The 115,343-nt window shown below is 40.2% G+C and carries 101 protein-coding genes, 8 tRNA genes and 1 riboswitch (2 of these 110 cut by a window edge); of the genes, 38 read left to right on the top strand and 71 right to left on the bottom strand.

The features are described from left to right. From PR767_RS07095 to PR767_RS07085, 3 genes are all read right to left on the bottom strand, one after another. A protein-coding gene (locus PR767_RS07095; RefSeq protein ID WP_272520060.1) for an ABC-F family ATPase crosses the window boundary here: on the bottom strand, positions 1-703 show its start. Its footprint begins 896 nt before the window's first position; the window shows 703 of its 1,599 coding nt (coding positions 1-703); its start codon is at positions 701-703; the stop codon falls past the left edge of the window. Positions 704-938: 235 nt separating this feature from the next. Continuing rightward, positions 939-1,397, bottom strand: a complete 459-nt coding sequence (locus PR767_RS07090; RefSeq protein WP_004909204.1) for a GNAT family N-acetyltransferase — start codon at positions 1,395-1,397, stop codon at positions 939-941. Positions 1,398-1,427: 30 nt separating this feature from the next. Beyond that, entirely contained in the window at positions 1,428-2,003 is a 576-nt protein-coding gene (locus tag PR767_RS07085; protein WP_272520059.1) for a TIGR00730 family Rossman fold protein, read from the bottom strand. Between the two features lie 319 nt (positions 2,004-2,322). On the opposite strand from PR767_RS07085, the gene rhtA reads away from it, so the two are divergent. Next, the gene (rhtA, locus tag PR767_RS07080; protein WP_109910981.1) at positions 2,323-3,210 is read left to right on the top strand and encodes a threonine/homoserine exporter RhtA; all 888 of its coding nucleotides are present in this window, start codon (positions 2,323-2,325) and stop codon (positions 3,208-3,210) included. A 325-nt stretch (positions 3,211-3,535) separates the two neighbouring features. Continuing rightward, positions 3,536-4,039: a DNA starvation/stationary phase protection protein Dps gene (gene dps / locus PR767_RS07075; protein WP_272520058.1), complete on the top strand. Its 504-nt coding sequence runs from the start codon at positions 3,536-3,538 to the stop codon at positions 4,037-4,039. 136 nt (positions 4,040-4,175) lie between these two features. Here the strand turns inward: dps and dinG are convergent, their stop codons facing one another. Continuing rightward, entirely contained in the window at positions 4,176-6,287 is a 2,112-nt protein-coding gene (gene dinG, locus PR767_RS07070) for an ATP-dependent DNA helicase DinG (protein WP_272520057.1), read from the bottom strand. A 257-nt stretch (positions 6,288-6,544) separates the two neighbouring features. Between dinG and PR767_RS07065 the strand changes: the two genes are divergently transcribed. Further along, positions 6,545-6,706 carry a hypothetical protein gene (locus tag PR767_RS07065; protein ID WP_004256593.1) on the top strand — a complete coding sequence of 54 codons (162 nt, stop codon included), beginning with the start codon at positions 6,545-6,547 and terminating at the stop codon, positions 6,704-6,706. A gap of 38 nt (positions 6,707-6,744) precedes the next feature. Then, entirely contained in the window at positions 6,745-7,584 is an 840-nt protein-coding gene (gene sseA, locus PR767_RS07060) for a 3-mercaptopyruvate sulfurtransferase (RefSeq protein WP_272520056.1), read from the top strand. Positions 7,585-7,664: 80 nt separating this feature from the next. On the opposite strand, the gene PR767_RS07055 is transcribed toward sseA, so the two are convergent. From PR767_RS07055 to rhlE, 3 genes are all read right to left on the bottom strand, one after another. After that, positions 7,665-7,913 carry a GlsB/YeaQ/YmgE family stress response membrane protein gene (locus tag PR767_RS07055; protein WP_004256598.1) on the bottom strand — a complete coding sequence of 83 codons (249 nt, stop codon included), beginning with the start codon at positions 7,911-7,913 and terminating at the stop codon, positions 7,665-7,667. A gap of 159 nt (positions 7,914-8,072) precedes the next feature. After that, positions 8,073-9,014 carry a tRNA dihydrouridine(16) synthase DusC gene (dusC, locus tag PR767_RS07050; protein ID WP_272520055.1) on the bottom strand — a complete coding sequence of 314 codons (942 nt, stop codon included), beginning with the start codon at positions 9,012-9,014 and terminating at the stop codon, positions 8,073-8,075. 168 nt (positions 9,015-9,182) lie between these two features. Continuing rightward, positions 9,183-10,520 carry an ATP-dependent RNA helicase RhlE gene (gene rhlE, locus PR767_RS07045; RefSeq protein ID WP_272520054.1) on the bottom strand — a complete coding sequence of 446 codons (1,338 nt, stop codon included), beginning with the start codon at positions 10,518-10,520 and terminating at the stop codon, positions 9,183-9,185. Positions 10,521-10,805: 285 nt separating this feature from the next. Between rhlE and cecR the strand changes: the two genes are divergently transcribed. The 5 genes from cecR to PR767_RS07020 all read left to right on the top strand — a co-directional run bounded on the left by cecR (position 10,806) and on the right by PR767_RS07020 (position 16,654). Continuing rightward, positions 10,806-11,504 carry a transcriptional regulator CecR gene (gene cecR / locus PR767_RS07040; protein ID WP_109910978.1) on the top strand — a complete coding sequence of 233 codons (699 nt, stop codon included), beginning with the start codon at positions 10,806-10,808 and terminating at the stop codon, positions 11,502-11,504. 153 nt (positions 11,505-11,657) lie between these two features. Continuing rightward, positions 11,658-12,653: a secretion protein HlyD gene (hlyD, locus tag PR767_RS07035; RefSeq protein ID WP_115167704.1), complete on the top strand. Its 996-nt coding sequence runs from the start codon at positions 11,658-11,660 to the stop codon at positions 12,651-12,653. Between the two features lie 9 nt (positions 12,654-12,662). After that, complete coding sequence (locus tag PR767_RS07030) at positions 12,663-14,402, top strand: ATP-binding cassette domain-containing protein (protein ID WP_110731800.1); 1,740 nt, start codon at positions 12,663-12,665, stop codon at positions 14,400-14,402. Further along, a complete protein-coding gene (locus PR767_RS07025; protein ID WP_004909176.1) occupies positions 14,399-15,538 on the top strand; it encodes an ABC transporter permease in 1,140 nt (379 codons plus the stop codon). The genes PR767_RS07030 and PR767_RS07025 overlap by 4 nt, the downstream gene beginning before the upstream one ends. A gap of 9 nt (positions 15,539-15,547) precedes the next feature. Continuing rightward, the gene (locus tag PR767_RS07020; protein ID WP_004909173.1) at positions 15,548-16,654 is read left to right on the top strand and encodes an ABC transporter permease; all 1,107 of its coding nucleotides are present in this window, start codon (positions 15,548-15,550) and stop codon (positions 16,652-16,654) included. Positions 16,655-16,866: 212 nt separating this feature from the next. Here PR767_RS07020 and PR767_RS07015 read toward each other — a convergent pair whose 3' ends face one another. The 8 genes from PR767_RS07015 to PR767_RS06980 form a co-directional block, all read right to left on the bottom strand. Continuing rightward, on the bottom strand, positions 16,867-17,574 hold the full coding sequence (locus PR767_RS07015) for a Bax inhibitor-1/YccA family protein (protein ID WP_109910975.1): 708 nt from the start codon (positions 17,572-17,574) through the stop codon (positions 16,867-16,869). Positions 17,575-17,707: 133 nt separating this feature from the next. After that, a complete protein-coding gene (moaE, locus tag PR767_RS07010; RefSeq protein WP_004909169.1) occupies positions 17,708-18,160 on the bottom strand; it encodes a molybdopterin synthase catalytic subunit MoaE in 453 nt (150 codons plus the stop codon). Position 18,161: 1 nt separating this feature from the next. Beyond that, positions 18,162-18,407: a molybdopterin synthase sulfur carrier subunit gene (gene moaD, locus PR767_RS07005; RefSeq protein ID WP_004909166.1), complete on the bottom strand. Its 246-nt coding sequence runs from the start codon at positions 18,405-18,407 to the stop codon at positions 18,162-18,164. After that, on the bottom strand, positions 18,407-18,883 hold the full coding sequence (gene moaC / locus PR767_RS07000; protein WP_272520051.1) for a cyclic pyranopterin monophosphate synthase MoaC: 477 nt from the start codon (positions 18,881-18,883) through the stop codon (positions 18,407-18,409). Before moaC ends, moaD begins: the two co-directional genes overlap by 1 nt. A 24-nt stretch (positions 18,884-18,907) precedes the next feature. Continuing rightward, a complete protein-coding gene (gene moaA, locus PR767_RS06995) occupies positions 18,908-19,888 on the bottom strand; it encodes a GTP 3',8-cyclase MoaA (protein WP_272520050.1) in 981 nt (326 codons plus the stop codon). After that, positions 19,878-20,017: riboswitch (molybdenum cofactor riboswitch) on the bottom strand. Its footprint overlaps the gene before it by 11 nt. A gap of 432 nt (positions 20,018-20,449) precedes the next feature. After that, complete coding sequence (locus PR767_RS06990; RefSeq protein ID WP_109910972.1) at positions 20,450-23,116, bottom strand: TonB-dependent hemoglobin/transferrin/lactoferrin family receptor; 2,667 nt, start codon at positions 23,114-23,116, stop codon at positions 20,450-20,452. Positions 23,117-23,250: 134 nt separating this feature from the next. Continuing rightward, entirely contained in the window at positions 23,251-24,192 is a 942-nt protein-coding gene (locus tag PR767_RS06985) for a FecR family protein (protein WP_162598816.1), read from the bottom strand. Positions 24,193-24,194: 2 nt separating this feature from the next. Then, complete coding sequence (locus PR767_RS06980; RefSeq protein ID WP_110731796.1) at positions 24,195-24,692, bottom strand: RNA polymerase sigma factor; 498 nt, start codon at positions 24,690-24,692, stop codon at positions 24,195-24,197. 291 nt (positions 24,693-24,983) lie between these two features. On the opposite strand from PR767_RS06980, the gene PR767_RS06975 reads away from it, so the two are divergent. After that, a complete protein-coding gene (locus PR767_RS06975; RefSeq protein ID WP_004909155.1) occupies positions 24,984-25,892 on the top strand; it encodes a gluconeogenesis factor YvcK family protein in 909 nt (302 codons plus the stop codon). Between the two features lie 213 nt (positions 25,893-26,105). Here PR767_RS06975 and uvrB read toward each other — a convergent pair whose 3' ends face one another. From uvrB to bioB, 5 genes are all read right to left on the bottom strand, one after another. Continuing rightward, entirely contained in the window at positions 26,106-28,124 is a 2,019-nt protein-coding gene (gene uvrB, locus PR767_RS06970) for an excinuclease ABC subunit UvrB (RefSeq protein WP_004909151.1), read from the bottom strand. 627 nt (positions 28,125-28,751) lie between these two features. After that, complete coding sequence (bioD, locus tag PR767_RS06965; protein ID WP_109910969.1) at positions 28,752-29,429, bottom strand: dethiobiotin synthase; 678 nt, start codon at positions 29,427-29,429, stop codon at positions 28,752-28,754. Next, the gene (bioC, locus tag PR767_RS06960; protein ID WP_117162175.1) at positions 29,422-30,207 is read right to left on the bottom strand and encodes a malonyl-ACP O-methyltransferase BioC; all 786 of its coding nucleotides are present in this window, start codon (positions 30,205-30,207) and stop codon (positions 29,422-29,424) included. The genes bioD and bioC overlap by 8 nt, the downstream gene beginning before the upstream one ends. Beyond that, a complete protein-coding gene (gene bioF, locus PR767_RS06955) occupies positions 30,185-31,342 on the bottom strand; it encodes an 8-amino-7-oxononanoate synthase (protein WP_272520049.1) in 1,158 nt (385 codons plus the stop codon). The genes bioC and bioF overlap by 23 nt, the downstream gene beginning before the upstream one ends. Then, positions 31,342-32,379 carry a biotin synthase BioB gene (bioB, locus tag PR767_RS06950; protein WP_272520048.1) on the bottom strand — a complete coding sequence of 346 codons (1,038 nt, stop codon included), beginning with the start codon at positions 32,377-32,379 and terminating at the stop codon, positions 31,342-31,344. Before bioB ends, bioF begins: the two co-directional genes overlap by 1 nt. A gap of 93 nt (positions 32,380-32,472) precedes the next feature. Here bioB and bioA point away from each other — a divergent pair, with 93 nt between their 5' ends. Further along, positions 32,473-33,741: an adenosylmethionine--8-amino-7-oxononanoate transaminase gene (gene bioA / locus PR767_RS06945; RefSeq protein ID WP_272520047.1), complete on the top strand. Its 1,269-nt coding sequence runs from the start codon at positions 32,473-32,475 to the stop codon at positions 33,739-33,741. Between the two features lie 265 nt (positions 33,742-34,006). Here bioA and pgl read toward each other — a convergent pair whose 3' ends face one another. The 5 genes from pgl to PR767_RS06920 form a co-directional block, all read right to left on the bottom strand. Beyond that, positions 34,007-34,987, bottom strand: coding sequence for a 6-phosphogluconolactonase (gene pgl / locus PR767_RS06940; RefSeq protein WP_123382144.1), 981 nt, complete (start codon positions 34,985-34,987; stop codon positions 34,007-34,009). Positions 34,988-35,103: 116 nt separating this feature from the next. Beyond that, positions 35,104-35,898, bottom strand: coding sequence for an inositol monophosphatase family protein (locus PR767_RS06935; protein ID WP_109910963.1), 795 nt, complete (start codon positions 35,896-35,898; stop codon positions 35,104-35,106). Between the two features lie 31 nt (positions 35,899-35,929). Next, complete coding sequence (locus PR767_RS06930) at positions 35,930-36,328, bottom strand: NUDIX domain-containing protein (protein ID WP_226537876.1); 399 nt, start codon at positions 36,326-36,328, stop codon at positions 35,930-35,932. Positions 36,329-36,354: 26 nt separating this feature from the next. Beyond that, positions 36,355-37,557 carry a DegT/DnrJ/EryC1/StrS family aminotransferase gene (locus tag PR767_RS06925; RefSeq protein WP_272520046.1) on the bottom strand — a complete coding sequence of 401 codons (1,203 nt, stop codon included), beginning with the start codon at positions 37,555-37,557 and terminating at the stop codon, positions 36,355-36,357. 14 nt (positions 37,558-37,571) lie between these two features. Then, positions 37,572-38,540 carry a Gfo/Idh/MocA family protein gene (locus tag PR767_RS06920; protein WP_210844958.1) on the bottom strand — a complete coding sequence of 323 codons (969 nt, stop codon included), beginning with the start codon at positions 38,538-38,540 and terminating at the stop codon, positions 37,572-37,574. A 754-nt stretch (positions 38,541-39,294) separates the two neighbouring features. Between PR767_RS06920 and PR767_RS06915 the strand changes: the two genes are divergently transcribed. After that, positions 39,295-40,113, top strand: a complete 819-nt coding sequence (locus PR767_RS06915; protein ID WP_109910960.1) for a pyridoxal phosphatase — start codon at positions 39,295-39,297, stop codon at positions 40,111-40,113. 84 nt (positions 40,114-40,197) lie between these two features. On the opposite strand, the gene modC is transcribed toward PR767_RS06915, so the two are convergent. The 3 genes from modC to modA are packed head-to-tail and all read right to left on the bottom strand — an operon-like array spanning position 40,198 to position 42,758. Further along, positions 40,198-41,265, bottom strand: coding sequence for a molybdenum ABC transporter ATP-binding protein ModC (gene modC, locus PR767_RS06910; RefSeq protein WP_004909131.1), 1,068 nt, complete (start codon positions 41,263-41,265; stop codon positions 40,198-40,200). A 1-nt stretch (position 41,266) separates the two neighbouring features. Further along, positions 41,267-41,956 carry a molybdate ABC transporter permease subunit gene (gene modB, locus PR767_RS06905; RefSeq protein ID WP_109910959.1) on the bottom strand — a complete coding sequence of 230 codons (690 nt, stop codon included), beginning with the start codon at positions 41,954-41,956 and terminating at the stop codon, positions 41,267-41,269. Between the two features lie 25 nt (positions 41,957-41,981). Next, positions 41,982-42,758: a molybdate ABC transporter substrate-binding protein gene (gene modA / locus PR767_RS06900; protein ID WP_109910958.1), complete on the bottom strand. Its 777-nt coding sequence runs from the start codon at positions 42,756-42,758 to the stop codon at positions 41,982-41,984. A 277-nt stretch (positions 42,759-43,035) separates the two neighbouring features. Between modA and PR767_RS06895 the strand changes: the two genes are divergently transcribed. Next, positions 43,036-44,085, top strand: a complete 1,050-nt coding sequence (locus PR767_RS06895) for an ElaD/SseL family deubiquitinase (RefSeq protein WP_004909126.1) — start codon at positions 43,036-43,038, stop codon at positions 44,083-44,085. A gap of 85 nt (positions 44,086-44,170) precedes the next feature. Here PR767_RS06895 and PR767_RS06890 read toward each other — a convergent pair whose 3' ends face one another. After that, positions 44,171-44,323: an AcrZ family multidrug efflux pump-associated protein gene (locus PR767_RS06890; protein WP_004909125.1), complete on the bottom strand. Its 153-nt coding sequence runs from the start codon at positions 44,321-44,323 to the stop codon at positions 44,171-44,173. A gap of 218 nt (positions 44,324-44,541) precedes the next feature. Between PR767_RS06890 and modE the strand changes: the two genes are divergently transcribed. From modE to PR767_RS06875, 3 genes are all read left to right on the top strand, one after another. Continuing rightward, positions 44,542-45,330, top strand: coding sequence for a molybdenum-dependent transcriptional regulator (modE, locus tag PR767_RS06885; protein ID WP_004909124.1), 789 nt, complete (start codon positions 44,542-44,544; stop codon positions 45,328-45,330). Positions 45,331-45,469: 139 nt separating this feature from the next. Continuing rightward, a complete protein-coding gene (gene modF / locus PR767_RS06880; RefSeq protein WP_272520045.1) occupies positions 45,470-46,939 on the top strand; it encodes a molybdate ABC transporter ATP-binding protein ModF in 1,470 nt (489 codons plus the stop codon). Between the two features lie 204 nt (positions 46,940-47,143). Next, positions 47,144-47,971, top strand: coding sequence for a CPBP family intramembrane glutamic endopeptidase (locus PR767_RS06875; RefSeq protein WP_109910955.1), 828 nt, complete (start codon positions 47,144-47,146; stop codon positions 47,969-47,971). A gap of 120 nt (positions 47,972-48,091) precedes the next feature. Here PR767_RS06875 and PR767_RS06870 read toward each other — a convergent pair whose 3' ends face one another. The 7 genes from PR767_RS06870 to PR767_RS06840 all read right to left on the bottom strand — a co-directional run bounded on the left by PR767_RS06870 (position 48,092) and on the right by PR767_RS06840 (position 57,259). Then, a complete protein-coding gene (locus tag PR767_RS06870; RefSeq protein WP_272520044.1) occupies positions 48,092-50,209 on the bottom strand; it encodes a metallophosphoesterase family protein in 2,118 nt (705 codons plus the stop codon). Between the two features lie 32 nt (positions 50,210-50,241). Continuing rightward, positions 50,242-50,949, bottom strand: coding sequence for an oligogalacturonate-specific porin KdgM family protein (locus PR767_RS06865; protein WP_272520043.1), 708 nt, complete (start codon positions 50,947-50,949; stop codon positions 50,242-50,244). A gap of 176 nt (positions 50,950-51,125) precedes the next feature. Then, entirely contained in the window at positions 51,126-52,676 is a 1,551-nt protein-coding gene (locus PR767_RS06860; protein WP_109910952.1) for a fructose PTS transporter subunit IIA, read from the bottom strand. 12 nt (positions 52,677-52,688) lie between these two features. Next, complete coding sequence (locus PR767_RS06855) at positions 52,689-55,274, bottom strand: glycoside hydrolase family 38 C-terminal domain-containing protein (RefSeq protein WP_272520042.1); 2,586 nt, start codon at positions 55,272-55,274, stop codon at positions 52,689-52,691. A 90-nt stretch (positions 55,275-55,364) separates the two neighbouring features. Continuing rightward, complete coding sequence (locus PR767_RS06850) at positions 55,365-56,483, bottom strand: PTS fructose transporter subunit IIC (protein WP_110731791.1); 1,119 nt, start codon at positions 56,481-56,483, stop codon at positions 55,365-55,367. Beyond that, the gene (locus PR767_RS06845) at positions 56,470-56,790 is read right to left on the bottom strand and encodes a PTS fructose transporter subunit IIB (RefSeq protein WP_004909112.1); all 321 of its coding nucleotides are present in this window, start codon (positions 56,788-56,790) and stop codon (positions 56,470-56,472) included. Before PR767_RS06845 ends, PR767_RS06850 begins: the two co-directional genes overlap by 14 nt. A gap of 22 nt (positions 56,791-56,812) precedes the next feature. Continuing rightward, on the bottom strand, positions 56,813-57,259 hold the full coding sequence (locus tag PR767_RS06840) for a hypothetical protein (RefSeq protein WP_109910949.1): 447 nt from the start codon (positions 57,257-57,259) through the stop codon (positions 56,813-56,815). Positions 57,260-58,187: 928 nt separating this feature from the next. Between PR767_RS06840 and gpmA the strand changes: the two genes are divergently transcribed. Next, positions 58,188-58,940, top strand: coding sequence for a 2,3-diphosphoglycerate-dependent phosphoglycerate mutase (gpmA, locus tag PR767_RS06835; protein ID WP_004909107.1), 753 nt, complete (start codon positions 58,188-58,190; stop codon positions 58,938-58,940). A gap of 173 nt (positions 58,941-59,113) precedes the next feature. After that, positions 59,114-59,854, top strand: a complete 741-nt coding sequence (locus tag PR767_RS06830; RefSeq protein WP_109910947.1) for a hypothetical protein — start codon at positions 59,114-59,116, stop codon at positions 59,852-59,854. A 65-nt stretch (positions 59,855-59,919) separates the two neighbouring features. On the opposite strand, the gene PR767_RS06825 is transcribed toward PR767_RS06830, so the two are convergent. The 5 genes from PR767_RS06825 to PR767_RS06805 all read right to left on the bottom strand — a co-directional run bounded on the left by PR767_RS06825 (position 59,920) and on the right by PR767_RS06805 (position 65,840). Then, positions 59,920-60,840, bottom strand: a complete 921-nt coding sequence (locus PR767_RS06825; RefSeq protein ID WP_272520041.1) for a hypothetical protein — start codon at positions 60,838-60,840, stop codon at positions 59,920-59,922. 416 nt (positions 60,841-61,256) lie between these two features. Continuing rightward, positions 61,257-62,312, bottom strand: a complete 1,056-nt coding sequence (aroG, locus tag PR767_RS06820) for a 3-deoxy-7-phosphoheptulonate synthase AroG (protein WP_272520040.1) — start codon at positions 62,310-62,312, stop codon at positions 61,257-61,259. 355 nt (positions 62,313-62,667) lie between these two features. Continuing rightward, positions 62,668-63,390, bottom strand: a complete 723-nt coding sequence (gene pnuC / locus PR767_RS06815; RefSeq protein WP_109912823.1) for a nicotinamide riboside transporter PnuC — start codon at positions 63,388-63,390, stop codon at positions 62,668-62,670. 65 nt (positions 63,391-63,455) lie between these two features. Beyond that, positions 63,456-64,496, bottom strand: coding sequence for a quinolinate synthase NadA (gene nadA / locus PR767_RS06810; protein ID WP_272520039.1), 1,041 nt, complete (start codon positions 64,494-64,496; stop codon positions 63,456-63,458). A 498-nt stretch (positions 64,497-64,994) separates the two neighbouring features. After that, the gene (locus tag PR767_RS06805; RefSeq protein WP_272520038.1) at positions 64,995-65,840 is read right to left on the bottom strand and encodes a hypothetical protein; all 846 of its coding nucleotides are present in this window, start codon (positions 65,838-65,840) and stop codon (positions 64,995-64,997) included. Positions 65,841-66,249: 409 nt separating this feature from the next. Between PR767_RS06805 and PR767_RS06800 the strand changes: the two genes are divergently transcribed. After that, entirely contained in the window at positions 66,250-67,128 is an 879-nt protein-coding gene (locus PR767_RS06800) for an aminoglycoside 6-adenylyltransferase (protein ID WP_272520037.1), read from the top strand. 81 nt (positions 67,129-67,209) lie between these two features. Here PR767_RS06800 and PR767_RS06795 read toward each other — a convergent pair. From PR767_RS06795 to sdhC, 21 genes are all read right to left on the bottom strand, one after another. Continuing rightward, positions 67,210-67,285, bottom strand: a tRNA-Lys gene (locus tag PR767_RS06795). Between the two features lie 160 nt (positions 67,286-67,445). Continuing rightward, a tRNA-Lys gene (locus PR767_RS06790) sits at positions 67,446-67,521 on the bottom strand. A gap of 196 nt (positions 67,522-67,717) precedes the next feature. Beyond that, positions 67,718-68,509 carry a cell division protein CpoB gene (gene cpoB / locus PR767_RS06785; RefSeq protein WP_109912827.1) on the bottom strand — a complete coding sequence of 264 codons (792 nt, stop codon included), beginning with the start codon at positions 68,507-68,509 and terminating at the stop codon, positions 67,718-67,720. A 22-nt stretch (positions 68,510-68,531) separates the two neighbouring features. Then, positions 68,532-69,029, bottom strand: a complete 498-nt coding sequence (gene pal / locus PR767_RS06780) for a peptidoglycan-associated lipoprotein Pal (RefSeq protein ID WP_004909091.1) — start codon at positions 69,027-69,029, stop codon at positions 68,532-68,534. A 44-nt stretch (positions 69,030-69,073) separates the two neighbouring features. After that, a complete protein-coding gene (tolB, locus tag PR767_RS06775) occupies positions 69,074-70,366 on the bottom strand; it encodes a Tol-Pal system beta propeller repeat protein TolB (protein WP_272520036.1) in 1,293 nt (430 codons plus the stop codon). A gap of 146 nt (positions 70,367-70,512) precedes the next feature. Further along, positions 70,513-71,631 (bottom strand): cell envelope integrity protein TolA, encoded by a 1,119-nt coding sequence (gene tolA / locus PR767_RS06770; RefSeq protein ID WP_110731785.1) that lies wholly within the window; start codon positions 71,629-71,631, stop codon positions 70,513-70,515. A gap of 51 nt (positions 71,632-71,682) precedes the next feature. Beyond that, on the bottom strand, positions 71,683-72,105 hold the full coding sequence (tolR, locus tag PR767_RS06765) for a colicin uptake protein TolR (protein ID WP_004256786.1): 423 nt from the start codon (positions 72,103-72,105) through the stop codon (positions 71,683-71,685). Positions 72,106-72,122: 17 nt separating this feature from the next. Continuing rightward, positions 72,123-72,806: a Tol-Pal system protein TolQ gene (gene tolQ, locus PR767_RS06760; RefSeq protein WP_004256787.1), complete on the bottom strand. Its 684-nt coding sequence runs from the start codon at positions 72,804-72,806 to the stop codon at positions 72,123-72,125. Further along, positions 72,803-73,198 carry a tol-pal system-associated acyl-CoA thioesterase gene (ybgC, locus tag PR767_RS06755; protein WP_004256789.1) on the bottom strand — a complete coding sequence of 132 codons (396 nt, stop codon included), beginning with the start codon at positions 73,196-73,198 and terminating at the stop codon, positions 72,803-72,805. The genes tolQ and ybgC overlap by 4 nt, the downstream gene beginning before the upstream one ends. 134 nt (positions 73,199-73,332) lie before the next feature. Continuing rightward, on the bottom strand, positions 73,333-73,620 hold the full coding sequence (gene ybgE, locus PR767_RS06750) for a cyd operon protein YbgE (protein WP_004256791.1): 288 nt from the start codon (positions 73,618-73,620) through the stop codon (positions 73,333-73,335). A 5-nt stretch (positions 73,621-73,625) separates the two neighbouring features. Beyond that, positions 73,626-73,739 (bottom strand): cytochrome bd-I oxidase subunit CydX, encoded by a 114-nt coding sequence (cydX, locus tag PR767_RS06745; protein WP_004909083.1) that lies wholly within the window; start codon positions 73,737-73,739, stop codon positions 73,626-73,628. An 11-nt stretch (positions 73,740-73,750) separates the two neighbouring features. Beyond that, complete coding sequence (cydB, locus tag PR767_RS06740; RefSeq protein WP_004909081.1) at positions 73,751-74,890, bottom strand: cytochrome d ubiquinol oxidase subunit II; 1,140 nt, start codon at positions 74,888-74,890, stop codon at positions 73,751-73,753. Between the two features lie 14 nt (positions 74,891-74,904). Next, positions 74,905-76,473, bottom strand: a complete 1,569-nt coding sequence (gene cydA, locus PR767_RS06735) for a cytochrome ubiquinol oxidase subunit I (protein WP_004256799.1) — start codon at positions 76,471-76,473, stop codon at positions 74,905-74,907. A gap of 841 nt (positions 76,474-77,314) precedes the next feature. Then, a complete protein-coding gene (gene sucD, locus PR767_RS06730) occupies positions 77,315-78,187 on the bottom strand; it encodes a succinate--CoA ligase subunit alpha (RefSeq protein WP_004256808.1) in 873 nt (290 codons plus the stop codon). Then, positions 78,187-79,353 carry an ADP-forming succinate--CoA ligase subunit beta gene (gene sucC, locus PR767_RS06725; protein WP_004909077.1) on the bottom strand — a complete coding sequence of 389 codons (1,167 nt, stop codon included), beginning with the start codon at positions 79,351-79,353 and terminating at the stop codon, positions 78,187-78,189. Before sucC ends, sucD begins: the two co-directional genes overlap by 1 nt. A gap of 132 nt (positions 79,354-79,485) precedes the next feature. Continuing rightward, the gene (gene odhB, locus PR767_RS06720; RefSeq protein ID WP_004909074.1) at positions 79,486-80,697 is read right to left on the bottom strand and encodes a 2-oxoglutarate dehydrogenase complex dihydrolipoyllysine-residue succinyltransferase; all 1,212 of its coding nucleotides are present in this window, start codon (positions 80,695-80,697) and stop codon (positions 79,486-79,488) included. A 14-nt stretch (positions 80,698-80,711) separates the two neighbouring features. Next, entirely contained in the window at positions 80,712-83,525 is a 2,814-nt protein-coding gene (gene sucA / locus PR767_RS06715) for a 2-oxoglutarate dehydrogenase E1 component (protein ID WP_004909072.1), read from the bottom strand. 496 nt (positions 83,526-84,021) lie between these two features. After that, the gene (locus tag PR767_RS06710) at positions 84,022-84,738 is read right to left on the bottom strand and encodes a succinate dehydrogenase iron-sulfur subunit (protein WP_004256824.1); all 717 of its coding nucleotides are present in this window, start codon (positions 84,736-84,738) and stop codon (positions 84,022-84,024) included. 35 nt (positions 84,739-84,773) lie between these two features. Continuing rightward, positions 84,774-86,540, bottom strand: coding sequence for a succinate dehydrogenase flavoprotein subunit (gene sdhA, locus PR767_RS06705; RefSeq protein ID WP_004909067.1), 1,767 nt, complete (start codon positions 86,538-86,540; stop codon positions 84,774-84,776). Continuing rightward, entirely contained in the window at positions 86,541-86,885 is a 345-nt protein-coding gene (gene sdhD / locus PR767_RS06700; RefSeq protein WP_004909064.1) for a succinate dehydrogenase membrane anchor subunit, read from the bottom strand. Continuing rightward, positions 86,879-87,268 (bottom strand): succinate dehydrogenase cytochrome b556 subunit, encoded by a 390-nt coding sequence (sdhC, locus tag PR767_RS06695; protein ID WP_004909059.1) that lies wholly within the window; start codon positions 87,266-87,268, stop codon positions 86,879-86,881. Before sdhC ends, sdhD begins: the two co-directional genes overlap by 7 nt. Positions 87,269-87,938: 670 nt before the next feature. Here sdhC and PR767_RS06690 point away from each other — a divergent pair. Continuing rightward, positions 87,939-89,225, top strand: a complete 1,287-nt coding sequence (locus PR767_RS06690) for a citrate synthase (protein WP_004909058.1) — start codon at positions 87,939-87,941, stop codon at positions 89,223-89,225. A gap of 84 nt (positions 89,226-89,309) precedes the next feature. On the opposite strand, the gene PR767_RS06685 is transcribed toward PR767_RS06690, so the two are convergent. Further along, a complete protein-coding gene (locus PR767_RS06685; protein ID WP_117162219.1) occupies positions 89,310-90,071 on the bottom strand; it encodes an AraC family transcriptional regulator in 762 nt (253 codons plus the stop codon). 132 nt (positions 90,072-90,203) lie between these two features. On the opposite strand from PR767_RS06685, the gene PR767_RS06680 reads away from it, so the two are divergent. Then, positions 90,204-91,331, top strand: a complete 1,128-nt coding sequence (locus tag PR767_RS06680; RefSeq protein WP_109912829.1) for a multidrug effflux MFS transporter — start codon at positions 90,204-90,206, stop codon at positions 91,329-91,331. 285 nt (positions 91,332-91,616) lie between these two features. On the opposite strand, the gene PR767_RS06675 is transcribed toward PR767_RS06680, so the two are convergent. Together PR767_RS06675 and PR767_RS06670 are read right to left on the bottom strand one after the other, a co-directional pair. Beyond that, on the bottom strand, positions 91,617-92,360 hold the full coding sequence (locus PR767_RS06675) for a type 2 GTP cyclohydrolase I (RefSeq protein WP_004909053.1): 744 nt from the start codon (positions 92,358-92,360) through the stop codon (positions 91,617-91,619). Positions 92,361-92,559: 199 nt separating this feature from the next. Beyond that, complete coding sequence (locus tag PR767_RS06670; RefSeq protein ID WP_004909050.1) at positions 92,560-92,766, bottom strand: YbfA family protein; 207 nt, start codon at positions 92,764-92,766, stop codon at positions 92,560-92,562. Between the two features lie 444 nt (positions 92,767-93,210). Here PR767_RS06670 and kdpF point away from each other — a divergent pair, with 444 nt between their 5' ends. The 7 genes from kdpF to PR767_RS06640 all read left to right on the top strand — a co-directional run bounded on the left by kdpF (position 93,211) and on the right by PR767_RS06640 (position 101,577). Further along, entirely contained in the window at positions 93,211-93,300 is a 90-nt protein-coding gene (gene kdpF / locus PR767_RS21245; protein ID WP_071524535.1) for a K(+)-transporting ATPase subunit F, read from the top strand. A gap of 1 nt (position 93,301) precedes the next feature. Continuing rightward, a complete protein-coding gene (gene kdpA, locus PR767_RS06665) occupies positions 93,302-95,005 on the top strand; it encodes a potassium-transporting ATPase subunit KdpA (RefSeq protein ID WP_109912831.1) in 1,704 nt (567 codons plus the stop codon). 13 nt (positions 95,006-95,018) lie between these two features. After that, positions 95,019-97,082, top strand: coding sequence for a potassium-transporting ATPase subunit KdpB (gene kdpB / locus PR767_RS06660; RefSeq protein WP_109912832.1), 2,064 nt, complete (start codon positions 95,019-95,021; stop codon positions 97,080-97,082). 10 nt (positions 97,083-97,092) lie between these two features. Further along, positions 97,093-97,686, top strand: coding sequence for a potassium-transporting ATPase subunit KdpC (kdpC, locus tag PR767_RS06655; RefSeq protein ID WP_109912833.1), 594 nt, complete (start codon positions 97,093-97,095; stop codon positions 97,684-97,686). Positions 97,687-97,694: 8 nt separating this feature from the next. Next, complete coding sequence (kdpD, locus tag PR767_RS06650; protein ID WP_196718943.1) at positions 97,695-100,382, top strand: two-component system sensor histidine kinase KdpD; 2,688 nt, start codon at positions 97,695-97,697, stop codon at positions 100,380-100,382. Positions 100,383-100,398: 16 nt separating this feature from the next. Then, complete coding sequence (kdpE, locus tag PR767_RS06645; RefSeq protein WP_004909034.1) at positions 100,399-101,085, top strand: two-component system response regulator KdpE; 687 nt, start codon at positions 100,399-100,401, stop codon at positions 101,083-101,085. A gap of 96 nt (positions 101,086-101,181) precedes the next feature. After that, positions 101,182-101,577, top strand: a complete 396-nt coding sequence (locus PR767_RS06640) for a DUF5329 family protein (protein ID WP_109912835.1) — start codon at positions 101,182-101,184, stop codon at positions 101,575-101,577. Positions 101,578-101,793: 216 nt separating this feature from the next. On the opposite strand, the gene glnS is transcribed toward PR767_RS06640, so the two are convergent. From glnS to nagE, 6 genes are all read right to left on the bottom strand, one after another. After that, complete coding sequence (glnS, locus tag PR767_RS06635) at positions 101,794-103,461, bottom strand: glutamine--tRNA ligase (RefSeq protein WP_004909016.1); 1,668 nt, start codon at positions 103,459-103,461, stop codon at positions 101,794-101,796. A 169-nt stretch (positions 103,462-103,630) separates the two neighbouring features. Next, positions 103,631-104,446 carry a sulfite exporter TauE/SafE family protein gene (locus PR767_RS06630; protein ID WP_272520035.1) on the bottom strand — a complete coding sequence of 272 codons (816 nt, stop codon included), beginning with the start codon at positions 104,444-104,446 and terminating at the stop codon, positions 103,631-103,633. A gap of 211 nt (positions 104,447-104,657) precedes the next feature. Continuing rightward, the gene (locus PR767_RS06625) at positions 104,658-105,464 is read right to left on the bottom strand and encodes a sel1 repeat family protein (protein WP_272520034.1); all 807 of its coding nucleotides are present in this window, start codon (positions 105,462-105,464) and stop codon (positions 104,658-104,660) included. Continuing rightward, positions 105,461-106,714, bottom strand: a complete 1,254-nt coding sequence (locus PR767_RS06620; RefSeq protein ID WP_272520033.1) for a hypothetical protein — start codon at positions 106,712-106,714, stop codon at positions 105,461-105,463. Before PR767_RS06620 ends, PR767_RS06625 begins: the two co-directional genes overlap by 4 nt. A 186-nt stretch (positions 106,715-106,900) precedes the next feature. Continuing rightward, positions 106,901-107,155 (bottom strand): colicin E3-like toxin immunity protein, encoded by a 255-nt coding sequence (locus PR767_RS06615; protein ID WP_004909005.1) that lies wholly within the window; start codon positions 107,153-107,155, stop codon positions 106,901-106,903. Positions 107,156-107,396: 241 nt separating this feature from the next. Next, a complete protein-coding gene (gene nagE, locus PR767_RS06610; RefSeq protein WP_110731782.1) occupies positions 107,397-109,424 on the bottom strand; it encodes an N-acetylglucosamine-specific PTS transporter subunit IIBC in 2,028 nt (675 codons plus the stop codon). 416 nt (positions 109,425-109,840) lie between these two features. On the opposite strand from nagE, the gene nagB reads away from it, so the two are divergent. The 10 genes from nagB to PR767_RS06560 all read left to right on the top strand — a co-directional run. Continuing rightward, complete coding sequence (nagB, locus tag PR767_RS06605) at positions 109,841-110,644, top strand: glucosamine-6-phosphate deaminase (protein WP_004909001.1); 804 nt, start codon at positions 109,841-109,843, stop codon at positions 110,642-110,644. Between the two features lie 75 nt (positions 110,645-110,719). Next, entirely contained in the window at positions 110,720-111,883 is a 1,164-nt protein-coding gene (gene nagA, locus PR767_RS06600; RefSeq protein WP_272520032.1) for an N-acetylglucosamine-6-phosphate deacetylase, read from the top strand. Positions 111,884-111,894: 11 nt separating this feature from the next. Beyond that, positions 111,895-113,118, top strand: a complete 1,224-nt coding sequence (gene nagC, locus PR767_RS06595; protein ID WP_115167741.1) for a DNA-binding transcriptional regulator NagC — start codon at positions 111,895-111,897, stop codon at positions 113,116-113,118. Between the two features lie 369 nt (positions 113,119-113,487). Beyond that, positions 113,488-113,564, top strand: a tRNA-Met gene (locus PR767_RS06590). A 6-nt stretch (positions 113,565-113,570) separates the two neighbouring features. Further along, positions 113,571-113,655, top strand: a tRNA-Leu gene (locus PR767_RS06585). A gap of 31 nt (positions 113,656-113,686) precedes the next feature. Beyond that, a tRNA-Gln gene (locus PR767_RS06580) sits at positions 113,687-113,761 on the top strand. Positions 113,762-113,792: 31 nt separating this feature from the next. Beyond that, a tRNA-Gln gene (locus PR767_RS06575) sits at positions 113,793-113,867 on the top strand. A 50-nt stretch (positions 113,868-113,917) separates the two neighbouring features. Then, a tRNA-Met gene (locus tag PR767_RS06570) sits at positions 113,918-113,994 on the top strand. Positions 113,995-114,004: 10 nt separating this feature from the next. After that, positions 114,005-114,079 (top strand) — tRNA-Gln (locus PR767_RS06565). A gap of 545 nt (positions 114,080-114,624) precedes the next feature. Next, on the top strand, positions 114,625-115,343 hold the 5' portion of the coding sequence (locus PR767_RS06560) for a dicarboxylate/amino acid:cation symporter (RefSeq protein WP_272520031.1). It continues 637 nt past the right edge of the window; only the first 719 of its 1,356 coding nucleotides appear in the window; the start codon lies at positions 114,625-114,627; its stop codon lies beyond the right edge, outside the window.

Genomic DNA, 115,343 nt, shown 5'->3' with positions numbered 1-115,343 from the left:
TGAATAAACGCAATTCACCGTAATCTAGGTCAGCCATGTGCGTACATACGGTATTCAAAAAGTGCCTATCATGGGAAATAATGATCATCGTGCAGTTACGATCGTTCAGCACTTGCTCTAACCAACGAATAGTATCGATATCCAAGTTATTCGTCGGCTCATCGAGTAATAAGATGTCTGGGTCAGAAAATAGGGCTTGTGCCAACAGCACACGCAGTTTCCAGCCTGGTGCAACTTCACTCATCGACCCATAGTGTTGTTCGACAGGAATACCTACACCCAACAATAATTCACCGGCACGAGCTTCCGCGCTATAACCGTCCATTTCACCATAAGCGACCTCTAGATCAGCCACGCGGTAGCCGTCTTCTTCGCTCATTTCAGGTAAGGCGTAGATTCTATCGCGCTCTTGTTTGACGTCCCACAGCTCGCTATGACCCATAATCACGGTATCAAGTACGGTAAATTCTTCAAATGCGAACTGATCTTGGCGAAGTTTACCAATACGCTCATTTGGATCAGTCGTGCTCACATTTCCAGCTGTAGGGGTTAAATCTCCCCCTAAGATCTTCATAAATGTGGATTTACCCACGCCATTTGCGCCGATCAAACCATAACGGTTGCCTGTGCCAAATTTAACTGAAATGTTTTCAAACAGTGGCTTACTGCCAAACTGCATAGTGATATTGTTCGTTGTTAACACTGCTATGCCTTAAATTAAACGGTGTAAAATAGCCTGCGATGATTAGAGGCCCATGACTACGGCGTGCAAAATAACCCAAAATAATCATTTGAGCAGTAAAATGCATTCCATGCATGGTCATTAGAGTACGGCAGGTATAAATAGCGGCGCATTATGCCATATTACGCCGCTTAGATCTTGTGCTGTTTTCAGCAAATTGATTAACACGAAAGGAAAGACCGATTATATTGCCAAACTATAGTGTGATCCCCATAGTACGACTGATTTCAGTAAGCCCTTCTCGTTCATAAAACTTAATCGCTTTATGATTTTGCGCTAATACTGACAGCTCCAAGTGGCTCAGTTGTCGACTTTTCGCCCACGCTTTCATCGCAGTTAGTAATTTTTGCCCTGCTTTTTCACCACGGAAATTAGGATCAACCACTAGGTCAAAAATATAACCAAAATTTCGAGGAACAATGCAGCTATAAGGGTCAGCGATTTGCTGTTGTGCAATACAAAACCCTTTAATCTCACCGTTGAATTCAGCAACTAACACATAAAATTTATCGTCAATAATTGCATTTTCAATAAATTCCTTAGCCTGTTCAGCGGGTTGTAAGCGCTCAGGGTCAAGTAATGCCATCTCCGAAAACAAAATTTGGTAAAGTGAAAGAATAGAGTCCACATCATTTTTGATAGCTTCCCTTATCATGCATTCCTCTCTGTTATTTCAGTATTGATGCTAGTCGTAGGTTTTAATTGATGGGGCAATATAAGATTCAAAACTTTCTAATAATTCAGCAGGTGAATCATTCACAATCGCCATATGACGATATTTTTCATGCAGGAAACCTTCATCTGCCATTTTATTTGTCATATCAATCAATGGCTGCCAATAATTATTAATATTAAACAAGGCACACGGCTTAGCATGTAAACCAATTTGGCTCCAAGTAAATACTTCTGCGTACTCTTCAAGTGTGCCATACCCGCCAGGTAAAGCGACAAAGGCATCAGCAAGTTCGATCATTTTACTTTTACGCTGATGCATCGTTTCAACTTTATATAGCTCGCTTAAATTCTTATGAGAAATTTCGCGTTCTTCTAGCAATGATGGGATAACTCCAATCGCTTTTCCCCCTAATGACAAAACGGTATCAGCAATTGTCCCCATAATTCCCACACTAGCACCGCCATAAACTAATGTAATATCACGCTTAACCATTTCTTTAGCAAATTCAATGGCTTCTTGCTGATAGATCTCATTTTTTCCCATACTGGAACCACAATACACTGCAATACTTTTAATCTTTCCCATCTGTTCCTCATTTTCCATTTTTATTGTGACTTTTTAGAGAATTGAATTATACGAGCCTAATGCAGAAGCTCAAGCTTCGCCCTCTGTCATAATAAAATGAGACTAATTCATGTTTATAGCACTGCCATTCACCTAAACCAATATATTGACAGCCAATAGAGCACGTTTACACCCTTGTTAGCGATAACTGAACCATAAAGAAATATAAAGCCACGCTATTTTATGAGATAATCTTTAAGAAATTATTTTTCACCACTAAATACCTATTTTCTAAATATTTATTATCAATTAAGTTACGTTTTCCGAGGTTTACTTATTTATGTCTGCCGATACTAAAAAGAGCGCATTTCCGCTATTGCCTATAGGGTTATTACTGCTTGCAATGACCTCTATTCAAAGCGGGGCTTCTTTAGCTAAAACTTTATTTCCCGTTATCGGCGCTCCCGGTGTTACTGGTTTACGTTTATTGCTTGCTACGATTATATTATTTGTTATTTTTAAGCCTTGGCGTTTAAAATTCAGAAGAAATTCACTGGTTCCATTGCTAACTTATGGCTTGTCCTTAGGAACCATGAATTATTTATTTTACCTGTCTCTTGAGCGTATTCCATTAGGGATAGCCGTTGCATTAGAGTTTACAGGGCCATTAGCCGTTGCAATGTTTTCTTCTCGTCGCCCTATTGATTTTCTGTGGATAGCGCTGGTTATTGTTGGGTTGTTATTTTTACTTCCTATTGGCGATGATATCGATTCCATTGACCCACTTGGCGCCATTTATGCACTTGGTGCAGGGGTTTGTTGGGGTATTTATATTATTTTCGGACAACGCGCAGGTGCTGGCTACGGTGCAGCAACCGTCGCAATCGGTTCATTTATTTCTGCCTTGATCTTCTTCCCTATTGGCTTAATGCAAACTGGAGTCGAGGTGATGTTTGACCCATCAATCTTACCTCTTGCGCTAGCCGTCGCGATTTTATCAACCGCATTCCCTTATACATTAGAAATGATCGCGCTAACTCGCTTGCCTGCTCGAACTTTTGGTACATTAATGAGCCTTGAACCTTGTATGGGCGCATTTTTGGGGATCGTTTTTCTACATGAACACTTAACGATGACTCAATGGTTGGCATTGTTATGTATTGTCTGTGCTTCTATTGGTTCAACCTCAACAGCGGTACCAAAGTCAAAAATAGAAAAAGTGTCCTAGCTACAAAATCTAATGGCAAACGAAGTCGTTAAGGTTAATAAATTCGATATGCTGATATTTATTAACCTTTTTTCATGTAAAGATTTATTCATCAATTTGAAATAATCATTTTTTATTTTTATTTTATTATTTAATTGGTGCTATAGCACTTATTGCTAAAAACTATCAGCATTCAAGATCCACAATAAATTAAAAGTTAATAAAACCTATCGAATAGGCCTATTAAACTAATCGTTTATTACATTATGACAAAGTCGGTTTATTATTTTATATTTATTGACAGATGAGGTTACTAAACAAATTCATATTTAAGAGAGGATGAATCATGAGTACAGCTAAATTATTTAAAGCATCTTCAAATGAACTTTTATATACACGCAATGATATGGAAGACAGCGTAAAATTGGAAACCATTGGAATACTTAATGTTATGGTAGTCCATTTTACCGATCTCTCTCTAATGACTAAACAAGCCCACTGGAATATGCGTGGTCGCAATTTTATCGCCGTACATGAAATGTTAGATGGTTTTAGAACCACGCTAGTTGAACACTTAGATGAATTCGCTGAACGCGCAGTTCAATTGGGAGGCGTTGCTATTGGTACAACCCAAGAAGTTAGCCGCTTCACTTCGTTAGAGGCTTACCCAATTAATATTCACAGTGTACAAGATCATTTGAAAGCATTAGCAGATCGTTATGCGATCGTCGCGAATGATATTCGAAAAGCAATTGATGAAGTGGAAGACGAAGATACCGCAGATATGTTTACCGCGGCTTCCCGCGATATGGATAAATTCCTCTGGTTTTTAGAAGCTAATATTGAGTAATGTCGTAAATAGAGTCAATTCAAATTGACCAATGGCCACTGCAAAGTGGCCATTTTATTTACTAACAATTAGCTATATAAATCAAACTATTATTGAAATTTAAATACCTTAAAAAAATACATTAACTTAATGATAATTATTTACTGTTTTTAGATATTTCAGGCTGTTCTATCGGAAATACAGGTAATGCATTTAATAATCTTTTGCCATAATTTTTAGTTAATAACCGTTTATCATAAATAATAATTTCACCATAACATTCATGACTACGAATTAACCTACCTGCTTGCTGTATCAAATTAAATGAAGCACTCGGTAAACTTTGAACTTCAAACGGGTATAGCTTCAACGACTTCAACCAATCACCTTCAGTGATAATCACAGGGTTTGTTACTGGTGGAAATGCAATTTTATGAATATGGACCTGCGTTAAATATTCCCCTTTTAGGTCTAACCCCTCAGCAAACGATTGTAAGCCAATTAAAGCACTAGATTGCCCTTGATTAATTCTTTCACAATGTGTTTCGACTAACCGATAACGTGGTTGATCTCCTTGAACTAAAAGCTGCAAACGCAAATCTTTTACGTGCTCAAGAAAACCTTCCATTGCTCTTTGACTACTAAATAAAACCAACACGCCACGGTGAGTATTTTTAATAAATTGTTCACGAAAAAACACCGCCATTTCCGCTAAGTGTTCCGCTTCATTGTTTATCGTTGGCTCATATTCCATTTTAGGAATAATAATTTTTCCCTGCTCAACATGGTTAAAAGGAGAGGACAATGTCACAAAGCGATCATCACTTTTTTCAGACAGCCCAGTAAGTTCCATAAAACGTGAATAACTGTTCAACGACCTCAGCGTTGCTGATGTAATCACAATATGAGGAATATTTCGCCATAACAAATGTTGTAATTGCTCACTCACCCGGATCCCAGCACAATGCATAAAGAAACGAGATTGGTTTTTCTCATAACGCCGACTTAACCATTTTGACACAGGGGCACCTGAACTTTGCTCTAATGCCGCCAGCCGCCAGAGCTTCGACATATTTTCAAAGTATCCCATAGCCCTACTAGTCACAATAATCGACCGATGTAAGCGAACAATATCTTGCTTCGCAGTTTGTTCCGTCAAATCATTTAAGATAGCTTCCGCTAACCCCTGTAGGGCATCTGTCTGCTTAAATAGCACCTGACAGCTTAATTGCATTGCTTCAGGCAATACACCTAGCGGAAATAAATACTCAGTTTCTTTTGACGTTTCTGGCAATAAGGCATTTGCTAGTAATGAAAAATCACGAAATGTTTCACGCAATTTTTCTGCATGTTGCTGTAATCGTTCAGGGTTAGCTAACTTTGGTGGCTTTGCTGGACGAAATTGCCCCATATATTGCCCAACATGCTGAATAAAGCTATCAAGCTGTGCCGTTAATTGAACTAACGTAATTTCGCCTTCAACTTCAAGGGCATCCCTTGCAACGTCTGGAACATGGTGACCTTCATCAAGCACTAATAATAAATTTTTCGGGTCAGGTAATACCGACTCACTCTCCATAGCTGCCATTACCAACGCGTGGTTAGCAACCACTACATCTGCATCTTCGATTTCTCGCCTAGCAATAAAAAATGGACACCGCTGATAAAATTGGCAATTACGGCCTAAACAGTTCATTTTATCTGTGCTGACTTTACGCCATAAGCTATCGCTAAATGCCCGTTTGTGATGATCCCTTAGCCCATCCCATGCAAAGCTTTGAAAATCATGCCGCAGCTGCTGACAAATTGCCCGTTCTTCACTATTCGCAATTTCCGTTTTGTCTTCCACCAATAACATTAAATCTATTTGCTCACCTTCTGCTGCACAAATAGCTTCTAAATTACGGGGGCAAACATAACGAGCACGCCCAAATGCACCTGTATATTTTAGATCAGGAATAATTTTGCTTAATAACGGTAAATCCTTACTATAAATTTGGTCTTGTAATGCCACATTCGCCGTACTAACCACTAAGGTTTTTCCTTCTTCCCTACCAACCGCTATCCCCGGTATTAAATAAGATAGCGTTTTCCCTACCCCAGTAGGCGCTTCTATGACCAAATGGCGACCGTCATCATCCGCTAAATTTTTCGCGACTTGCGCTATCATCTGCCGCTGCGGGGCTCTTGAAACAAACCCATCAATTTGTACGGACAACCCTTTATACCACTGAGTTATTTGTTCTTTAGTTTTATTCGACAGGGACATAAATTATGCAGGTGACCAAAGTTAAAATGAAAGATAACGAAACTGACAACAATACGAAATATGAAAAAAACTCTTTTGCCAACCGCTTCGCAAAACTACTGTATTAATACCCATTATACATAAAAATTGGGAAGCTTTTTGCAAAACGCCCATTATGCGACAGAAAAAATAGCTTTTAACTTGTTTGCAACACTCATCCGGTTATACTTTGAGTTCTTACACTATTTGGATTTTTATCACTAGGCAGGCTATAGAAAATGAAAAAGGTTGTTATCGCACTTTGCGCATTATGTGCTTTTGGTTCTGTAGGCGGTATTGTTTTAGCTGGTATGAACATTTATACGCGTTCAACAACACCACTTGAGCAAGGACAACCGCAATCCCCTTCTGCACTGCCAGCACCAAATCAAATTCAGTAATTTTAAAATAATATATCAACCCAGGATGGAGATAGCTAATGTACAACGATTATTTCGTAACCCCACAATGGTTAAATTCACATCTATTTGATAATAACATCATTGTGCTCGATGCTTCCTCTCCACCACCAACCGCACCTTATGACTGCCGCCAACAATATTTAGAAGAACATATTCCTAACGCTCAGTTCTTTCATCAAGATGAAATTGCAGACAAAAGCTGTGATTTACCTCATATGCTGCCAAGTGCTGAAGTTTTTAGCCAAGCAGTTAGTGCCATGGGCATTGGCAATGACACCCAAGTTATTATTTATTCTCAGAATAACTTATTTTCATCCCCAAGAGCATGGTGGACTTTCACCACGATGGGCTGCAAAAACGTTAAAATTTTAGCCGGTGGCATCGATGCTTGGAAAGCTGCTGGGTTTGATGTTCAGTCAGGGGAAGTCACTCCGCCAGCTGCGAAGCAATTCCATGCCACACGTAAAGACAGTAACGCACTGAATCAAGAACAAGTACTTGAGATTATAAATCAAGGCAAAATTCAAATTATTGATGCTCGCGCAGAGCCACGCTTTCTTGCCCAAGCGCCAGAACCGCGTCCAGGTTTACGTATGGGGCATATTCCAGGGAGCAAAAACGTCCCATGGGATCTTCTTGTGGAAAATGGTACATTCAAATCACCAGTGCAACTTAAAGCTATCTTTGCTAAGCAAGGTGTAGATATCCATGCGCCTTCTGTGACGACCTGTGGTTCAGGAATGACCGCTGCAGTGGTATTAATGGCATTAACCTTATTAGGTAACCAAAACCTGCGTTTGTATGATGGTTCATGGGCCCAATGGGGGCAAGATAACGGCCTGCCAATCGAGTCGTAACCCTCTTCTTCCATAAAAATATAAGCCACTCGATATTTAAGTGGCTTATAGAATGAGCATTTACCAAGTAAAAGAAATGGCTATTTGGCAAATATCCCGGCTAAGAACAGTACGACAATCGCACCGATGACCGCGACAACAAAACTCCCAAAGTTGAAGCCATCAACTTTTCCTTTACCAAAGAAAGTACTGATGTAACCACCCACAACAGCACCAACAATCCCCAGCACGGTGGTCATAATGAACCCCATGTGATAAGTACCTGGCATCAGCCACTTAGCTAAAACACCAGCAATTAAACCAAAAATAATCCAAGCAATTACACCCATCTTACGCCTCCCAGACTCGGTAATTTCACTATAATGTTAAAATGTTCCCATATAATAGTAGAGCTTTAAATAAATTAAATCACTCTCCTACCAATTAAGTAAAGACCCTATAAGTTAATTTCGCAACTATAAATTCTTGCTAATTAACATTATTCATAATTAATTGTTCATTATTTCAGTTATCACTTGTGCAATCTGTTGGGCATTTTTTAATGATCTAACTTGAGAAAATAGTTCATCTGCCTGATGATATTCTTTGCGTAAATAGCCTAGCCATTGTTTAATTCGGGCTGCATGGTAATGGCCTGTATCTCCTTGTTTTTCAAGTTCCGTATACTTTAATAGCAACTTGCCAACTTGCTCCCAAGGCATTTTAGACTCATTAAATTTGACCACCCGGCTAAGGTTTGGCGTATTGAGTGCTCCACGGCCAATCATTACGGCATCACATCCTGTGATTTCAAGGCAGCGCTGTGCGCTTGTATAATCCCAAATCTCACCATTAGCAATCACTGGAATCGACAATTTACGACGGATTTCGCCAATGGCAGACCAATTAATGTTCTCTGCTTTATAACCGTCTTCTTTGGTTCTACCGTGAACAGTAAGTTCTGTTGCTCCTGCTTGTTGAACTGCATCTGCAATCTCATAAGCAAATTCAGAACTATCCCACCCCAAACGAACCTTAACCGAAACAGGTAACTCTTTTGGAACTGCTTCTCGCATTGCTTTAGCGGCTCGATAGATTAAATCGGGTTGCTTTAATAAAGTCGCACCACCACCATGACCATTGACTGTTTTTGATGGGCAACCACAATTTAAGTCGACTCCCCAAGATCCTAATTCAGCCGCTCGGTTTGCATTTTCTGCCAACCACTGAGGGTGCTGCCCTAATAGCTGCACACGAACTAATGTCCCTGAAGGGGTGCGGCTTCCATACTTTAGTTCAGGGCATAAACGGTAGAATGTTTTTGCCGGTAAAAGGGTATCAACCACGCGAACAAACTCGGTTATGCACAGGTCATAGTCATTAACTTCACTTAATAAACAACGAACTAGAGGGTCTAAAACTCCTTCCATAGGAGCTAACAAAACGCGCATAAATGGCTCACAAAAAACGTAATAATACCTGCTTATCATACCGTTTATTTAATAGATGAGCAGAAAAACTTCTAAGGTGGGAGATACCAAAAACTAGCTTAACGTGACTTTGCAAGTAGCTCTTTTTAATGCTATTAACATTAAAAAGAGCCGCAAGCTTATGGAAGGTTAGCTGTCACTTCGCCCTTGTTTAACTTTTTTCTGTGCGTTTTTCCATGGGGAACCCGCCCCCTTCCCTGAACTCGGCTTTGATGATGGTGCATTGCTACGACGTGGTGCTTTACTTTGATTCCTATCACCTGAACCGCCTGAACGACGTTCATTGCGTTGTGGTGTTTTTTGAATTGGCTCAGCCTTTATGGAAGGGTCGGGCTCATAGCCTTCAATCGCCATCAATGGAATCGATTTTTTCAATAATTTTTCGATATCCTTGAGTAATTTAGCCTCATCGATACACACTAAGGAAACTGCCATCCCAGTTGCTTCTGCGCGGCCTGTACGACCGATACGGTGAACATAGTCTTCGGCAACATTAGGAAGCTCAAAATTCACCACATAAGGAAGCTGTTCAATATCGAGACCACGGGCTGCGATATCCGTTGCCACTAACACACGAATATCTCCAGATTTAAAGTCAGCTAGTGCACGAGTACGAGCCCCTTGGCTTTTGTTGCCATGGATAGCAGCAGCTTTGACACCATCTTTATTTAAATGCTCAGCCAGACGGTTTGCACCATGCTTTGTACGTGTAAAAACAAGGACTTGTTGCCAGTTTTCATGGCCAATCATAAACGAAAGTAATTCCGCTTTTCGTTTTTTATCAACCAAATGCACATATTGAGTCACTTGCTCAGAAGCTGAGTTTCGCGGAGCAACCTCAATAGTCACAGGGTTATTGAGTAATTTATTTGCCAGTTGTTTGATTTCATCTGAAAACGTTGCTGAGAATAATAAGTTTTGGCGCTTTTTGGGTAACTTATTAATCACCCTACGAATATCATGAATGAACCCCATATCTAACATACGGTCAGCTTCATCCAGTACAAAAACTTCGACTTGAGAAAGGTCTACCGCATTCTGGTGTTCTAAATCTAATAAACGCCCCGGAGTCGCAATTAAGATATCAACCCCACCACGCAACTTCATCATTTGTGGGTTAATACTCACCCCACCAAAGACCACAAAAGAACGAATACGTAAATGACGGCTATATTCTTTTACATTTTCAGCAACTTGCGCTGCAAGCTCCCTTGTTGGCGTCAAAATTAACGCACGAATAGGCTTGCGATCCTTTCCTGCACGAGGAGTTGTAATAAGCTTTTGTAAAATTGGTAATGTAAAACCTGCTGTTTTACCCGTACCAGTTTGAGCGCTAGCTAAAAGGTCGTTTCCTGCAAGCACAGCTGGGATAGCCTGTTGTTGAATAGGCGTAGGGCTTTCATAACCTAATTCATTAATGGCAAGCAAAATTTCCTCGTTTAACGCGAGGTCTGAAAAAGTAGTCAAATTAAATTACTCCGGGCTTCACCGCTTCAAATTGAATGTGGCAGTTATGGGGGAAGTGAGTCAGAAGAAAAAGCGCAAACTGCCGTGCGACACTGTGTAAAATTCTAACATTATTTGCAGATGATAAATATATTAATTTAGTTTGCTTAATAAATTAATATAAAATCTCATTCGTATAGTATATATACTTATATGGTACTATGAGATGTCGTTTTTTACTTTTTATTAACATGAAAAGCCATTAAGAGCTAATTAGGTGTTATTTAATTCTGAATTTTTAAAGGAATGGTTATGAATACAAGTTCATCGTCAACGTTGCGAGGAGAAAATGCGAAAATGCAATTGCTTCTCACTGCTGCTGATGTATATGGAGAACAAGGGCTTGATGGCGCTACTACACGCAAAATCGCACAGGCATCAGGGCAAAATATTGCCGCAATTTCTTATTATTTTGGATCAAAAGAAGGGCTTTACTTAGCTGTTGCTCAGCTTATTGCAAAAACAATCAGGGACGATTTCCATGATGTTTTTCAAGCAATTGACAACTTTCTAAATCAACCTTTGTCAGTACAGGTAACTGATGATGCGCTTGATTTACTACAAAAAACAGTCATTGCTTATAATCATTTTCAGTTGGAAAAGAAAAATTTAAGCTTTTCTCGCATATTAGCACGTGAACAACTCAACCCCACCGAAGCCTATACGATAATTCATGAACAGGCTTTAGGCCCAATACATTCGCGCCTAAACCGTTTGATAGCGATTTATATTGGTGCTGACCCCAATCATTTAACAACGTTAATTCATACACACGCAATCCTTGGCGAAACCCTTTCATTTCGTATTGCTCGAGAAACGTTATTACGCCAAACTGGTTGGAAACATATTAATGAAAATGAATTTAAAATTATTAATCAAGTTCTTATTGAACATACAAATATATTATTAGCAGGCTTACGCCATCGCAAACAATATGAAAAGTGATATGATAAAAATATTAAAGTGATTCATTCACATTGATAATAACTAGAGGCTGATGATTTTATTGCAACTTGAGCCACATTTTCCCATTAAAAACAGCGGCCTCTAACAACATAATTTGTTTTCATATCGTGGATTCTTTAAGTAAGGTTAGCTATGAGCAATAAAAGCCGTTCTATTGTTGTTTTCATTATTCTCATATTAATCGGTGCTGCAATTGGCGGTTATTACTACTATCAATCACAGCAAAACAAAATATTAACACTGTACGGCAATGTAGATGTTCGGACAGTGAATCTTGGTTTCCGAGTATCAGGTAAGCTCAAATCCCTAAACGTTGATGAAGGCGCAAAAATTATTGCAGGCGAGCAACTTGGTCAACTGGATGATCGCCCCTACATTAACGCCTTAAATAAAGCCAAAGGGGTACGTGATAGCGCCAAAGCTCAACTTGCTTTGAAAGAAAGTGGTTACCGAACTCAAGAGATTGCACAGGTTGAAGCTGAAGTAGCGCAAAAACAAGCCGCTTGGCAGTATGCCGATAACTTTTATAAACGTCAGCAAGGGCTTGCTGCGTCTCGCGTTATTTCAGCTAATGACTTAGACAACGCGAAGAACAATCGAAACCAAGCATTTGCCGCCCTTCAAGCAGCACAAGATAAGCTGAATCAATACCAAAGTGGCTTTCGCCAAGAGGAGATAGCGGCTGCGCGAGGCGAATGGCTACAAGCCGAGGCAGCTGTCGCTCAAGCTGAACTTGACTTACAAGATACCGTTTTAACTGCGCCTTCCCCTGGAACTGTTTTAACCCGAGCAATAGAGCCAGGCACGATCATCGGTGCAGGTAATACCGTTTTTAGCGTCACTTTAACAAATCCAGTTTGGGTTCGAGCCTATGTAAGTGAACCGCACCTCGGTGATGCCATCCCCGGTAAAGAAGTCTTACTGTATACGGATAGCCGCCCAAACCAGCCTTACCATGGCACCATCGGTTTTGTTTCCCCTACTGCCGAATTTACCCCTAAAAGCGTACAAACACCGGATTTAAGAACCGACTTAGTCTATCGACTACGTATCGTCGTCAATGATGCTGATGATGCTTTACGTCAAGGAATGCCAGTGACTATTCAATTTGCTGATAATAAACAGTAAGAGTTTGCTATGAGTGATGATTACAGTATCCGCCTATCCAAAGTCGAGAAAACATTTGTTGGCTTGGATACTCCAGCCGTTGAAAGTTTAACAATCGAAATTCATGGGGGTTCTGTAACAGGCCTTGTCGGCCCTGATGGTGCAGGAAAGACAACCTTAATGCGTATGATTGCTGGACTATTAAAGCCAGATGCAGGGAAAATTAGCGTGATGGGGCTCGACCCTATCGACGACAGCATTGCTATGCGAGCCAGCCTAGGCTATATGCCCCAAAAATTTGGTTTATATGAAGACCTGACCGTACAAGAAAATTTAAATTTGTATGCAGATTTGCGTGGGGTACTCGGCGAAGAGCGGCAAAAAACCTACCAACAACTGCTTTCTTTCACCAGCCTAGCTCCTTTTACCGATAGGCTAGCCGGTAAGTTATCGGGAGGAATGAAGCAAAAACTCGGATTAGCCTGTACATTATTAGGAAAACCCAAAGTTCTTTTACTCGACGAACCCGGTGTTGGTGTTGATCCCATCGCTCGACGCGAATTATGGCAAATGGTTCATACACTTGCCGATGATGGAATGCTAATTCTTTGGAGTACCTCCTATTTAGATGAAGCTCAGCAATGTAAAAATGTGCTGCTGTTAAATAAAGGCAAACAGCTTTATGCAGGAAAACCCGAATTATTGACTCAAAAAATGGCGGGACGTTCGTTTTTACTTGATGTACCTGCCTCACAAAAACGCACGGTATTGCAAAATGCACTCGTATTACCTGAAACCACCGATGGCGTGATCCAAGGCCGCTATATTCGCTTAATTTTGAAACCTAATGCGTCACAAGCGAATTTATTAACTGCATTAAATATGGCAGATGGAAAACTCATTGAGGCGCAGCCGCGTTTTGAAGATGCGTTTATTGACTTATTAGGTGGGGGTCCATCTCATCGTTCAGAATTAGCCGCTATCGTACCGCAAATTCCGCCTAATCCTGAAGAAACCGTCATAGAAGCGCGTAACTTAACCAAAAAATTTGGCCAATTTGCGGCAACTGATACCGTAAATTTCCAAGTTAAACGTGGAGAAATTTTTGGTTTATTGGGGCCAAATGGCGCAGGGAAATCGACGACTTTTAAAATGATGTGTGCGTTAATGAAGCCAACAGATGGGCAAGCACTCGTTCTTGGAATGGATTTAAAAACAAGTTCAAACAAAGTCAGACAGCACCTTGGTTATATGGCACAAAAGTTCTCGCTGTATGGCAACCTAAAAGTAGGGCAAAACCTGAAATTTTTTTCAGGTGTTTATGGTTTGCATCATCAACAACAAGCAAAAAAAATCCAAGAAATGGTTGAGGCTTTTAACTTCAAACCGATTATCAATCAGGTTACTGAATCCCTCCCTTTGGGTTATAAACAACGTTTAGCCCTCGCCTGCTCATTGATGCATGAGCCTGATATCTTATTTTTAGATGAGCCGACCTCAGGAGTTGACCCACTAACTCGTAGGGAATTTTGGTTACATATCAATGGGATGGTTGATAAAGGCGTTACCGTTATGGTTACGACCCACTTTATGGATGAGGCAGAGTATTGTGACCGTATCGGGTTGGTTTACCATGGAAAAATTATTGCAGCAGGAACCCCTGATGAACTGAAACAGCAAATCGCCAGTACTGAAAACCCTGATCCTTCCATGGAAGATGCATTTATTGAGCTTATCATGAATTATGATAAGCAACAGGAGGCTCAATGACTCGCTCCGCTTCCCATTTTTCATGGCGTAGGCTTAAAGCGCTATGCTGGAAAGAAAGTAAACAAATTGTGCGGGATCCTAGCAGCGCCCTTATAGCTGTACTTATCCCATTGATGTTATTATTTATTTTTGGTTACGGTATCAATTTAGACTCAAGTAAATTACGTGTCGGTATTTTACTTGAGCAACAAAGTTCGCAAGCACGTGAATTGGTTGATACCTTCACGGGCTCACCATTTATTGATGCCACCATTAGTAATAACCGCCATTTATTAATCGATAAAATGCAAGCAGGAGAAATTCGCGGCATTATCGTCATCCCAGTGAATTTCGCAGCCGAATTGTTGAAAAAACAAGGCAATGCTGCAATTCAAGTCATTACTGATGGTAGCGAACCAAATACCGCTAACTTTGTACAAGCTTATACTCAAGGCGTGTGGCAAACGTGGCTAATTCAACAAGGGGAAAATAAAGGCTACCCAACAGAACCCTTAATTGAGCTCAATATGCGCTATTGGTTTAATGAAGCTGCAATTAGTCAGCATTTTATTATTCCAGGGGCAATTAGTATCATTATTACCGTAGTTGGTGCCATTTTGACCTCTTTAGTTATTGCAAGAGAATGGGAACGTGGCACGATGGAAGCATTACTTTCAACTCAGATTACTAAAACTGAATTATTGCTTTCAAAATTATTGCCTTACCAAGTTCTCGGTACTTTTGTGATGGTGTTATGCATGTTTGTCACCACATTTATCTTAGGGGTACCCTATCGCGGTTCTCTATTGGTCTTATTTGTCATTACCAGTCTTTATTTGGCAACCGCACTGGGGATGGGGTTATTGATTTCAACAATTACTCGTAACCAATTTAATGCAGCAATGGTCGCTCTGAATGCCGCCTTCTTACCTGCCATCATGTTATCTGGGTTTATTTTTGAAATTGATAGCATGCCAGCCATTATTCAGGCTGTGACTTATTTTATCCCTGCTCGGTATTTTGTCAGTAGCTTACAAACACTCTTTCTTGCCGGTGATATCTATATCGTTTTATTGATAGATTTTCTGCTATTAATCGCATCTGCAATACTATTTATTGGACTAACGGCGCTAAAAACTCGCCGTCGTTTGGATTGAGGTGAAATTATGTTTTATCGTTTATACACCTTAATTATGAAAGAACTTCAATCATTACTTCAAGAACCGCAAACACGGGTTATCCTCATTTTACCCGTAATATTTCAGATGATTTTATTTCCTCTGGCCGCCACACTTGAGGTGACTAACACAACTATTGCTATCTTTGACCAAGACAATGGTGAGCATTCTATCGAGCTGACGCAACGTCTCGCCAAAGCCAGTGCGTTTTCTCAAGTTTTATTATTGAAGAATGAACACGATATTCGTGAAACGCTTGATAACCGCAAGGCGCTGCTGGTTGTCCGTTTTGGGCAAAATTTTAGTGCTGATATTGCAAGTCACCATAATGCTAATATGCTGTTACTCCTTGATGGACGTAATTCAAATAGTGCGCAAATTGCAGCAAACTATGTTGCACAAATTGTCACTCAATACCAACATGAGCTAACTCAATCACAACCTGTACCAAACAACAGTGAATTAATCGTTCGTAATTGGTACAACCCAAATTTAGATTATAAATGGTTTATTGTGCCTTCATTGGTAGCTTTAATAACGACGATTGGGGTATTGATTGTGACATCTCTTTCTATCGCGAGGGAAAGAGAACAAGGCACCCTTGACCAATTACTCGTTTCTCCCCTGACCACTTGGCAAATATTTATTGGTAAGGCGGTGCCTGCATTGATCGTTGCGACTGCACAGGCGAGCTTAGTCCTAGTTATTGGGATCTTTTGCTATCAAATTCCTTTTGCTGGCTCCCTGCTCCTGTTTTATGCCACCATGTTATTTTACGGATTGTCATTGGTGGGATTTGGTTTACTTATTTCAGCACTGTGTTCAACTCAGCAACAAGCGTTCATTGGGGTATTTGTATTTATGATGCCAGCGGTGTTGTTATCAGGTTATATTTCCCCAGTCGAGAACATGCCAGTTTGGCTGCAACAAATTACTTGGATTAACCCAATTCGCCACTTTACTGAAATCACTAAGCAGATATACCTAAAAAATGCTGATTTTTCAGTTATCTTCCATAGTTTATGGCCATTATTTATCATTGCGATAATCACCAGTTCAGTGGCTTATTATTTATTTAGGAAGAAAATAGCGTGATCATAAAGAAACAACATTACGCTTTGAAAGTACAACTAAAAGTGCTGGAACTACCATTAACATCTTGAATTACAAATGAGCTAATAATATTCAAATCATATTTTACGATAGTATTTAGATCAAAAAACCCTTGTTACCAAAGTAACAAGGGTTTTCAATTTTAACGACTGCTATCCCCTCATTTCACTGAGTAATGAGGAATGCCAACCAAATTAGCGACGGTCGCCAAAGATACGCAGTAACATTAAGAACAGGTTAATGAAGTCTAAATACAGAGATAATGCACCCATGATAGAGTATTTACGCATTGTTTCTCTGTCGTTTTCATCAATTTGTGAACCCATTTCTTTCAGTTTTTGTGTGTCATACGCGGTTAAAGCAGCAAACAGTAAAACACCACCGTATGTGATCACCCAATACATCATGGTGCTTTGCAGCCAGATGTTAACCAAAGAAGCAACAACAATACCAATCAGCGCCATAAACAGGAAGTTACCCATACCTGTTAAGCTACGTTTAGTGGTATAGCCGTAGAAGCTTAATGCACCAAACATTACCGCGGTAATGACAAATGTGCCCGCAACAGACTCACCTGTATACGCAGCAAGAATAACTGAAATCGTTAAGCCTGTGAGCAATGAATAGAGCATAAACATGCCCGTTGCTGCCATGCCACTAATTTTTTGCAGTAGGAATGAAATTCCCATCACTAAACCGAGCTCAGCAATAATCATTCCAAAAAAGAGAATTTTATTGGTTGCAATGGTGTAGTACAAACCGCTACTAACTGAATACCATGCAACAAAAGCTGTCAGCAGTAGACCGACTGTCATCCAGCCGTATACTTGCGACATAAATGCCTGAACGCCAGTATTGGCACCCTGGACAAGAGAATCATTACGTTGATCAAACTGACCCATGATGGTTACCCTTTCGCTAAAAGAAAAATCGACCCAGTAAAAATACTGTAATCGGAGAAATTAACCAAAGTCTAACACATTCTTTTGACAATACCATTCAGCAAATTCGTATTTTTCAGAGGAAAAAGTGCGATTACCAGCGGTTTGCAGACGCCTCGTCGGTTTCTTTCGCTTCCACCCATCGCTCATTTTCAGGTAATGTTTCTTTTTTCCAAAATGGTGCTTTAGTTTTTAAGTAATCCATAATAAATTCAGCAGCTTGAAATGCTGCATTTCGATGGGCACTAGTCACCCCAACAAAAACAATTTCTTCGCCAGGTTGTAAGGTACCAATACGGTGGATCACACTGACTCGCTGCAATGGCCAACGTTCTTTTGCTTCTACAACTATATTTGTTAACGCTTTTTCTGTCATTCCCGGGTAGTGTTCGAGTGTTAATGCCGCAACACTGTCACCTAAATTATGGTTACGCACTTTCCCCGTAAAAGTCACGACTGCACCATCACTATCGCATTGAGCAAGCCATTGATATTGCTCGCCAACACTAAAATTTTCTGTTTGTACTGCAATATGGGTGTTTTCCATATCACCCCCCAGTGACTGGTGGGAAAAAGGCCACTTCGTCCCCTTCTGAGAGTGGGTGGTCTAGTGAAACAAATGATTGATTAACAGCGGCAAGTAATTTGCCATCTTCAAGTGCCAACGCCCAGCGATCGCCTTTTTGTGAAAGCGCTTGACGTAAGTCTTCAACTTTTTGGTAAGTGTCAGTGAGTTCTAAGCGTTCTGTTCCGACTAGCTCGCGTACTTGAGCAAAAAATAATACTGTGATCATTATTCCACCTTAAAATGTCCAGACTTACCGCCTGTTTTTTCTAATAAACGAACAGGGCCAATCACCATATCTTTTTGCACTGCTTTACACATGTCATAAATCGTCAAAGCAGCAACGGATGCAGCAGTTAATGCTTCCATTTCAACCCCTGTTTTCCCTGTTAATCGGCAACAAGTTTCAATACGAACTCGGTTATGCTCAGGTTCCGCTTTGAGTATCACTTCAACTTTGCTTAACAGCAGTGGGTGGCATAATGGGATAAGCTGCCAGGTATTTTTTGCCGCTTGAATACCCGCAATACGCGCCGTGGCAAACACATCGCCTTTATGATGGCTACCGTCAACAATCATCATTAGAGTTGCTGGATTCATAGTGACATAAGCTTCTGCGCGAGCTTCACGAACAGTTTCAGCTTTGGCTGAAACATCAACCATATGCGCCTCGCCCGACGCATTGAGGTGAGTCAGTTGGGACATATCTTCTCCTGAAATAAAAAAGAGTTAACCGCCGATTACAGATAAATTAGGTGTAATTCCGCTATCACCCATATGCAGAAAATGGGTTTCTCGTTTATGGTGTAAGCCTCGCTGAATGCGGGCTTTTAACGCTTCGTTTTGATCATCTGCACCCAATAAATCACGCAGCGGAATGCCATTTTCACCAAATAAACATAAATGTAGGTTGCCTAGTGAGGAAACACGTAAGCGGTTACAGCTTTGGCAAAAATCTTTTTCGTACGGCATGATAAGCCCGATTTCGCCTTGGTAATCTGGGTGACTAAAGACTTGAGCAGGGCCGTCGCTTCGGGAACGTGGAAGCATATACCAGCCTTCTTCAATTAAACGCTCGCGAATAGTTTCACCCGAAATATGAAAACGTTGGAAAATATCGCTGCCGTCGCCGGTTTCCATTAACTCAATAAAGCGTAATTGAATAGGACGATGTTTGATCCAGTTTAGGAATGACTTCAAAGCGACATCGTTGACATTTTTCATTAATACCGCGTTCACTTTGACTTTTTCAAAGCCAGCTTCAAAAGCAGCATCAATACCTTTCATCACCTGAAAGAATTTGTCTTGTCCCGTGATCGCCGCAAATTGACGTGGATCGAGGCTATCAACACTCACGTTGATCGCGTTCAGTCCAGCATCTTTCCACTCTTTCACGTCTCTGGCCATACGATAGCCATTGGTGGTCACGGCGATTTTTTTGATCGATTCATTTTCATTGATGGCAGCAATAATATCACTGAAATCTTTGCGCATGGTCGGTTCACCGCCCGTAATACGCACTTTTTCTGTGCCTAATTCTGCGAATGCCGTACTGATACGACGAATTTCATCTAATGTTAAGAATTCATGACGACCGCTTGGCTTGTAGCCATCGGGTAGGCAGTATGTGCAACGAAAGTTGCAAACATCTGTTATAGAAAGCCGGAGATAGTAAAATTTCCGGTCAAATTGATCGACAAGTTGCTGCATAATCACACCTTTCCAAGTACGGGAGATGCAGACATTTCTATCTTGCACCCTGGTGGCTCTAGGCCACGGCCAGTGCATCATATTCAGTCATTCAAACTTAGACGCAAAGGCTAGGAGTTTTATTTGGAACCGAGTCACTGATTTTAAACTGTAAAATACGTCACTCTGTTCACTTAATTTATGTAAGGATTCTAGCCGATAGAAATTGAAAAAGCGAATTGCAATTCGATATATACTATTATATACAACGACTTACAAAAGATATTATAGAATCACCGAAGCTATTATTATCACTGATAATTTTCCATTTTAGATGGTTTTAAAAAGCATAATTTCATACTAATTGATTAACATCTCTAACTATTTAATTAAACATTTATTGATATAGATCTAAAATGGGGAGCAAGCTCCCCATCTAATTGTTTACGTTATAAATATCAACACTCAACGCTTATCAAAACCGATATTTCAAATTGAATAATTGGCATATCAATTAAAAATAAATAGTAAGGTGCAAAATTTATTAACCAATAACACGACAGCGTAAAGTATGACGTATATTTAGAAACGGTATTCTATCCCGCCCGACACCGTTCGCCCTCTACCTAACGTATTGGCCAAGCTTTCCCCATAACTAACCACGTACGCCCGATTAGTCAAGTTTTCGACATTTCCTCGAATAGTTAAATTATCGGTTAAAGCATAACTTGCATATAAATCAATCAATGTATATTTAGGCCAGTCAGCTAAGTAAGGGGAATTTGATTGTACTGAGTAGTCTTGAAAACCTGGCGTGAAGCGAACGACTACACCACCATCGAGTTTTCTATCAAACGCTCGCCCACCTAATGTAAAGGAACCACGGTCACCGGGTAAGTTCGCTGCACTGCTGAAAATGGCGCTGCTGTCACAATCCACATGGTTATTTGATGCCTCATTTGGCTCAACATACCAGTTACCTGGGCCAACGTCTTCGCCATACTTCAATACGCCACCTAACCATGCAGGATGTGAACAGAATTTATTTTTGCCAATCATATGGGTAAAGGTCAGGTCTGCATACACAAAACCTGCGTCGTAATTTAGCTGATATTCAACCCCTCTAAAACGGGTCGCAACCAAGTTGTTGCTATAAGCAGCATTTCCAATATTAGGGCTAACCATCCCTGGTTTTTTACGGTCAATCGCTAAGTTAATGTAGTTATCTACACGTGTATCAAAATAGGCAACTTTTGCCACAAATCGGTCTTCTTCGATAAACAATTGCGGATAATTGATGTTCATCCCCACTTCCCAAGCATTTGAACGCTCAGGTTTTAAATACGGATTGGGAAATTGAGTCGAACTACTGTGAGCACTTCCTGTGGTTAACGTTTCTGTAATCGCTGGCGGGCGCCATGACCGCCCATAACTGGTAAACAATTCCATCCATTCAACATTAGGACGTACCGCTAAACGAATATGGGGTGAAAATGCCCCTTCTGAGTTATCAACATCCCAATTTTCCGTCGTCATAACAACCTTGCAATCACGTAACCTTCTTCCTGTACATGGATTGTCTCTGGTATAAGGAAGTACTGCATAACTCATACTCGTTTGGCCTTTGAGAGAATAATAGTCATAACGCATTCCCCCTTCTAATGTTAACCAATCATCGTATTCATAAGTCAAATTAGTGAAAAGTGAGCTCAATGAACGTTTTCCGTCCGGTGTCACTCCACTCGCCGCTTCACGTGTCGAACTACTACTCGCTTTGTCTTGGAAAGTTTCCAAACCATAATGCGCTTTTAATACATTGTTATGGTTAAATTCAATTTCTGAATGATTTTCAAGCTGTATCCCTACCGTTTTGACTCGAGTGTCCATCTGGTAGCCATTATTATAAATTTGGCTAGTGGAATAGGTGTCTGTATTGTCTTTGGTATCAACAAAATACACTTTTCCTTTTAGCTCGGTGCTCCATGGTTTATCGCTAAATTGAGTGTAATCAAGGGAATAATTCTTGGCTGTTACATCACTGAAACCGCTACTTTTCCACCCTAGCTTATAAGGCCACGAACTACCTAAATTCGTTAGCGTTCCTGCATTTGGCGTTGCCACTTTGGTTTCTAAGTAATTAAATTGTAAACGCTGTTCGTCACTTATATTCCAACCGGCTTTTGCCAAATAAGAGGTCATTCGGTAATTACTGTCATTAATACGAGTGTGTTTTAATTGGTGCGCAAGTTCATCATAATGCCCTGTCCCATTATTGACTCGAATATTACCGATATTACCGTGAGTTCCTGGTTTATAATCCCCAAGACGTCGTTCACTGGCCGCAAATAACAAATCCGCGTTTTCATTCCCTAATGCCAGCACACTACTGCCAATAAAATGAGTATTATTTGACCCCATACTCGCATGTAATTTTCCACCAAAAGTTTTATCTTTTGATAAAAAATCAGACGCATTGACTGTATTGAAGGTCGCCACACCACCTAAGGTTCCACCGCTTCCCATTCCACTTGTATTGCCCTTTTGTATTTCCACCCCAGAAAGCAGTTCTGAGTCGATATACATAGAACCATTGCGCTGCCCATGTCCGCTTTTTTGAAAGTTTTGCCGCATACCATCGATATTCATATTCACACGACCATAATCCTGTATCCCACGGATATTCACAGATAAAGAAGGGTCTTGTTGGCTAACACTCGAATAGACACCTGTCGTTAGCTCTAACACATCAGCTATGTGCTTTGGTGGGCGGTCATCAATTTGTTTTTTACTAATTACACTGACAGATGATGGACTGTTATATACCCAATCCCCTTGTTGGATCTGGCTTGCTGTGACGGTAATGTTATCTAGCTTAATCACCGAATCACCGGTAATAGGCGCGATACGCTCTATTGTTATTCGGTTATTTTGTAATTGATATTGCACAGGGTTTGAACCAATTAATCGACGTAATCCCTCCTGTAGCGTAAAGCTTCCTTTCAAGCCTTGACTTTGTAAGTCATTAATTTCTCGGCTCTGAATGATTATTTCTACCTTTGCTTGCCTAGCGAATTGCAGCAAAGCATTTTCAAGTGAACCTGCAGCAACAGAAAATGTTATTTCCTGCTGTGCGGATGCTACCGCTGAGTTAGCCTGTGCTAGATTGAAAAATGAAAATGCAGGTAACGTAAATAATGCAAGGTGAACACAGAGTGTTGCTTTTTTATAGTGGTGCTTTTTTTGAGTCATTTCCCATCCCTAAAATGATAATGGTAATAAAAATCATAATCACTTAGATTAAGACGCGGGAATTAGGAAAACCCGTAAATAAATTTTAAAAAAATAATTTATTATTATTCGATATCTATATTAATTATTAATAATCAATATATTAAAGTGAAAAATGGGATTTCATAAACGGATAAGCCATATGATGACACCAAATGCGTTAGCCCACTATCAAGTGTGTTAATTTGTAATACACCACTAATGTGCCCTACTCGCTCCTCAGTCAATAAAATAATTTGCTTGTCACGGTATCGATTTATTTCAGCAATAACCTCCGGAAAGGTTTGCTGCTGAAAAATAATTTGTCCTTCTCGCCATACCGTAGAATGTGAGTTGACCATTGAAGTCATAGGCGTTATATCTGATTGATATTGAGTGAAATTTCCTGCTGGAATGACCATTTCTTGCCCTGAGAATAGTGACACCTTTACACTGTGTTGATAAACACTGACTGCCACTTTGCTATTTTCATTATCAACTGAAAATTCAGTGCCAAGTGCCTGAGTTATCCCATTTTTCGCCATAACCTGAAAAGGCCTTGGTTCCGTATCCGTTTTTGGTGCAACAGTAAAATAAGCACGCCCTCGTAATAAATTAACTTGCCGATACTGCGGGCTAAACGCTAATTGCAATTGCGCACCACTGTCGAGGTCAACACGGCTACCATCAGGTAAGGTAATATGCTGTATTTCACCGGTTTTCGCATAGTAATCCACTGGCTGTGTATATTGAAAATACCAAATTGACATGGATAACACACTCACTAGCACAACCGCCGCTATTGATAAACCAATATAGCGAGGCCGCCTCTTTTTATTCATTCCCTGTTGGTTATCTACTGTTTGTTGTCGCGGTTTATTGGCTGTTAATGCCCATAATTGCCGTGCACGATAGTATGTAGACTTATGTAACTCTGACGCATTGAGCCAAGACTGGAAATCTTCATTTTCTTGCGACGTCAGCTCTCGTTGCGTGGTTTTAACAACCCACATTGCGGCTTTGTTTTCAATTTCAGATGGACTATCAGATGGCTTCATGACTAGTCTCTCCATTTATGAATTAGCATTGCCAATGCATTGGCTAAATGTTTTTCGACTGTGCTTAATGAAATATTTAAGCGCTGCGCTACTTCCGTTTGAGCTAATCCTTCTTCTCGATGCAAGCGAAATATCTCCTGAGTCCTGGGCGGCAAAGATTGAATAATTTTCCGAATTTGTGCAAGTTGTTGATCATGAATAACCGTGGCTTCAATACCTTTTACCCGCGATGGGATCTCTTGCCATTGTTGGTCACTGATCGCCATTAATTGTTGTTTTTTCTGTAGCCGGAAGTGGTCAACCATCAGGTTTTTCGCAATTCGATACAAATACGCATCAAAATCTTGAATAGTTGATGTTTTCATTAACTCAGCCATTCGAGCAAAGCTTTCCTGTGTGATATCCATACTTAAATTATGGTCTTTAAGGTACATATTCAGATAACGGCATAACGACGATGAATGGCGAGCAAACAGGCGCTGTAATTCTGAATCAGACATATTGATCCATAAAATAAATAATGAAAATGAGAATTATTTACATGATATAGATAATAATTTAAAATGAAAACTCCCTAGCGCATTTTTCCTTCTAAGACTCACATCAATACAGAATCGTCTCTTTTATTGTTTTTTGTCACAGTACTTAAGCTAAGAATGATGTTTTATGATAGATTAACGCCCAATTTATTTTAGTCGCCATAAAACGGGCTTAGCGTAAAAAACGCATTTCGTAACTCGCTGGTTTACTTGCTTTTATAAGTACTGAAAATTAACTGATATAGGAACACTATGCCGAATTGCAGTCTGGCGGATCTCAGGCATGTTGTCGCTCTAGGTGGCGGGCATGGACTTGGTCGCGTGATGTCTTCACTTTCTTCTTTAGGTTCTCGTTTAACGGGTATTGTTACCACAACCGATAATGGGGGCTCAACAGGCCGTATTCGTCGCTCTGAAGGCGGGATCGCTTGGGGAGATATGCGTAACTGTTTAAATCAGCTAATTACTGAACCATCCATTGCTTCTGCGATGTTTGAATACCGTTTCAGCGGTAATGGTGAACTTTCAGGCCATAATTTAGGTAATTTAATGTTAAAATCATTAGACCACCTAAGTGTTCGTCCGTTAGAAGCCATAAATCTTATCCGTAATATGCTAAAAGTTGATGCGCAGTTGATCCCGATGTCGGAATCCCCTGTTGATTTAATGGCTATCGATGAAATGGGCAATGAAGTATACGGTGAGGTGAATGTTGATGCCTTACATGAAATCCCGCAAGAATTACGCTTATACCCGACAGTAAAGGCAACGAAAGAAGCCTTACAGGCTATCCACCAAGCAGACTTAATTATTATCGGCCCCGGCAGCTTTTTTACCAGTTTAATGCCATTATTGCTTTTGGATGAAATTGCAGCTGCACTGCGCGAATGTAAAGCCCCGATGATTTATATTGGTAACTTAGCGAAAGAAATTAGCTCCCCAGCAGCAAACCTGTCTTTGCCTGACAAGCTAAAAATGATGGAGCATTATATTGGTTGCCAAAAAATTGATGCGTTAATCCTTGGCCCTCGCACACAAACAAGCAATATCAGCCCTGAACGCAAAATAATTCAACGGGTACTCGAAGCTGACGATATTCCCTATCGCCATGATAGAAAGCTGTTACTGCAAGCCATCGAAGAAACCATCAACTTGTTATAACCCCTAACCGCCATTCCGCTGCTAAATACCCGCAGCGGAAAACCTTCCCTAAAATTAGCCCTTTGTTTCCCGTATTTCCACAAAATCTATTTTCAAAATACTTTGCGTTATGGGTAGGCGGCAAGTGAAGGCAGCTCGGGGAGCATACATAAAGTATGTGACCCGAGTGACTAAACGTAGCCAACACCCCCACAGCGTGAGGTATGAGGAAAATTACGAATTAGCGATAAACTGAGAGCGTATCTCCTGCAATTCGTCTCGGACTCGCGCAGCCGCTTCAAATTCAAGATCTTGAGCATACTTATACATTTGCGCTTCAAGTTGTGAAATCCGTTGCTCCAACTCTTTTGTCGACATCGATTGGATATCAACCGAATTATTATTTTTACCATTGTCTTTCGTACGGTTTTTTCCTTTACCACCCACTTTGTGGCCAATTTGCAGGATATCACCGATTTTCTTATTCAAACCTTGTGGTACGATTCCATGTTCTTCGTTGAACGCCATTTGTTTAGCACGGCGACGCTCTGTTTCTGCAATCGCTTTTTGCATGGAGTTGGTGATCCTGTCTCCATAAAGGATTGCCTTACCATTTAAGTTACGAGCCGCACGCCCTATGGTTTGAATAAGCGAACGCTCTGAGCGCAAGAAACCTTCTTTGTCAGCGTCCAAAATAGCCACCAGAGAGACCTCTGGCATATCCAAGCCTTCTCTTAATAAGTTGATCCCAACCAGTACATCAAACTCACCAAGTCGCAGGTCGCGAATAATTTCCACACGCTCGACTGTATCGATATCTGAGTGAAGATAACGCACTCGCTCACCGTGCTCTTCGAGATATTCCGTTAAATCCTCTGCCATACGTTTTGTTAAAGTAGTGACTAATACACGTTCATTTTTCTGTACACGAATACGGATTTCAGACAGTAAATCATCCACTTGGGTAGTAACTGGGCGGACTTCTATAATCGGGTCAAGTAGGCCAGTAGGCCTAACAACTTGCTCAATCACTTCATTGCCTGATTTATCAAGCTCGTAGTTACCCGGCGTTGCCGACACATAAATAGTTTGAGGAGCTAAGGCTTCAAATTCTTCAAAGCGCATTGGCCGGTTATCTAATGCAGAAGGAAGACGAAACCCATATTCAACTAAGGTTTCTTTTCTTGAGCGATCCCCTTTATACATCGCGCCTATTTGCGGGATAGTAACGTGAGATTCATCCACCACCAGCAAGCCATCTGCGGGTAAGTAATCAAATAGTGTCGGCGGTGGCTCACCAGGAGCACGACCCGATAAGTAGCGTGAATAGTTTTCAATACCTGAACAATAACCGAGCTCATTCATCATCTCTAAGTCGAATTGCGTTCGTTGAGTAATACGTTGCTCTTCCAGTAATTTATTGTTTTCTAGTAATACTTTTCGTCTATCCGCCAATTCAACCTTAATTTGTTCCATTGCCTCAAGAATGCGTTCTCTCGGTGTGACATAGTGCGTTTTTGGATAAACGGTGAAACGAGGAACACGATGTTGTATTTGCCCTGTCAATGGGTCAAATAATGACAACCGTTCAACTTCGTCATCAAATAGCTCAACACGTAAGGCATACTCGTCTGATTCCGCAGGAAAAATGTCGATAACCTCACCACGGACGCGGAAAGTCCCCCGCGTAAAAGCTTGGTCATTCCGCGTATATTGCAAGTCCGCTAAACGCCTTAAAATTGAGCGTTGGTCGATGATCATGCCATCCGTTAGGTGCAACATCATTTTTAAGTAGCTGTCAGGGTCACCCAAACCGTAAATAGCCGACACAGAAGCCACCACAATCACATCGCGACGTTCGAGTAAGGCCTTGGTCGCAGATAACCGCATTTGCTCAATGTGTTCGTTTACAGACGCATCTTTTTCAATGAAAGTATCGGAGCTTGGGACGTAAGCTTCAGGCTGATAATAGTCATAGTAAGAAACGAAATATTCCACAGCGTTGTCTGGGAAGAAGGCTTTCATTTCGCTATAAAGCTGTGCCGCTAAGGTTTTATTATGCGCCATTAACATGGTAGGCCGGTTCTCTTGCGCAATAACGTTGGCAATAGTGAACGTCTTACCAGACCCCGTTACCCCTAATAGGGTTTGATGAGCAAGTCCATCTTGTAGCCCTTCCCTTAACTTATGGATGGCTTCGGGTTGGTCCCCTCCCGGCTGAAAATCAGAATACAGCTTAAAATCCTTACTCATATTAACGCCCCTTAACTAGTTTCTCCCATTATGATACTGGATAAAAAACCAGCTTCAAGTATTGAAGCTAAATTTTCTGTTATTCTCCGTTCTAATATGTTTATAAAAATGTTATCCCCAAAAAAGTGCTTGACCTTTTTGAAACTTTATATTTTATGCTATTGCATTTTTATGCCGTATCTCAAATGCAAATTGAAGGCTTGATTTTATTTAACCATTTGTATTTATTAAAAATTAATTTAAAGTCCAGAATCACATCAAATAAAGTCAAAGCCGCTTGTCGCCTAGCGTAGAACTTGTTTTATAACGTTAATACACAAGGTTATCCACAGAAATGGTGGATAACTCTTGAAGCCCTTTAGGCTCATGGATTCACAAGATCCCTAAGATTTGTTCAATGGAGGCTAAATGACAAAAAGATGGCAGTTTAATGAAAAAATTTTTACGTAGTAACTGCGATGAAAAACAGATTTTATCTTTTTTATTAAGATCTGAGTGGTATTTTTACTGAAATACTTGACAGTATTTCAGTTGAGAACGTTAAAAAAGATCGGATCTCTATTTAACAATTGATCAGCCCCAAGCACTTGACTTACTTGGGGTAAAATATTTATAAATTTTATATAATCAAAGAGTTAATAAAGAAAGATCTAAATAGCTGCCTAATTCACCGTTAAGAGTGTCTTGATGTGGGATCACACCTAAACAAGGTGCCTTAATCATTCGATTAAGTGTCAGCAAATATTGTGCTTGGAAACGACCAGCAGGTTCAACTTCATTGGCGACCCAGCCAGCCACAGGCAAACCTGAAGCCTCGATAGATTCCATGGTTAACAATGCATGGTTTATACAACCTAACTTAACACCAACCACTAAAATAACGGGTAACTGCTGTTCAATCACCCAATCTGCATACGTTTTTTCTACGGATAACGGGGTATACCAGCCACCAGCACCTTCCACTAATAACCAATCAGCTTGAGATTTCAAATAAGCCAACCCTTGATTGATTATTGAAAATTCAATAGGTTGATTTAATTCTTCACTGATAATATGTGGCGAAGTGGGTGCTTCAAACACAATCGGGTTAATCACCTGATAAGGTAATTTTACTCGGCTATTGGCTTGTAATAATAACGCATCGCTATTACGCAACCCGTCTACCGTGAGTTCACTTCCAGATGCAACGGGCTTAAAGCCCACCGTGTTCAAACCTTGATAACCTGCGGCTTGCAGTAAAGCACAACTTACAACGGTTTTCCCTACTTCTGTATCCGTTCCTGTTACAAAATACACTTTAGTCACGGTAAATCACTCCAAACACCGTATGATAAGTTAAAGGTAGGCCTTGCTCTGTCATTGGATAGAGCAAAGCAAGTTGCTGCAAATGCTGGCGAGTCACTAGCCCAGCTTTACGCCCAGTGGTCAAATGTGTCGCGCCAATCCCTTTCAATGAATGGAGCAACGCTATTAACTCAGGAAAATAGAGTGTATCCTTCTGAAAAATAAGTTTATGTCTCCATGACTGACAACTATTTCGTATCTGTTGAACACTGAGAAAGGAATTCACATGCGAATAGCCATCAAGTGAATGCCAAGCTGAAGATAATTCTGTGAGAGAATGCTCTGCAAGCGTAGTGAACACCACAACTCCACCCGGTTTTGTCACCCGATACAATTCGCTTAATGCTTTACTCAGATCTTGGCACCATTGAACCGATAAATTTGAAAAAACCACATCAAAGGTTTGTGAATCTAATGGAATGGATTCTATATCAGCACATAAATAGTGATCGGCCACGGCTTTCGTTTGTGCCATTTCAAGCATTCCCACAGAAAGGTCTAATGCAGTGACGCGATGCCCTTGGTTTTTCAATTTATAGCTAAAATAGCCCGTACCGCACCCTGCATCTAAAATATGCAATGGCGCCGTTGATTGTGAGTGATTTAAGGCTGAAGTCAGATGATCAAGGAGTTGTGTTCCTGTTGATCGTTGATAACTTGCCACTGCATCATAACTTTTAGCTGCACGGCCAAATGCCGCTGCAATTTTATGCTTTTCACGACTGAGCGATAAAGTCATGTAAAGCCTCCAATAATTGATCGATATCTTGACGTTGGTGTGCAGCACTTAACGTGATCCGTAGCCTAGCACTCCCGGGCGGAACCGTTGGCGGCCTAATCGCTTGCACCCAAATATTTTTGTTGCGTAAAAAATTGGCTAACTGTTGGCTAGCTTGGTTTTCGCCAACAATTAATGGCTGAATAGCCGTCGTTGAATCAGTCAGTTGCATGCCATGAAAATCAGCATTATGTCTAAAATATTCAATATGTTGCTTAAGATTTTCTCGTGCCTGATCCGCAAGCTGAATTTGCTCAACGGCCGCCAGAAGAGCAACGGCCTGAGCCGGAGGCATCGAAGTGCTATAAATTAAATGGCGTGCAGATTGGATGAAAAATTCAGCCGTTGGCTCATCACACAGCACCGCTGCGCCACTTAAACCAAATGCTTTACCAAATGTCACGACTAAAATTTCAGGTTTAACCCCACTCGCAAAGCAGCTACCACGACCTTGTTCTCCGATAACGCCAATACCATGTGCATCATCAACCATCAACCAAGCATGCTGATTTCTTGCTATTTCCTGTAATTGTTGAAGGGGAGCACTATCACCATCCATACTAAAAACGCCTTCCGTCACAACAAGCGTTTTTCCCGAAATAGGCTTGTGGATTAAGTTTTCGAGTGATAATGGATTATTATGCTGAAAGCGCCTTAATTGAGCCCCCGAATGAATCGAGGCTTCCATGATCGATGCATGGCTGAGCTTATCCGCTAAGATACGATCTTTTTCCGTCATTAATGCGGTGATCACCGCATGGTTCGCAGCAAATCCAGAAATAAACAATAAGGCTTTTGGGTAGCCTAGCCAACCAGCGAGCGCTTGCTCTAATTTATTATGCGCTTTGGTGAACCCTGTGATATGTCCCGATCCCCCACTCCCCACGCCATATTTATCGGCACCACGTTGCCAAGCGGCAACCACTTGGGGATGGTGAGATAACCCCAAATAGTCATTGGATGAAAAGTTGAGATATTCTTTTCCGGAAAAATAAAGAGACCTACCATTCGCATGATCAATGCACTGACGTTGACGCCAGATAGACGCCTGCTTACGCTGCGCTATCTGGTTTTGTATAAATGATTGCCAAATCATTATACTGCAGCGTTATAAAATTGAGCGTTATCAGCAGTTAACAACGTTTCGGCTAACTTAGCAGCTTGATGGTTATCCCCTTCGTCGGTTTCAATACGCTCAGGGTTAATATTCAGTTTTCTAAATAGCGCCAAGTCTTTGTTTTCGTCAGGGTTTGGCGTCGTTAATAATTTACACCCGTAGAATACGGAGTTTGCACCGGCCATAAAACATAATGCTTGGGTTTGCTCATTCATGTATTCACGGCCTGCAGACAGCCTAACGTATGACGTTGGCATCATGATGCGTGCAACGGCAATAGTACGAATAAAATCAAATGCATCGACATCTTCGTTATCTGCCATTGGGGTGCCTTCAACTTTCATCAACATGTTGATCGGCACACTTTCTGGCGGTTTCGGTAAATTGGCTAATTGGACTAATAAGGCCGCTCGGTCACTAACTTTTTCACCTAAGCCTAAAATCCCACCCGAGCAGACTTTGATCCCTGCATCACGGACATTTTCGAGTGTATTTAAGCGGTCTTGATAACTGCGAGTCGTAATAATATTGCCGTAGTATTCCGGAGAAGTATCAAGGTTATGATTATAATAATCTAACCCTGCTTCCGCTAAGCGTTGAGCTTGGGAATCATCAATCATCCCTAAAGTCATACAAGTTTCCATTCCTAATGACTTCACTTCCTTTACCATCATTTCAAGATAAGGCATATCGCGTTCTTTCGGGTTACGCCATGCCGCACCCATACAAAAACGAGTTGAACCTGCTTGTTTTGCTTTTTTCGCCGATTCCAGAACTTGCTGAACTTCCATTAATTTTTCAGTTTCTAGCCCTGTTTTATAGCGAGCGCTTTGCGCGCAATACTTACAATCTTCAGGGCAAGCTCCAGTTTTAATTGATAACAAAGTGCTGACTTGCACTTGCTGGGGGTCGAAATGTTGGCGATGAATTTGCTGTGCCTGAAATAATAGTTCAAAAAAAGGCATTGAAAACAGTTCATTAGCTTGTTTTATTGTCCACTGTTTTAATTGGCTCACGGAAACGCTCCAGTTGAAAAAGTTGTTGCCAGTTTAAATATTGTGATTATCATGTCAACTAAAATGAGATAAAAAAGTTGACGATGATAGCAAATGGATAACGTAGATATTCAGTTTGATGCCAAACATATTTGGCACCCTTATACCTCGATGAGCCAGCCAATTCCGGCTTACCCGATTGTTGAAGCTCATGGAGCCGAGCTAATCATGGCCGGTGGGGTAAAATTAATTGATGGGATGTCTTCATGGTGGGCAGCCATTCATGGTTACAATCACCCTGTATTAAACCAAGCGGTCACAACGCAATTAGCCAAAATGTCCCATGTGATGTTTGGTGGAATTACGCACCCACCCGCAGTGAATCTATGCAAGCAGTTGGTTGCAATCACGCCAGAGCCACTCGAATGTGTCTTTCTTGCCGATTCCGGGTCAGTGGCGGTTGAAGTTGCTCTGAAAATGGCATTGCAATATTGGCAAGCCAAAGGGGAAAAGCGTCAACGGATCCTCACATTACGTCATGGATATCATGGTGATACCTTCGGTGCGATGGCCGTTTGTGACCCTGATAATTCAATGCATGGCCTGTATAAGGGGTATTTACCTCCGCATATTTTTGTGGAAGCCCCACAATGCGGTTTTTACGATGAATGGGATAGTGCAGATTTGCACCATCTTGAGGTACAACTTGCCGAAAATAGCCATGAAATTGCAGCGATCATCCTTGAACCGATTGTTCAAGGCGCTGGTGGAATGCGCATCTATCACCCTGAATATTTAAAGGGAGTTCGCCATTTATGCGATCAATATGGTCTATTATTAATTGCCGATGAAATCGCTACGGGGTTTGGTCGTACGGGCAAATTGTTTGCTTGCCATCATGCAAATATATCACCGGATATTATGTGTTTAGGAAAGGCATTAACCGGTGGTTATATGACCCTTTCGGCAACGATCACAACCCACCACGTTGCAGAAACTATTAGCAATGGGGAAGCGGGTTGTTTTATGCATGGCCCAACCTTTATGGGCAACCCACTTGCCTGTGCCGTTGCAGATGCTAGCCTGACTTTGCTGCTCAATAGCCCTTGGCAAACAACAATTACCACTATTGAACAACAACTTAAGGCTGAGCTAACACCATTAGCATCCCATCCTAGCGTAGCAGATGTGAGAGTTCTCGGTGCAATTGGCGTGATTGAAATGAAGAAACCTGTAAACACAGCGGCTTTGCAAAAAGTATTTGTGGAAAATGGTGTTTGGGTTCGCCCATTCGGCAAACTGATTTATGTAATGCCACCGTACATCATCACCCCAGAGCAACTGAGCAACGTGACGAATACGATGGCAAAAGTGTTGGGATAACTCAATAAATTCAATCTTAATCTAAGTCGATTTTTTAACTAGATTTTTAACTAGATTTTTAACTAGATTTTTAACTAGATTTTTAACTAGATTTTTAACTAGATTTTTAACTAGATTTTTAACTAGATTTTTAACTAGAGAATCTTCTAAATAATTCGAGTTATAGCAAGGCGGCAATCGAGGATATCTTGGGGAGCATACACCAGTATGTGGCCCAAGTAGCCGAGTGAAGCCAACACCGCTATAGCTCGAAGTATGACGAAGATTAAAGGATAGTGACCCACATAGGTCCTTTCCCTACCCCATAGCGTGCTAATAAACGCAATTTTCCCGTAATCGGGTCAATTTCAGAAACTGAAACGTGGTCTGATTTTTGCCCGCTGGAAATTAAAAAACGACCTGTCGCATCAATATTAAAGCCCCTTGGGTGCGTCTCTGTTGGGTAACGTGCTTCTAATGTTAGCTCGCAACCGTCATCAGAAACCAGATAGTGGCTGAGGTAGCTTTCAGAACGTTCACTAACATACAAATGGCGGCCATCTGGCGTAATATGGATATCGGCAGCCCAGCGCTGGCTTTCGTTACCTAATGGGTAATTTGCCAAAGTTTGCATGTTACGATAGCGAGTGAATTTACGATATACGCCTACCGTTGAATCTAACTCATTCACACAATAAATGACCTTTTCAGTCGGATGGAAGGCCAGATGACGAGGGCCAGATTTTTCAGCCGTAGTAATTTGGTCTGCAGTTGCTTCGGTTAAATAACCATTTTCATGTAAATCGAATAAACGGATATGGTCTTCACCTAAGCAAGGCACCCAAAGCTGTTGATTATCAACATCAACATGAGACGAATGTGGATTTTGCAATCCTTCAATCACTTGAACGACTTGGTTTGGTACACCTTCATCATTGATAGTCAGAACTGATAGATTATGTTGATGATATGAAGGAACAAATAAATATTTGCCCGTGTTATCCAATGATAAGTGAACTGGCGTTCCCGGAACGGATGTTTCTGCTTTTAAACGCAGTGTCCCTTTGCCTTCAATTTCATAGGTTACAACACGAAAATTCGGGCGCACACCAATATAAAGGTATTTTTTATCATGGCTTAATACCATAGGTTGCACTTGGCCCGGTGTTTTTACTGTTTGTAAAAGAGTAAGTTCCCCAACCTCATTCATCAACCATACGTGAATTTGCTGACTCTCGGGGCTCGCAATATAAACAACCTGATTCATCCTGACTCCTTAATTCATGATAAAAATACAAAACCGCATCTATAGTCCACTACATTGGCTTCACTATACCCTATATTATGCAAATCACAGTGAGTAAATAGCGCCAAAGTTCAGCGTCATGAATTTAAAGCTACAATTAATTCATCCAATAACTCAGAGGAGGATGCTGACACCAAACTTCCCCCATTGATCACGTTTGTTTTATTACCATTAATGTTTGCATAATAAACTCCAGCTTCAGTAAGGCAAGGTAAAATAGCCGCGATATCCCATGGTTTCATTAACGTATCAATAGCACAATCGATCCTTCCTGCTGCTACCATTAAATGCTGATAACAATCATTTATAAAAACCATATCTTGAGCAGAATTAACGACATTTGATAGATTGTAAGCTTTGTTACCTTCTCTGTTATCAAAATTGGTACTGTGTATACCTGATATCGAAACAACAGCTTCGCCTAATTTTTTCGTTTTTTTTATCTGAGTGCATATCCGTTTTGGTGCAAGATCACCTTTTTTAGACCAACACCCGTTCCCTAACGATGCATAATATATAGAATCAATAGCGGAAAATGATATAACTCCGACAAGGGGAATGCCACTTTCAACATAAGCAATTAACGTACTAAATAATGGAACGCCATACAAAAATGCTCGTGTTCCATCAATAGGATCTATTATCCATCCGGTAGAAAATTCACCTTCAATATTTGTTCCGAACTCCTCCCCTAAAATAGGAATATGTGGAGTTCTCGCCTGAAGTACTTCTCTTATCACATTTTCTACTTTAAGATCTGTAGCGGTAACAATGGTGTTATCTATTTTTCTGGTAAATGTACCAGCTTCGTAAAAACCTTTTAGTAAATATTTACTAGCGGTATTCGCGGCTTCTAAAGCAATATTTAACACTGTAGAACTCCTTAACTAGCTTTTTGGTAACTCATTGCAACCCTAACGTTCTCAACATAAAACGATCAAGATTTCCCTTGAATGATTCAACAGTAGACCATGCAAAATCTGAGTGCTCAGAGCTTAAACAAACATGACCAGAGCATGAAACATTAAAGTTTAATTGGATACAACGTTGGCCCATTGCTTGGTACTCAACCGCACCGGAAAACCCAGAAATTTCAATAATTATCATTCCGGTTTCTTCTGCGATTTCACGACTAAGCGCTGTCTGCATATCTTCATCACACTCCATGCCACCAGAAGGAATTTCCCATACATTTGGCATGAACTCGCCTTCTGAACGCTTCAAAAAAAGAATTTTTGAATCATGTCCAGCTTTGATTAAACCGCCTACAACAACACGATCATAGTTTTTAAGTTTGGACATGACTGAATGAGGGATATATTTTTCTATCATCTTCGATACATCTCTGCAACAGATGAAATGATTGATAAATAATTATCAATAAAATTGAAACGCTCTTCTCCGTACCAAATATCCAACTTAAACATACTATTGTGAAATTTTATAGCATTTCCGAAATAAGCTTTATTAATTCGAATTTTCTCACCATAGTCACGAGAGATTTTATTTGGTGAGTGAAAGAGAGAATATTCATTGATAGGGCACGTTGAGCCAGATATATCAGCCTCAAGTGCACCAGCTTGGTTTAATATATCTACGAATTCATGCAGACCAATTGAAAATTTAGACTGATCAAACATAACTGGCATGGCATACCAAGCTGGGTTCGCTTTTTTAGGAATGCGAACTATCTTTAAACCATCGATCTGCTCAATTCCAGTTTTCAATAAATGAGCAGTTTCCCTTTTTTCTTGCATCATCTGCTCAAAGTTTAGCATCTGAGGCATAACAACCGAAGCACCAAGTGGGTGCATTCGTAAATTAAGGCCAGTCCCTGTAATAGCAAAATTTCTTAAACTATCAGTGTTCACTTCCTTTTTTGCACGCTTATTAAAATGCCCGACTAACACAGCTCGTTCGTAGAATTCACGATGCTTAGTGGCAAAGAAGCCACCTTCGCCTGAAGTTAGTATTTTCTTACCCTGAAAACTCCAAGCAGAACCATCAGAAAAACTCCCAATCATTTTGCCATCCCAAGTTGCTCCATGTGCATGAGAACTATCTTCTAATAAAAGAATTTCGTGTCGTTCGCATATATCTATCAGTTCATCCATATCACACGGTATCCCCCACATATGTGTAATAATCACCGCTTTTGTTTTATCGCTAATCAGGGCTTCTACGGATTTTGGATCTACATTGCCATTATCCCCACAGTCTGCAAATTTTAGCTCAGCGCCTAGCTGGTGGAGTGGAGAGCATGTAGCAAAGAATGTATAGCTAGGGACTATTACTTCATCCCCTCGGCCTATACCAGCACCATAAAACATGGAAAATAATGCTGTAGTACCAGAATTAACAGCAATTGCATTTTCTACATCAAAAATTTCTTTAAATGTACTTTCTAGGCGCTCGTAAATTCCACCATTATCATAAATTGAGATATCTTCAAAAAGTTGCCTATTAACACTATCTTTAATTTCATCTGTAATAATTGGATGACTAAACTTACAGTATTTTGATTTCATCATACTTCCATTCCTTTTTATTTTATCGCTTTATAACCACTTTCTTTGAAAGCAATTTCTAAAATATCGGTCACGGCAAGTGAACTGACTAAGTTACTATTGAAACTGTCTTGAGAATCACTGAAAAAAAGCTCTCGATACATACGAACAAATGGTGACTCAAGTGCATTAATAAAATTAAATTCATTTATTATTTTTTGTTTCTTTGACTTAACCTGAACTATATTTTCATTTCCATAAATAATACAATTATTACTTATTAACGTTACATCTTCATGTTTCTTATATCCTACGCATGATATATATATATAAATAATTGTATCTCTGCATTGTAACTCTACAAAAGCAACATCATCAACATCATATTCACCAGAAGAAGTATTTATTAACCTAGAGTAATTAACATTAATTTCATCTCCATCAAATAAATAGTTTACTAAATTTACAATGTGATAGCCCATATCCAACCAAACACCACCACCAGAACTCGCATGACTGCTTCTCCAGTCACTATTTGGATTTTTACTAGGAATAGTGTATCTTATTTCTATTTGGGAGACTTTTTCTTCTGTTGAGATTAAATATTCTTTCAGTTTTTCATAAGCTAACGTATATCTCTTTTGACAAACAGTAAAAAATCTCATATCATTTTTAATTATTAAATTCTTTAATTTTTTCGCCTGCATGACATTTAAAGCAAATGGCTTCTCTTTTATTATTGTTATATTATTTTTACAGCAATAAAAAATTACATTTTCATATAACTCATGAGGAAGAGCAATAATAATTGTATCTGGCTCAATTTCATCGAACATTTTACGATAACATAAATAAGTAGGAGGACTGTAATTTAATAATAATTTTGTTTTATAAATATTACTTATCGATATATCACACAGCGCACTAATACTCACCCCCAAACTACATAATGCAGGTATGTGTTCCTTTCTTACAATATTCCCACATCCAATTATCGCCAACCTCATATAATTAAATCCCCATATTAATGGCCCAACTATTTCGCATGAAATTTATTTTCAATTTAAAACGACATGCATATTAGTTAATATTTTACAAAGAAAACAATCTAAGAAAATTACTTTTTATATTATGCTTGTTTATTTTTAATAAATAACGAAGTATATTATTTCAACTTGATTTTTTAATGTAACATCAAAGTTTTATTGGCTACCACAATAAACCCTTTATTCTTACTAGCAAGATGCTAAATACTATCTAAATAACCTTCGCCACAAATCACTTCAATGTAGTATGAGTCCATGCTAACAACTTTTTGAGCGTTCGAAATTTCAATTCTGCAATTTACTAAAAAAACGCCTCATTATCTTAAAATTTTAAAATCATAGTCGATATTGAGCTTTTCACATCAAAAGTATCTACCTAAACAATATGGAATATCTGTCTCTGACAGACAACCTCAACAACAGCTAGATTTAACAATGCCAATTAATATTATCTACAATTTATCGCAGCTATTAGTTTAATTTCGCTTTAACTGTAAAAAATGACACCAACACCACTATATATATCGTGCCAAGAACAAATAATAGTGATACTAAAACGGTTCAGTTCGTTACTATTATCCGCTATGATGATAAAACAACCTTAGCTTACTAACATGAATATGATAGTTTATAGCTGTGCTCAATATATCCTCATCTCCTATACTGATGCTGCCAATCATCGTATAGATAACTCTAAAATCACGTGGAGCCGTTTATGTCATACCGCGTTATTGCGCTCGATCTTGATGGAACACTGCTTGATCACCAAAAGAAAATCCTACCGGAATCTCTAGCTGTCTTACAGGAAGCCCGTCGCCAAGGCGTTAAGGTCATCATTGTGACAGGTCGTCATCATGTCGCTATTCATCCGTTTTACCAAACCTTAGACCTTGATACACCAGCGATCTGCTGTAACGGAACTTATCTATACGATTATTTAGGCAAAAAAGTCCTAAAATCTAATCCGATGACCCTCGATTCAGTCACGCAAATGATCGATAAACTGCGTGGTACTGATATTCAACATTTAATGTATGTTGATAATGCGATGCTCTATAACGCGCAAACAGAAGGCATTAAACGTACATTAAATTGGGCTGAATCCTTACCTGTTGCACAGCGTCCAACCATTGAATTTGTTGAAGATTACGCTGATGTGATGCATAACTATGATTCTATTTGGAAATTTGCTGTTAGCTCACCAAATACAGATCAACTTCATCAAGTCGTTAGTGAAATTGAAAATGACTTTGGTTTAGATTGTGAATGGTCTTGGATGGATCAGGTGGATGTCGGCCGTAAAGGTAATAGTAAAGGCCAACGCTTAAAGGAATGGGTTGAATCCCAAGGGATGACAATGAATGATGTTGTCGCTTTTGGTGATAATTTCAATGATTTAAGTATGCTGACAACCGCAGGTTTAGGTGTCGCGATGGGTAATGCGGTTGATGAAATCAAGCAACAAGCTAAGCTCGTGACTCGAGTTAATACTGAACCGGGTATTGCTGAAGTTATCCGTAAGTACGTTCTGTAACGTCCAATTATTTTATTAATTCAAGGAAAGCTCAGCTTTCCTTTTCTTATTTTCTATTGTCACAGCGCCAAGAACGACGAGTGATTATAGATGACGAGATAGCGATACAGCCTTCACTTGCGCATACACTTTTCTACCTTTACGAATAGACAGCTCATCCCTTGCCCAGCGGGTAATACGTGCCCATAAATAATGTTCTTCGCCTAAATCTAGCTTCACATCCACTTGTTCGCCATCTTCAATCCATTCAACCACTTCTGCGGCCAAAATATTTCGAATACTGCTCACTTGTGGTTTTTCAAGCACCAAAGATACATCCGATGCATCAATACGTATCCGAACGTTAGTGCCTTGTGGTGCGTTAACACGTGGGATCCACAGTTTTTGACTCCCCACAATCACCGCTGTCATTTCATAATCAGGGTGTTGACTATGTACAGTTGCACTGACCACACTGCTTAACGTTTCTTGCTGTAGCCAAGGACGCAAAGCACTGCTTGCCCAAACATCTTCCAAGGCGCCAAAGGCTTTAACTTTACCTTGTGCCATCACGATGACTTTATCTGCTAAACGCAAAATTTCATCCAAACTATGGCTGACATATAAAATCGGAATTTTAACGTCTTGAGAAAGCTTTTCTAAATACGGCAGCAATTCCCGTTTTCGGGGCAAATCCAAAGAGGCTAACGGCTCATCCATCAGGAGAATTTCAGGGGCTGTAAGCAATGCACGACCTATGGCAACTCGTTGTTTTTCACCACCAGAAAGGGTTATCGGGTAGCGATTGAGTAATTTTTCAATACCAAGCAGCCCGACAATATCGTCGAAGCGGGCTTTCATTTCAGGCGCCATGCCATAACGCAAATTGCTTTTCACCCGATAATGAGGAAACAACCGTGCATCTTGAAATACATAACCGATATGGCGTTGTTCGGGCGGTAAGCAAATCCCTTTTTCTACATCCACCAATGTACGACGATTGAGTACAACACGCCCTTTACTGGGTTTAGTTAGCCCACCTATCACATTGATAAGCGAGGTTTTTCCTGCGCCAGAAAGCCCAAAAACCGCGGTAATACTTTCCGTTGGCAATTGCGTTTTAACTTCTAACTGTAAGTCGCCTAATTTTTGTGAAAAATCGAGTTCTAACATATTAGGCCACTCCCAAACGCTTTTTACCCCAGCGGGTTAGCCACTCTGAGATCAATAATGAAATCAAGGCTAAAATAATCGCAATGACACATAAGCGCGCAGCGTCTACTTCTGCCCCCGGCGTTTCAATTAAGGTGTACATCGCTAATGGGATGGTTTGTGTTTCACCTGGTATATTCGAAACAAAAGTAATTGTGGCGCCAAATTCACCAAGCGAACGTGCAAAGGCTAACACTGTTCCGACAATAATGCCGGGAAGAGAGAGCGGAATGGTTATCGTGAAAAATACACGTAATGGTGTCGCACCTAATGTCCTCGCTGCTAGCTCCAATTTTTGGTCAACCGCTTCAAGCGCTAAACGAATTGCACGCACCATTAGTGGAAATGCAACCACGGCAGACGCAAGCGCAGCGCCCCGCCAACTAAAGGTAAAACTAAAGCCAAACCAGTTATATAACCATTCACCGATAAAACCGCGTTTACCCATACTGATCAACAGTAAGTACCCCACTACCACTGGCGGCAATACCAGTGGTAGGTGGATAATACTATCAAGCAGTGTTTTTCCAGGAAAATTACAGCGAACCAATACCCACGCAATTAAAATACCTAATGGTAAACTGAAAATTACAGCTACACTGGATACTTTTAGACTTAGGTAAATCGCTTCCCATTCATAAGGACTTAACATCTGCAAAAAAATGCTCTCTTAACGTTTATTTAGTTCGAGGTTCAAAACCGTAACGTTTGAATACTTCTGAAGCCGCAGGGGTTTTCAAGTATTCATAGTAATCACGCGTTGCTTGGTTATCTTGATCTTTAACAATTGCCATTGGGTATTCAACAGGTTTATGTGTATCTGCTGGGAACACACCGACCACTTTGACTTTTTGGCTAGCGACAGCATCAGAACCATAAACAATCCCTAAAGGGGCTTCTTGGCGTTCAACTAATGCCATACCACTACGCACATTATTCGTACGCGCTAATAGTGGATTAACCGTTTCCCATGCGCCTAAATTGCTTAACGCTTCTTTGGCATAAATACCAACAGGGACATGGTCAGGATCACCAACGGCTAAACGGCCACCATCTAGCAATTTTTTCCAATCCGTTTGTTTATTGATTTCGACTTTATCAATTTTTGCATCTTTCGGTGCGATTAACACCAATTCATTACCTAATAATGTATAACGTGTATCTTCGACCATCAACTTTTTATCAATAGCGTAATCCATCCACTGTTGGTCAGCAGAAATGAATAAATTAGCGGGAGCACCTTGCTCAATTTGACGAGCTAGAGTCGAAGAAGATGCATAAGAAGCAACAACTTCAACTTGGGTGTCTTTCTTATATTGTTCTGAGATTTCATTTAATGCATTAGTCAGTGATGCAGCGGCAAAAACCGTAATTTTATCAGCTGCAAAACTGTGGCTAGCCATCGTTAATGTCAATGTTGCGCCCGCGAGAAGTGATACCAAACCTTTTTTCATTTTTATCTACCCTAGTATTAATCGACACGTTATATATAACAGGACACAGCGATAACTTAAAGTCAAACTCGCGATAAAAGTGTGCTGGCGCAAGAAATGATGCAATTTTGTTGCATGTTTTCCCTAAAGGATAAATTAGCTGATGAAAAAACACACAAGTACCCAAATCGTTTTTCTATAGAAAACTTTCTATTGCCCTTATAACTTTATCGGCACAAGTTGTGCACATTTCAGTATTCCATTCCACTTTTACAAATGACATAGCAAAGGTAATTATATGGTGGCCTTTCCGACAAAGCTTAGTACGCACTTTATGGCAGAATTAACAGTCGAACAGTTTAATGGACTGTTTGATAAAGAAATAGCATCTGAAACCTTAGCTTCTTTAGCAAAATCGGCTAGTAATGGGAACTTAGAGAGTATCGATTTATTACACAATATCGCTCTACGGCAAGACAGTGAGGGAAGAAAAGCAGAAAATATTCTGTTTGATTTATTTAGCGGAAAGCTGCCTGCAAAGAAAGGTATAGATAAAGAAATACAAGAAACTAGCAAAAAATTATATCAATTACACCTTAATACAAAAACCAAAAAACACCTAAAAGACTCGAAACTAACGACCCCTTCTAAGCTCCTTTATATTGTCGGATCTGCAATAGAAAAAGTTATTGATAGACTTGGTTTAACAAAACTATTGATGAAAAATGAACCTACGGAATCCACTCTTTGGGATAATAACAGGATGACAACAAGTGATGAGATTGATGCAAGCAATAAAAATAACCCAACTTTGCCATCAAATATGACGGTCAATGACTCAATAGGCCTCACCCAAAGCGGATACAATTTATTAGCAGAAATAATTGAACAAAAAGTCTTGAATAGCAACACATTAAACCAATTCGAATTATTCCCTATCAATGTTAATGATAACCATTGGATCTTATTTGTGCTCTATCAGGCAGATCCAATACATCAATCAGCGAATAATAAAAGAAAATGCATTCTATTTAATTCATACGATAACGTGAGTACCGATATTCGAAAAGAAATAACAGTGGCAGCCAAAAAGGGCGGTGTTACTGAAGAAGATATCACTTACATAGAAGGAAACATCCAACAGAACGTACCTAATGGCTGTGGATTATTTGTTATTGCAGCAATAAAGCAATTAACTGAAAATATTCAGCAAGATCCTGATAAAACGCTCAAACAATTCCACCAAGATTTCTTAAATAAAACAATTTATGAACAAGAGCAATTTAATCTTCATGAACGTCGGCAATTATTTTCTACTTACTACGATAACGAATACCGACCATCATGAAATTCCTCTCCAATATGAAAAACCCCCTGACTGCATTTACAGTCAGGGGGTCTATAATCAGCCACATAAGAAATTTTGTTAAAAATTACTTGTTTTCAGTGTTGTGATGATGAGGTACATGTGCTTTAGACAGTAAGTTAAAGAATGCACCCAAGCCATAGATCAAACCCATGATCAAAAACATAACGACTGGAACCATCATCAGGGCAAAACCCAAACTTTTAATTAGTTCAAACATAGGAAAAAACCTCTTCAGTGATACTGTGCCCACCAGCCTACAAGATACGCCGACGAGGGAAAACTTGACTCTCAGTACATTGAGTATAAATCAAATCAGAATAATAACGCACAATTACGTTATAATGGAGACTATTTTAGACAAAATATTATACTAACGACATACTAAACGTGCTTTTTACGTCTGTCATCACCAGCCACGCCGGAAGGGAGAAATTTATGCAGGCCGAAATTTTACTCACACTGAAACTACAGGGCAGTTTATTTGCTGATCCTCGCCGTATCGCGCTACTAAAACAAATTAAAGCGACAGGGTCAATCAGCCAAGGCGCTAAACTCGCAGGGATCAGCTATAAAAGTGCTTGGGATGCCATCAATGAAATGAATCAACTCACTGATGATATCCTTGTTGATAGAGCAACAGGTGGCAAAGGCGGTGGCGGCACAACACTCACCCATTATGGTGAAAGATTACTTCAACTTTATGATTTACTGGCGCAAATTCAACAAAAAGCCTTTGATGTACTCAAAGAAGATAATCTCCCTTTAGACAGCTTATTAGCGGCTATTTCACGGTTTTCATTGCAAACCAGTGCCCGTAACCAATTTTTTGGTACTTTAATTTCCCGTGACCATATGCAAGTTCAACAACATGTACAAATTCGCTTAGCCGATAACAGCACTGTGATTAATGCCGCACTAACAGAGCAAAGTGCTAACCGTTTAGGGTTAACCGAAGGTAAAGAAGTTCTCGCATTGATTAAAGCACCTTGGGTAAAAATAACTAAACAACCTAACCCAACAGGCTTTGATAACTACCTTGCAGGGAAAATTACCACTTTAGAGAGAGGTGATGAGAACAGCGAAGTGATAGTGACACTCACAGGCGGTGAAACTTTATGTTCAACCATGCCAAACAGTGAAATTGATAGCCAATCTTTGAAAATTAATAATAGCGTTACTGCACTATTCAATGCTGACCAAGTGATTATTGCCACCCTGTGTTAATTTGTCCTGCTTACTTACTATAAAAGTAAGTAAGCATTCACCTTTTTTTTCCTGCCATGCCGTTCAGTTGTTGACTTTATCTTCAATCCTGATTATTTGTGATAGATGACAAGGTAAATAATCATGATAAGGAAGCTTGATGAGCACAATAACAATACAACATGGCAACTTTAAGCTCAGCGAAATCCAGACTTTAGACATTCAACAACTTAACATCGAAAAAGGGGAAAGTTGGGCTTTTATTGGTGCTAATGGCAGCGGTAAATCTTCACTCGCTCGAGTGCTTTCCAATGAGCTCCCTCCACTTTCGGGTGTCGTAAAAAATACATTCACCTCTCCAGTTCGTTTATCATTTGAACAATTACAAAAAATCATCAATGAAGAATGGCAGCGCAACAATACGGATATGCTCAGTGATGATGAAGATGACACAGGGTATACCGCTGCTGAAATCATTCAATTTAACCATAAAGACAATGAATTTTGTCTCGAACTGGCCGCTCGCTTTGGTATCAGTGACTTACTTTCGCGTCGCTTTAAATACCTTTCCACCGGTGAAACTCGTAAGGTTTTATTATGCCAAACATTAATGGGCAACCCTGACTTGCTAATCCTTGATGAGCCATTTGATGGCTTAGATGTTTACTCAAGAAATCATCTTAGTGAACTACTCTCTAGTTTGTCTGAAAAAGGCCTCACCTTGGTGTTAGTGCTAAATCGCTTTGATGAACTCCCTGAATTTATTGAAAATATGGGTGTTGTCGCAGACTGTAAGCTAACGATGACGGGAAATAGAGAGTCAGTACTCGCTAACACGCTAATCACACAATTACAGCACAGCGAGAAAATTAAACATCTTTCCATCCCTGAAACCGAAGACCCAACCGCAGACGAAAAACTGGATGATACAACGCCTCGTATTATTTTGAGAAATGGGACCGTTAGCTACAATGACAAACCGATACTGCACGGTTTAAATTGGCAGGTAAATCCAAACGAACACTGGCAAATTATCGGCGAAAATGGAGCAGGAAAATCAACGTTACTGAGCTTGATTACAGGAGATCACCCTCAAGGGTACAGTAATGACTTAACCTTATTTGGCCTCCGTCGTGGGTCAGGAGAAACCATATGGGATATTAAGCGCCATATTGGGTATGTCAGCAATAGCATTCACCAAGAATACCGAGTCGCAACCAGTGTACTCAATGTCATTATTTCCGGTTTTCATGATTCTATTGGCTTGTACCAAGCACCTTCTGACCGTCAAATACAATTAGCGCATGAATGGTTAGCTTTGTTAGGTTTTTCAACACAAACAGCTCAGCAACCTTTCCATAGTCTTTCGTGGGGGCAGCAGCGCTTAGTTTTGATTGCCCGAGCGCTAGTTAAACACCCTGCCATGCTGATTTTAGATGAGCCATTACAAGGCTTAGATGGTCTTAACCGATTATTAGTACTGCGGTTTATTGATGTAATGCTAAGCCAAGGTAACACACAACTCCTGTTCGTTACCCATCATCATGAAGATGCCCCTGCTTGTATTACGCATCGGCTCACTTTTGTCCCTGATAATGGAAAATACCGTTACGATATTGAAGCGCTCTAATTTTTGACTTATTTGCCAATAGATACGATGAAACTATTGGCAAATTTAATCTAATATTTAATAGATGATAACTAAATTATCTAATTACAACCATTTGATTTTGTTTAATTTATTATTATTCAGTTATTTTCAATTAGAAAAATCACACAAAATTATTACACTTCGCCTCTTCTAATAATTTAGACATTATAATGGATATTCTTTATGGCTTGGTTAATGTTAGCCTCTTCACTTGCTACACTTGCAACACATCGTTTAATTGCTCTTTTTTTACTCATCTGCACAATCATTACTGCTGCATACACACACATTATTGATTGGCAAGCGATTCTACTCTTAGCTTGTATTACGTTAATTGCCATTATTCGTTTGCGTTTCCAACACTACCTACCCATAAAAATTATCAGTGAAATCACCTTACTAATCTGTGCGATCGGGTTATTCATTCACTTATTTCCTGGTTTTAATAACCTGAAATATCTAGATAAAGTCACAGTAGGAACACACAGCGCTCCTTTCACAATGTATTTTAATTTTGATAAGGCACTCGTCCCTTTTATTTTACTTGCCTGCTTACCAACATTATTTATTTGCCGTCCAGCCAAACATGCAACTAAAGTTCAATGGGCACTATTAGTTAGTTTTGTTCCACTTTTATTGCTAATTGCGACTGCTGCTGGTGGGTTAGCCTTTGAATGGCATTTTCCTAGTTGGTTACCTGCTTTTATGCTCTGTAATCTATTTTTTGTTTCATTAGCAGAAGAAGCGCTATTTCGTGGCTATTTACAGCAACGCCTAACCCTTTGGTTAAAATCACCTTACCTCGCATTAGTTATTACTTCACTGTTATTTGGTGCAGTGCATTTTGCTGGTGGGCCGTTGTTAATTCTCTTTGCTACGTTAGCTGGTTTGATTTATGGCTTAGCTTGGATGTGGAGTGGTAAATTATGGCTGGCGGTATCAATTCATTTCGGGTTGAATTTAGGGCATCTATTATTTTTTACTTACCCATTTAAGTTGGTTACTAGTTAATATTAGCGAATTGAAAATTCATAATCCCCCATAAACTGGATGATTTTTATCATAAAAAATCACTAACACAAGTGATGTTAGTGATTTTTCATTATTATAGCCATGTTATCTATCGTTAATCTAATTACTAGCTTGATTAACATTCATTGGTTTAATTTCACCAGACTCAATATTAAGATAAAAATCTCGACTCGGATTTCCTTGTAGATATTTATCAATTACAGTGAAAATACTGCCAAAACGTAATTTAAAAATATTTTCAAATGAACTACCCGCATTAATTTTGTCAGTCTCAGTTGGTAATGACGATAACAAGGTTCCTGTGAGGAATCGATACTGATTTAATCTTTCTACAGGTATATCTTGTAACGCAAGCTCGTCTGCATTACGTAAACGATAAAAATCCACAGCAAGATCAAAACCATTCCATTTTGCAAAGTCCTTTAACTGATACCCTGTATTTTTAGCAAGAATAGCGGCTTTATCACTGGCTTTTTTCCATGCATCAGAGTCTTTCTTCAAATAGATTTCGGTGACATTAACAGTCCCAGGGTCGTTTGCACAGATTTCATGATTTTGGCCCAATGATGCCGTTAATACTTCATTATAAGCTTTCTTTGTATCTAATTGGCTTAAAATAAGCATCTCTTCACCATTCAAACTAAATAACATTTGACGAATTTCACATGGCCATTCCTCTGGAATAAAACGTAAACGTGTCAGTTCAGTAATATGCCAATTAGTGAAGTCATAATAATTATTTGCGCTTAAGATATCTTTATTCCAAAGATGCGACGAGTTGGTATTTTTGAGGTGATCCCATTCTTGCTGATAGTGCTCAAATAACTCATCAAACCGAGGTACATCTTCTATTATAATAGTTTGCACATCAATTTCATTGGCATTTCTAAAATTCAATATTTTATAAGCAGGGACATATGCTGCCATTGAGGGAGCTTGAATATTAAAAAGTAAGCTGCCATCCGAATACTTACGTACACCTGTATCATTAAAATGCATATGACCGCCAACATGAACACCGATGCCTGTTTTTGCCATTGCATGGCTCGTGTCTTCTTTTGGAGCCCTTTCTAACTGAAATTTACCTTTACCAAAAATGGTTTCAAGGTCATCTGCTGCGCCATTATCAAATTCAACCATCGGAAAATGGCTAAACGTGATTAATGTTTTATTTTGTTCTTTCGCGCGCTTTGCAACATCCGCCATCCACTCAACAGTCTGTTGTTTGTGTGTCAACATTTTGTTGTAACCCGCATTCCCCGACCCCGCAAAGTTTTTAGCCGCCTTAGGGTGGTTAATATCTGCTTTTTCAGAAGGAACATAGACATTGGCATCAACGGCCATTAACCACAAACCAGGAGTAGGCTCAACAAGGTAACTACTGTCTGCAACATTAAAACAAGGCCCATATCCCTCCTGCTTATATTTACCGCCTGTTCCTTGAGTACAAATTTCATACTGTCTTTGGTTAAAATCACTGGATTTTAAAGCTGCTTCATAGCTGTAACCTTGAGAATCATAGTTTGAGTATGGCGTTTCCCAATAAATATCTTCTGGTAGTGGATTAATACCAAACGATTTCATTGCATCCATCACTCGACCATAACCACTATATACCATTTCTTCGGTACAAATTGTCGGTAACTCAGCGCCCGTTTCTATAACGGCCGTTTTTCCTTTATATCCCGTACACTCATTAGCCCCTAAACTAAAGATACGTTGAGTTTTACCATCAATTCCAAGAAAATCTTCCTTTCCTGCTGGCATATCAAATGGGCGGTTCGGATCATGATTTCCTGGCGTTGCAAAGAAACGCATACCATATTTTTGCTCGTACTCTTGCAAGACTTTCACTAGCCCACGTAAATGAATAGGTTGGCCGTCATCGGTAAAATCGCCAGGTAATGCAATGAGTTTAATACCTTTCTTACCTGCATCATCAAGTGCAGCACGTAGAGCAAAATAATTTTCATTAAATAAACGCGTAGAGGTTAATTGCGCATACATAGAACGAATAACGACATTTTGACCACTTTTACTATTTTTTAATCCTTCAAATGCATTATCAGCAAACTGCCCATAAACATCATGAAAATGGATGTCGGGCATAAACGCGACGCGATAATTATAAGATTGAGCCGTAGGGTCATTTGCCATTGCGACAGTTCCAACGGACATTAATGCAAGGGCAAAACCATATTTTAATTTATTGTTCATATTTGTTCCCTTTAGATAATTAACTATTTCTATCAGAAGTTATATGCAATGCCAACACGATAACGCCACTGCCATGCATCACGGTAAGTTTGTCCATTTTTGACGTATGAACCGTCATCATAGGAAACATAGCCTAATTCAATATAAGGAACCCATGTCTTATTACCAATCCAAGACACATTCAGATTATGTGCATAATCCTTTTCTTTACCTTTATATGCGGGATAATCAGTATCAAATTTATATTCAAAGTCATAACTTAATGAGAAATCTTGCGACTTATAACCTAAATAAAAATTACTCTGCCAATAATGTTGATTATCTTTTTTAGGCTTATTAGAGTTATCATAATGCCTTACGCCATAACGTAAACGAGTTCCAATATTAAAATCATCCGTTAAATTATAAGCAGCTTTGACACTGAATTTATAAGCTGTATCTTTATCTCCGGAATCTAGCGCAAAAGAAGGAGTTAAAACAAAATCTTTTGTGGCTTTATATTTATAACCGACTTCAACCTCATTTCCTTTTGATGATAGGTTTTCACCGAAACCGCCATCTCGGCTTCTCCATTTTCCTTCAAGGCTAAAATAAGTTCCATTTTGCATGCTATGGCCAATTTTGACACGATCTTCATGACGATGCTCATCCCCTAACCATTCATGACGATAGTCAATATATGTCGCATTCGCTGCTGTGCAAAATAATAACGTAGAGATACCTAGAGTTAAGTTTTTCATAAACTGATTCCTATAATTAATATTTATTTTTTATTTAACGGTTAAAACAATGAGTTATTAGTTATCTTTTATGTATATACACTCCTTATTTTTTGAAAAAAACCATTCCAACCCTTTAAATAACTTAAAAGAAAATTAACCTTATTAAAATTTTAAAATTATTTTATATTCTTATCTCACATCCCTAATTCCAACTTTAATAAATCAACAATATATTTTGATTTTTTCGCATTTAATATTTCATTTCTAAAAGACTCATGCATTAATTTACGTGCGAGAACAGAAAAGATTCGCATATGCTGATTTTCATCTGAATCATTAATTGTTAGCATAATTACCAATTTAACATCAACATTGTCTCCCCACGCTAGCTCATTCGGTAAACGTAATACTGAAATACTACTATGTTTAACAAAAGGTGATTTACAGTGCGGTATTGCAATTGAGAAACCTAATGCCGTACTAAAAATTTCTTCCCTCTGCCATATTGCTTGTTCAACTTGTGCTCCTGAGTCAGCTCGGTGATTAATCTCTAAATTATCAGTTAATCGTTTAATGACTTCCTCTTTACTTTCCATTTTTTCATCAAGAAAAATTAAAGACGGATCCAATACTGAATAATTAATTTTTGGTTTATTCGTAGAACTAGCCAAATGAGATAATTTATATTTTTCAAGCTTGAACCAATTATCTGCATATACATCAGGTTCAATAATTAATAAATCGTATTGCGTGTCTACCAATAAAACATGAGCAGATTGGATTGATTCAATCATAGAGGATGAAAGGCATATTAAAGGAAGAGAGAAAGATTGCGCTAAAATAACGGTATGTGATATTTCTGCGCCTGTAGCCATCACAATACCTTGCAAATATTCACCTCTCAATGCCAATAATTCGCTTGGAGTTAGTAATCCTTGACAAATAATAATCGAATCTTCTGTTAATTTAGGAAGTTGTATTTTAGATTGAATACCAAGATGCCTCGCTATACGCAATCCCAAATCCTTAATATCTAACTCACGTTGGCGTAAATATTCATTACTACTGCTTCGAAATGGCAAGCTGAGTTCCTCAATTGCCATTGATAACGCCGCAATCGCATTACGTGCCTCTCTTGGTTCAAGCAAGCAGGCTTCAATATCCTCATCATCCAATAATTGGCTTTGTGCCTCTAGAATATCAACCGCTGCTTTATCAGCTTGCTGAATGTCTAGACTAAATTGCTGACGAGCTCTTTGTAACGCAAGTTTTAGTATTTCACATTGCTCTGATTGTGAACTCGATGGCTCTGATAATGAAATCTTTTGTAAATCAAAAGATTCCATATAAATAGACCTACCTTTTGCAATACCTTTGCTAACACCGTCACCCTGAATAATTTGGGATAGTGTCCGGCTCAGATATATCGGGATCATTCCTTGTTCTGGTTTATCTTTTTTCGGCATTAATCCATCACAATGAATAAACTCTTGCTCAATAAATATTTTTAGTTTTTCATAAGCTAGATTTTCATCATTTCCACTGATTGTAAAATAACATTCGTCACCAACAGTGACATCTGCACCAACAAGAGCCAGCACACTTTTCGCATTGGCTTGGCGTTGTTTACTTTTATTAAAAAGTAAAATATCTGATTGAAAACAAGCTGTTTTTTGCTCAATTGCACTCGCTGGTCTTGCATGAATACCATTTGGTAACTCACAACGAAATGTAAGTACTTTCATTACTTTTCCTTATTAATTAATCAACCAAGACACAGGCGTACAAGGGGCTGCTTTATCTGTATTTATGCATGGAGACTCCGATAAAGTAACTTGGTGTATCTGTGTATTCGACTTAGGCTCTGAATAAGTTTTGGTTTCACTACTTGGGTTCCACCCTCGTAAAATAAGTGATTCTTGGTTCTGTGCTTTTTTCAAAGTGCTGAAATGCAGCTCGCTATCCCACGTCAGTAAACTATAAATATCAGGAAAAACAATATAATGAGGGTTAGTTTTAAATTGAGACCAACCAGAGTCTAGGTAACCAAACGCAGGTAAACGCCAATGCTCAATATCACGCCAAAGTTGGGAACTTTGACTATTGTCTATCGGCAGTATGGCAAAATGGAAATGATGGAGCCCCTGAATTTGTGACTCTGGTGATGGAAGAACCATACCCGATGCACGTCCCGGCCGCCAAGTGAGATTGGCTTGGCCTAACCAACCCACACTGCGCAGCAGGGTTACGCGAATAATATCGGTTTGGTTTGCTGGTATCTCATACTCTCTGAGCCCTTTCGTAACAACACACATACCTTTTTTATCATCATATTGCATTACCAAACTTTGCATTGGATAGAGTGCCGTTGGTGCTTCCGTCCAGTTTTCTTCTCGCCATATTTTCATGGCAGCTGGCTGATTTTCTCGCTGGATCAAACCAAAAGGTTGGTCTGCGAAATGAAATACCTGTTGAACTACCGTAGGGATCTCTACCTGGATTCGATGGTCTTCGACTGTATTATTGATCGTGATTTCAACATCTAACCATGCCTTATCATGAGGCAAAGAAAGTTTCATGGTGGCAGTTAAATGCGCATTAGCTTGCTTTTCTTGGCGGGTCATCGCATTTTGAGGAACGGGTATCAGCCAATTAAGCATAAGCGAATCCATTAAAGGCGCCCTGATACAATCAAATTGCTCTAAATGGCCATCACTACTGATTAACCAATCATTTTCAGGTGGCGAATAGTTATAATTATCCCCTGCGTCCCCACCATCAATTAACCGAAGAATGTTCGGATAATGCTGCTGACTGCGTTTATCGGTTAGCATCAACTGCCCTTGATGTATTTCGAGCTTCAACCATTCATTTTCTAATATATTCTCAGCCTGAATATGGGTAGGAGTGTCAAAGCCCGCATTTTCACCTTCAAGTAAATAAAAAGTCCGATAACCACAGGAAGGCAAGTCTTTCGCTTCAAGTAATATTTCACACTTCCGATACCATGTCGTTGTTGTACTATTTGCTAGTTCCTGTACGATCAATGACATATCCTGTTTTTCTTCGTGAATAAGTTGCCAGCGGCAAGGTCTTCCTGCATCGTCCTTAATACAAAATTGTTTTTCCGGTGTATAAAGTGTAATGCGAACCTGCGCATCTCTTTTATGTGGCAATGAATTGAAGATAATCACTTTTTTACCTTCTTGGGTCGCCTCTATCCCACAAGCAAGCATTTTCATATTCAGATCAAACAGTTGATTCGCACTTTCTAAGCCGTCTTTTAAGCGCGCTTTTACCATGCTATTAACACGGTCAGAGTTACACCCACCAATACTGTCGTGGGCATGCGACTGCATCGCTTTGCGCCAAATATTATCAATCGCGGTTTGTGGGTAAGGCAAACCAAGCCGCCAATTAATCGCCAAAAGTGGCTCAAGTTGTTGGCTAACAAATTGCTCTAACTGCGCATTTAATAATTTGATATCCACCCGTGTGGAAAAAATACCGCGGTGGACACGCATATATTTCGAGCTCAGTAATTCACCTTCGAATTCAGGTAATCCCGAACTATTAGCTTGAAGCGCATCAAAAAATGCACTAAAGCTACTTTTGACAAAATAATAGTCATTTTGTACTTTATTTAGCTGCTCAAGCATTCTAGGAACGGCATACTCAAATGGCGACTGGTCATTACCATTAGGTAACAATATCTGGTCCGAATGAGCAAACCGAGCCTGTTTTTCTAGGATTGCAGGCAAAACAGCTGACGCTTTTTCTGGGTTATCAGGCAGCCATTTCGCACAACCATACCCCCAAGGTAATACCGCCGTAGTGACTCGATGGCCTGACTGCGATTTCCAAATAAATTCACTACTGGCAACATCATGTTCACACCAGCCGCGCCATACCACCGCATGGTTAATGCCAAACTCTTGTAAAAACATTGGAAGTTGCGAACTTTGTCCAAATGAATCAGGCACATAACCTATTGGCATATAATTTTCCCATTGATCACAATCGGCTTTGCCCAATAATAAATTACGCGTAATGGATTCAGCTCCCACCACTAAAAAATCCGTTTGTGTATACCAAGGCCCAATAAGAATTCGACCTTGTTTAATTAATTTCTGTAAACAATCACGCCTTTCTGGTGCAACCTGTAAATAATCTTCCAACACTACAGTCTGTCCATCTAAGACAAATGGGCCAAGAGAAGGGTCTTCTTCTAAATGTTTTATTAAATCATTCATGAAATAATAAAGAACAATTTTTGAATCATTCTCAGTGAAATACCATTCACGATCCCAGTGCGTATGTTGAATTAAATGTACCGTTTTCATTTTATGACCTTAAAATATTTTTAGCAGAACAAACCCGCACGTTATTCACGCTAATTAACACAGCATAAGATTATTAAGATAAAGTTCTAATTAACGTCCGACTTTAAATTTAGGAATCGCCGTTTCTATTTTTTTAGTTTCTATCGTTTTATTTCCACGAAATATTAATAAAGAACCAACAGTGATAATTCCAGATCCTACAGCAACCGATAATATATATATCGGCCATTTATCTACGGCCAACCAGCCATAAAACCCTGAAATAGGCGCATGGTTTATCGCACCTAAACCAACTGCCATCGCCGCACCTGTTGCTGCACCAACTATATTAATAATAATAATTTTTGGATTTGCCAGCGCAAATGGAATTGCACCCTCTGAAACACCAATTAACCCCATTAATGTCGACGCTTTGCCAGCCTCTCGTAATGACTCAGGAAAACGTTTTGCCCAAATTAACGTTGCTAAGCCAATGCCAATTGGGGGAATAATAATAGCCACTTGAGCCGCAGTATTTGGCTCATAAATTTCCGATGCTAATAATGCCATTGCAGTAGTTACAGCCGCTTTATTAACTGGCCCCCCAAGGTCAAATCCAACCATGGCACCAATAACGGCAGCAAGAATAATTTTGTTAGACCCCGACATTGATAAAAGCCATTGTTCCATACCATGATTAAGTGCCGCTAAAGGTGCACCAATCACAAATGCCATAATAATACAGGTGAGTAATGTACCCCCGACTGGTAAAATAAAAATAGGTCCTGCTGATGCAAGTGATTTGGGTAATTTCGTATATTTCGCTAATAAACGAACAATGTAACCCGCAATAAATCCTGCCGCTAATGCACCTAAAAACCCCGTCCCTAAATTGCTAGCCAATAGGCCGCCAACCATGCCTGGCGCTAGTCCGGGTTTATTCGCAATCGCAAAACTGATATAACCCGCAACAATGGGTAACATGAGTGATAACGCTAACCCACCAAAACCATCAAATTTATGAAGCATTTGCACCACAAAATTTGTCGCATCCTGATGGCTTGCATCCCAAATATTATCAATGCCATATAAAGATGCACCAATACGCGCTATCCCCATAATTACCGCACCAGCAATAACAAATGGCAGCATCCATGACACACCAGTCATAATGGCATTTTTAATTTCCGTACCAATACCTAATTTAGACGCACCATTAAACTGCCCCATTCTTCATTTCCTCCTCGATGGCATCAATAATTGCATCGCCATACTTAATTGGATCAGCAACGCTACATTCAAGCTTAATCATTCCATCAAATCGTTCCTTATTAATAACAGCGACATCAGCAGCCAAAATGACCGCATCTGCTCTTGCTAAGTCGTCACTGGTAATTTCATTTTCAATTCCCATACTCCCTTGGGTCTCAACTTTGATTTCGTGACCACGTTTTTTCCCTACGATATCCAATGCTTCCGCTGCCATATAAGTATGAGCAACACCAGTAGGACAAGCAGCGACACAGATAATAAACATAACAACTCCTTAAAAATTTAATTCAGGTAATAAAAAAAGCACAATGGCGAAAACGCGCATTGTGCTTTTGAAAGACAATTAAAGTTAAATTAGCCAAATTTCCAGGCGCACCACTAGAATGACGGCAAGTCATCATGTGACGTAAACTAGAAACAAGGAACAAAAATAGCAATTCGTAACGCTTACGAATATTCAGTGATATTAATGGCTTTACGTAATACTTTCTTTCTACTTTAACCACACCGCTAGCAAATAATTCGGTATAAAGCGTCTGTGCACTCAGCCATAATTGCGACCAATTAACTGAAAAATCATTTTCTAATTGGTTAGGGTATTCGGATTCGTCTTTTTCTAAAGAGGTAACGGGAACAAACCAGCAAATTTTGCTCAATAAAGCCTTCATTTTGCTATCAAGTGACAGCAAAAATAAAATGCAGGTCTTAAAAAATGAAGCAAAATGTAAAGACATCGTGTTTCCCCTTTAGAAATTGGCATCATTCTAAACGTATAAAATAGAAAATTACTGTGATTCCACACTCATTTATTAAAATAGATATAAATTAAAACCGTCAAAACCTTATTAACGACCTTCGTTAATTAATAATAAATTGATTATTAATGACTTAGATTAAATTATAAAAATATTTTTTATTTTAAAAATATATTTTAGTAAAAAAAGCAAAAGAATAAAAAACTGGAAATTCCACAATAATATAAATTATTAATCTGGCTTCTTTATATTAATTCAAAAAAAGTATTTTTATGCATTTTTATATAGAATGCGATTCAACCCACAAGCTTAATTAAAAGGAATTTAATGAAATAAAAAATTTGAAAAATAACAAATTTAAGATAGGTCAGAATAATGAAGTATTGATTAATGCTTAACTCATTAAATTTATATTGCTCAATAAGTGAGACAATGTAATTCATCAAAAGCTGATAACATTTTCAATGTTATCAGTTCATTGGACCATTACAAACTCACGACTTCAAGCACAATGTTCAAACGAGTCAGTGTACCTCAATCACCGAACAAAAAACTTATGGTGAAAAAACAAACTTGGTTTAAACAGCAATCATCAGTAATTTGTAAAAAAACAACCAACTGCCTGTTCTTTGCCTTAAAGTTATTAGGCACTTTGCTTGATATCCATCATAAGAATGTACAAACCGTCATTTTATCGCTTGCTGTATCGATTCAATTCGAGTTAAATTTAGAGTATCCACAGGATCTACAAACTTAGAAAACAAGTCATTACCCTCATGTAAAATTTGTTTTTCACATAGATAGGGAGAAAACGCAAGTTGCTACTGGCGTTCGAGTTGACTATCCCTATAATGTAGGTCAGCAACAATTCATTTCTAATTAGAATGTACTGATAGGAGTTTTAGCTATGGCTGTAACTAAACTGGTTTTAGTAAGACACGGTGAAAGTGAGTGGAACAAAGAGAACCGCTTCACAGGTTGGACTGACGTAGAACTGTCTGATAAAGGCCGCGAAGAAGCAAAAATTGCAGGCCAACTGCTAAAAGACGAAGGTTTTGTTTTTGATTTTGCTTACACTTCCGTTCTGAAACGCGCTATCCATACTTTATGGAACATCCTTGATCAAGTTGAACAATCATGGTTACCAGTCGAAAAAAGCTGGAAATTAAATGAACGTCATTACGGTGCTCTGCAAGGTTTAGACAAATCAGAAACCGCAGCAAAATACGGTGACGAACAAGTTAAATTATGGCGTCGTGGCTTTGCCATCACACCACCTGACCTGACTAAAGATGATGAACGCTTCCCTGGCCACGACCCTCGCTATGCGAAACTGTCAGAAAACGAATTACCAGTCACTGAAAGCTTAGCAACAACAATTGAACGTGTTGTCCCTTATTGGGAAGAAGTGATCAAACCACGTGTCACCAGTGGTGAGAAAGTGATCATTGCCGCTCACGGTAACTCACTGCGTGCTTTAGTTAAACACTTAGACAACTTAAGTGAAGATGAAATTCTTGAATTAAATATCCCAACTGCGGTACCAATGGTTTATGAATTCGATGAAAACATGAAACCAATCAAACGTTACTACCTAGGTAACCAAGATGAAATCGCTGCTAAACAAGCTGCAGTTGCAAACCAAGGTAAAGCGAAGTAATTACTTACTTTATCTTTAATACAGAAGGGTTAAGCCATTTGCTTAGCCCTTTTTTATTATCTGAAATATGACCTTATTCCCTCTATAACAAAAAACACTAACTGTTAGTGTTAGAAAGAGGAATAAGCGGCTATCATAGGGAAAACACATTGAAAGGTTGATAAAACAACAAAATGAACAAATTTAATATGTATGTTTGGGTTGGTCTTGTATTGAGCGCCAGTATCTTAGGCTCTCTGCTGTATATGATCCAAGGTGGCGAATTAGTCGTTGATGGTTCAAATGGTGCAGCTAATGCTGAGCTGATGAAAACCTTAATGATCATTGCCTGTGTCAGCTTTCCAGTACAAATTATTAGTATGATGGTGATGGCTTATAAACCTCGGTTATCCATTGTTCTTACGATATTAAGTAGCCTAGCATTGATGCCAATCACCATTGTATTTACTATGGGAATGATTTTCTCTGCGATCCGCTGGCGCTATCATCAACTAAACCAATTTGATACATCTTTAAATGTTCAATTTGACCAACGTGTTGAGTTCAACAAACGTAATAACCGTATTTTAGTCGGCGCACTTGGTTTAATCAGTATCACTTTCATTATATTAAGCCAAAGTTTAGGGATGTTCCTGTTTGTTTTTACCATTTTTCTTGGTTACTTCGGCAAAAAAGCGGGAGATGGCGTTTATTTAGCCGTCAAAGATGCTCATTTATATATTCGCCCCAATATTTTTGCTCATTGTTACCGTATTCCCTTAAAAGATGTCACTTACGTGAAAGGTGAAAAAGGAAAAGTGCATTTCGATGTTCAGACCGACAATGAAGTATTGCAATTAACGGCAACGCCAGCTAATGCAACATCTGAAGAGAAAGCTAAGCTAATGGAGTTATTGAGTAAAATACAAAAATAGCTAGAGGATAATATTCTCTGCCAATAAATATATTGACAGAGAATTTTATTAATTAAATTTTACTATTAGTTGTATATAGCTGGGTGAATAATCTGTGTATGGCTGAGTGAATTAATTTGATGATCATTACTCACCCCAAAACTCATATCTGCTGGAGCAAAACCTGCCATAACAGAAACAAAGTTTTGAGTTCCAGCATCTTGTTTTCTAATCGCCTCGTTGTACGCTCTCATCGTTGATTTAGTATGAGTTATACGAGACTCGAAAAAATCTCGGTTACTTATAGTATCGTTATATTTGGCTTCTATTTCTCTTACTTCAGTTAGAGATCCCTGAAGACACTTATCAAATATTTGTTTCTGATAACTTTTTGCCTTTGAATCATACAAATCAAACCATTTCTGATTACTGTTTAGTTCGCCAATATAATCCGAATAAAAAGCTTCTTTATCCGCAAGAAATTCCTTAATATTATTAACTAAAAAATGTACCTTATTACTTTCATACCTAGAGTTTTTAGCTAGTTCTGAAAATTCATTGCCAATTGACTTCAATTCATGAAATAGTTTATCATTCATTCCATCAGTATCAATAACATCGAATACATACTTTAAATAAGGCTCTTCTTTAACTAATTTACTTCCATGTTCACTTAATTCTTTAAGTAATGACTCTCTTTCATCAAGACTCTCAGAATTAATATATTTGACAATCATTTTATTGAAATCACTCATACTACTTATCTGCTTTAGTGTTCCATTAGCATAATTATTAACTTCTAGAATGTAATCTTGAATTTGCTGTAGTTGTTTTTCGCTAATCTCCCCCATATCTTTCTTATCAGAAAAAATTTTAATGTATTTTTCTGTACTGTTACTCATTATATGATAATTTTTCTCTCCAGAATCAATATACATACCTAAATCATTTGAATTTATTCTCATATATATATTACGATTCAATTCAATTTTGATATTTTTTTCCATTTTATTTCCTTTAATTTCCATATTTATTTAATCATAACTAAATTTAACAAAATAACTTTCACTAAATTACACTTAATAAATTGATAAAATTAACCATAGATTCTAGAAAAGCATATTCGCTAGTAAAATTAAAAAATCATTCCATTAAATAAGCCTCTGAGAGCCAAATAGAACCTAACAACTAAGATAGTGAATAAAAAATATCATACTTCAACAATTAGGTTTAAAATCAATTTAACCCAACCTAATAAAATAAACAAATTTTTATTTAATATTTAATAATACACAAACATTAAAAATTAAAATAATATATTTCATATGGATTGAAACTAGAGAGCTTAATATTTATAATTATATAAATATTAAAAAAGCCAATTCAATTATAGAATTAGCTTTTTATTTTAAAAAGAAGATATTTATTTCGTACGACGTGCAATCACTGCATCAGATAATTGACGTAAAACTTTTTCAGTATCATCCCAACCAATACATGCATCAGTGACACTTTTACCATAAACTAATGGCTCGCCCGATTCTAAGTTTTGGTTACCTTCAACAAGATTACTTTCAATCATAATCCCTGTAATAGAACGGTCACCATTACGGATTTGCTCGCTCACATCGGTCGACACTTCCATTTGTTTCTCGAATTTTTTACAGCTATTCGCATGGCTAAAGTCAATCATAATACTCGGTACAAGCCCTGCTTTTTCTAGCCCTTCACGTACTTCTTGTACATGTTTAGCACTGTAATTTGGTTCTTTACCGCCGCGTAAAATAATATGACAATCAGGGTTTCCGCTAGTGTTCACAATGGCAGAATGCCCCCATTTAGTGACCGATAAGAAACAATGAGCTGAGCGCGCTGAATTAATTGCATCAATGGCAATTTTAATCGTGCCATCGGTACCATTTTTAAAACCGACAGGACAAGATAAACCTGACGCTAATTCACGGTGAATTTGTGATTCCGTCGTACGAGCACCGATTGCTCCCCAACTCATCAAATCTGCAACATATTGCGGGCTAATAACATCTAAGAATTCACCTGCAGTCGGTAAACCTTGATTATTGATTGTTAACAGCAATTCACGTGCAATACGCAAACCTTCGTTAATATCAAAGCTACAATCCATTTTAGGGTCGTTGATCAACCCTTTCCAACCCACTGTGGTGCGCGGCTTTTCAAAATATACACGCATGACAATTTCTAAAGAACCTTTAAGTTCTTCACGCAATTTACCTAAGCGCTCTGCGTACTCTAAAGCCGCTTTAGTATCATGGATTGAACAAGGCCCGATGACGACAACCAAACGGTCGTCCTTGCCTGCTAAAATATTGTGGATAGCGAGGCGTGCTTCATGAACGGTAAACGCAGCTTTATCGGTTGCTGGAAATTTTTCAAGCAGAGCAATTGGTGGTAATAATTCTTTTATTTGTTTTATTCTGACGTCATCGTTCTGATAATTCATACCCGTATATCCAATGTTTATTATTTTTTACTGTAGTTGATTTGCATGCTAGGTTTCTCCCAAGTTACTGCGCTTGAGTAAAGCGTTGAGCGGAACGGTGAATGACTTCACTGGACTTAAAAAACTTACAAGATAATTAGCATCGAATTTTTAATCTAACCGTTCAACCGAAGTCTGTAAACAGGCAAACGCACGATAAAACCATGGTTTTATTAATCGCTAATTATAAAATGAGGTGAAAGGCTGATATTTAGCACAATAAACAAGCTAAAAACCCATTTAGCAGAGCAAAGAATAACTAAAACAGCTAAACAACGATGATGTCACTTTAGCCGTTTTATCGGATTTTTTCTGGCTAAATACGCGAAATTGGTGAGGAGCCATTCTCTTTAGCTGATTTTATCCAAAGTCTGGAGCCATTGACCGCGATACCTAACAAAATTAAGTATTCTAAAGACATCGCATAAACACCTTGAATAAAGAAAATAACAATACTAATCACATTAATAATGACCCACAGTAGCCAGTTTTCTACATACTTACGCGTCATCAAGATCATTGCGACGACAGAAAGTATGGTCATTGCAGAATCCCAGAATGGGAATGCATCCGGTTCTATCGTAGGCATCGCAAGGTTGGCACCAAACAGATTTAACAACTCGACTGCCCATCTTGCTAGTACGCCAAATACTGCATCAATATTAAATGTGAGATAAATAATAGCAACGACTGAAATAACCAGTGTTATAGCCGCTTTTGGTAAGCTCAACCAACGAATTTTTAACTCTGCTTGCTGCGAACTGGTGACCCTACTCCATGCATACCAGCCATAAATATTGGCGACAAAGAAAAATATCTGTAGCAATAAATTTGCATATAGCTGAATTTGAAAGAAAATAACTGCAAACAGAGAAACGTTAATTAGCCCAAACAGATAATTAATCGTTTTTTCTAAGCTGGCAAGCAAGATACAAAGTAAGCCGGCAATGGTCCCCACGGCTTCAATGTAAGATAAATCATAAACTGAACCCCATAGCGGGATCTGCACTAACGTATTGGCTGTACTAAAGAAATCCATCCCAAAATCCTTTATAAGTGATCGTTAATGTTGTATTGCTCAGTACTTCATTAAAATTGTATTTATTATTTTAGACTCCCTGCAAAATCTAGCATCTTATTTAATGGTCGTAATGCTTTTTCTCGTAATATCTCACTGACATGAATTTGATGATCTTGCGTATTCCCTTCTAAAGCGTCAGCAATCGCTTTTAAGCCATTCATTGCCATCCAAGGGCAATGTGCACAAGTACGGCATGTAGCGCCCTCACCCGCTGTTGGAGCGATGTAAAGCGTCTTCTCGGGGCAAGCTTGCTGCATTTTATAAAAAATACCTTTATCCGTCGCCACTATCATCGATGGGTTAGGTAAATTTTGTGCTGCTTTAATTAATTGACTCGTAGAACCAACTGCATCTGCTAGGTCGACAATCGCTTGGGGTGATTCAGGGTGCACCAATACCGCTGCTTCAGGGTATAGTGCCTTCATTTTTTCTAATGATTGCGTTTTAAATTCATCATGAACAATACAAGCCCCCTGCCAACACAGAATATCTGCTCCAGTTTGCTGTTGAACATAACGTCCGAGATGGCGATCTGGAGCCCATATAATTTTTTCACCTAAGCTATCAAGGTGCTCTATGAGCTCAACAGCAATACTGGATGTGACCACCCAATCAGCCCGGGCTTTAACTGCCGCAGAGGTATTGGCATACACCACTACGGTTCTATCTGGGTGCTCATCACAAAAACGAATAAACTCCGCTTCAGGGCAACCAATATCAAGGGAACATTGGGCTTCTAATGTCGGCATTAAGACTTGCTTTTCTGGGCTGAGAATTTTTGCAGTTTCGCCCATAAATTTCACCCCAGCAACAACCAAAGTTGATGCCGAATGCTTTGCACCAAAACGTGCCATTTCAAGAGAGTCTGCGACACAACCCCCCGTTTCTTCAGCCAATGCTTGAATTTCAGGGTCAGTATAGTAATGTGCAACGATCACCGCATTTTTTTCGAACAAAAGCGATTTGATCCGCTGCCGATAAAATGATTTTTCATCCGAGCTTAATCGTGCGGGTTTTACTGGGAATGGATAAACTGACTGGTCAAAATCGATAAACACGCTCATTGGTTGCCTCTGTTTAGCAAAAAGCGATTTTAATAGTTAAACCAAGCTAAAAACCGCCTAAACTCACAAACTTTGTTTTATATACTAAACACGATACGCTAATTGGCTCAATAAGTCTTCACTATTTTTACTTATCTAGCATCATTTCCTCCCCATTAGCGATTCACCTCAAAGGATATCCCCTGCATGAAAGCAAAAGTTGATTGCTCTTTGATTTATCAATAGATGGTGTTTAATTAAGAGGTTAACTTGTATATGTAATAGGAGTCGTACACGGTAATTTTATATCCCCCAATAATTCGGATTGCGGGCAGGCGACAAGGAAAATAGACGGAGTGCATAGATAAACTCTGTGGCTCGACGAGCGTAGTCACTTATATCTCAACGAAATGTCCTGCAACTTGAAGAGTTACGGGTATATATGTCATGAAATAAAAAAGTTACAACCTGCCGACTTGTACTGTGGACAGGTATGATAAATCAAAGGAAGATATGCAACTAATATATTGGTATAGGTAGAAAAATGGATTTTATAATATTATTATGACTTATTGTATTAGATAGAATTTTCTCTCTACTATAAAACCCTGCAATATTCTCGATCAAATTTCCATTCTCAATATGTAATTCAGATTTTATTTTGTTTTCGTAACTAATAGCATCACCCTCTTTAGTACTATCTTGTATTAATTTATCACTCGACATATCCATTTCTTGCCTATACTCAGTATCAATTTCAAGTTCATCATTCTCAGCATTATTAATCTCTAATTCCTCATCCGATTGTTTATATTGCTGTAAACTTCCTATTGAATAAGATATATCACTTGCAGTGTATCTTAAATCAGCCAAGGAAGAGTGAAAAGTTAAAGTATATTCTTTAGCATCAGTGATCAACTGGCTAACCTTCGAGTCAAACGTGGATAACAATCTGTGTAATCTAGAACTAATGGATGGATAATTACGAATGCTTTCTGTCACATTGTCATAACACTCAGCGATATTTGGTGTAATGTTTTTTATCTCTTCTGGGTTTTTAATATAAAAGCGCAATTCATCTTGCAGTTGCTTATATTTATCTAGAGCATTCTTAACGGTATGAATATAAACTTTAACCCTATCAATATATATTTTAGATTGAATATATTCAACATATGTTAGTTTACTTTCCAACTTATAACTTTCGGCAAGGAATATACTCTCGTGTTCAGCTTCTATTTTTAATGTTTGTTCAGTTAATGTATCTAGTTCTACATGAAGTTCTTTTATATTTCCACTTATGGATTCATGATAATCTTTTAATTCAAAAAGATTATCATCTCGTTTTAATATACTTATTTTCATTTTAACTCCCTTTAAAAAATAAATGATAATTTGATAAGAAATAAAATTCAAATTTTATTTTAATATATAATAAGGGAAACAATAATTTATAAATATAGCTACAGATAATAAAAAACAGCGTAAGTTCAGGAGACTTTCACAAAAAGTAAAATTTAAATTAAGTTTACATTAGCGATATCACCACGGTACTTTTTTCCGTCCCCATGTTTAACACAATGTGCTTTTCGCAATTAAGGCAATTTTGGTACTAACACAGCTTAAATTCTGTCACATCACCTATAAACGCTAACAATTTTCCCTCACTTCGAAAAAAACTTGGGCATTTAAGTAGTTTTTTGCGTCTGAAGCTTCGCTTTTCTGCCTCTTTATCGGTATCTTAGCCATCCTTACTTAATTCATTAGGTCAGTTATGGAATCACCTGCATTATTAATAAATAAAATTATTTCAGTTTCATTGCTCGATCCAAGAATTGAAGCCGTGGTATTAACTGGCTCTCGAGGGCAAGATCAACATGTTGATAGTTATTCCGATATTGATATCGAGCTGATCGGCCACGGTACATCTGAAATATTCAATCAGAAGTCTTGGATAAATCAGTTTGGTGGACCTATGGTTGCCCTTCATTTGCTAAATCTTGAAGAGGATGCCCCTGATTGGCCAACTTGCTTGGTGATCTTTGAAGAAGGCCGCAAAGTGGATTTCACTTTTGCTGAGCCTGAGCGCTTATCTAAGATGAAGCAGCAAGGTTTAGATACGACATTTTCCCGTGGTTTTACTGTATTACTCGATAAAACAGGGATCACTGAAGGCTTACCTGAAAGTGCTAACCAACAAGTATTTGCTCCTCCTCAATTAACAATATCGCAATTCGCTGACGTTGTATCTGATTTTTGGCATGAAGCACATCAAGTTACCATTGCTTTAACACGAGATGAGTTGTGGGTCGCATGGTCAAGAAGTGCGGATATGAAACAGTATTTTTTAACGCTGCTAGAACGCCTTGTTTCTTTACAAGGTGGACATGTTTGGTATAAAGGACGCAACTACCATGAGTGGATGCCTAAACCTTATATCGAGGCATTAGAGGTTATTTTTAATTGTGGAACGGCTCAAAGCGCCGCATTGTCTCTTCAGTGTTTAATGCGCTGCTTTAAAGATGTAACTATTGAACTCGCTAGCCTTCAAGGATTTGATAATATGCAGATTATGGCTGAGAAAATGCAAGAACTACTTATTGGTATTTTACAGGATAACGCCTTACTTCCAGAAACTGGTGAAATAAGATAAATAAAGTACAGCAAAGGAATGCAGTGCTTTCATGTCGAGATATGGCTCGGCAGCTGAACATTTACTGGATTGGTATTGAGATGGTGGGTCGTGCAGGATTCGAACCTGCGACCAATTGATTAAAAGTCAACTGCTCTACCAACTGAGCTAACGACCCATCTTTGGGATTACTTAATTACTTGTTTGTGCAGGATTTTAAGTTCTTCGAACTTCCCCTTACGGGCCGAACCTGCAACCATCTTGTAAAACTCAAATATTCTACCGACTGAGCTAACGACCTATCTGGATTACTTCTTTTTGCTACTATAGGTTTTAGATGGTGGGTCGTGCAGGATTCGAACCTGCGACCAATTGATTAAAAGTCAACTGCTCTACCGACTGAGCTAACGACCCATCTAAAACAATATTTCTAACTAAATTTCTTTTTGTCTTTCGAGATTTTTGGCTAACCGTATTCTCGTATCAACGGCGGCTTATATTACTGATTTCTGGCGAGGGTGCAATGATTTTTTTGCAAAAAAAGATTAAATGCACACTTATCATACTGATAACCCCGAAATATTCGGTAATATGGCTTCGGGGTTATAAATTAAAGTGTACTCAGCTTTTTTTCGGCTAATTTTGAACCAGCACTGTTTGGATATTGTTTCAACACCTGTTGGTAAACAGCTTTTGCTTTATCTTTCTGTCCCTTATCTTGCATGATCAGCCCAACTTTATATAAGGCTTCGCTGCTTTTTTGGGATTTAGGATATTGCTTAACTACAGTTGCGAAATAAAAAGCAGCATCGTCTTTGCTACCTTTATTGTAGTTTAACTGCCCCAACCAATAATTGGCGTTAGATTGATACCCAGACTTAGGGTAGGCTTTAACAAAGCCTTGTAATGCCCCTATTGCCTGATCAATTTGAGCTTTGGATTTGCTTTCCATCGCTAATTTGACTGCAGCATTGTAATCATCTTTCTCATTCCCACCTGTATTAGCAGCTGCCGTAGGTGCCGTTGAGGAAGGTGATGCGTTTGATGCACTAGTGTCAGGTGTTGTTGTATCACCTGAAGTTGCTGAGTTTCCACCGCCTGCATTGTCTAATTGCATGTATAAATCTTTCTGGCGCTCAATAACTTGATTCAATTTGTATTCACTTTCTTGAATCTGACCACGTAACATGTCGATGTCGCGTTGGTTGTCAGCGAGTTGTTGTTGAATTTGATACATGATTTGACCTTGAGAGCTAACTGCTGTCTCAAGTTGGGTAAGGCGATCTGTTGTTGAACCAGATCCGACATTGTTGATTGGCGCTTGGGCAATAGCGGCCCAAGGGGCCGCTACGCCAACCAATAACGACAGACCGACTAGTAAGTGTCTGAAGTTACTGTTCATAATAGATAATTTCGCTTATCTATTAGTATGCAATGACTGCACGACGGTTTTTCGCGTAGTCTGCTTCAGTGTGACCTAACACAGCTGGTTTTTCTTTACCGTAAGAAACCAGTGAAACTTGGTCACCAGAAACACCTTTGCTTTGCAGGTACATTTTAACTGCATTAGCACGACGCTCGCCCAGCGCGATGTTGTATTCTGGAGTACCACGCTCATCCGCATGACCTTCAACAACAACACGTACAGATGGGTTGCTACGCAGGAATGCTGCGTGTGCATCTAACATTTCAGCGTATTCTGGAGATACGTTGTATTTGTCAAAGCCAAAGTAAACAGTGTTGTTTTGTTGCAGCTGTTCCATTTGCTGACGTGCCAGCTCTTCCGCAGACAGACCAGTGTTAGTTTGGTTAGTAGAAGTATCTACGCCATCTTGGTCATTGTTTTTGTTAGAGCTACAAGCTGCGACTGCCATGATTGGTAACGCGATCATCAGCCCTTTAAGCACTTTATTCAGTTGCATCGTTTTGATCCTTAATATTTTTTGCCACACATTATTATTATGCATCACAGATACGGCGACCAGGCAGGGAATTTAACCTGTCCATCGGTAGCCGGAAGACGCGCTTTGAAACGCCCGTCGGTCGAAACTAGCTGCAATATAGTCCCCAAGCCTTGAGAGGAGCTATAAATTACCATAGTGCCGTTAGGTGCGATACTCGGCGTTTCATCTAGGAACGTTTTCGTTAAAAATTCAACGTTGTTCGTTGCCAGATCTTGTTTGGCGACATGTTGCTGACCGCCGCCGGAGCTGACCATCACTAAGAAAGTACCATCCGGGCTAACATCAGCTTCCTGATTTTGTGTTCCTTCCCAAGACACACGTTCAGGGCTGCCACCATTAATATTTATTTTATAGATCTGCGGACGTCCCGCCTGATCTGAAGTATAGACTAAAGTTTGGCTATCTGGCATCCAGCTTGGTTCCGTATTGTTACTACGTCCATCAGTCACCTGACGAATTTGCCCACTCGCTAAGTCCATAACATATAAATTCAGGCTGCCTGTTTTAGACAGTGCAAATGCCAATTTTGTGCCATCTGGAGAGAATGCAGGTGCCCCATTATGACGTGGGAATGATGCTACCTGACGAACTGCTCCTGTTGATAACGTTTGAATGACAAGTGCTGAACTACCGCTTTCAAATGTAACATAAGCCAATTTCTCACCATCTGGTGACCATGCTGGCGACATCAAAGGTTCTGGTGAACGGTGAACCGTAAATTGGTTAAAACCGTCATAATCAGAAACTCGTAATTCATATGGATACTGACCGCCTTTGTTAACAACAATATAAGCAATACGAGTACGGAATGCGCCACGAATACCTGTTAATTTTTCAAAGACTTCGTCACTTGCAGTATGCGCTGCATAACGTAACCATTCTTTGGTTACTTTATATTGGTTCTGAGATAAAACAGCACCTGGGTTAGCCGCAACATCAACTAGCTGATAGCTAACGACAAAGCTACCATCTGCTGCTGGCTGTACCTGCCCCACAACAACAGCATTAATACCTAATGCTGTCCACGCTTCAGGAATCACTTCAGAAGCGGTACCAGGTTGTTGAGGCATGCGGCTTGGCTCGATAGGGTTAAATTTCCCACTATTGCGTAAATCAGCGCCGACTATTTGGCCGACTTCTTGTGGTGGTGCACCCGCACCTGACCATTTAAACGGCACAACGCCAATAGGTTGAGCTGAATTAACACCTTCAGTGATCTCAATACGTATTTCAGCCTGAGCCACTGTCGCCCATAGCATTAGGAACCCTAAAACTACTTTAAAAGCCTGCTTCATTCTTATCTCCCTTACTGCGGATTATTTACTACCGCAATAATTCGCTGAATTTTAACAAAGGTATAATAACAAAACTAGATACCACACAAACTATTTATGCTATTGCCTTAATAATATCAATACAGACTGCTCTGAGTTATTGAAAATCAAGGCTTAAACACAACTGTGCTACCCGCTTTATTAAACGTATCATAGACTTCTCTGCTCGGTGGCTTAGGCATCGTTGCAAGTTTTGCTGCACGAATTGCTGCATCACAGAGTGCCGCGTCATTAGCTGGGCTATTTTTTGGTGTAATACTCACCAATAACCCATCAGGCGCGAGCTTCAATTGAAGTTCACAAGTACGTCCACGGAAAGTATCTGAATCATAAAATTTACTTTGGATAGCCGCTTTGACTTTACCAGCATAGCTGTCCACATCCGCATTGGAAGCGCCCGATTTTTTACCACCACCTTTTCCAGCTGCGGCTTCACCACCTTGTTTGCTTGGGCCCGAGGCAGTTAAATCACCAAGCAAATCATCTACGGAAGCCGCATTTTTAGCCGCTTCAGCTTTGGCTTTCGCCGCTTTTGCTTTAGCATCTTTATCGGCTTTTTCTTTAGCTTCTTTATCCGCTTTAGCTTTCGCTTCTTTTTCAGCTTTTACTTTAGCTTCTTTATCGGCTTTTTCCTTGGCTTCTTTTTCCGCTTTTTCTTTAGCTTCTTTTTCAGCTTTGGCTTTAGCGGCTTCGGCTTCTTTCTGCGCTTGCGCCTCGGCCTTCGCCTTCTCAGCCGCTTGCTCTTTAATTAGCTTTTCTTTTTCAGCTTTCGCTTTTGCAGCAGCTTCTTCCGCTATTTTTTGCTCTTCCTTCGCTTTTTTAGCAGCGTCTAATGCTTTTTTCTGTTGTTCCTCAGCTTGCTTTTGTTGCTCAGCTGTATCACGTTGAATTTTAATACGCTCTTCTTCAAGCTGCTGAAGACGCTTTTGTTCCTTTTCTTGCTGTTCTCTAAGCTCAGCCTCTTGCTTTTGTTCTTGCTCTTTGCGCTCTTTTGCCGCTTGTCTGACGTTATTTTGCTGTCTTTGCATTTCTTCATACTGCTCAACAACCACGCCAGGGTCAACCATCACCGCATCGATGACAGTTCCCTCTTCCCCGCCACCACCAAGTTTGACGACGGAAACTAAAGAGCCTATAACAATCAAACCAATCAATAGGACGTGCAATACGATTGACATCACTAACGATCGATTTAAGTTATCTTTTTTCTCTTTTGTCTTTCCCACTCTGGTATCCAAAAAAAGAATTGTGACTTATTCAAACGACAATAACCCAGCCTAAATAGGCTGAGTCATCAAACCAACCGATTTTATCCCTGCGCTGTGTAATATATTCAGCGCCTTAATCACTTCTTCGTAAGGGACTTCTTTTGCACCACCAATCAAGAAAATTGCTTTTGGATTTTTCTCTAGTTGAGATTTCGCCTCTGCAGCAATTTGCTCTGGTGGCAGCAATTCTAAAACCTCACCATCAAGGCGCATGTTATATTGGCCAACCCCCGACACTTCTAAAATAATCGGTGGGTTATCACTTGATGATACGGTTTGTGTATCTGTTGCATCCGGCAATTCAACTTCCACACTTTGAGAAATAATCGGTGCTGTTGCCATAAATATGAGCAACAGTACCAACAATACGTCCAGTAATGGAACAATGTTGATTTCGGATTTCAGCTCACGTCTGCGACTTGTGCGCGCCATTCGCTTATCTCCCCGTCTTATTTCTTATCAGCAGAGAAGGCTTGACGATGCAAGATGGCTAAAAACTCTTCCATAAAGTTATCGTAGTTTTGCTCTAATTTGCTGACACGTAAGTTCAAACGGTTAAATGCCATAACTGCTGGGATCGCTGCAAACAAACCAATTGCGGTTGCAATCAGCGCTTCAGCAATACCCGGTGCAACCATTTGTAATGTTGCTTGTTTTACCGCTCCCAATGCAATAAACGCATGCATAATCCCCCAAACAGTACCAAATAAACCAATATATGGGCTAATTGAACCAACAGTACCTAAAAATGGGATATGTGCTTCAACTGATTCGAGTTCACGATTCATTGAAATACGCATTGCACGGGAAGCTCCCGTCACTACTGCATCTGGCGCATGAATATTCGCTTGGTGTAAACGAACGAACTCTTTAAAACCAGAATGGAAAATTTGTTCGGCACCACTCAATTCATCACGGCGAGCTTGGCTTTCTTTATATAAGCGCGATAGCTCAATACCTGACCAGAACTTATCTTCAAATGCTTCAGCCTCACGCGTTGCCGCATTTAAAATTTTCGTTCTTTGAATAATGATCGCCCATGATGCGATAGAAAAACCGATCAAAACGAACATAATGAGCTGAACCAAAAGGCTCGCTTTAAGGAATAAATCCAGGATATTCATGTCAGTCACTGTTTAAACTCCGCGACAATAGACTTAGGAAGCGCAATTGGCTTCATTTTTGATGTGTCCACACAAGCAATAAGGGCATTTGCCCCACAAAGCAGGTTACCTTGCGAATCAACTAACCTTTGCTGAAAAGTTAATGAAGCACGTTTCATTTCAATAATTTGTGTTTCAACTTCCAGCAGGTCATCCAGCTTCGCCCCTTTGACAAAATCAATTGTCATGCTTCGCACAACAAAGCCAAGGTTCTCAGCAAGCATACTTTGTTGATTGATACCTTTATTTCGCAGCATTTCGGTTCTTGCTCGCTCAAAAAAGGCTAAATAGCGTGCATGATAAACAACACCGCCCGCATCTGTATCTTCATAATACACGCGAACAGGCCAGCGAAATAACATAACAATCACTCCGTCTTAGGTTAAATTAATTAACGGTGCCACTATACGCAAGACAGTGCCAGTTTGGAATCACTTTGAAAGTAAAGATATCAAAAATAATTATGGGTCCATTGACCCATAATTAGCAATTAGAATTATCTAAAGACCTGAAAAAGTCCCCAAATAAGAATGATGGCAGCAGGCAATGGATGAAAAATTGCACGAAAGATAACTTTTTTAGGTTTAAAACCCACACCAAAAATCATCGCGGTACACGTTGCCCATATTAACAGCAGCCCTTGCCATATTTGAAATGAACTAGTTTTTGCAGCAAATAGGGTTGGATCCCACATGACTGCACCTGCAGTAACTAAAGCTAAAATAAGGATAAGGGCCCTTATCGGCCCCTTATCCAATAGCTGATAGGTTTTATCCACCAGCATTTTTATTACTCACCATCTTTAGCGGCTTTAGAGTCTTCAGAGTGCTCTAACGCTAATGCTGCGATCACTGCAAAACTACAAGCTAACAGCGTGCCGAGGATCCAGGCGAAATACCACATAGTTATGCTCCTTAATACAGTGAATGCTTGTTGCCTTCGATGAAGTTTTTGTCCAAACGACCGAACATTTTGTAGTAACACCATGCGGTGTATGCCAGTACGATTGGTACAAAGATAATAGCAACAACAGTCATTACTTGCAGTGTGAACAAGCTAGATGTTGCATCCCACATGGTCAAACTTGCGTTTGGCATGATGCTTGAAGGCATGATGAATGGGAACATTGCTACACCACAGGTTAAAATGATACAAGCGATGGTTAATGAAGAACTCACAAACGCCAAACCATTTTTGTCTGCTTTACTAAACAGCATTGTCACTAACGGCAGTGCTACACCCAGAGCAGGCAACGCCCACAGGATTGGGTAAGTATTGAAGTTAGTTAACCAAGCACCAGATTCAACGGCAACAGTTTTGTTTAGTGGGTTAGATACGCTTAATGTATCGATAGTTGAAGTAACAACATAACCATCAATACCCATCACTAACCAAACACCTGCGCCTGCGAAAGCCACTAAAGTGACTAATGCACAGATATAAGTTGCTTTACGAACACGTAAGTACAGTTCACCAGTGGTACGCATTTGCAAATAAGTTGCACCTTGCGTCACAATCATCATTAAGCCGACAACACCCGCTAACAGACCATATGGGTTTAGCAGACCAAACAGGTTACCTGTGTAAGTCAGATACTGTTGATTATCGATTTGCAGTGGAACACCTAATAACAGGTTACCAAACGCAACACCGATAACTAATGGTGGAACGAAACCACCAATAAACAGACCCCAGTCCCACATGTTACGCCATTTTGGGTTCTCCAGTTTTGAACGGTAGTCGAAACCAACCGGACGGAAGAACAATGCAGCTAATACCAAAATCATAGCAACATAGAAACCAGAGAATGCCGCAGCATAAACTTGTGGCCATGCAGCGAACATTGCACCACCCGCAGTGATTAACCAAACTTGGTTACCATCCCAGTGCGGTGCAACAGCATTAATCATGATACGGCGTTCAGTATCTGTTTTACCTAAAATAGGTAATAAGAAGCCAACGCCCATGTCAAAGCCATCTGTGACAGCAAACCCAATCAGTAATACACCGATAAGGATCCACCACACAAATCGAAGAACTTCATAATCAAACATAAGTGGACTCCTATTTACTGAACGTCGTGTGCAGAAGTGTTTTTCTGTTCAAAGTGATAACGACCGGTTTTCAGGCTACTTGGCCCTTTACGAGCGAATTTGAACATTAAGAACATTTCAGCAATTAAGAACAGTGTGTACAGACCACAGATCAATACCATAGAGAAGATCAGGTCATGAGTCGTCAAGTTAGAGTGTGCAACCGAAACAGGTAACACTTCACCAATTGCCCATGGCTGACGACCATACTCTGCAACGAACCAACCTGACTCAATTGCAATCCATGGTAGTGGAATACCGAGCAGTGCAATACGCAGCAACAGTTTATTTTGACCAATACGGTTACGAACTACTGACAGGAATGCCCAGCCAATAATTAACAGTAACAGGAAGCCAACACCAACCATGATACGGAATGCCCAGAACAGAGGCCCAACGTTAGGAATACTATCTTTCACTGCTTTTTGGATTTGAGCTTCAGTTGCATCAACAACATTTGGTGCATATTGTTTTAACAGCAGACCATACCCAAGATCTTTTTTGCTTGCTTCAAATGCTGCACGCAATTCAGGATCTTTGTTACCTGCAAGAAGTTCTTGTAACTGACCATATGCAATCATACCGTTACGAATGCGAACTTCATGTTGTTTCATTAGGTCTTTCAGACCTAAAACAGGAGTGTCAACCGAGCGGGTTGCAATGATACCCATCGCCCAAGGAATCGAGATCGCAAATTTATTTTCTTGTTTCTCGGTATCTGGCCAAGCGATTAAGTTAAACGCGGCAGGAGGAGCATGAGTTTCCCACTCAGCTTCAACCGCTGCAAGTTTAGTTTTTTGCACGTCACCCATTTCGTAACCTGATTCATCACCAAGAACGATAACAGATAGAACCGCTGCAATACCAAAACTTGCTGCAATTGCAAAAGAACGCTTAGCAAAAGCAACATCACGACCTTTAAGCAGGTAGTAAGAGCTAATACCTAAGATAAACATTGCACCGGTACAATAACCCGCAGCAACTGTGTGGACGAACTTAACTTGTGCAACTGGGTTCAAGACTAGCTCAGAGAAGCTAACCATTTCCATACGCATAGTTTCAAAGTTGAAATCAGCAGCGATTGGGTTTTGCATCCAACCATTCGCAACCAAAATCCACAGAGCAGAGAAGTTAGAACCTAAAGCAACTAACCATGTTACAGCAAGGTGTTGTTTTTTGCTTAAACGATCCCAACCAAAGAAGAATAAACCGACAAAGGTAGATTCTAAGAAGAACGCCATCAAACCTTCGATTGCAAGAGGTGCACCGAAGATATCTCCAACATAGTGCGCGTAGTAAGACCAGTTAGTACCGAATTGGAACTCCATGGTCAAACCCGTTGCAACACCTAGGGCAAAGTTAATACCGAATAACTTACCCCAGAACTTAGTCATATCTTTATAAATTTGCTTGCCTGACAGTACATATACCGTTTCCATGATCGCAAGCAAAAACGCCATACCTAGCGTTAATGGTACGAACAGAAAGTGATACATCGCAGTTAAGGCAAACTGTAATCGTGACAGTTCGACAATATCAAACATCTTGACTCCTTGCTCCTAGCAGGAAGACACCGACTTGCGGCAACCCAGCTTCCAGTTTTTAATACTTAGAAAGCCTCTTAACTACCAGCAAAAAATGCCTCAAAACAACAAATAATTAACAAAATTAAAAGAACGAACATTACTATAATAATAGTACGCCTATCTTCACACACAATAAACTTCTTTTACGTGATTCAGATTTGAATTCTGAATTTACATCAATAATTATACCCTTTAATAGAAAACCGAGTATTTGATCGAGCACCAATTTAAGCAATTTAAGCAAATAAAGCCAGAGGCAATGAATTGATTTACGTCAATTTTTTTCCTATTGTTAATTGCTATACCTGCCAGTCAATTAATGGTTATTTACTTGTTAAAATGCTGTTATTGATAATGACATAAATGTTCTTAATTTTTCCAAAGATTAACAAAAAATATAATCTATGAATTAAAGCCTCGAAAAAAGAATATTTAATTTGTAATAGTATCTTATTTTAAACTTATTATGAATTTTATTAATATAGCCTTTTTTATCAAAAAACGGTTATATTGGCTTAATTGAATTATCGTCAATATTATAAAATTGACATGTCGCAATTTTGCTATTTTTTGCACAAAATGCGACTAACTCCCCCCTTCCTCGCCTAATTGGCATTTTATTACCCATTTTCCTTCATATAACCCTTTAGTCCGCATTTTTAAGTATAGACATACTTTTCATAAAACCGCATAACCATACAAAAATTGTTTGAAACATTTTTGCAAGGTATAAAAAAACCCGCGCTCTCATGAGCACGGGCTTTCGTCTCTTACTCTTGCTAGTTACCTAGCGAATTACTTATTTGTTCAACAGTGATTTTACTGCATCACCGATGTCTGCAAGGCTACGAACGGTTTTCACACCAGCCGCTTCTAATGCAGCAAATTTCTCATCAGCAGTGCCTTTACCGCCTGCGATGATTGCACCTGCGTGGCCCATACGTTTGCCTTTTGGTGCAGTTACACCTGCGATGTAACCGACAACAGGTTTAGTGACGTGCTCTTTAATATAAGCCGCTGCTTCTTCTTCTGCGTTACCACCGATTTCACCGATCATGACGATAGCTTCAGTTTGTGGATCCGCTTGGAATAATTTCAGGATATCAATAAAGTTTGAACCGGGGATTGGGTCACCACCGATACCAACACACGTTGATTGACCTAAGCCTGCATCTGTTGTTTGTTTAACAGCTTCATAAGTCAACGTACCTGAACGCGAAACGATACCGACTTTACCTGGCATATGGATATGACCAGGTTGGATACCAATCTTACATTCACCCGGAGTGATAACACCTGGGCAGTTAGGACCAATCATACGAACGCCTGCTTCGTCTAATTTCACTTTAACTGTCAGCATATCCAACGTTGGGATACCTTCAGTGATGGTGATAATCAGTTTAATGCCAGCATCGATAGCTTCTAAGATAGAATCTTTACAAAATGGTGCTGGAACATAGATAACAGAGGCTGTTGCACCCGTAGCTTCTACAGCTTCACGAACGGTGTTAAATACAGGTAAACCTAAGTGTACAGTGCCACCTTTACCTGGAGTCACACCACCCACCATTTGCGTGCCATAAGCAATCGCTTGTTCTGAGTGGAATGTACCTTGGCCACCTGTGAAACCTTGGCAAATTACTTTGGTGTTTTTATCGATTAAAATAGACATTATTTAGCCTCCGCTGCTGCTACTGCTTTCTTAGCTGCATCTGTCAGGCTGTTCGCAGCGATAATATTCAAGCCGCTGTCTGCCAGTTTTTTAGCACCTAACTCTGCATTGTTACCTTCTAAACGCACAACTACTGGTACATTTACGCCAACTTCTTCAACTGCACCAATGATGCCGTCTGCAATCAGGTCGCAGCGAACGATACCACCAAAGATGTTAACAAAAACTGCTTTCACGTTTTCATCAGAAAGAATAATTTTAAATGCTTCAGTTACACGCTCTTTTGTCGCGCCGCCGCCAACATCTAAGAAGTTAGCTGGTGCACCACCGTGCAGCTTAACGATATCCATGGTACCCATTGCAAGGCCCGCACCGTTAACCATACAGCCGATATTGCCATCTAACGCAACGTAGTTCAGTTCCCACTGAGCGGCTTGTGCTTCACGTGCATCTTCTTGTGATTCATCACGCAGTTCACGAATTTCTGGTTGGCGATATAACGCGTTGCTATCGATACCTAATTTACCATCTAAACAAACTAAATCACCCGCAGTACTAATAACCAGTGGATTGATTTCAGCTAATGCTAAATCGCGTTCTAAGAATAATGTTGCCAGACCCATGAAAATTTTCGCGAATTGGCTAACTTGTTTACCGGTTAAGCCTAATTTGAATGCTAATTCACGGCCTTGGAAAGGCATTGGGCCAGTCAGTGGGTCGATAATCGCTTTATGAATTAACTCTGGAGTTTCTTCTGCTACTTTCTCGATTTCCACGCCACCTTCGGTAGATGCCATGAATACAACGCGACGAGTGCTACGGTCTACAACCGCCCCTAAATAGAGTTCTTTAGCAATATCAGTTGCCGTTTCAACCAGAATTTGGTTAACAGGCTGGCCGTTTGCATCAGTTTGATAGGTAACTAAGTTTTTACCTAACCAGTGTTCTGCAAATGCTTTCACTTCATTGATATCACTAGTGACTTTTACGCCGCCAGCTTTACCACGTCCACCTGCGTGAACTTGGCATTTAATTACCCATGGGCCGTCACCAATTTTTTTAGCAGCATCGACGGTTTCAGCGACTGATGAACAGGCATAACCTGTCGGTGCAGGCATCCCATAACGTGCAAACAACTGTTTTGCCTGGTACTCGTGTAAATTCATGATGTTCTATCCATAATTGAGTCTGAAGAGGCGTTTATTCGCCTCCTGCAATTGTTACTGATTTAGCAACCCGCGAACGGGCTGCATCGGTTACTTCAGACCGGACAAGTTGTACCCTGCCCTGTTATGTTGCTATACGTCCAGCAGTAAACGAGTTGGATCTTCCAGCATATCTTTGATAGCGACTAAGAAGCCAACTGACTCACTACCATCGATTAAACGGTGGTCGTAAGACAGTGCTAAATACATCATAGGAAGAATCTCTACCTTACCATTTACAGCCATAGGGCGGTCTTTAATCGCATGCATGCCTAAAATCGCGCTCTGTGGTGGGTTAATGATAGGTGTAGACATCAGAGAACCGAATACGCCACCATTAGTGATAGTGAAGTTACCGCCACTTAAGTCTTCAACAGTTAATTTACCATCACGACCTTTGACAGCCAGTTCTTTAATTTTCTTCTCGATATCAGCCATGCTCATTGCATCGACATCACGTAGAACAGGTGTTACCAGACCACGTGGTGTTGAAACTGCAATACTAATATCGAAATAGTTATGGTAAACCACATCATCGCCATCGATAGAAGCATTCACTTCTGGGTAGCGTTTCAGTGCTTCAACAGCAGCTTTCACATAGAAAGACATAAAGCCTAAACGAACACCATGACGTTTTTCGAATACTTCGCCATATTGTTTACGTAAGTCTTTGATTGGTTGCATATTGACTTCGTTAAACGTCGTCAACATTGCAGTGGTGTTTTTCGCTTCTAACAGACGCTCTGCGATACGTTTACGTAAACGCGTCATTGGAACACGTTTTTCGCTACGATGCGCTAAAGGCGCTTGTGGCGCTTCTGGTGCTTTCGCCGCAGGTGCCGCAGATTTATTTGCCGCTAAATGTTTTTCAACATCTTCGCGAGTTAAACGTCCACCAACGCCAGTCCCTTTGATATCCGCAGGGTTTAAATCGTGCTCTGCAATTAAACGGCGAATAGCTGGGGTCAGCGCATCGTTGCTTTCTGTTTCTAGACTTGCAGTTTGACGTTGTGCAGGTGTTGATTCTTGTGCTTCTTTCACTTCAGCAGGAATACCAGTGCTGTCGCCTAAACGAATGCGCCCCAGTAATTGCTTAGATAATACCGTTGCACCTTCATCTTCAACGATAGCTTCTAAAACACCCGCTTCGCTTGCAGGAACTTCTAATACGACTTTATCTGTTTCGATCTCAACCAGTACTTCATCACGCTGAACACTGTCACCTGGTTTTTTATGCCATGTGGCAACCGTAGCATCTGCAACGGACTCAGGAAGATCGGGAACAAGAATTTCTACGCTACTCATTTTCTATCCTTTAATTATTCAATGTTCAAAGCGTCATTAACCAGGGCTTTTTGTTGTTCCTGGTGTACGGACGTATAGCCAACTGCTGGAGATGAAGAAGCAGCTCGACCTGCATAACGTAAAGTTGCCCCTGCTGGGATAGCTTCACGGAAGTTATGTTGACTGCAATACCAAGCACCTTGGTTTAATGGCTCTTCTTGACACCATACAAAGTCTTTTACATCAGTAAATTGCGCCAACGCTTTTTGAATGTCTTCGTGTGGGAACGGATATAGCTGTTCGATACGCACGATAGCAACGTCAGTTTGTTCATTCTTACGACGTTGTTCTAACAGATCGTAATAGACTTTCCCTGAACACATAACGACGCGTTTCACATTTTTCGGATTGATTTCATCGATTTCACCGATAACTGGCTCAAATGTACCATTTGCCAATTCTTCCATGCTAGAGACCGCTAATGGGTGACGTAGCAGAGATTTTGGTGACATCACAATCAGAGGACGACGCATGCCACGTAAGGCTTGGCGACGTAACATGTGGTAAACCTGAGCAGGTGTTGACGGAACACACACTTGCATGTTTTGGTCAGCACACAGTTGCAAGTAACGCTCTAAACGTGCAGATGAGTGCTCTGGACCCTGACCTTCATAACCATGAGGCAGTAACATGACCAGACCACACATACGACCCCATTTTTGCTCACCAGAGCTAATGAATTGGTCGATAACCACTTGAGCACAGTTAGCGAAGTCACCAAATTGTGCTTCCCAGATAGTCAATGCACGAGGTTCTGTGGTTGCATAACCATATTCGAATGCTAATACGGCATTTTCAGTCAGAACAGAGTCCCAAACATTAAACACGCCTTGGCCATTATGAATATTTTGCAGTGGAACATAAACTGAACCATTCGTTTGGTTGTGGACCACTGCATGACGGTGGAAGAATGTACCACGGCCCGCATCTTCACCCGATAAACGAACAGGAATACCTTCATCAACCAATGTTGCGTACGCTAAAGTTTCAGCTGCACCCCAGTCGAGAAGCTTTTCACCTTTCGCCATTTCGGCACGGTCTGCATAAATTTTCTCAACACGAGATTGCGCAACCACGCCCTCTGGAATGGTACTAACTTTAGTTGCCAGTTCAGTTAAGCGTTTAATATCAACGGTTGATTTATATGATGCATCCCATTCATGGTTTAAATATGGAGCCCATGTGTATGAATTCAGACCCATTTCACGGTACTCTTCAACCACACAGTTACCTGCATCTAGCGCATCGCGATACAGATTGACCATTTCAGTGACATCATTAGCACTTAACACATTTTCTGCAATTAAACGGTCTGCATAAATTTTACGTGGTGTTGGGTGCTGCTTGATTTTTTGATACATCACTGGCTGAGTTGCACTTGGCTCATCCGCTTCGTTATGGCCATGGCGGCGATAACATACTAAATCAATCATAACATCGCGTTTGAACGTGTTACGGAAATCCAGTGCCAAACGAGTTACAAATGCCACTGCTTCAGGGTCATCTGCATTCACGTGGAAAATTGGGGCCTGCACCATCTTCACGATATCTGTGCAGTATTCTGTAGAACGGGTGTCTTTCGGGTTAGAAGTGGTAAAACCAATTTGGTTGTTAATTACGATACGCACCGTACCGCCGACTTCATAACCACGTGCTTGTGACATATTCAACGTTTCTTGCACAACACCTTGGCCAGTTACTGCGGAGTCACCGTGAATAGTAATAGGCAGAACCATGTTGCTACGGCCTTCATCTAAACGGTCACGACGAGCACGTACTGAACCAATAACCACAGGGCTAACAATTTCAAGGTGAGATGGGTTAAATGCCAATGCTAAGTGAACACGAGAGCCTGCGGTTTCAAAGTCAGAAGAGAAACCTTGGTGATATTTAACGTCACCCGCACTAGAGTGGTCTTTATGTTTACCCGCGAATTCATCAAATAATTCGCCCGGTTTTTTACCTAAGATATTAACTAAAACGTTTAAACGACCACGGTGAGCCATACCTAAAACAACTTCACGGGTATCTTGCTTGCCTGCGTGGTGGATTAAATCTTTCAGCATTGGGATCAGTGAATCACCACCTTCCAATGAGAAACGCTTGGCGCCTGGGAATTTAGCCCCAATGTAACGCTCAAGCCCTTCAGCCGCGGTTAATTCAGCTAAGAAGCGTTTTTTCTCTTCTACTGAGAAGATCTTAGAAACGTCAACAGACTCAAGACGTTGTTGGATCCAACGTTTTTCTTCTGTATTCGTGATATGCATATATTCAGCACCGATAGAACCGCAATAAATACGTTTCAGGTGCTCATATAGCTCACTAAGCTTCATGGTTTCTTTGCCAATAGCAAATGAACCCACGTTGAATGTTTCGTTGAAGTCTTCTTTCGTCAGGTTGTGGAATGCTGGGTCTAAATCTGGAACAGATTCACGTTTCCAAAGACCTAACGGGTCAAGATTCGCATTTTGGTGCCCGCGGAAGCGGAACGCATTGATTAATTGCAAAACTTTAACTTGTTTTGCGTCGATAGCTGGATCGCTAACAGAGGTGTGATAACGTGTAGAGTCTTTTGCTAAGCGACGGAAGTAATCGCGCGCTTGGGAGTGGAATTGTTCGCCACTAGTGCCTAATGCTGCACCAGGGAGTTGCTCAAAAATTGCTTTCCACTCGGCATCGACAGAGTTAGGGTCAGTCAGATAATCTTCATAGAGCTGTTCTATATAAGTCTGGTTCGCGCCTGCCAGAAAGCTTGAATCCAGCCAGTCCTTCATTACGCCGTTCTGCATTGTGATCCCTTAAGCTTTTAAAGCTTTAGTTTTCGCCGTGGTTAACTAATCGCCGCATTTAAGCGACCTCGATAAAGGTTCTCTTGGACGTGCTTTATGCATGTTCTCTCTTTGGGAGGCCCTTTATCAGTAAGGGTTTCCCTTTTAAGGAACCTTTAAAAACTGGCTGCGGTTTTTAAAGGCCCCTATGCTTGGGCTGTCGTCTTCATCTTTTGCAGTTGGCTATTTTTTCTACTTTTTACTGTTACTTTCTTTGCTTTCACTTTTTTACGCTTTTGTAATGACAACGTTTTAATAAATACTACTTTTTATGGGTGACAATGTTACTTTCTGATGCTCATTGTTGGTATTTCGTTTTCGCGCTTTTGTGAGCTTCCGCGCATTAAAATCATGTCATTGTTTTTACTTTACGCGTTTCTTTTAACTTATGTTTTTATTTTGTGCTATTTCCATTTTAACCCACAGCACCTGAGCACTGCGGGTTAAATATTCATCATTAAGCGCTATGTTTTAGTAACATAGATTTAATATGACCAATAGCTTTCGTTGGATTTAGTCCTTTAGGGCATACATTGACACAATTCATGATGCTATGACAGCGGAAGACACTAAAAGCGTCGTTCAGATCATCTAATCGTGAATCGGTTTCAGTATCACGGCTATCAATTAAGAAACGATACGCTGCCAACAAGCCTGCAGGCCCGATAAACTTGTCCGGATTCCACCAGAAAGATGGGCAAGAAGTCGAACAACAAGCACATAAAATACACTCATATAAACCATCGAGTTTTTCACGTTGTGCAGGAGTTTGTAAATTCTCACGCGCCGGTGGATTCTTGTTATCATTAATGAGATATGGACGAATTTTTTCGTATTGGGTATAGAATTGTGTCATGTCGATAATCAGGTCACGCACAACAGGCAGACCCGGCAATGGACGAATGACAATTTTCTTCCCACCACGGATTAAAGCAGATAATGGCGTAATACATGCCAACCCGTTTTTACCGTTCATGTTCAGACCATCAGAACCGCACACCCCTTCACGACAAGAACGACGGAAGGATAATGTTGGATCTTGCTCTTTGATTTGGATTAACGCATCCAGCAACATCATGTCACGCCCTTCAGGAACTTCTAGCGTGTAATCTTGCATACGAGGTGCGTTGTCCACATCAGGATTGTAGCGATAAATCGAAAATTGTAATTTCATAGTTTATTTCTCCGCAACTGGATTAACACCACGCATTAGTAGGTACGAATTTTCGGTGGGAAGGCTTCACGCAGTTTTGGCTGCATGTTGACTTCACGACGCGTCATCGTTTCAGATTGCGGTAAATATAATGAATGACATAACCAATTCGCATCGTCTCGCTCTGGGTAGTCAAAGCGGCTATGCGCACCACGACTTTCTGTACGGAAGTTTGCAGCTTGAGCAGTTGCATAAGCCGTTTCCATCAGGTTATCCAGTTCTAAACATTCGATACGCTGAGTATTAAATTCAGTCGAGGTATCATCAAGACGCGCGTTTTGTAGACGTTCACGAATCACTTTCAGCTCTTCTAAGCCTTTCGCCATCGCATCACCTTCACGGAATACCGAGAAGTTATGCTGCATACAGGTTTGCAGTGCTTTACGGATTTCAGTTGGGTCTTCGCCAGTACGAGCACCTTCCCAACGGTTAAAGCGAGTCATCGCTGCATCGATATCAGATTCAGACGCATCACGCATTGAACCTTGTTCCATGATGGACTCTTTCAAATGCAGACCCGCTGAACGACCAAATACGACTAAGTCGAGGAGTGAGTTACCGCCTAAACGGTTAGCGCCATGTACAGATACACAGGCAATTTCACCGACAGCAAACAGACCCGGAATAACTTCATCTTCGCCGTTTTCGTTATAACGAATAGCTTGACCAGTGACTTTAGTCGGAATACCGCCCATCATGTAGTGACAAGTAGGAATAACTGGAATTGGCTCTTTGATTGGGTCAACGTGAGCAAAGGTGCGAGATAACTCAAGAATACCCGGTAAACGTGATTCCAGAACTTCTTTTCCTAAGTGATCCAGTTTCAGTTTGGCATGTGGGCCCCATGGACCATCACAACCACGACCTTCACGGATTTCAATCATGATAGAACGTGCGACAACATCACGACCCGCAAGGTCTTTTGCGTTCGGCGCATAGCGCTCCATGAAGCGTTCACCGTCTTTGTTCAACAGATAACCACCTTCACCACGGCAGCCTTCAGTGACGAGAACACCCGCACCTGCGATACCTGTTGGGTGGAATTGCCACATTTCCATATCTTGTAGTGGAACACCTGCGCGAGCAGCCATCCCTACGCCATCACCCGTATTGATGTGTGCGTTAGTAGTTGATTGGTAAATACGACCAGCACCACCGGTTGCTAAAATAGTGGCTTTCGCTTTGAAATAAACCAGCTCACCTGTTTCCATACAAATTGCAGTACAACCTACGATATCACCATCTTGGTTTTTAACTAAATCAAGGGCATACCATTCAGAAAAAATGGTGGTGTGGTTTTTTAAGTTCTGCTGATACAAAGTATGTAACAGTGCGTGGCCAGTACGGTCAGCCGCAGCTGCAGTACGTGCAGCTTGCTCACCACCGAAGTTTTTAGACTGACCACCAAATGGGCGTTGATAAATACTTCCGTCATCAAGACGAGAGAATGGCAACCCCATATGCTCTAATTCGAGGATAGCCTCTGGCCCTGTTTTACACATATATTCAATCGCATCTTGGTCACCGATGTAGTCGGAACCTTTCACAGTATCGTACATGTGCCATTCCCAGTTATCAGGGTGAGTATTACCTAAAGCAACAGTAATACCGCCTTGTGCTGATACCGTATGAGAACGGGTTGGGAAGACTTTTGACAGAAGTGCGCAAGATAGGCCCATCTGTGAAATTTGTAATGCGGCACGCATACCTGCGCCACCCGCACCGATAACGATAGCGTCAAACTCTCTGATTGGCAGATTCATTTATGCACCCCACACAACAATTGTTCCGTAAATTAAATAAGCCAACAGACCTACAACGATAGCCAGCTGCAATACTAAACGAATTGCTAAAGGTTTAACGTAGTCAGTCAGCACTTGCCACATGCCAATCCACGCATGGACAAGAATCGAGAACAAGGTGAGGATTGTGAATACTTTCGTCACAGAAGAGGCGAAAAAGCCACGCCAGACTTCATAGGTAATGTCGTTAATAGCAACAAAACCAACAATGTAGAGTACGTAGAGTGCGATGACAATCGCAGAACCACGGATTAATAGCCAGTCCTGGATACCAGTACGGCCTAAAGCTGAAGCATTACTTACCATACTAAAATCCCCGCCAGAATTGCTAAAATCACGGTAATGACAAATGTAATTTTTGCAGATGAGTTACCAGCAGCAAGCGTTTCATCAACACAACCGAAATCCATTAGCATATGACGAATACCACCACAGATGTGGTAAGCCAAAGCAGTCAAGATGCCCCAAAGAATGAACTTAGCAAAAAAGCCAGTCATTATTTCAGACGCGTATTGAAAACCTTCTGGAGAGGAGAGAGATGTCCCTAACAACCAAAGCAGAATACCAACTGCGATGAGAGTAATGACGCCAGAGACACGGTGCAAGATCGAAGATATTGCAGTGATCGGGAAGTGAATCGTCTGCAAATCAAGGTTGACAGGTCTTTGTTTTTTCACAATTTTGCCCACACAGCTCTTTATTATTTTCCATCCTCCGGACCTGGGGTGGAAATCAGACAGCGACAGGGGTACAAAATGCAACTTAACACAAACTCTAATCCATCATGTTTAAATAAAGTTGCATACTGATCACGCTGGGAACTCCTACTACAGGGTAATCCGGAGACCTGCCGCTAGTATAAAGTCTTCACAATGCCATTACAATTCCCACACAAAATGTTTGGAGACATTTAGCCCGAACAGTGAGAAGGATCACGATTTAAACATTTTGTATAAATGTGCTTATCTTATTTGACAATGATTCAACATTTATCTTACATATAGGTCTGGCAGAATTATCTTAACGGTGCTGTTTACCCTTCATCGGAAAAGAAAAAACGTGAATGTTGCAATGTTAAATACTCTTCAATTTGAACTATGATGGGTATTAATAACAAAAGTTATGAAAGTTGTTCCTCTTACCACAAATAATGATATTGTAGGGAAAACAACAAAAAGAACATAACATCTACACACTCATAAACAACCTAATTACATTGTCGTCGGTCTCAGATTTCAGGTTTTATGTGATAGCGAGCTGATTTCCAAAGCATACCGGTAGAACAATGCACGAAGACACAGTATAACGCTGAGCTTCTGGGTTGTTGGGTGTCGATTATCAAGCGCTAAGGAGACCGTAATGGCTGATAACAAAGCTAAGCTAACGACTGGTAGTAAGGGTGATATTGACCTAGATATTTTAAGCCCAACGATTGGTCAAGACGTTATCGATGTCCGAACTTTAGGTTCTAAAGGGTTCTTTACCTACGACCCTGGTTTTACTTCTACTGCATCCTGTGAATCAAAAATCACCTATATCGATGGTGATCAAGGCATTCTGTTGCACCGTGGTTTCCCTATCGATCAACTCGCCACTGAAGCCTCTTATCTCGAAGTTTGTTATATCCTGCTATACGGTGAAGCACCGACTCAAGAACAATATGACGTATTTAAAAATACGGTGACTCGCCATACAATGATCCATGAGCAAATTACACGCATGCTTAATGGTTTCCGCCGTGACTCACACCCGATGGCCGTTTTATGTGGTGTTACGGGGGCATTAGCCGCGTTCTATCACGATGCGTTGGATGTTAACAACCCACGTCACCGTGAAATTACGGCTTATCGCCTGCTGTCAAAAATGCCAACAGTTGCAGCGATGTGTTACAAATATTCAATTGGCCAACCTTTTGTTTATCCACGTAATGACCTGTCATACGCGGGTAATTTCTTGCACATGATGTTCTCTACACCCTGTGAAGAATACACGGTTAATCCTGTTTTAGAGCGCGCAATGGATCGTATTTTGATTCTGCACGCTGACCACGAGCAAAACGCCTCAACATCTACAGTTCGTACTGCGGGTTCATCTGGTGCAAACCCATTTGCTTGTATCGCAGCGGGTATTGCATCACTGTGGGGGCCTGCTCATGGTGGTGCTAACGAAGCTTGCTTGCGTATGTTGGAAGAAATCCAAACCGTCGAGCACATCCCAGCATTTATCGAGCGCGCTAAAGACAAAAATGACTCTTTCCGCTTAATGGGCTTCGGCCACCGTGTTTATAAAAACCATGACCCACGTGCAACAGTAATGCGTGAAACTTGCCATGAAGTTCTAAACGAACTTGGCCTGAATGACAGTTTGCTGGAAGTCGCAATGGAGCTGGAACGTATCGCATTAAACGACCCGTACTTCATTGAGAAAAAACTGTACCCGAACGTTGACTTCTATTCAGGTATCATCTTGAAAGCAATGGGTATTCCTTCTTCAATGTTTACTGTTATTTTTGCCATTGCACGTACTATTGGCTGGATTGCACATTGGAATGAAATGCACGATGACGGCTTGAAAATTGCTCGCCCTCGTCAGTTGTACACGGGTTATGATAAACGTGAATTCAACTCAGAATTAGCAAAAAAATAATATTTAATTAAATCTACCCCTACACATGCTAAGGCCTCGAATTTTCGGGGCTTTTTTCATTTTTGTTTACCGAAGTTGTTTAACTTACTGTTGTTGATATTCCCTTGGTGTCATCCCACTCATTTTACGGAAAAAACTAATAAATGCGCTATCGCTTGTTAGACCAAGTTCTTGAGTAATATAGTGATAGGGTTTTTCTTGTGCGAGTAATTCAATCGCTTTAATGTAACGCCATTGTTGACGCCATGCTTGATAATTCATTCCTGTTTCTTTAAAAAAAATCCGGGTAATCGTCTTCTCACTCGCCCCAACAGTTTGTGCTAATTGGTTTAAATTTGGAGGTAATTGTTCGATATCAACCCCTTTAAAACGCCTATCTTGCGGTAATGGTAGCAGTGTTGGCTCTAAAGTTGCACTTTGTAACTCATCGATAAATACGGGCAATAAATTAGCTAAATTCCCTTGTTGCCAATCACTATCAAATGGCGCAATCGCAATACGTTCAAGTACTTCTCTCAATAAGGATGAAATGCTTAATATCATCACTTCATTCCCTATTCTGTCAGCGTATTCTTGCGCTAAATAAACCGAACGGTAACCCACTGATGCCCGCATTTGAGCCCGATGAAGAACAAATGGTGGGATCCAAGCCACCCTTCCCGGAGGAAGTAAAGACAAACGATTTTCCAGTGAAATTCGTATACATCCTTGTTGTGTAAAAAGAAGTTGTCCCATTTCATGTTTATGAAAGCCAGAGTCATGCTGCCCCATTTTTGCTGCAATTCCCAATACTGGCGAGCGGTACCAGTGAGTTTGAAATTCATCTGTTTGATTTAGCCAAGCCATAATGTCTCTTTTTTGATATTTATAGTCTTTATTATTGTAATAAGACAATAAAAATAACACTAAACTGCCTGCCATTGAATCGTTGTATCTAATTAGACCTTTTATTTTTAGTAGATTGGCAGGAAAAAAAGTATGAAACACCCTCTTTCATTATGGCTTGCTGTTGCCTTGATGATGTTTCCACAAATTGTGGAGACCATATACAGCCCCGCACTCACTGATATCGCTAGTGCTTTCTCAGTAAATGCGGAACAAGCTTCACAAACGCTGTCGCTTTATTTCTTTGCTTTTGCATTAGGCGTGGTGTTTTGGGGGCGTATGTGTGACACCTTAGGGCGCCGCCCGACGATTCTGGCGGGTTTATTGATATATGGTATTGCGTCTATTGGCGCGTTATTTGTCACACATTTTTATTTATTATTACTAATGAGAATGTTGTCAGCCTTTGGCGCTGCCGTAGGTTCAATTGGTACACAAACCGCCATGCGCGATAGCTACCAAGGCCATGAATTAGCAAAAGTTTTCTCTATTATGGGCGTTGCTTTGGCTATCAGCCCTGCTTTAGGGATGTTATCTGGTGCTGGACTCGTTAATTTTGGCGGTTACCGAACCGTTTTTATCGGCTTAGCGATTTTAGCTGTGGTGCTTTTTCTCTGGTCAATCTGTCGTTTACCCGAGACTAAGCCTAAAACCGTGACTCATATCTCATTTATTAAGACATTTTTACGCATGATCGCAGATAAAGAAATTGTTAGAAATGTGATCTTGATAGCATTTTTCAACATTAATTTATTTAGCTATTATCAGCTGGCACCATTCAGTTTTGAACAATTAATGCTCACTCAACAACAGTTTGGATTAACTGGGATTTTATTAGCACTTGGAGTCGGTTTAGGTTCGATATCAAATCGCTATTTATTGGCTAAAAAACACACATCTGAACAACTTGTTAAGCTTGCCAGCCTCATTTCATTGGTGAGTGGTTGTTTGGTTTTTGTGCTAATGGATTCAATTTGGTTTGTTTTACCCGTTATTGGCATTGTTATTGGTTATGGAATTGCGATCCCGAACATACTTGCCCATGCATTAAACCGTTATGGTGAGCAAAAAGGCACCGCCGGCGCCATTTTAGGGTTATTTTACTACATCGGGCTCGCCATTGGTTTGATGGTTGCAGGTTGGAGCCAGCACTTAGGTTTAGTGTTAACTATTTCAAGTGCAGTATTGGTTTTCGCATCGTTAAAATACCGAACCCAATAGCTATTTTTATTTTTATTTTCAATAGATTATAAATCTTCTAAGTATTTCGAATCACCGCTAGGCGGCAAAAGAGTGAAGCCCTAGGAACATACACAAGTATGTGACTAGGGTTCGTGAATGCAGCCAACAACGCTTTGATGTAAAAGGCGGCAAAAATTTAATTCTCTAAATAGTTCGAGTTGTGGCTAGGCGGCGAATAAGGGTATCTTGGGGAGCATACAAAAGTATGTGACCCAAGTAGCCGAGTGAAGCCAACACAGCCACAGTTCGAAATATGACGAGAATTTAGGCAGGGTTATCGATATCGATAAACTCCGCATCTAACCCATGTTCATCTACAAGCCACTTAGTCAGCGCTTTAATCCCATAACGTTCCGTTGCGTGATGCCCTGCACTGTAGAAATGGATCCCCATTTCCCTTGCTATATGAATGGTTTGTTCAGAAACTTCCCCTGTTACAAAGGCATCTACACCAAATTCAGCCGCTTGTAGGATGAAGCCTTGCCCTCCCCCTGTACACCATGCGATTTGACGAATTTCTTCTTTTGCATTATCACCACAATGTAAGACTTTACGACCAAGGCGAGTTTCTAAACGAGACGTTAATTCTGAAGGAGTAATCGGTTGATCAAAAAAACCAAATGGCATTAATGGGTCGATTTGGCCATTTACCTGCACCCCCATAATATAGGCAAGCTGGGTATTATTACCTAATTGATGATGTGCATCTAATGGAAGGTGATAACCATACAGGTTGATATCATTCGCTAATAATGTTTTTAAGCGATTTCTCTTCATTCCTTTGATAATGGCGGGCTCATTTTTCCAAAAATAGCCATGATGAACAATGATGGCATCGGCTTTCTTTTCAACGGCAACATCCAATAATGCTTGGCAAGCTGTCACACCGGTGATGATTTTATGTACATGTGGTCGCCCTTCAACTTGCAATCCATTCGGTGCAAAATCTTGGAACTCACTAACTTTCAATTCGTCATTAATGATTTCTTCTAATCTTAAGTTATGCATTATGTTGTCCTTTTTACTGCACAGCTAAACGGTTTATCCACCAGTTTGAACGTAATTGACTGATAATCAATAAGCATAAACGGAAACATGATTTTTTTCTGTGTTATTTGAAGTATATAGAATAAAAATAGGCGGGATTAAAAACAAAACCCCCACAATTCAATATTGCAGGGGTTATTACTCACCATTAAGCACTAAATTAACGATGGCCTTCTAGGGTTGTTTCTGAACGTTCTAGCCAAACAGGTTTATCACTGGTTTTTGCCCAAACCTTATGTAAATGACTATAAAACTTTGCTCTTTTTGGATAAAAAACCATAACCGGAAACGCAATAATGCCAGCTGTTACAGCGGCAGTGCGGCGTGCAAGTACCTGATTACGGGAATATTCGCGATATGTGGACATCGGTATCCTCCTTCAGTTGCCACTTTATTTGTCGATTCCAGCTTTGCTCTATCATTCCCCATTAACACACATTTCCCATTAACACAGTAGTAAAGAGCGACTAAAATCAGACAGATAATATGAAATATATTGACTGTAGATAGGATATCGCAAATTGTGTAATAAAACTACTCATCTGACCACTTAATCTGTAAATTTTTCTAAAAAATCTGCTCATTCCGTATTTTTATTACATTTTTTAACCAATCAATGTTTTAATTATACATTTAAATCACAATAATTTAACAAGCAAGGCCGTACGCCGCTTTCTCTATTAAGCTCTCTATTTTTGCTAAATAAACAGCCATTTTTATACTTTTTTTACACCCTACCCGTGCTTTTTATCAGCTTCTTTACAGCGAACTCTTTAGCCTTATCACATGGAAATAATAAGGAGAAAATACTGTGTCATTACTTTCCATTATTGGGGCAGTTCTCGTTGTTTTACTGCTGACGTATCTGATTTATGCTCTGCTTAACGCGGAGGATTTCTGATATGACTACCACCACATTGCTATTTTTAGGTAGTTTTTTACTGTTCTTATTCATCTTAGCAAAGCCTTTAGGCAATGCTATTGCTCGGTTAATCGACAATGATATACCTCATCGGTTAGCAAGCAGTGAGTCCTTACTTTGGCGTTTAACCGGAGTCAAACAGCCAGGAAGAGACATGGCTGAGATGAATTGGAAACAATATGCCTTAGCGATTGTATTATTTAATCTTTTAGGTTTTATTTTATTATTCGTTATCTTAATCTGCCAAGGCCGTTTGCCCCTTAACCCTCAACACTTTGAAGGGATGAGCTGGGATTTAGCCTTTAATACCGCCGTTAGTTTCATTACTAATACTAACTGGCAAGCTTATAGCGGCGAAAATACATTAAGTTATTTGAGCCAAATGGCCGGGTTGACGGTACAAAACTTCCTTTCCGCAGCGACAGGTATTGCCGTTGCTTTCGCAATTATTCGCGCTTTTTCACACCATGGTAGTAAAACTGTCGGTAATGCGTGGTTAGATATTTACCGAATTACGGTGTATTTACTCTTTCCTTTAGCGATTATTTTTGCATTATTTTTTGTCAGCCAAGGGGTTATTCAAAATTATTCCAGTTATTTACTTATTCACCCTTTAGATAACAGTGAACAACTATTGCCGATGGGGCCAGTAGCTTCCCAAGAAGCGATAAAATTGCTCGGCACCAATGGTGGCGGCTTCTTTGGCGCTAACTCATCACATCCTTTTGAAAACCCAACCGCACTGAGTAATTTTGTGCAAATGTTTGCTATTTTCCTGATCCCTACTGCACTTTGCTTTGCTTTTGGTCGTGCAGTTGGTAACAACAAACAAGGCCATACTTTACTCTGGGTTATGGGGATCATTTTTGTGGTTGCCGCCATCGTTGTGGTTAAGGCTGAATATGTGGGAAACCCATTTTTAACCGAACTACATGCCACTAGCTCTGCCAATATGGAAGGAAAAGAGAGCCGCTTTGGGATTGTTGGTTCCGCTTTGTTTGCTGTCGTTACCACTGCCGCATCTTGCGGAGCAGTTAACGCCATGCATGACTCCTTTACCGCAATGGGCGGAATGGTACCGATGTGGTTAATGCAAATTGGTGAAGTGGTCTTTGGTGGCGTTGGTTCCGGCTTATACGGTATGTTGCTGTTTGTGCTACTCGCTGTCTTCCTTGCTGGACTTATGATTGGTCGTACGCCTGAATACCTCGGTAAAAAAATCGAAGTTCGAGAAATGAAAATGGTGGCACTGGCGATTTTAGTCACCCCAACCTTAGTGCTACTTGGTACCACTCTTTCATTAATAACCGAAGCGGGCCGTGCAGGAATTTTAAACCCTGGAGCGCATGGGTTTAGTGAAGTGTTATACGCCTTTTCTTCTGCGGCTAATAATAACGGTAGCGCTTTTGCTGGGCTCAGCGCTAACACTCCGTTTTACAATGTGCTACTTGCCATTACGATGTTTATAGGCCGCTTTGGTGTCATTCTTCCTGTCTTGGCTATCGCAGGTTCCATGGCCAATAAGAAACCCCAAGCCAAAAGCCATGCCACATTGCCGACAACTGGCCCATTATTTATTGGCTTACTGGTTTTCACCGTACTTCTCATTGGCGCACTGACCTTTGTACCCGCTCTTGCATTAGGCCCTATCGCTGAGCAATTACACATTGGTTTTGCCGGATAATGAGGAAAAAAAAATGAAAAACAAACAAACTAAATTATTCAATAATCAATTAATTAAACAATCCATTATTGAATCTATCAAAAAATGTACACCACAAGCACAATGGCGTAACCCAGTCATGTTTGTAGTTTTTATTGGCAGTATTATCACCACGTTACTCTGGTTAGCGATGGTAACGGGTTACACACAAGGCAGTGCTTGGTTCAGCGGAATGATCACCCTTTGGCTGTGGTTCACGGTTATTTTTGCCAACTTTGCAGAAGCGCTTGCTGAAGGGCGAAGTAAAGCACAAGCTCAAAGCTTAAAAGGCGTAAAGCAACAAAGTAGTGCCACACGGTTAGCTTCGGCCTCATTGGAGGCGAACCAAGATATTGTGAGTTCAGATCAGTTACGTAAAGGCGATATTGTGTTGATCCGTGCCGGAGAAACCATTCCTTGCGATGGCGAAGTCATCGAAGGTGGTGCTTCCGTGGATGAAAGTGCCATCACGGGGGAATCCGCTCCCGTGATCCGCGAATCTGGTGGTGATTTCTCTTCAGTGACAGGCGGAACTCGCGTACTTTCCGATTGGCTGATAGTCGAGTGTACCGTCAATCCCGGTGAAACCTTCTTAGATAGAATGATTTCCATGGTTGAAGGCGCACAACGCCGTAAAACCCCCAATGAAATCGCGCTCACTATTTTATTAACTGCACTGACTATTATCTTTGTGTTAGTTTGTGCCACCTTGTACCCATTCACCGTTTTTGCCGCAGAGCATGCAGGCGCAGGCAGTGCCGTTTCTATTTTAGTGTTAATAGCGTTATTAGTGTGCTTAATTCCAACAACCATCGGTGGCTTACTTTCATCTATTGGTGTGGCAGGGATGAGCCGCATGCTAGGAGCAAATGTAATTGCCACCAGCGGCCGTGCTGTAGAGGCAGCAGGTGATGTCGACGTTCTATTACTTGATAAAACGGGGACCATTACACTGGGAAACCGCCAAGCCTCTGAATTTTTACCGCTAACAGGTATTACAGAGCAGCAACTGGCGGATGCCGCACAACTATCGTCTTTAGCGGATGAAACCCCAGAAGGACGCAGTATTGTGGTCTTGGCAAAACAAAAATTTAATTTACGTGAAAGAGATATTCATGCCCTGAATGCAACTTTTGTTCCTTTCTCCGCAATGACACGTATGAGTGGTGTCAATATTGGCGAGCGAATGATCCGCAAGGGCTCTGCGGATGCCATCCGCCGTTATATCGAAGCCAATCACAGTAAATTTCCTGTCGAAGCGGATCAACTGGTCGAAAAAGTGGCCCATTTAGGCGGAACGCCACTTGTGGTGGTTGATAATAAAACGGTTTTAGGTGTCGTAGCATTAAAAGATATCGTCAAAGGGGGCATGAAAGAACGCTTCGCCCAAATGCGTAGTATGGGCATCAAAACGGTGATGATCACCGGAGATAACCATTTAACAGCAGCCGCAATTGCAGCCGAAGCAGGCGTCGATGATTTTCTTGCAGAAGCGACACCAGAAGCCAAACTGGCGTTGATCCGCCAATATCAATCTGAGGGTCGCTTAGTTGCTATGACCGGTGACGGCACCAACGATGCGCCAGCACTCGCGCAAGCGGATGTCGCAGTCGCAATGAACTCAGGTACCCAAGCCGCAAAAGAAGCCGGTAACATGGTGGATTTAGACTCCAACCCAACCAAACTGATTGAAGTGGTGCATATTGGTAAACAAATGCTAATGACCCGTGGCTCATTAACCACCTTCAGTATTGCTAATGATATTGCTAAATATTTTGCCATTATCCCTGCCGCTTTTGCAGTGACTTGGCCACAGCTAAATGCGTTAAATATTATGCAATTACACTCACCTGCATCCGCTATCCTCTCTGCGGTTATCTTTAACGCATTGATTATTATCTTCTTGATTCCCCTCGCCATTAAAGGGGTCAATTATCGGCCAATGAGCTCTCAATCATTATTGCAACGTAATTTAGGCATATATGGCTTAGGCGGGTTAATTGTGCCATTTGTTGGGATCAAACTGATTGATCTGCTTATTAGTCTCTTTGGAATATAAGGAATTGATTATGAATATGATCCGTTCGTCGATGATTATGTTATTTATACTCACCATTTTTACAGGTATTGCTTACCCATTAATGGTGACTGGCCTCGCTAATATTTTTTTTCCCTGGCAGGCTCACGGTTCTTTACTCACACAAGATGAGCGCATTGTTGGTTCTGCCTTAATCGGGCAAAATGTGGGTAATATTCGCTATTTTCACGGTCGCCCCTCAGCAACTGTCGATATCCCCTACAATACCTTAGCTTCTGGTGGAAGTAATTTGGCTGTCAGTAACCCATTATTACAACAAACGATGGCAGAGCGTAGCGAACAACTGCGCGCAGAGAACCCCGATGCAGGTAATGCCATCCCAGTAGATTTACTCACGTCTTCCGCCAGTGGCTTAGACCCCAATATTTCTATTGATGCAGCGTTATACCAAGCTCCACGTATTGCAAAAAGCAGGCAAATTCCATTAGATACAGTAAAATCATTGATAGAAACGCATACTGAACAGGCATTGTTGCCCTTTTTAGGTGAACCCGTCATTAATGTGCTAAAACTGAACTTAGCACTTGATGAATATCAACAACAAATAAACAGTCAAACTCACTAGGGGCTGTGATGGACAATCAAGAACCTATTCGCCCTAACCCTGATGAACTCTTGGTCAAAGCCAATGAAATTGGGCGTGGCAAATTAAAGATTTTTTTCGGTGCCTGTGCTGGTGTTGGAAAAACGTATGCCATGCTGCAAGAAGCACAGAGACTCAGAGCTCAAGGGCTAGATGTGCTGATTGGCGTAGTAGAAACCCATGAAAGAGAAGAAACGGCCGCGCTACTTGACGGCCTTTCTCTGTTGCCACCTAGGCGCATAACTCATCACGGTCGCCGCCTAAATGGTTTCGATATTGACGCAGCAATTGCTAGGCATCCAGCCATAATTTTAATGGATGAATTAGCATTTAGTAACCCCCATGGCAGCCGCCACCCTAAACGTTGGCAAGATGTCGAAGAACTCCTTGATGCCGGAATTGACGTACTGACAACCATCAACGTTCAACACATTGAAAGCCTGAATGACATCGTGGGAAGTATTACAGGTATTCGCGTACGTGAAACAGTTCCAGATCATATTTTTGATGCAGCTGATGAGGTGGTATTAGTTGATCTTCCTCCTGACGACCTACGACAACGCCTTAAAGAAGGCAAAGTGTATATACCGGGGCAAGCCGAACGCGCTATTGAGCATTTTTTCCGCAAAGGAAACTTAATTGCACTGCGTGAGCTGGCTCTTCGGCGTACTGCTGACCGGGTTGATGACCAGATGCGTGAATTTCGTGATGGTAAAGGCCAAGCCCCCGTATGGCACACTCGCGATGGGCTCTTGCTATGCATTGGCCATAATACCGGAAATGAAAAATTAGTCCGTACTGCCGCACGACTTGCTGCAAAATTCGGTAGTGTCTGGCATGCTGTTTATGTTGAAACTCCCTCACTTCATCAGCTACCTGAAACCCAGCGTAGAGCTATCTTAAAAGCGTTGCGTCTTGCTCAAGACTTAGGTGCAGAAACAGCAACTTTATCCGACCCTTCGGAAGAAAAAGCGATATTACGTTATGCCCGAGAACATAATTTAGGGAAGATATTGATTGGTCGGCGTAATAAAGTAAACAAATGGTTTAAGCTCAATTTACGTCCCGGTTTTGCCGATCGTCTTGGTAAGCTCGGCCCTGATCTGGATTTAGTGATCGTCGCACTTGAAGAGAAAAGTGAGTGGGACAAAGAACCAGAAAGAAAGCCGTTCTCTGAAAAATGGCGATCGGATATGAATGGCTATTTAATGGCTATTGTGATGTGTGCTGCTATCACCTTATTTTCGCGCACCTTTTTATTGGCCCTCGATAAAGCCAACCTCGTGACACTCTATCTATTAGGTGTCGTGTTAATCGCATTATTTTATGGCCGACGCCCCTCTGTCTTCGCCGCTCTGGTCAACGTGATCAGTTTTGACCTGTTCTTTGTTCAACCCCATTTCTCCCTTGCTATCATGGATATGCAATATTTAGTCACGTTTACAGTGATGCTAATTGTGGGGGTTGTTGTGGGGAATTTAACTGCAGGTATGCGCTACCAAGCTCGTATCGCTCGGTATCGAGAGCAGCGAACACGTCACCTATATGAAATGACAAAAGAATTAGGACAAGCTATCACGACTGATGATATTGGGAGAACTGGGTACCATTTCCTTAATAATGCATTTCAAGCCAAAAGCTGCTTACTGCTCCCCGATGAAAACGACCAGTTATCACCATTAAAATGTGAAGGCCACAGTGAAATGCTGATTGATAAAGCCATTGCTAAATGGTGTTTTGATAAGCGGCAACCCGCCGGTGCTGGTACGGATACACTACCAAGCGTTCCCTATCAATTGCAACCTATCACCACTGCCGATCAAACCCTTGCCGTTCTTGCCATTGAACCAAGAAACATGCGCCAGTTATTGATCCCAGAACAGCAACGCATGCTGCAAACCTTTACAGGACTGATTGCGAGTGCTCTTGCACGTCTGCAGCTGACAAAACAAGCTGAATCAGCCAAATTAGATATTGAACGAGAACAACTAAGAAACTCCTTACTTGCCGCACTGTCTCATGACCTAAAAACACCGCTCACCGTTTTATTCGGCCAAACCGAAATCTTAATGTTGAATTTGTCTGCGGAAAAATCACCACTAACAGAACAAGTGAACCAAATGCGCCAGCAAGTACTTAGCACTTCGCGCTTGGTGAATAATTTACTGGATATGGCTCGCTTACAATCTGGCAGTATTCAGCCCAATTTAGCGTGGGAATCACTGCAAGAAATTACCAGTAGTGCTGTTAGAACCTTAGATTACACCTTACACAGCCATCCTTTAGAAATTGATATTCCAGCAGACTTACTACTTTATTGTGATGCTAACTTGATTGAACGGGTGCTAATCAACCTATTAGAAAATGCCGTAAAATACAGTCATGACGATACCCCGATTGGTATTCGAGCTACAGTTGAAGGGCAAAAAATTCATATTGAAATATGGGATGCCAGCAATGCGATTCCAAACGGACAAGAAAAAACCATTTTTGATAAATTTTCTCGGGCGCAAAAAGAGTCCGCAATTCCAGGAGTTGGCTTAGGGCTCGCCATTTGTCGTGCTATTATTCAGTTACATGAAGGCGAAATTTGGGCGCAAAATAATAATAAAGGTGGAGCGAGTTTCCATTTTGTCTTACCTTTAAAGCAACTACCTGATATCGAAGTAGAAACATAAAAGGATTAACAATATTGTGAGTACTAGCCATCAAATTCTGGTTGTTGAAGATGAAAAAGAAATCCGCCGCTTTGTTCGTTTAGCGCTGGAAGGTGAAGGCTGGAAGGTATTTGAGGCGGAAAATTACCAACGCGGCCTCATTGAATCCGGTACGCGACAACCTGATTTGTTAATTTTAGACCTTGGCTTACCCGATGGTGATGGGCTTGATTTAATTCGTGATCTACGTCAGTGGAGTAGTATTCCGATTATTGTTTTATCCGCTCGTGAAGAAGAATCACAAAAAGTGGCAGCATTGGATGCAGGTGCTGATGATTACCTCACAAAACCCTTCGGAATTAGTGAGTTACTGGCTCGAGTTAGAGTGGCTTTACGGCGCTTCGGCAAAGCCACTCAAGAAAACTCAAAATGCCAGTTTGGGGATATTACCATCGACTTTATTAATCGTGTCGTGACCAAACAAAATGAAGAACTTCATCTAACCCCGATTGAATTTCGTTTACTCAGTGAACTCGTGGCTAACAGCGGTAAAGTATTAACTCAGAGGCACTTATTACTGCAAGTCTGGGGGCCTAATTATGTGGAACATAATCATTACTTACGCATCTACATGGGCCATCTACGGCAAAAATTAGAAAATGATCCAGCACGCCCTATTCACTTATTAACCGAAACAGGAATTGGTTATCGGTTTATGCCTTAACAGATGACCATTTATTGAATTCTAGGAATCTTACCGATAGTTTAAATTAAAAGACTGCTTATAATTTACTCACCTTTTTTCTATGGAGAGAAATTCGTGCAATCACTCACAGCCCAACTATCAAACCGTTTTTCATCTGCTTTAGTCCTTTTTTTAAGTGTTTTTGTGACTACTCAAGCCCTTGCGTTAAGCCCTGAAGAAAAAATGCGTACTGAATCATTATTAGCTGAGCTTGGTAAACAACAAAACCTTACTTTTACACGTAATGGCACTGAATATTCTGCCGCTGACGCAGAGTCTCATTTGCGATTAAAACTGCGTAAAACAGAAAAACGTCTCAAAACTGTAGAACAGTTTATTGATAACGTAGCTTCAAAATCGTCCATTACTGGCGAAGAGTATCAAGTTAAAGATGCGCAAGGTAATGTGACTTCCGCGAATGAATATCTGCATGAATTATTAAAAGAAAAAGTGGATAGCAAATCCAAATAGGTTCTTCAGATTTTGTAGGCTTTGTAGATTACTATAAAAAACGCTGACATTTATTTGTCAGCGTTTTTTGTGCTAATACTCGATCTGGCCCCTAAATAATTTGTACCACAGGTAGGCGGCAAATTAAGTTATCCCGTGAGCATACATAAGTATGTGACTCGAGTAACTTAATGAAGCCAACACCCCTGTGGTGCAAAGTATGACGGGGACATCAAATTAAGAATTTTCGAGTTTCGCCCAAGTATCACGCAACCCCACAGTCCGGTTAAAGACTAAATGTTCTGCACTACTTAACTTGTTATCCGCACAGAAATAGCCTTCGCGTTCAAACTGATACGCTTTTTCTGCCACGGCATTTTTCAGGCTCGGCTCAACAAAACCTTGACGAATAACCAGTGAATCTGGATTGATAACCGATAAGAAATCGTCTTCTGCACCTGGGTTTGGCACAGTGAATAAACGGTCATACAGACGAATTTCTGCAGGTAATGCGTGAGCGACACTTACCCAATGAATAACGCCTTTCACTTTACGGCCATCTGCTGGGTCTTTATTTAATGTGCCTGCATCATAAGTACAGTAGATGGTTGTGATGTTACCATCTGCGTCTTTTTCAACACGCTCTGCTTTAATAATGTATGCATTACGCAAACGAACTTCTTTGCCTAATACTAAACGCTTATATTGGCGGTTCGCTTCCTCACGGAAATCTGCACGGTCGATATAAATTTCATTGCTAAATGGCACTTGGCGCGTTCCCATCTCCGGTTTATTTGGATGGTTTGGCGCTGTTAAAATCTCTTCACCCGCTGGCATGTTTTCAATCACCACACGAACTGGGTCAATAACCGCCATAGCACGTGGTGCTGACTCATTCAGATCATCACGAATACAGGACTCTAAAGAGGCCATTTCAACGTTGTTGTCTTGTTTTGTCACACCAATACGTTGGCAAAATTCACGGATAGAGGCTGCAGTATAACCACGGCGGCGTAAGCCTGATATGGTTAACATACGAGGGTCATCCCAACCATGCACGTGTTTTTCAGTGACTAATTGGTTTAATTTACGCTTAGACATCACCGTGTATTCCAAATTCAGACGAGAAAACTCGTACTGACGTGGATGGCAATCAATGGTGATATTGTCTAATACCCAATCATATAAACGACGGTTGTCTTGGAATTCTAAGGTACATAAAGAGTGTGTAATACCTTCTAATGCATCAGAAATACAATGCGTGAAGTCATACATTGGGTAAATACACCATTTATTGCCAGATTGGTGATGTTCCGCAAATTTAATGCGATATAAAACCGGGTCGCGCATCACCATAAATGGGGATGCCATATCGATTTTCGCACGTAAACACGCTTTTCCTTCTTCGAAGCCACCCGCACGCATTTTTTCGAATAATGCTAAGTTATCTTCAATAAGGCGCTCACGGTATGGGCTATTTTTACCCGGCTCTTTCAATGTTCCACGATATTCGCGAATTTGATCTGGGCTGAGCTCGTCAACGTAAGCTAAGCCTTTTTTGATCAGCTCAATTGCATATTGATACAAGGTATCAAAGTAGTCAGAGGAATAGCGAACATTACCGCTCCACTCAAAACCAAGCCATTTAACGTCTTCTTGAATCGAGTTAACGTATTCGACATCTTCTTTTACAGGGTTGGTATCATCAAAACGTAAATTACATTGGCCTTGATAATCCTTGGCAATGCCAAAATTCAAGCAGATTGATTTCGCATGACCAATATGTAAATAGCCATTCGGTTCAGGTGGAAAACGCGTATGCACTGACGTGTGTTTTCCGGTCGCCAGATCTTCATCTATGATCTGACGGATAAAATTTGTTGGGCGAGCATCTGCCTCATTCATTGTCATCATTCCTCAATGCCAAAAGCGCGCTAAAAGCGTGTAGTAACTAAATATATTCTACCATAATCAATCAGGAAACAACCGTTTGATTGCGCCAAGTGCGGCAAAAGCGATGATCAGAAGGAATTTAGGACAAAAACCTCATTTTTGCCTACCGAAATACGCGATTTTAAACCAGTAACATAACAGCTAAAACCACGAGTAACAGTAGTGGATAACTTTGGGCATGACGTTTATCGCTAAGGTAAGGCATTAATAAAGAAGCAAAACGTATCCCTAGCCACGATGTCACAATTAAAATTAATGCCCCTTTGATATAGATCATCCCCAGAAAGCCCGATCCGAGGTCAATGTGTTTATCAATAGCGAAATAAAAATAGGTTAATGTACCCGTGATCGCCATTGGTAATGTCAATGGATTCGCAAAGGCAGCGGCTTGGATCATACTGGCACCACGGCGCCGCATTAATGGAACAGTCATCACACTGCCACCAACACCTAAAAATGCCGCTACCGCGCCAATCACCACACCAATCGGAGTATCTGCAAAAATACCACCACGAGAGAGTTGTATCCCCGTAGATTCTGTCTTCATAAAACCGGGACGAATAAAACAATCTAAAATAGTGATGATGAGATAGCCAATAAATATCCAACGAATTAATGCATTATCTACCGATAACGCCACAATCGCTCCAAATATCCCCCCCACTGAAATAGGGATAATAAATGGCTTTATAATTGGCCAGCTGAGATTTCCTTTTAAATAATGAGCGCGACTTGATAATGTTGATGAAAAAATCATCACGCAAGTGGATGTTGCCACTGCAATTTGCATTGCCACGGTTCCTGCATCGCTTTGTGGCCCCCATACTAAAGTAATTAGCGTATATAACAGTGGAACGGTGATAAAGCCGCCACCAAAACCAAATAGTGCGGTGGTGATCCCCGAAATAAAGCCAAATAAGCACAGAAGCAGTTCCACAGAAAATTCCTCATCAGTCATTGAGAAAATATCTTATCGATGAAAAAAGCGCCTTGCTTATGCAGATTTGACAACCTTGTTTGAGATTTCGCCAATGTTATTAATAAATGCAATTTTTTAATACGAAAAATAGAGTGTTTTTTACACTCTATTTTTAACGTATTATTCATAACTACCTTTCATACTAGTCATAAAATAAAATTTTGGTAAATTAACCAATCGCATCTTTCTCTTTCTGATTTCCTCTATGTTTTTTTAAGTACGCTTCTATTTTCTTTTCTACTTTATCATTACATTCTTTTACCCAGATACGGTTATTAGGGTTTTGTTGCTTACATTTATCACCTTCATTTGATATTTTGAGTAAATCAACATATGTATCAAAATTCTTGAGGTAATATGCATCTTGCCCCTTTGGGTTATCTCTTGCGGCCATTTCTAAATAGTATTTAGCTTTATTAAAGTCCTGAGGGATCCCGCCGAGTCCATGTAAATAAATCGTCGAAAGATTTTTTCCTGCTACAATTACCTTATTACCATGAAGGTGGTAAGCTCGTTCATAATATGAAATTGCTTCTGGCATATTTACTTCCCCCCCATTACCATGCTGATAGTTTACCCCTGTAAATAACAGAGCTAACCCATTGTTAGAATTAATTTTTAATACTCTCTTCAAAAAGAAATTTGCCAGTGCACACTCTTCTTTTGCAGCTTTCACATTATGTAAATGCTTAAAATCGGTGCAACCAATTCTGAAAAAAGAAAATAAGGCATAATTATCATCTTCATTATTATTTTTTAATGCCCGATGATATAACTCAAGCACTTGCTGTTGGTTTGCAGGATAAGAAACTTTTTTAGGTAGGTCTGGGTCATAACGTAGTTCTGTTTCATTATACCCAATGGTATATAGACGATCTCTTACAGTTGGAATTAAAGGAGGATTTGTATTCCCTCCCCAAATTGGAGTCCCGATAATGAACGCTCCTATAACGATAGACCATGAAAGCAACCTCACGAGATTTTTCCTAAATCATTGGTAGAGAGTGAAGTTGCATGAGGATAGCTTGTTATGGTGTCTGCAATTAAAAAGATACAGTCATCATTTGAGGGGAATGAAAAACCAAGCATATTATCAATAAGTTGATTAAAATTTTGTTGTAAATTAATCGTATTCGCTCGCTGGTGAAATAATACATCAACGACTTCAGTTTGCTTATTATTATCCCAACTTACCTTAGCCATTAATTTATGGAAATTACCATTCTCATCATAAAAATTGAGCTCATTTGCATTCAACTCAATTGCGTTAATGCCCATATTACTTAAATTTGTTAATTCATGGAATTGACTAATACCATCCGAATTTTTATCTTGCCAGACTTTTAACTCCAACCAAAACTTATCACTTGAATTAATAATTCTATCAGTATTACTGTCCAATTCAGATAAAGCAGAAAAGCCATCTTTCAGTCGTGTATTACTAATCTGTAGGTTATTGTTACCAAACAATTCGTTACCTGAATTAATCATGCCATCTTTATTTTTATCCCACACCAGTAATCCATCATCTGGGTGTACCCAGCCTGTTCGCGACTTAATTGCATTTCCTTTAAAATCGAATTCAACGCCAAAACTATCTACTAAAGTTTGTACACCATTACCACCTAAATCAATTACTAATGGTGTTTCGTAATCATCAGCCAAATTGTCTAAATTCTCATAAGCATCATCAGGCCAAAAGGGGATATTAATACCTTGCATGCCTGCTTTTTCTAGCTCTGACTGAACAAATTTACCGCACGTTTTTTCCCCAGTTAAACTAAATGGATTATAATTCGGAGGCTGCGTTTTTCCTGTTTTATAATCATGCATAGCCGTATATAGATTATTGAAATAACTAAAAAACTGTTGATTATTTGATGTTATCGTCAATGTGGAAGCACTTTTATAACGAACATGATCATTAAAAGACAAATTATCTTTTGATGACCCCCAATCTTCTCCTGGACTAAGTCCCATGCTAATTTGTTCATAATTATGTGTCACAGGATTAATGCCTCGAATACTAATATAGGTATGTCCCCATTGTGATGTATTCCCCGTGTCTTCTCCTAACTGATTGTAAATTGGACTACCTTTAGGCGCCACATGAATGGTTATGCTGGGTGGCCCTATCTGCATCGGGTCATGACCTGCGCCTAAGTTTCTATGAATATTCATATCTTCTAGTTTATGGATCTGTAGGTGCTTTATTGACTCTGTCATAATACATATTCCTTATGTTATTACTTTGAATAAATCCCTAATATTTCTACAGATTTTTACCTTTATTTTAAATAAATAAATTATTTACCAATTATTTTATATAACCCTCATTTTTATGGGTAAATATTAACCTGCATAAAAAAAAGCAAATTAAATGATTTACTAATAATTTATAAATATAAATAATTACCATTCTTCTCGATAATCGAATGAAACTTGATAATCATATTTATTAAATTTAAATTTATGTTTTATATGCTTTTGAAGATTAGAGGCCCAATCAGAAAGCACATCAAAACAACCATTATTAATAATGTTTTCTTCAGGGTTAATAGTTTTTTCTATAATGCTACCATCATCCCCTAAGTCAAGAGAATACTCTTCACCAACATATTCTTCTGTTTGTTTATCAAACCAAACTAGATGAATTTTTAATCCCATTTTTTCTCCTTATAGATACTTTGTTATATTGCTTTTAGGCGCTTTTATTTTAATTACTCTCGTATTTCAGCCTCTCCACAAAGCTAACAATTAATTATATTTTCTTTATACACTGGACTCAATTGATACTGATTATCATTATTTGTTATGCCCTATATGATTATCTTTTTCTTATTTAAACTGCATAAACAAAGAGGGTGGCCTAAGCCACCCTCTTACTCACTTATAATATTAAACTGAATTATTTCAGAACATTATAAATAACAGTTTCACCTGCTTTCACGTCACCTTCAACTAAAATTTCGACGCCAGAAAAATCATCGATATTGCTGATGATAACAGGGCTAATCATTGATTTAGCATTGGCTTCAAGGAACGCGAGGTCTAAGTTCAGGATTGGTGTGCCAGCGGTTACTTCAGCACCTTCTTCCACTAAACGTGCGCAACCTTCACCTTTCAGTGCAACCGTATCGATCCCCATATGAACAATGAGTTCAACACCGTTTTCTGTTTCAAGGCAGAATGCGTGGTTAGTTTCGAAAATTTTCACCACCGTACCTGACGCCGGCGCTAACACTTCGCTGCTTGTTGGTTTGATGGCAATACCATCGCCCACAATGCGGCTAGAAAACGCTTCATCTGGCACATCGTCAAGGGAGAACACTTGACCACTGACTGGCGCAACCAGAGATAAAATCACATTACCTTTTGTTTTCGCAGGCTCTGCGGCTTTTTTCTCTTCTGCTGCTGCAACTGGTGCAGAACCGGCAATAGGGCCTTTTGCAATTACTTCAGTCATTGCTTTTGCGACCAATTCAGCACGTGTACCGACAATCACTTGCACATTTTGTTTGCTTAAGCGGATAACACCTGAAGCGCCTAAACGTTTAGTCATCGCATCATTAACAACTGCTGAATCTTTAACGCCTAAACGTAAACGTGTAATACAGGCATCAATACTGACGATGTTGTCACTACCACCAACCGCTGCAACATATTGGCGAGCTTCTTTTTGAATATCGCTGTCACTGTTATCGGCAGGGCTAATGCTTTCGTCATAACCATCAATCGTTTCATCACCTGCGCTCTCTTCACGGCCTGGTGTTAACAGGTTGAATTTACGGATCATGAAACGGAAAATGACATAGTAAATGCAGAAGAAGACTAAGCCTTGAACAATCAACATATACCACTGAACGGCTAATGGGTTACGTGATTGCAATAACATATCGACTAAACCTGCGCTGAAACCGAACCCTGAAATCCATTCCATTGTTGCTGCGATATAAACCGAAATACCCGTTAACAATGCGTGGACTACGTACAGAATTGGCGCCACGAACATGAATGAGAATTCAAGTGGTTCAGTGATACCGGTGAAGAATGCCGCAAACGCACCAGCAATCATAATACCAGCCACTTTGGCTTTGTTTTCCGGGCGAGCACAGTGGTAAATCGCTAATGCCGCACCAGGTAAACCAAACATCATGATTGGGAAGAAGCCTGCTTGATAGCGACCAGTGATACCTACCGTTGCCAAGCCGGCATCAATTGACTTAGCGCCGCCTAAGAAGTTCGGAATATCATTGATCCCAGCAACGTCAAACCAGAACACAGAGTTAAGTGCGTGGTGTAGACCAACAGGAATTAATAAACGGTTGAAGAAGGCATAAATACCCGCTCCCACAGAACCTAAATCTTTAATGCTTTCACCGAAAGAAACCAAACCATTATATACCACCGGCCAAACATACATCAGAATGAAGGCTAAGATGATCATTAAGAATGATGTCAAAATCGGCACGAGGCGACGACCGCTAAAGAAAGACAACGCTTTTGGTAGCTCTACGCCACTGTAGCGGTTGTACAATTCAGCAGACAATACCCCAACTAAGATACCCACGAATTGGTTATTTATTTTACCGAATGCCGCAGGAACGCTTTCCAACGGAACATTCATGATCATGGAATAAGATGCCGGCGAACACAGTGTTGTCACGACTAAAAAGCCAACAAAACCGGTCAGCGCAGCCGCACCGTCCTTATCTTTTGACATTCCATAAGCAACACCAATAGCAAACAGTACGGACATATTATCAATAATAGCCGCACCCGATTTTATCAGTAACGCTGCGATTGCACTATTGGCTCCCCAACCATCTGGGTCAATCCAATAGCCAATCCCCATCAGGATTGCTGCGGCTGGTAGTACAGCAACTGGCACCATAAGTGCCCTACCAATCCGCTGTAAGTAGCTAAGAATATTCACAAACTCCCCCTTTATCGCCCTATTTTTGCCCCATTTACGGGATCTTATTGTTCACACACCTAAATCATAATTTAGGTTATTGAGAGTATCAATTTCATAGTCTAAATTAATTGTTTCGCGATGCAAAATAAATAGGTTCGATTTGTGATAAATGTCAACGAAAGAGTTACTGATATGACTAAATTACTAGCTATTATCGAAAACTTATTTTATGATTAAAAATAACTTATTTGTACTATTAACCTGTATATTCTCAGCACACTTGAATGCATGTCCTGAAACAAAAATAGCATGTCAACCAAGTGATAATGCACAATAAATTTGAAGTATAACGAGTATTCCTATATCTAATGAATAACATCAGGGATACATATATACATGAAAGATTTCACAGACTTATTAGAGGTAATTGAGACATGAGGCTAATTCCACTTAATAATGCGCATGATGTTGGCATTTGGTCCGCACAGTATATCGCTGACAAAATCAACGCATTCAACCCTACTGCTGATCGCCCTTTCGTTCTTGGGTTACCAACAGGCGGTACCCCTCTTGCCACTTATAAAGCACTGATTGCTTTATATAACGCAGGAAAAGTTAGTTTTAAGCATGTGGTAACATTTAATATGGATGAATATATTGGTATTCCAGCTAATCATCCTCAAAGCTATCACACATTTATGCATGAAAATTTCTTTAACCACATCGACATTCAAGCGCAAAATATTAATTTACTGAATGGTAATGCCCCAGATGTTGATGCGGAATGCCAACGTTATGAAGATAAAATTAAATCTTACGGCAAAATTAATTTATTTATGGGCGGCGTAGGTAACGACGGTCACATTGCTTTTAATGAACCCGGTTCTTCATTGAACTCACGCACCCGCATTAAAACATTGACACCAGAAACGCGCCAAGCTAACTCACGTTTCTTTGATAATGATATCAATCAAGTACCAAAATTTGCTTTAACTGTCGGTGTCGCCACATTAATGGATGCTGAAGAGTTAATGGTACTTGCAACGGGTGCGAATAAAGCGAACGCAGTTCATGCCGCAGTTGAAGGTTCAATTAACCATATGTGGACAGTGAGCTGCGTGCAAATGCACCCAAAAGCACTGGTCGTCTGTGATGAACCCGCAACACTCGAATTAAAAGTTAAAACGCTTAAATATTTCAAACAGCTAGAATCTGAAATTATTGAAAAGTTTAACTAAGATTATATTTATCAATCACCCGATCAGCGAAGGCTGATCGGTGACCCACTTTCCAGAGGTCAGGAGTTTTAAGCCATGTATGCATTAACAAATTGCATTATTTATACAGGTCATGAAAGACTGGATAACCATGCGGTCGTCATTGATGGTGAAATCATCAAAGATGTTTGTCCTGTCTCTGAATTACCTTCCCATATTCCACAACATGACCTACAAGGTGCGACGTTATCTGCAGGGTTTATTGACCTGCAAGTCAACGGCTGTGGTGGTGTCCAATTCAATGATAATAAAGAAAATGTCACATTAAAGAATTTGGATATCATGCAAAAAGCCAATGAGCGTACAGGATGTACCAGTTACCTGCCAACGCTGATTACCTGCTCTGACGAATTGATGAAGCATGGTATTGAGGTCATGACTGAGTACTTAAAAGACCACAAGAACCAAGCTCTCGGGCTCCATTTAGAAGGCCCATATATTAATGTTATTAAAAAAGGCACACATAACCCTGAATTTATCCGCCAACCATCCGCGCAGATGATTGATTATTTAGCTGCTCATGCAGACTCCATCACTAAAATCACTTTAGCGCCTGAAATGGTTGAACTTGATTACATTCATCAACTGAAAGATTCCGGCATTGTTATTTCTGCTGGGCATTCAAATGCAACGTATGAAGAGGCTAAACTGGGCTTTAAAGCCGGAATTCGCTTTTCAACGCATATTTTCAACGCCATGCCATATATTTCAGGCCGTGGCCCCGGTTTAGTTGGTGCTATTTATGACACTCCTGAAGTGTATGCGGGAATTATCGCTGATGGCTTACATGTTCAGTGGGCAAATATCCGTAATAGTAAGCACTTAAAAGGTGATAAATTAATTTTAGTGACTGATGCCACAGCGCCGGCAGGAATAGATCCTCAAACTGGTGAAATGGATCATTTTATCTTCGCGGGTAAAACCATATACTACCGCGATGGATTATGTGTAGATGAAAATGGCACACTCAGCGGCTCGTCACTCACCATGATAGAAGCAGTGAGAAACAGTGTAGAGTACGTGGGTATTCCATTAGATGAAACACTGAGAATGGCAACGCTCTACCCCGCAAGAGCCATTGGAGTTGATGAGACTTTAGGGTCTATTGCTCCGGGTAAAATTGCGAATTTAACCGCGTTTAACCACGACTTCGACGTCCTTGCAACCTATGTTAACGGAGCAGAAGTCTACAAAAAATGAGTAACTAGCTAATGAATCAAAGCCACTCGCTGAAGCAAATTGGTAATATTGATCTCGTCAAACAACTAAATAGCGCTGTCGTCTATAGTTTAATTGACCAACATGGCCCGATATCAAGAATTCAAATCGCGGAGCAAAGCCAACTTGCCCCAGCCAGTGTGACTAAAATCACTCGCCAGTTACTCGAACGTGGTTTAATTAAAGAAGTTGACCAACAGGCCTCTACTGGAGGCCGTCGTGCCATATCTATTGTTTCTGAACACAAAAATTTTCACACGATTGGCGTCCGCTTAGGGCGCTATGATGCCACCATCGCCTTATACGACTTAGGTGGCAAAATGATTGTCGATGCCCATTACCCTATCACAGAGCCTTCTCAGCAAGCCGTAGAACAAAAGTTGATTGCCGCTCTTGAAGATTTTATTGAGCACAATCACAAGCGCTTAAAAGAGCTGATTGCGATTTCTATTATTCTCCCTGGGTTAGTTAACCCAAATAGTGGGATTGTTTACTACATGCCACATATCAAGGTCGACAATTGGCATCTCATCGACAATTTACAAGCACACTTTAAAATTACCTGTTATGCAGGGCATGATATTCGCAGCCTAGCCCTCGCTGAGAGCTATTTTGGTGCTACTCGTGATTGCGAAGACTCTCTACTAGTTCGCATCCACAGAGGCGCAGGGGCGGGTTTAGTCATCAATAAAGAGATATTACTCAACCATCGAGGTAACCTCGGGGAAATTGGGCATATTCAAGTTGACCCTCTTGGCGAACTTTGCCATTGCGGTAATTTTGGTTGTTTAGAAACCATTGCCTCAAACCAAGCGATTGAAGCCCGCGTAAAACAGCGTTTAGAACAAGGCTATTCGAGCTCCCTTACATTGGAAACTTGTACGATTTCCCATATTTGCCAAGCCGCTAATAAGGGAGATCCTCTTGCTACGGAAGTTATCCAGCACGTTGGCCGGCAAATCGGTAAAGCGATAGCTATCTCTATAAACTTATTTAACCCTGAAAAAGTCGTTATTGCAGGCGATATCACAGAAGCAGAACAAATTCTGTTACCCGCAATTCAAAGCTGCATTGATACACAAGCCTTAAAAGGATTTAGAGAGAATCTTCCCATCGTCACATCGCAGCTAGTTCATAACTCGGCAATAGGCGCTTTCGCACTCACTAAACGCGCGATGCTCAATGGTGAATTATTACAAAAACTGTTTGAAAGCTAATTTTTGGCGTGTTTTTTTAAAGCAGGTTGAGATACCTGCTTTTTTATTGTCTATAAACTGAACGCTGCATTCCATACATCACTTTTAGCATACTCCCCATTCCTCCGTTTTGTTCCCCCACACAAATTTTTTAGCTCTTTCGCTGTTTTATTTCACACCATAACCAAATTACATTTATCTAGCGTCTAAGACAAAAAGTGATTTTTTTCAAATACGGGCTTGTTTTTTGCTGGCTTTATCGACAAAATGATTATTCAACAAACAAACAGTCACGTTTTCTAAAAAATAGTGCAAAAAGCTGTTGACTGTCGGGTCTGTAATTAGCATAATGCGCCCCGCAACGCCGACGAAGGTTATGCAAAAAAAGATGGCTATGTAGCTCAGCTGGTTAGAGCACAACACTCATAATGTTGGGGTCACAGGTTCGAATCCCGTCATAGCCACCATTATTTGCGGGAGTGGCGAAATTGGTAGACGCACCAGATTTAGGTTCTGGCGCCGCAAGGTGTGCAAGTTCAAGTCTTGTCTCCCGCACCATTTTCCTTCTCGGTAGCATTGAATTTAAGATTGGGGTATCGCCAAGCGGTAAGGCACCAGGTTTTGATCCTGGCATTCCCAGGTTCGAATCCTGGTACCCCAGCCATCTTAAAACAATCAATAGTAGAATTCCCGGATGGGGTATCGCCAAGCGGTAAGGCACCAGGTTTTGATCCTGGCATTCCCAGGTTCGAATCCTGGTACCCCAGCCATCTACTATCCTACCTAGAGTTGCACAATTCATTTCAAAGAAATTATATATGGCTATGTAGCTCAGTTGGTTAGAGCACAACACTCATAATGTTGGGGTCACAGGTTCGAATCCCGTCGTAGCTACCATTTCTTTTGTTGGGGTATCGCCAAGCGGTAAGGCACCAGGTTTTGATCCTGGCATTCCCAGGTTCGAATCCTGGTACCCCAGCCATTCTCTTTTCAATATCACTTAAATTAACGCCTATTATCTCTTTCTCTGCCTAAACTATCTTAATTTTGCTTATCGATTTTATTGATAAATTAAATAAAAAATAAAAAAATAGCAGATAACTCTATTTTTTAATAAGTTGAGGCTTCATCTCTACTGTTTTCTATATTTCTATCTCTATTTTTAGCTTAAATGATGACTTTTTAGTGATTTACTTATTTATTTAATCCCAATATTATCGGATAACCAATAGCTTAATCGCTTAAAGTGATATTAAAGCAACATTTAGCTCATAAAATTTACGTTTGCATAACTTTTCTATCAAATATGTGACTTCAATCATTTCTCTATAACTGCTGAAAGTGGTAATCTGCGCTCGAATTGTAGTTAGGTATGATTATTACCAGTTAAATTATTATCAACCTCTGGTACTAATAAATTCAGCCCCTTCTTCCATTCCAACTAAATTAGTTCTCAGAAACTCTAATAAAAGTTTTAAACCTAATAATTATAAATTGCCAAACGCAACATTTTTACAGAGAAAATTTATGCGAAACATGATAAAGCAACCAATATATAAGATCTTATATGTTCAGGTAATCGTAGCCATCGTTCTGGGTATCGCACTTGGCCACTTTTTTCCAGACATTGGAGAATCATTAAAACCGCTTGGTGATGCATTCATCAAAATCGTTAAAATGATTATCGCGCCAGTTATCTTCTTAACTGTTGTTACTGGTATATCTGGCATGTCAAACATGAAGGCCGTTGGTAGCGTCGCAGGTAAAGCGATGCTCTACTTCATCACTTTCTCGACCATCGCCCTCGTCATCGGTCTTATCGTCGCGAATATCATTCGCCCAGGTTCAGGCCTTAATATTGATCCGGCAACCCTTGATAGCACTAAAGTTGCCACCTACGTTGAAAAAGCACACGAATCTTCGATAGTTGGCTTCTTGATGAATATCATCCCTGATACCGTCATTAGTCCATTAGTAAACGGCAACATCCTGCAAGTTCTATTTATTGCTGTCATTTTCGGATTAGCATTAGCTGCAACAGGTAAACACGGCGAGCCCATTGTAAAACTACTACAAAACTTCTCTGAACCTGTATTCAAAATGGTTGCGATGCTCATGAAACTCGCACCTATCGGGGCATTTGGCGCAATGGCATTTACTATTGGTAAATATGGAATATCCTCTATCGGCAACTTAATGATGCTGATTATGACGTTCTATATTACCTCACTGTTGTTCGTCTTACT

It is taken from the genome of Providencia sp. PROV223, from assembly GCF_028479245.1.
In the GTDB taxonomy this organism is placed as follows: Bacteria; Pseudomonadota; Gammaproteobacteria; order Enterobacterales; family Enterobacteriaceae; genus Providencia; species Providencia rettgeri.
This window is presented reverse-complemented; position numbering and strand designations above follow the sequence as displayed.

Bases quoted from the DNA above. Each gene is read 5' to 3' on its own strand.
- ybgE (WP_004256791.1), bottom strand. From the start codon at position 73,620: ATGCTGGTGGATAAAACCTATCAGCTATTGGATAAGGGGCCGATAAGG.
- modA (WP_109910958.1), bottom strand. From the start codon at position 42,758: ATGAAAAAAGGTTTGGTATCACTTCTCGCGGGCGCAACATTGACATTA.
- PR767_RS06875 (WP_109910955.1), top strand. From the start codon at position 47,144: ATGGCTTGGTTAATGTTAGCCTCTTCACTTGCTACACTTGCAACACAT.
- cydA (WP_004256799.1), bottom strand. From the start codon at position 76,473: ATGTTTGATATTGTCGAACTGTCACGATTACAGTTTGCCTTAACTGCG.
- nadA (WP_272520039.1), bottom strand. From the start codon at position 64,496: ATGAGCGTGTTTATCGATTTTGACCAGTCAGTTTATCCATTCCCAGTA.
- sdhD (WP_004909064.1), bottom strand. From the start codon at position 86,885: ATGGTAAGTAATGCTTCAGCTTTAGGCCGTACTGGTATCCAGGACTGG.
- PR767_RS07085 (WP_272520059.1), bottom strand. From the start codon at position 2,003: ATGGGAAAGATTAAAAGTATTGCAGTGTATTGTGGTTCCAGTATGGGA.
- pnuC (WP_109912823.1), bottom strand. From the start codon at position 63,390: ATGGATTTCTTTAGTACAGCCAATACGTTAGTGCAGATCCCGCTATGG.
- gpmA (WP_004909107.1), top strand. From the start codon at position 58,188: ATGGCTGTAACTAAACTGGTTTTAGTAAGACACGGTGAAAGTGAGTGG.
- kdpD (WP_196718943.1), top strand. From the start codon at position 97,695: ATGGACAATCAAGAACCTATTCGCCCTAACCCTGATGAACTCTTGGTC.
- PR767_RS06975 (WP_004909155.1), top strand. From the start codon at position 24,984: ATGCCGAATTGCAGTCTGGCGGATCTCAGGCATGTTGTCGCTCTAGGT.
- PR767_RS06680 (WP_109912829.1), top strand. From the start codon at position 90,204: ATGAAACACCCTCTTTCATTATGGCTTGCTGTTGCCTTGATGATGTTT.
- PR767_RS06930 (WP_226537876.1), bottom strand. From the start codon at position 36,328: ATGTCCAAACTTAAAAACTATGATCGTGTTGTTGTAGGCGGTTTAATC.
- PR767_RS06690 (WP_004909058.1), top strand. From the start codon at position 87,939: ATGGCTGATAACAAAGCTAAGCTAACGACTGGTAGTAAGGGTGATATT.
- kdpC (WP_109912833.1), top strand. From the start codon at position 97,093: ATGAATATGATCCGTTCGTCGATGATTATGTTATTTATACTCACCATT.
- dusC (WP_272520055.1), bottom strand. From the start codon at position 9,014: ATGCGCGTTTTGTTAGCTCCTATGGAAGGAGTTTTAGACCCTCTAGTT.
- PR767_RS07065 (WP_004256593.1), top strand. From the start codon at position 6,545: ATGAAAAAGGTTGTTATCGCACTTTGCGCATTATGTGCTTTTGGTTCT.
- PR767_RS06840 (WP_109910949.1), bottom strand. From the start codon at position 57,259: ATGTCTTTACATTTTGCTTCATTTTTTAAGACCTGCATTTTATTTTTG.
- PR767_RS06710 (WP_004256824.1), bottom strand. From the start codon at position 84,738: ATGAAATTACAATTTTCGATTTATCGCTACAATCCTGATGTGGACAAC.
- PR767_RS06920 (WP_210844958.1), bottom strand. From the start codon at position 38,540: ATGAGGTTGGCGATAATTGGATGTGGGAATATTGTAAGAAAGGAACAC.
- modB (WP_109910959.1), bottom strand. From the start codon at position 41,956: ATGTTAAGTCCTTATGAATGGGAAGCGATTTACCTAAGTCTAAAAGTA.
- cecR (WP_109910978.1), top strand. From the start codon at position 10,806: ATGGTTATGAATACAAGTTCATCGTCAACGTTGCGAGGAGAAAATGCG.
- modC (WP_004909131.1), bottom strand. From the start codon at position 41,265: ATGTTAGAACTCGATTTTTCACAAAAATTAGGCGACTTACAGTTAGAA.
- modF (WP_272520045.1), top strand. From the start codon at position 45,470: ATGAGCACAATAACAATACAACATGGCAACTTTAAGCTCAGCGAAATC.
- PR767_RS06675 (WP_004909053.1), bottom strand. From the start codon at position 92,360: ATGCATAACTTAAGATTAGAAGAAATCATTAATGACGAATTGAAAGTT.
- PR767_RS06850 (WP_110731791.1), bottom strand. From the start codon at position 56,483: ATGGGGCAGTTTAATGGTGCGTCTAAATTAGGTATTGGTACGGAAATT.
- kdpA (WP_109912831.1), top strand. From the start codon at position 93,302: ATGACTACCACCACATTGCTATTTTTAGGTAGTTTTTTACTGTTCTTA.
- sucD (WP_004256808.1), bottom strand. From the start codon at position 78,187: ATGTCTATTTTAATCGATAAAAACACCAAAGTAATTTGCCAAGGTTTC.
- PR767_RS06670 (WP_004909050.1), bottom strand. From the start codon at position 92,766: ATGTCCACATATCGCGAATATTCCCGTAATCAGGTACTTGCACGCCGC.
- PR767_RS07015 (WP_109910975.1), bottom strand. From the start codon at position 17,574: ATGGGTCAGTTTGATCAACGTAATGATTCTCTTGTCCAGGGTGCCAAT.
- cydB (WP_004909081.1), bottom strand. From the start codon at position 74,890: ATGTTTGATTATGAAGTTCTTCGATTTGTGTGGTGGATCCTTATCGGT.
- sdhA (WP_004909067.1), bottom strand. From the start codon at position 86,540: ATGAATCTGCCAATCAGAGAGTTTGACGCTATCGTTATCGGTGCGGGT.
- cydX (WP_004909083.1), bottom strand. From the start codon at position 73,739: ATGTGGTATTTCGCCTGGATCCTCGGCACGCTGTTAGCTTGTAGTTTT.
- ybgC (WP_004256789.1), bottom strand. From the start codon at position 73,198: ATGTTATTTCGCTGGCCTGTTCGCGTGTATTATGAAGATACAGATGCG.
- PR767_RS06870 (WP_272520044.1), bottom strand. From the start codon at position 50,209: ATGAACAATAAATTAAAATATGGTTTTGCCCTTGCATTAATGTCCGTT.
- PR767_RS06805 (WP_272520038.1), bottom strand. From the start codon at position 65,840: ATGAAAATAAGTATATTAAAACGAGATGATAATCTTTTTGAATTAAAA.
- PR767_RS06990 (WP_109910972.1), bottom strand. From the start codon at position 23,116: ATGACTCAAAAAAAGCACCACTATAAAAAAGCAACACTCTGTGTTCAC.
- tolR (WP_004256786.1), bottom strand. From the start codon at position 72,105: ATGGCGCGCACAAGTCGCAGACGTGAGCTGAAATCCGAAATCAACATT.
- nagB (WP_004909001.1), top strand. From the start codon at position 109,841: ATGAGGCTAATTCCACTTAATAATGCGCATGATGTTGGCATTTGGTCC.
- bioC (WP_117162175.1), bottom strand. From the start codon at position 30,207: ATGACTTTATCGCTCAGTCGTGAAAAGCATAAAATTGCAGCGGCATTT.
- dinG (WP_272520057.1), bottom strand. From the start codon at position 6,287: ATGTCCCTGTCGAATAAAACTAAAGAACAAATAACTCAGTGGTATAAA.
- PR767_RS06890 (WP_004909125.1), bottom strand. From the start codon at position 44,323: ATGTTTGAACTAATTAAAAGTTTGGGTTTTGCCCTGATGATGGTTCCA.
- sucA (WP_004909072.1), bottom strand. From the start codon at position 83,525: ATGCAGAACGGCGTAATGAAGGACTGGCTGGATTCAAGCTTTCTGGCA.
- glnS (WP_004909016.1), bottom strand. From the start codon at position 103,461: ATGAATGAGGCAGATGCTCGCCCAACAAATTTTATCCGTCAGATCATA.
- PR767_RS06895 (WP_004909126.1), top strand. From the start codon at position 43,036: ATGGTGGCCTTTCCGACAAAGCTTAGTACGCACTTTATGGCAGAATTA.
- moaA (WP_272520050.1), bottom strand. From the start codon at position 19,888: ATGCAGCAACTTGTCGATCAATTTGACCGGAAATTTTACTATCTCCGG.
- modE (WP_004909124.1), top strand. From the start codon at position 44,542: ATGCAGGCCGAAATTTTACTCACACTGAAACTACAGGGCAGTTTATTT.
- PR767_RS06830 (WP_109910947.1), top strand. From the start codon at position 59,114: ATGAACAAATTTAATATGTATGTTTGGGTTGGTCTTGTATTGAGCGCC.
- uvrB (WP_004909151.1), bottom strand. From the start codon at position 28,124: ATGAGTAAGGATTTTAAGCTGTATTCTGATTTTCAGCCGGGAGGGGAC.
- sseA (WP_272520056.1), top strand. From the start codon at position 6,745: ATGTACAACGATTATTTCGTAACCCCACAATGGTTAAATTCACATCTA.
- sucC (WP_004909077.1), bottom strand. From the start codon at position 79,353: ATGAATTTACACGAGTACCAGGCAAAACAGTTGTTTGCACGTTATGGG.
- PR767_RS06825 (WP_272520041.1), bottom strand. From the start codon at position 60,840: ATGGAAAAAAATATCAAAATTGAATTGAATCGTAATATATATATGAGA.
- dps (WP_272520058.1), top strand. From the start codon at position 3,536: ATGAGTACAGCTAAATTATTTAAAGCATCTTCAAATGAACTTTTATAT.
- nagA (WP_272520032.1), top strand. From the start codon at position 110,720: ATGTATGCATTAACAAATTGCATTATTTATACAGGTCATGAAAGACTG.
- PR767_RS07090 (WP_004909204.1), bottom strand. From the start codon at position 1,397: ATGATAAGGGAAGCTATCAAAAATGATGTGGACTCTATTCTTTCACTT.
- PR767_RS07020 (WP_004909173.1), top strand. From the start codon at position 15,548: ATGTTTTATCGTTTATACACCTTAATTATGAAAGAACTTCAATCATTA.
- PR767_RS06800 (WP_272520037.1), top strand. From the start codon at position 66,250: ATGGAATCACCTGCATTATTAATAAATAAAATTATTTCAGTTTCATTG.
- cpoB (WP_109912827.1), bottom strand. From the start codon at position 68,509: ATGAACAGTAACTTCAGACACTTACTAGTCGGTCTGTCGTTATTGGTT.
- PR767_RS07025 (WP_004909176.1), top strand. From the start codon at position 14,399: ATGACTCGCTCCGCTTCCCATTTTTCATGGCGTAGGCTTAAAGCGCTA.
- PR767_RS07055 (WP_004256598.1), bottom strand. From the start codon at position 7,913: ATGGGTGTAATTGCTTGGATTATTTTTGGTTTAATTGCTGGTGTTTTA.
- PR767_RS06615 (WP_004909005.1), bottom strand. From the start codon at position 107,155: ATGGGATTAAAAATTCATCTAGTTTGGTTTGATAAACAAACAGAAGAA.
- bioA (WP_272520047.1), top strand. From the start codon at position 32,473: ATGGATAACGTAGATATTCAGTTTGATGCCAAACATATTTGGCACCCT.
- PR767_RS06685 (WP_117162219.1), bottom strand. From the start codon at position 90,071: ATGGCTTGGCTAAATCAAACAGATGAATTTCAAACTCACTGGTACCGC.
- tolB (WP_272520036.1), bottom strand. From the start codon at position 70,366: ATGAAGCAGGCTTTTAAAGTAGTTTTAGGGTTCCTAATGCTATGGGCG.
- PR767_RS06985 (WP_162598816.1), bottom strand. From the start codon at position 24,192: ATGAAGCCATCTGATAGTCCATCTGAAATTGAAAACAAAGCCGCAATG.
- PR767_RS06915 (WP_109910960.1), top strand. From the start codon at position 39,295: ATGTCATACCGCGTTATTGCGCTCGATCTTGATGGAACACTGCTTGAT.
- PR767_RS06620 (WP_272520033.1), bottom strand. From the start codon at position 106,714: ATGACAGAGTCAATAAAGCACCTACAGATCCATAAACTAGAAGATATG.
- moaD (WP_004909166.1), bottom strand. From the start codon at position 18,407: ATGATCACAGTATTATTTTTTGCTCAAGTACGCGAGCTAGTCGGAACA.
- odhB (WP_004909074.1), bottom strand. From the start codon at position 80,697: ATGAGTAGCGTAGAAATTCTTGTTCCCGATCTTCCTGAGTCCGTTGCA.
- pgl (WP_123382144.1), bottom strand. From the start codon at position 34,987: ATGAATCAGGTTGTTTATATTGCGAGCCCCGAGAGTCAGCAAATTCAC.
- kdpB (WP_109912832.1), top strand. From the start codon at position 95,019: ATGAAAAACAAACAAACTAAATTATTCAATAATCAATTAATTAAACAA.
- hlyD (WP_115167704.1), top strand. From the start codon at position 11,658: ATGAGCAATAAAAGCCGTTCTATTGTTGTTTTCATTATTCTCATATTA.
- PR767_RS07030 (WP_110731800.1), top strand. From the start codon at position 12,663: ATGAGTGATGATTACAGTATCCGCCTATCCAAAGTCGAGAAAACATTT.
- moaC (WP_272520051.1), bottom strand. From the start codon at position 18,883: ATGTCCCAACTGACTCACCTCAATGCGTCGGGCGAGGCGCATATGGTT.
- PR767_RS06860 (WP_109910952.1), bottom strand. From the start codon at position 52,676: ATGAAAGTACTTACATTTCGTTGTGAGTTACCAAATGGTATTCATGCA.
- rhtA (WP_109910981.1), top strand. From the start codon at position 2,323: ATGTCTGCCGATACTAAAAAGAGCGCATTTCCGCTATTGCCTATAGGG.
- PR767_RS06865 (WP_272520043.1), bottom strand. From the start codon at position 50,949: ATGAAAAACTTAACTCTAGGTATCTCTACGTTATTATTTTGCACAGCA.
- PR767_RS06845 (WP_004909112.1), bottom strand. From the start codon at position 56,790: ATGTTTATTATCTGTGTCGCTGCTTGTCCTACTGGTGTTGCTCATACT.
- aroG (WP_272520040.1), bottom strand. From the start codon at position 62,312: ATGAATTATCAGAACGATGACGTCAGAATAAAACAAATAAAAGAATTA.
- PR767_RS06855 (WP_272520042.1), bottom strand. From the start codon at position 55,274: ATGAAAACGGTACATTTAATTCAACATACGCACTGGGATCGTGAATGG.
- nagC (WP_115167741.1), top strand. From the start codon at position 111,895: ATGAATCAAAGCCACTCGCTGAAGCAAATTGGTAATATTGATCTCGTC.
- moaE (WP_004909169.1), bottom strand. From the start codon at position 18,160: ATGGAAAACACCCATATTGCAGTACAAACAGAAAATTTTAGTGTTGGC.
- bioF (WP_272520049.1), bottom strand. From the start codon at position 31,342: ATGATTTGGCAATCATTTATACAAAACCAGATAGCGCAGCGTAAGCAG.
- PR767_RS06925 (WP_272520046.1), bottom strand. From the start codon at position 37,557: ATGATGAAATCAAAATACTGTAAGTTTAGTCATCCAATTATTACAGAT.
- pal (WP_004909091.1), bottom strand. From the start codon at position 69,029: ATGCAACTGAATAAAGTGCTTAAAGGGCTGATGATCGCGTTACCAATC.
- PR767_RS06980 (WP_110731796.1), bottom strand. From the start codon at position 24,692: ATGTCTGATTCAGAATTACAGCGCCTGTTTGCTCGCCATTCATCGTCG.